The sequence below is a fragment of the Flavobacterium galactosidilyticum genome, from assembly GCF_020911945.1.
Taxonomy (GTDB): Bacteria; Bacteroidota; Bacteroidia; order Flavobacteriales; family Flavobacteriaceae; genus Flavobacterium; species Flavobacterium galactosidilyticum.
Genome location: NZ_CP087135.1, coordinates 230,687 through 346,029 on the forward strand (window position 1 = coordinate 230,687; position 115,343 = coordinate 346,029).

Here is a 115,343-nt window from a genome sequence, read left to right on the forward strand (position 1 = left end):
ATTGTGCCAAACCGTTGTTAGCAGTAGTGTTTTTAATTTAATTGTTCAAGTTTTGCAATAAATTTCACGATTTTTTCCACTTTCTGATTTTCTGTAGCGGTTGAATTTATGCTCAGAATTATTTCATTTTGTTCGTCAATTTTGAGTTTGTTGAATATACTCAATACTTCAGCATCTTTGAAACATTCAAAAATCATTTCATTTTCATTAGTTTTTTCTTCGTTTTGATTTTCAAGAAAAAGTGTAACATTGACAAAATCTCCAGCGCCTTTTCCAATAGAATTTCTAATTTCAGAGTTTAACGCCATTTTTTTGTCGGAGTTTTTCATTGGACCTAAATTCTTATTTTTGATTTCGAAATTGTCAATTTTACCAGAAACTTTTAGATCACCCCATTTTCCTTTTATGTTTTTAGTATTTGGTATAATAAGTTGATAAGTCCAAGCACCATTTCCTGGAATATATTGAATTTCTAATTTTTCATTTTCTACAATAAAATTCATAGTTCTAATTCAAAGTTTTAGTTTCTATTTTCGTTGTCTGGAAACATTACTGCTAACGTTTTGCAGCTTGGCGAAGTGGCGGATTTAGAAGCACTTACTTTCAATTTAGCACAAATGTTTATTAGAAATCCGAATGTTCAATTTAGCACTAAACCCGCCATTTTGCCAAACTGCTGTTAGGCGTTTGTGCCTTCTACTTTTTATAGTCGTATGGAAAATATGCTTCCCATTTCCACGGTGTAAATGTGTCTCCAATTAATGTTTCTAAAAGTTCTTTAAATATTAGTTCACCGTTCGCACTATTTGTCATTATAATTATTGAAATTCCCTTATCAATGAAGTTGATATTATAATTTCTCCAAGCATCATCGTGTCCTTCTTTGAAGAATGCTTTTCCATATTTACATTTTAAAAGACCCCAACCCAAACCATATGATAAGTCAATTGCTTTGTTTTCTGTTGTAAATTCTTTTGTTATAGTCGGAAATTGAACTTTTGAGTAAATTCTAATTTGAGGCGAAAGCATCTCCTTGTATAATTTTTTACTTAACCCTTTTTGTTGCATTACAAATTCAATAAATTTTGAATAGTCGGAAATTGTCGTCACTAAGGAACCGCTTGCAACAGGCGTAGTTCGTTTTTTCTTGGGGTTTAAATTTCCATCTTCTAAATGTCCAATTGCATAATTATCATCAAATTCTTTGTGCCAAGTATAACCTGTTCTTGTCATTCCAATTGGCTTAAATACTTGTTCAATGGCTAAATCTTCAACTGTTTTATTAGTTATTTCTTCTTCTACTAATTGTAAGAGTTTTAATCCTTCACCTGAATATGCATATTTTGTCCCTGGTTTAAAGTAAATTTTAATTACTCCAAGTGTATCTTCAACTCCTGTGGTTGGATGCAACCATCTAACATTAGGAAGTCCTGTGGTATGACTTAAACACATTCTGGCTGTAATTAATTTCCACCTATCATCAGATTTTAGGTCTGAAAAATATTCATACTCGGAAATTGGTTTGCTCAAATATTTATAAATTGGTTTGTCCAAGTCTATTATGTTTTCTTGAACAAGTTTCATTGTCAGATATGCAAAAACTGCTTTACTGAAAGACGCACCGTACATTACTGTACTCGTGTCCAAAAGTTCAGCATTAATTTTATTTTTGTATCCGTAAGATTTAATAAAAACTGTTTTTTTGTTATTGAGAATTGCTAAATCTAATCCTTGAACATTTGCTGTGTCCATAAGGCGTTTAACTACTTTGTCAATTTCGGATGCTGAAATTTCACTTCCATCAAGTTTTTTTATTTTTTGAGTTTGTCCAAATGTCAAGTTGAACGAAAGTAACAGTCCAAGTAAGATTTTTAGTTTCATATTTCTGTCTGTTTATTGTTAATTTTCGGTGTGTCGCTGTGGCATAACGCCTAACGTTTTGGCGCTTGGCGCAGTGGCGGATTTCGGGACTCAAAACTGTCAATACACCACAAAAGTTGATGCGAGGTAGAATGTTCAATTAACCACTTCACCCGCCATTGAGCCAAACGCCTGTTATCGCTTCGGTGTTCTTTTTCGTCCGCTGGTTTGTCGGTCGTTTTGCTCGTGCGGTTGGACAGACACACTCTTTGCCAAGCTTGGGTTGTAGCGTTGGCTTGTGCGGCTTGGCAATGTGTGTGACTGTGAAGGGTTGGCATTATATATTTTCTTCTTTTTTTGTTTTCCACCATTGTCTTAGCTCAATAATTTTAGGTTCACCTATATTTATTAGACCTTTCCCCGATTCTAATTTTTTGATTTCTGTTTCGAGTTTGTATTTACTGCTCGGTGTACCAACAAAATTGCTTATTGCCTTGTAATCCTTGTTTTGAACATTTAAACAAATTGGTAATTTCACTTGAGAAGCAAAATCAAAGTCTTTTGTTTTATAGTCTTCAACTCCTTGAGATAACATTACTATTATTACACCTTTGGATCTTAAAAGTCTTAAAAGTTCTTCAAGTGCTTTTCTTGCATTTTTGTTTTTTAAATAAATATGTGCCTCGTCAATTACAATTACATATCGAAGTGGAAAAATATGATCAACTGGTTCGCAATCATTTGTCGAACTAAAATAAGTATTGAAATATCTTAATAACAAAAACACAACAAGCTGTCTTAATGTGTCTGAAAGAGCAGGGGGCAGATTTAAGTACAAGCTCTTATCTAAAATATTTGGATTGTTTGGGTCACAATTAAAAATGTTAGTTGTCAAGTCTTGAATGCCTGCAAAAAGCGTATCTGGTCTTCGATTATTTTCTTCGTAATATTCTTCTATTGCTTCAAACAATTCATTAATTGTTGGATAAGCCCCGTTTTTACTATCAAATAGGTCTGTAATTACATTTGTTAAAATATTTTTTTGAGCTACACCAACGCTTGGAACAAAGGTGGCAATTGTATCAACAAAAGCTTTGATACTAAAAGGTCGTTGTCTCTCGTCTAAACTAATTGATAAAAAAGGGTTGAATTTCACACCATTGTCATTTACTATATCAATAAATTCACATTTTGTTGCATCAAGAAATGGCTTTAATTGTGAAGGATTACCTTCTCCTTTGTAATCAAAAAATATAAACTTTAACTCATTATTTGTATTCTTAGAAATTTGATAAAGTATATCTTTCATCAATTGAGTTTTGCCTGAACCTGCCATACCTGCGATAGCCATATTTCTGTTATCAAACTCTCTCAAATCATTTATTCTAATTTCAATTGTTTCACCACTTTCCGTTTTACCCAGTTCAAACGAGAGTAATGAAGTGATTTCTTTCATTGAATTCATTTGAACAATTCCACTGTTTATTTTAACAGTATTTGACCTTAATGTAAGTCCATTTTTTATAGATTTTAGAAGAATATCAATATGGTCTCCATTGGAAATATTAGAGCTTTCAATTTTTTCATTCCAAATATTTAAACCGTGATTTAAATGAAGTTTGAAGAGTTTCGCAAATTCATCCTCAAAAGTATTCTTGCTATAATGTTGGTCAACAATAGTTTTGAAAATTACGAGATTTGAACCTTCTCCAATAACTGTCCCAAATAATGCTTTATCATCACGAAATTCTTTACCATCTGAACTTGGTGTTATCTCTTTTTCTATATCAAATAATTTACCAGAAAGCAAACTAAAAGATAAAGCAATTCTTGGAACAACACCATCATTTTTAAAGTTATATAGAGTTTTTATTCTATAAAGTAACTCATCGTTTTCTTTGCTTATTTTAATTCTCATAACTATTGAAATATCCGTTTTTTAAATTTGTATTTACTCCATCATTGAAAAGTAAATATGATTTTGAAATGTTACCTGAAATCTCTTTGAATCTTTTTGGTGTTATCTCACTGTTTGTAGAGAATAAAACAACCTGTTCAGAAAGTGTTGGATAATATTTTTTAGTAATACTATCTCTGTGTTCCTCGTCAAGCCTTCCTAATGGCGTATCAATGAAAATTGGAAGATTTTTAACTGATTCTTTTAAAATAGCCTTTATCAAACAAGAGATATAAATTTGCTTTTCTCCTGATGAAAGACTTTCTTTTCTGATCTCATTATCATCTTGGTCAAAAAGTGTGATTTTCATTCCTTGCCCTGAAGCAAGAATAGTAACCTTTACATCTTCAATAAATTTAGTCTGATTAGGCTCGCTATTCAATTTGTGCATAAGAATTTTAAGTTCAGAAAGAATTGTCTCTTCCAAGCTATCTTTATGATTATTCTTTTGTTCATCAAGAAACTGATTTAAAACATCAATATATTGATTACTCTTTTGAATTTTCAATTTATTCTGTTCATTAATGTCAACTTTCTTTACAAGGGTAACTAATTGTTGATTGAGTCGTACTATATCACTTCTCAGTTTTGTGATTTGTTGATTATTCTCACCAATTTGCCTGTTTTTTTCTGTAATATTATAATCTGCTGTTTCTTTTTTAGAAGAATACTCAAGAATTAATTCGTCTTCAAGATCTGCGTCAACTTTACTTAGGGTTTTATTTAAATCTGATAGTTTTACTTTTATCTCGTTAAATTCTTCAATTGTAGTTTCAAATAAATCTTTGGATTGTGTATTAACCAAGTTGATAGCATCTGCTATTAGCTTCTTTTCAGAATTATTTAGATCGTGTTCAAATTCAAGCTCTGAATATTCACCATTTTCTTTAAATAGTTGCGAACCTAATGTTTGTGCTTTTTCGTAATAAAACATTTTGTCCTTTAAAGACATTGTAGAATTTTCTGGCTCAGGAGGTTTATTGAATAGTAGTTCAATAAAGTTTTCAATTTTATCCGAGTTTTCTTTTGATGAGTTTTGTGAAAGTTCGTTTTTTTCTTGAATGTCCAAATGCTCTTTTACTTCTTCCAGTTTTCCTGTGAGAATAGCAAGAGGGATAATTTCACTTAATTCATTAAATCGTTCATTGAGTTCTACTTCTTTAGCCTTTAATTTATCAATTTCAATTATCACAGCGTTTCGATCAAATATAGAATTACCTTGCTTGCTATGTTGTGAAATTAGATTGTCATATTCTCTAATTTTTTTCCTTAAATCATCAATTTCTTTAAGTCTTTCAGCATTTTCTTCTTCAAGATTATTAATTTGATCTTCTGAAATTTCAATCGCTTTTTCGTTATTGATTATTTGTTCTTGAAGGTTTTTTGATGCTCCTTCTTTTTTCAAACTATTGATATAATATTCAATGTCCTCAATTAAAGTCTCATATGTATCTAAACCTAAAATCTTTCCTAGAGCATCATTAATAAAACTGCCTTCATCTTTTATTGATAAATTTGCTATTTCTGCTATTTTTTCAGCATCAAAAAACACAAATTTTGCTGCGTCAATTGGAATGATGTAATCGTTAATAAAATTGATTTTATCACTTTCATCATCAAATATTTCAAGGTTTGAAGCAACATCAATGATTGAAAGAGCTTCATTCATTGAAGCAACATCAAAAGTTCTTTTTATAAGTATAGAATCTGTATTTGAATTAAGTGTTCTTAATTCTGGTAATTCAATATCTGATATTTTAATGCTTACTGAGAATTTGGTTTTATTTTCTTTTTTGGCTGTCCAATTAATAGATTGTTGCATAAAGGAAGAATAGTTTTTTTCCTTTTGAATCTCTTTTTTGAAATTCTCATCTATCTGTGAAATCTTATCGCCAAATAGACACCACACGATTGAAAGCAGAAAGTTTGTTTTACCATAACCGTTTCGACCTCCAATAATTATGATGTTCTTTTCATCATTTGTTTCAAGGTCAACATTTACAGAGTTGTAATACTGCCTGAAATTATTTATTTCTATGTTTGAAAATTTCATTTTGTTGCTTTTTCAATAACGTCATTAATTTTTTGCTGATGATAATTATTTCTTTTCAGCAACTTCTTTGTTCTAACAGATTCAAGTAGCGACTTTAATGAATCATAATCAACACCTTTTTCCGTTGATATTTCATTCAATCTTTGCTCTTGCAATACTTTAGTTTCTTTTATTTTCATACTTATAATTTTGAATTATTTTAGCGATTTCAATAAATTGGTTTTCTTCGGATTGTTCTAATTCTCCTTGTTCAAACAACTTTCTTTGTTTATAAAGAAACTGATAAAGACCTCTTTCATTAGTTTCTCTGGAATCGGGCATTCTCTTATTGATCTTAATAAATTCCATCAGTTGATCAATTGTATATTTAGGATGTTTAGAAGATCCAAATTTCTCTATTAATTCCACTAATTTTACATCTTGTGCTGATAGAGCATCAATATTTTCGAGAGTCTTTTTGTTTCTATAATAAAATTGATAAAGGCTACTTTCATTTGGATCTCTGGAGTCGGGCATCCGCTTATTAATACTTATAAATTTAGTTAGGTCTTCATATGTATATTTAGAATTACTACTCACCTTTTTTCTTCTTCCTATATTATTTGTGCTTGTCCTTTGAGTAGATTCACCTTTTTCGAAATTTTTAATTATCTCGTTTATCAAATTACTTTTTTCTTCTTCGATTCCCCTATTTTTTGTTTTTCCAACTTGGATTTTATACCATCTGTAAAGTTTGATTTCGTATTCAGGACAACCACTTGAAAAAGGTAATCTATTGTTTAAAGCTAAAAATCCTGTGAGCTCAGTATATCTTTCTTCCCAAGATTTTTTTTCAATTGTTTCTGAATTCGTCATTGAAACAAAGGTTTTGTCATATGTTTTATTTAACAATCCGACAAATGAGTTTTTAAAGAAAATAAATGTTTTAGATTCATCTAATTTTATGTTTTGAATAATACTGTATTCATTTGTCTTTGGTCGAAATTGTAAAACATAAGAAGTAATATCTGAGTAATGCTGTGGTGATGAACAGTTACTCAAATATTCAGCAACTATTTGACGAATAGTTCCTCCTTTAAAATTTTCTAATTCATTTTCCCATTCCTTTAATCCAAATATGCTTCTTCGACCAATAGGAACAAAACCATTATCTCTTTTCATAGAGGCACGCACTTTTGCTTCATTAGTTTCATAATCGGGATGTAATTCTTCAACTTTCTTGGTAATCTCATTGACTTTTGATGGCTTACCTAATAATTTTAAAGCTTCATAAGCATATTCGTGTGCTTGCTTTAGAGAATTTCTAGTAAATTTAATATTGTCATTAGTATCAATATAAATTCCAAATTCATTATTTAGAATTTTTTCGGCAACTTCTGATATGTTATTTATTACATCTAAATTAGTTGATGTTAAAAAACTCAATAAGTAACTTTTAAAGTTGAAAATGTAACTTTCTTCTATACGTTCACTTGATCTTTTATCTAGGTCATTAGCAAAATCAATGAAATTGAATAAACAACTTATTTTCTTGTTCACTAAATAAAAATTATCCCAATTATGACGCTCTCTTGAATTAAAATACTTAGGTAGCAAAACATCTTCAATCTCTCCAATAAGATCAAATTTATCAGAAATGTATGTGTAGATTACGAATGAGTTAAATTCATTTGAAAAATTAGTTTTATTAACGTCATTAATCAAATTATTCAAATCATCTTCAATATTGGTCAAAAGTTGGGTTTGGTCAATATTGTATTTCTGATATAAATCGTCTTCAATATTTTTAGTAAATTGGAGGCTATTGAATAAATTTTCCACAATACCTTTCCTTATTTGCCGGACTCTTTCTCTTGAAATATTTATTTCCTCTGCTATATCATCCAAAGTAAGTTCGGGTTGCTTGTCATAAATTTTAAAGGCTTTCTGAAAAATGATGTTTTGATTTTTATCAAAGATGGCGTCTTTACTTATCAAAAAGTCAACTAAGCTAAATATTGATTGTGACTCTAATATTTCATTTGGAATTGATGATATTGAAAATGTTTTTTCAATGAAAAATCTGTTTCGCAAAGCAACTAAATCATTTTCGCTCTCAACTTCCGCCACCTTTTCGATAAATTCGGTTATCGTATGAATAAAAGTCTTTAACTCCGTTACTGTTTTTGTTCCGACATTTTTTATATCTTGAAAATTGAACCTATCATTAGTTAAAATTCTCTCGCTAATGTTTCTGATTTTTAAATTCCCATTTAGAAAGGACGTAATAGCATTTTTACTCCTATTTGATAGATTATTTGAGTTTATTTCGATAAAGCTATTTACAATTTCCCTTTGTGTTCTATTAAAACTAGATATTGTCGTAATAAGTTGTTTTTCAGGTTTTGATGGCTCAACTATTTGACTACCGTCATAATCAATATATTTCACACATAAATCTGTCAATTCTTCATTAGACTTTCTTCCGCAATTTCTTAAATTGCCAAAAGTTTTATGCTCACGGTAGTGTTTTAATATTGCACTCAAGTCTTTTAAGTCATTGTCATTACAGACGTTGAAAGAACGAACACTAATGTCTTCAGAATAATATATTTCCTCAATTGTCATTTAATCCTCATTCAATTTAAGTTCGGCAGTTTTTTGGCGTTGGTAAAATTCAGGCTCTTTTGCTTGCGAAGCGGTCGCCCGTGCGTTGGGGCAAGCAAATGTGCCTGAATGTGCGGTTGGCATTTTATTTCTGTCGTTCATTTTTATTTCTGTCGTTGTCTTTTACACTGAGCGATAACGTGTGGCCTGTAACCGCTGTCGCGGATCAAAGCGAACTGAGTTTCCTCTGCTAAGATATAATTTCTTCGTGAAAATAAAACTTCATTTTACCGAAAACTCCGCGATTGAGGTTACAGGCGGTTAGCGGCTTTAGCCACGGCTAGTAATTAAATTTTCAACTTCAACGCCAGCTCTTTTTAAAGCTGAAATTATTTTTCTCAAATCCTCACCAAAATAGGTAAGGGCAAATTCGTTTTCAGTATCATTTGTAATTATTTTAAGAACAAAGTGTTTTCCTCTAGCCATTTGAAATTCATAGAAAATAATTTTTCGGGTTTTTGCAGTTTTAAATATTTCGGGTTTTAAAAAAGGCCTATTAACCACAAAGTATTCGGAACCAATTTCGAAAGTCTTTAAAGTTCTTAATATAAGAAAAATTGAGAGTAAAATGAATGTTGCTAAAATTACATATGCAACCGTTTTATTGTTATAGGTTTTCGTAAACAAGAATATTCCAGGCATCAATATTATAAAACTTCTAAAAAAAGCTGTTATAAATTGGCTTGATTTAAGTTCGGTCTTGTGATATACTTTATTGTTCATCTGGATTTTCTTGGCTATTGCCGCTAACGGTCGCGTATTGGCGATGGGCGGGCTTTTTAGCAATACACTTCAATCGAAGAGCAAAATTTGAATATAGCTAAAATCTTCAATCGAAGACTACATCCCGCCTATTGCCAATACGATGTTGTGCGTTCGTTTCTTATTTCAATTTGAGTATAAGTTTTGTCCAGTTTTCGTCAACTAATGGTGCGTAATGGTCTCCGTCTTCGATTTTTATCAGAGTTTTATCTTTTGATTTTGAATTTTCATATATTTTTTCGGACATTGAAAAGGGCAGATTTTCGTCCTTTGTTCCGTGTAATAAAATTAACTTTCCAAAATAATTTTTAATGTTTTCTGAATTGTTTCCTTCCTTAGAAAATTCAGATTTTTTAATTTCCGAAAAATTGAAATATGGTTTTGCCCAAAATGGCGCTAAGCCTATGAAATAATCTGCAACATCATCTATATTTGATGCAGGTGCTAATAGTGCTAATTTTGGAATTTTATTATCTGTTGCTAATTTAGTTGCGAAAACAGTTCCCAATGAATGCCCTACTACAAAATCGACTGAATTGGAAGAATTTACGAATTCAAAGAAATTCTGATTAATTTTAAATTGAGTTGAAAAATTGGAATCTCCCTTTGAGTAACCATTTCCATTATAAACAATCACATAAATTTTTACGCTGTCTTTCTTTGAAAGTTCTGTTAAGTCATCAAGCATATTAAATATATTAAACTGATTGCCTAACATATATATACCTGCCTTTTTATAAGTCCTTGGTGTTATCGTATAAAATTCAGATTTAGAGTTTCTTTCAAATTTTTGAAATTTTCGTTTCAATATTGTTTGATTCAATTTGACTGAATCCTCTTTCGTAGATGAAATAAATTTATTCGCAGCGAAAACTATGGAGTCCTTTGTAATATACGTTAGATATTTTGCATCTAATTGATTAAATATATTTTTATTGTCATATTTTGTTGGCGTATAAAACATAGTTTCTTTAACAACATTTTTACTTCGTAAATAAGGAATTGAAAATAAGTATAAGGCAATTAATACAAATAAAATAATTCCTAAAATTTTTAATGTTTTCTTCATTTAGCTGTTTTTTTTTCTTAAATATCGTTTATTTTATGCGGTTTGTTGAAATGACGCACAACGTTCCCGCGCTACACGCAGTTTGGGACTAAATTAAGCCCTATTTTCGGATTTGCCAAATCTTCCAAATACAAAACCATATTTAAATTAAACCAAATACCCAAATTGCTTGTAGCGTGTGTTGGCGGATCGGCTTTTTATTTATTCTTGTTTTCGTATTCTTTTTCTGCTTCTATTAAAGGTCTGTGCCAGTCCCATAATTCTTCAAGAGTTTTTAATTCAGAATTTACAGGATTACTTGCACTAAATGCTTCATCCGGAGTCATTGGTAAAATATGTTGGAAATAACTTTCGCTTGTTCTTCTTGGATTATCAGCAAGTGAACTTTCAAAAAAATTATTTGAATAATCATAATGATGTGAATGAATAAAATTATCCCAACTTTCTCTAACAGTTTCTTCATCACGAATGTCAATTATCTCAAACTGCTCCATATTTCTTTTTTCTCCAGTTCCCCAAGATTCATTTAGCAGTTGGACAGCTTCAAGGTCTGATTTCGGAGCGCCATAACCAAAAATTGTTACAAGTTTAGTTGAATCAGAATTTAACCAATATTTTAATCTATCCCATTCAGTATTTATGAATTCGTCATCAGTATAATTTTTTTGCTCAATTGGATATAACAGTTTAGTTGGTTCAAAATATCCACCGTCTTTCCGCATATACATTCCAGCAGGTCCACATCTTTTGTCTTCTGCACTATATCCAATTGCAACGTTTCCGTGAAGAAATGAAAGTCTTGGTAAATCGTTTGTAAATTCTCTATTTCTTATCCAAGCTTGGTAAAGAAAAGGATCCCAATGAAAAGTTGCAATTAGATCTTTTCCTCGAAGTGAAAGAACGAGATAATCATAAATTGTAGGCTCATTTGGTAATTGCATATCTCCAAAATATTCAGATATTCTAAACTCAATTTCTTTAATTAAATCAGATTTTGGATTGTCTTTATGAAGATTACTATATAATGTTTCAAAATTTTTAGCAATTAGATTTTCAGGTAAATTACTAATTAAATCTTCAAGTCCTAAAATCTCAATAAAATTGTCCATTGAAGGCAATTTTTTTCCATATAATTCGCCATTTCTAAAAGTTGAAGCAATGCTTGCACCAGCTCCAAGAATTACGACGTGACCTCCGCCACCCATTACAGTTTTAATTCTATCTTCTTTTGTCTTTGGCATAATATTATATTTTATGTTTTCCGATTTTTTTTGAAGCTGTCCGCCAACTTGTATATATGCGCTACAAAGTAGCGCATAGCCACCCAGAAAAGGGTGTATACACGCTATTTGGTTGCGTTTTGTTATTCTTTCAAATGTATTAAATTATTCTTACAAATCATCAAATGGACTTTTTATTTGTTGCAAACTTTTCGTACTTACGTGAGTATAAATTTCGGTGGTTTTACTGCTATTGTGTCCCAGCAATTCTTGGATATAACGTAAATCGGTTCCGCTTTCCAATAAATGGGTAGCATAACTGTGACGGAGCCAATGAAGAGTAACAGGTTTTGAGATTCCTGCTTTTTGCACCGCTTGCTTTATTACTTGTTGTAGGCTTCGTGCGTCGTAGGATGTTCCTGCTTTTTGGCCTTCAAATAAATAGGCAGTGGGTTGGTAAACTTTAAAATATTCCCGTAACATTTCCAATATCTTCGGACTTAACGGGGTGATTCTATCTTTCTTTCCTTTCGCATTTTTTAACATTACAAGATTCCTTTTCGAATCAATATGAACAGGTTGCAGCGCTAATAATTCGCCACAACGCAATCCACAACTATAAATTAAGCTCAACATCATTTTGTGTTTAATGTTGCTATGCGCATTCAATATCAATTTTACTTCCTCCTTACTCAATACATTAGGCAAAACTTTAGCGCGTTTGGGACGATGAATCTTGTCGAACTCTATTTTGGTATCTAACACCGTTTTAAAAAATAGTTTGATCGCATTAACAATTTGGTTTTGATACGATGCCGATAAATTATTATTCAAAATATACTCATTATTGTATCGTATAACATCGTCATTCGTGATTTCGGCAACTGGCTTTTCGTTGTAGAATATCAGAAAGGATTTTAAAGCTTCGGTATAGGTTTTTATGGTATTCTCACTGTACCGTTTGGATAGTAGCCAGTATCTGAATTTTTCTATTTGCACTGTTCCTTCTGCCGAAGGACGTTTGATAGGCGTTTCGATAATCTGAAACTTCATTCGGTTCTCTAGGGTGTCAGGCAAGTGCCATACGCCTAGCGTTTGGCTCCATCGCGAGCCTTCTTGTTGCTTCATACGGGCAATCCAATCTGGATTTTTTTCGAAATAAATGGCGATTCGGCTTTCACCACGATGTTTGATTAGTTTCGCTGTCCAGTTCATGGGCGTATAATTGAACTATAAAGATAAGAGAAATTATTTCAGAAGACAGAAGGGAGATTGTATATTCTACTACAGTTGCTTTTTTTAGCGCTGTATACCTCATCTACTTAAGCAAAAAAAGGCACCTCTCAGAATCTTACCACCTCTTCCCCCTACTCTTCCAGCTTTCATTATAATGCCTATCCCTCTCATAAATCTTCCCTCTCAGATAAAGACCTAAAAACCAAACCACAATAAATCCTATTATTTCATACCATTCCATACCTCAAATATAGAACGTATAGAAAGTCATTCTTTAGCATGAAATCAATTCCTCCGTTTTCGACAAGCTTTAATCCCGAATTGACAAGTAGTATGTATCACTATTAAACAAAAAGACACGCCTAGCCATCTCTTTTTTGTGCTAACTACTAAATTACTCAAATAATATCTTAATGTCTACTTTTAAAGCCTTTGCTATTTTGGTAAGAGTTTTAACTGTTGGATTACTTTCGCCTCTTTCGATTCTTCTAATCTGATTTTCTGACATACCTACTTCAATAGATAATTTGGATTGAGAAAAATCTGTTGTTTCTTCTCTAATCCTCCTTATAGTAGCCCCAAGTGCAATCTGTACCCTATTTAATTCTTTTTCTTCCACATGATAAATTTGCGTTATAAAAAAATATTAATCCCACACATATATGTGTGGTATGGTATTTTTTTATTATATTTGCTTTTGAATACATATATTTGCGATCCTTCAAATAAAATATTGAAGCATTCGCTTAGAATCTAGCTCTTGAAAACTGGTAATTTTTGCAACTAGATGATAAGTAAGATGCTCACGTCCCATGGCGTGGGCTCACTTATTGTTGCACGGTATACCAGTACCTCAAGGGCAGTAAGCTGAGTTCCATGCCATTTTTTTTGTCCAATATTTAGGTAAAACTCAACTTCATTCTTAGCACCGCTTCTTCATTTTCGTAGTCTCGCAGCAGTTTAACCCGCAAAACCCGCATGCCTATGAGTAAAATAAAAACACATCCCTAAAACAGCCTAAGCTAAACCTTAGCAGTGGTTTGAATCACTAAACCACAAAATCCCAGTTAAGAAAACGCCCTTTTCATAACTGGCACAAGATTCCTATGCCAACTTTAAACCAATAACCCATGACCAATAACTAAGAAATACCTGCACCGATAGGTCCATTGAATAATCGCCTAGTTAATTTAATTTGAATTTGTTAATAAAAGGTGCAGGTTATTTATTCCTACCTAACAACCATAAACTAACACCAAAACCCCTCGCCTATGACAAAATAATAAGCACATAAAAAAAGGCCCTCTAAATCAGGTCGGAAAACTAGCATAGAGGACCATCGCAAACAAAACTAACGTTTCACTTAACTAAACCAATATTATGAAAAATTTTTCATTAAACAAGGGATTGGGAGCACTTTGGTATCCGCTTATTTTCAGCTTTTACCTCTGTTGTACACCTGCTCTAGCAAACAACAGACTGAGGCAAAATCAGTCGCTACCACAACAAAACCAAATAAGCGGTACCATTACTGATGGCATCAATCCTTTACCCGGTGTAACAATTTCTATAAAAGGAAAAGCTACAACCGTTACTATCTCTGACGTGGATGGGAAATATACTCTGACAGCATCGCCCAACGACATTCTTGTTTTTACGTTCATCGGATTTAAAACCGTTACAATACCAATTAATGCTCGCTCCGTTGTAGACATCAAGATGCAAGAGGATGCTACCCAACTGCAGGAAGTTAGTGTCAACGCAGGTTACTATAGCGTTAAAGAAAGTGAGCGCACCGGAAGTATTGCTAAAATCACATCAAAGGATATTGAAAAACAACCGGTAACGAATGTTCTTGCTACCATGCAGGGACGCATGGCGGGAGTCAATATTATTCAGGAAACTGGGATTGCCGGAGGAGGATTTTCGATACAAATACGGGGTCAGAACAGTTTGCGTACTATTGCAAACGACCCGCTATACATTATAGATGGCGTACCCTATTCATCAGAATCTATAGGTAACAGTATTACTTCGCTCGTACTTTCAAAAGCATCAAGTCCTCTTAACAGCATCAATCCAGATACTATTGAAAGTATTGAAGTGCTTAAAGATGCCGATGCAACTGCCATATATGGTTCTAGAGGAGCCAATGGTGTAGTATTGATTACAACTAAAAAAGGCAAAGAAGGGAAAACGAAATTTACTGCGAACCTTTCAAGCGGTTTGGGGCAGATTACCAGATATATGGACTTGATGGATACCCAACAATACCTGCAAATGCGCAAACAAGCCTATGTAAATGATGGCATAACGACCTACCCTTCTAATGCCTACGATTTAAACGGCAAATGGGATGCTAATAGGTACACCGATTGGCAAAAAATCTTAATTGGGGGAACAGCCGAATTCACAAATCTGGGAACAACTGTATCCGCAGGCAATGCACAAACCCAGTTTCTAATAAGCGGGAATTACGCCAAGCAAACTACCGTAATGCCGGGTGATTTTAGCTATAAAAAAAACGGCATACTATTGAATCTAAATCACGAATCGGAAAACAAGAAATTTAAAATTAATTTCTCAGCTGGTTACACACTACAGGATAATAACCAGCCCTCAACTGATTTTACAAGAGAAGCCAGAACCATTGCGCCTAATGCCCCTGCCCTTTATGATGATATGGGGCATCTAAATTGGAAATTTTTCAATAACCCTTTGAGAAATCTCGAAGGAAAATTTAAGTCTAAAACTAATGATTTAATCACTAACACACAGTTATCCTATCAGATACTTCCGAAACTGGAAGTAAAATCCAGTTTTGGCTATACAGATTTGGGTCATATAGAGACGAGCACATCACCATCCACCATATACAACCCCGCTTTTGGTTTTGGTAGCGAATCCTCAACACTATTCCTAGATAATGCAAAGCGACAATCCTGGATTGCAGAGCCACAGTTAAATTGGAAAAAAAATTTAAGCAATGGAAGGATAGAGCTGCTCCTAGGCAGTACTTTTCAAGAACAAAAAGGCCACCAATTGCTACAGCAAGGAACAGGATTCTCCAGCAACAATTTGATATACAACCTGGCTGCAGCCAATACCAATTCCATACTGAATAATATGGAAAGCATTTATAGATACCAAGCCTTTTTTGGTCGCATCAACTATAATTGGCTTGATAGGTATTTAATTAATATAACAGGACGTAGGGACGGATCCAGTCGTTTCGGCACTGGAAATCAGTTTGCTAACTTTGGAGCTATTGGAGGAGCTTGGTTATTCTCCAAAGAAACTGCCCTTATTAATACGTTTTTAAGTTTTGGAAAACTTCGGGCAAGCTACGGAACCAGCGGTAATGATCAAATTGGCGATTACCAATATCTTGACACCTACTCTTCTTCCGGATCCAACTACCAAGGCACAATTGGTTTATATCCAACGCGATTGTTCAATCCAAATTTTGCATGGGAATCCAATAAAAAATTGGAAATAGCCTTAGAAGCCGGTTTCCTCAAAGACAGACTGTTTTTTACCGCCAGTGGGTACAGCAATCGCTCTTCAAATCAATTGGTGGGTACTCCATTGCCTGCTACAACTGGATTCACCTCTATTCAGGCGAACTTAAATGCTACTGTAGAAAATAAAGGAATTGAATTGACTTTGCGCACCGTTAATTTTCAAAAAAGCCAATTCAATTGGACTACTAATTTTAATTTGACAATAGCTAAAAACAAATTGGTCTCTTTTCCTGATTTGAAAAGCTCAACTTACAGCCGGCAATTTGTAATTGGACAAGCTTTGAATATCCAAAAGGTCTATCATTTAATTGGGGTAAACCCACAAACGGGCATCTATCAGTTTGAAGATGTGAACGAAGATGGTCAAATTACGGCTGCAGATGATAAACAAACAGTAAAGGATTTAAATCCTAAATACTATGGAGGACTCCAAAACCAACTTAGATACAAGCATGTGCAATTGGATTTTCTGTTTCAATTTGTAAAACAAGAAAATTGGAATGCCTCCACCATGTTTGGAGTTCCCGGCACCCGATCAAATCAAATAAGTGATGTTACCAACCATTGGCAAACATCGGGAGACACAAACCCTTATCAGGCATATACTTCTGGAACAAATTCAAGTGCTGTTCAAGCCTATTACAACTATGTAGAAAGTGATGCCGCTATAACGGACGCCTCTTACATTCGTTTAAAAAACATTTCCCTTTCTTATGTAGTCCCAGAAAAATGGACAAAAAACATGCAATGTCGTCTCTCCATTCAAGGACAAAATATGGTAACTCTTACCAAATACAAAGGAGCCGATCCTGAATTTAAAGCTATTGGGTATTTACCTCCGTTAAAAGTATTCACAAGCTCGATTCAGCTAACTTTTTAATTTACAAAACCATGAAAAAAACACATCAAAAGGGTATTTATAATTGCAATAACAATATAGATACTCAACCCAATATTGGCTGTTATATCTGGTTGGGTAAGTGGTATCCGTACAGCGAATTGACTGGAATAAGACTTATCTTATTCTTAGTAATTATCAGTGCATTACAGCTAAGTTGTGATGATTTTGTAGAAGTACCTCAACCCAATTCGCAACTGACAAGAGTTACTGTTTTTGAAGATAAAGCAACGGCAAATGCAGCCCTAGCTGCCACATATGCTAAACTGCGTGAGAATGGCTTATTAGCCGGTACGACATCCGGACTCTCTCATCAATTGGGCAATTATACAGATGAGCTTACTTATTTTGGCAATCCCCTTAATACCTCACTAACTTTTTACAACAATACGCTGCGTGCTTCTGACAGAGAATTGGCTAATTTATGGAACAACAGCTATAATCAGATTTATGCAGCAAATGCGATCTTAGAAGGCATTCAACAATCCAAATCTTTAACAGAGGCTACAAAAAATGAATTCATGGGCGAAGCGATCTTTATAAGAGCTTTACTTCATTTTTATTTAGGGAATCTCTATGGGAGTATTCCCTATATCACAACAACAGACTACCGTCAGAATGCTAAAGTATCTAAAAAAGAACTTAGTGATGTTTATGTTTTGATACAGAACGATTTGAAACAAGCGATTCGTTTACTCCCCGAAGCTTATAGTACTGAAGATCGTGTTCGCCCTAATAAAGCTGTTGCTCATGCCTTATTGGCTCGTCTAAGTCTCTACGCAAGAGCCTGGAATGATGCTGCCGATGAAGCGTCTTTGGTAATCAATAACACTGAATTATATACTTGGAATAGCAATCTGGATGCCGAATTTTTAAAAGGAAGTACGGCAACGATCTGGCAGCTAATTTCCGGTGTCGATGGTAAAAATACAGAAGAGGGGATCACCTTTATTTTCACTTCTGGCCCTCCTCCCTCATCTGCATTAAGCAACAACCTGATGGCTGCTTTTGCTCCTAATGACTTGCGTAAAACCCATTGGATTGGCACAGTGACCTCTGGATTATCTAGCTGGTTCTATCCAAAGAAATATAAGAAATCTCAATATACAGGAAGTTCTGTAGAATATTCGATTCTATTTCGATTGGCAGAAATGTACCTGATACGGGCAGAGGCAAGAGTTTATCAAAACAACCTTGAAGGCGCTAAGGAAGATTTAAATAAAGTGAGACTCAGAGCTGGACTTTCCGAAACAACCGCAAATACAGCACCAGAAATTATAGATGCTGTACTGCAAGAAAGACGTTTTGAGTTTTTTACCGAACTGGGACATCGGTTCTTTGATTTGAAAAGAACCAACACTATCGATCAGGCATTAGCACCGGTGAAACCGGGTTGGGATACTAAAGATAAATTGTTTCCAATTCCCGATTCTGAACTGCTGCTCAATCCTAATTTAAAACCACAAAACTATGGTTATTAAATCAACACTTATGAAACGATATAAAACTACCCAATTACCAGTTTTGTTTTTGTGTTTCCTCCGCTGCATTAGCTATCTATTTATTTTGTTAGTTTCCTGCCCTATTGTTGGGCAGGAAAAACAAAAAAAAGAACTCACAGTTGCAGATTATAAACTATGGAGCAGCCTTAACCCACAAAAAATTTCTGATAAAGGGAACTGGATCAGTTATGCTCTGCGCTATGAAAGTGTTACGGATACTTTGTTCCTTAAAAATGCTACTAGTAAAGCAACTTTTAAATTTCCGCAAGCATACAATGAAAGTTTTTATGAGGAGCAATGGTTTACCTGCCAAACAAAGGATAATAAATTACAACTTCAAAATTTAAGCACTAACGCTATTGAAGAAATACCGAACGTAAAACGATATGCCTTTACTAAAAATGGCAAATACCTGATCTTATTTATCACTGCAGCGGATACCAATTCAAAACTTGTGGTTCGAAACTTAAAGAATAAAAAAATCCAAACCATTGACAATGTAAGTAAATGGCTGATGAATCCCAATGGCAATGCCTTAGTTTATTTTACTACTTCAAAAAACGCAAAATCAGTCAGTCTTTTATTTTTACAAAATGATTTGGAGACAATTTCATTAATAAAAACACCAGACTACAATTTCAATAATCCGGTATGGCAGGAAGAGGGAAAGGCGATTGCTTTCTTGAAACAGCCATTAAGAAAATCAAAAAACGATGTACAGTTAAAAAATCAATTGGTTTTGTATAAGTTGGCAGACAAGAAAGGTTACACCTTAGATCCTGCTACCCATAAAAACATGCCTTTGACTATGAATATAGTAGTCAGCAGTTGGAATGGTATTACTATTTCTAAAGATTGCAAAAGAGTCATTTTCGGTATACAAAAAGAGGTGTCATACGCTCCATTTGACCGACAAGCTGTTCAAATTTGGAAAGCAGATGATAAAAGCCCCTATCCAGAACGAGAAATTATTGGCCCCCGCGATCTTTTACCTCATACCTATGTTTGGTGGCCTGAAACAGATCGTATTGAACAACTTAGTGACGATACTTTTACAGAAGTAATGCTTAATGGTAACCAAACACATGCTGTAACCTCTGATTTTCTTGCCTATGAGCCGCAGTTCAAAATGAATAGTGATCGGGACTACTATATAACAGCTATGGCAACAGGACACAAAAAATTATTGTTGCAAAAACATTCAGGTTTATCTAATAACATTTTAGTGTCTCCCGGAGGAAAGTATATTTCCTATTTTAAAGATAAAAACTGGTGGGTGTATGATATTTTGAATGATACACATAAAAAGGTAACCGCTTCAATAAAAGCCCCCTTAGACAATGTTTATCACGACAGAGGAGAAGACGCCTTTGCTTATGGTAATCCGGGATGGAGTACAAACGATAAAACTTTATTCATTTATGATAGTCACGACATTTGGGAAATAACTCCAGACGATGCTAAAGCAAAAAGGCTTACTAACGGTAGGGAAAATCATATCGTATTTAGGATTAGTGAACAACAGGAATTGCAAAAAAGAAAACAGAATTACAGTGGTTTTACAAATGGTACCATTGATATGAGTGCGCCTTTATTACTAGAAGCGATAGCCGATGATTTTAGTCAATCCGGCTATTATTTGTGGCAAAACTCCAAAGGTTTGTGCCCCTTGGTATTTGAAAAATCAGAAATCAGCAATTTGTTAAAAGCAGCAAAAGCCCCCGTTTATTTATTCATGCAGCAAAAATTTGACCTTTCACCGGAGCTGATGCTAAAAAATGGGAATGAGGGTAAATCGACTCTGTTTTTTAAAAGTAATCCCCACCAAAAAAAATATTATTGGGGTACTGCACGACTTATTGATTATACAAATGCTAGCGGTACGCGGTTAAAAGGAATACTTCATTATCCAGCAAACTATCAACCGGAAAAAAAATACCCAATGATCGTTCATATTTATGAACGCCTTACAAAATATCTCTATGATTATACCAATCCTTCAGAATATAGTAGAGATGGATTTAATGTGACCAATCTGACCAGCCAAGGTTATTTTGTATTGAGTCCTGATATTAGCTATACCCTCGGTAATCCGGGAATTTCAGCAACGGATTGTGTTACGGCAGCCACCAAAGCTGCTTTAGCAATTGCTAGTATTAATCCAAAAAAAATAGGCTTGATTGGACATTCGTTTGGAGGTTATGAAACTAACTTCATCATTACACAAACCAATATTTTTGCCGCAGCGGTTGCTGGTGCTGCATGGACTGATTTGACAAGTGCCTACCTCTATCCAGGATTAAATATTGGAAAACCTGATCCATGGCGTTTTGAATACCACCAATTGCGAATGAAAAAATCCTTATTTGAAGATCCAGATAGTTATAATCGAAATTCACCCGTTTTACACGCGACTAATATTATAACCCCTTTATTGGGATGGAATGGTGCTAAAGATATTCAAGTCCCCTATTATCAGAGTACAGAATTATATGTTGCTTTGAGAAGACTGCAAAAGAGACATATTTTATTGGTATATCCAGAGGAAGCGCATGACTTGGATAACCCAATGAACCAAAAAGATCTTACACATCGTATCGAGGATTGGTTTGCTTATTATCTCAAAAATGAAAAATTAGCTGCTTGGATGTTGCCTGATGGTCAGCAGGAGCTTGAGTTTAACCAATTATCCAAAAAGTAAAAAATAACAATGCAGTTCCCCGAAAGGAACTGCATTGCATTTTTGCCCGGTTTATAGGCTTCTTAATATCCTAGTTCGATCTGAACAGTGGCGTTGGACAAGTAGCACCCGATTTAGCGTAAAGCTGACCCGCACCCACAACAGTACATGCATTTACTCCAGCTTGATCACACATAATTTCCTTGTGACACGGATCGTCTTCCAAATGACTATACCCTTGGATAGGGTCAACATCTGAATTTTTACTCATTGCCTTAGTGCTCAACGCACCTGCAATTCCTACTGTAATGACTGCCATAGGCAGAATCATTTTGAAAAAACTTGTTTTCATAATAATACAATTTAAGTGTTGTGATCTACTCTTTTACAGGTTTTCAATCTAATCCCTGATACAGCGCAGTATATTTTTAAAGAAAACTATCTGTTTTTCGTAGCTATTTTAACATAATTATTAGTTATACTTTTTCCTAATTTATAGACTATTAGCTGATTGTCAATCAATACATATAAAAAACCATCAATTATCAAAAGACTGTTGAGCTTTTTTCCTTTAACATCATAGATGTAAAAACTAGAAATATAACTGTTGATATTAAGATTATAAACATCGATGATGCTGGCATGCTTCCAAGTTGAAGTAGGCTCATACTTCCCTGGCAATGCAGAATTAACAAAAAGTAAGTTGCTATAAACAGCGTTTGCGTTATTCACAGTCAGCGGAGCTGTCCCGAATTTTTTTTCATCTCGGCTGGACACATATCTTATATCGAGTTTGGGATGACTAATGGTATCAATTGTATTGCCTCTAAAATCAATATTAAGGTTTCGGTCAGCCACGATGAATTGGTTTCTGTACCTATACTGATAAACAATCCGCTGCAATTTGCTATTATAAAGTAAGTACCCATCCGTATCCAAAAAACCGTCTATCTGCCTTTCCAATAGTTTGGGTTCCAGATGTATTTTTAAAGTATCGCGCAAGTTTATCGTTCCCAAAACACTTTCTCCATTTTTCTTGTTCATTGCCCTGATTACCATGGTTATCGAATCTATAGGTTCTATTTTTGTAAAATACTCAGAGCCTTTCATAATGTACTTTGCCTTCCAATCTGTTATGCTACCTCTAAAAATACAAGGGACCGTTCCATCAGTGATAAAAAAGTATGGAGGTACTACTCTTACCGTTACAGAACGGAATGGTAAATTTTTCTTATCAAGTTCAATACGATGTGTGTTTTTAGTTTTTAATGCAGTGTCGATTATTAGGATTTGTAGAGGTGCTGTGAAGTTTCCTAAGAATATTTTGCCTTCGCCGCTGCCGGCAAAATAATAGGAATTGTACTTTAAATCCACTTTATTCTTTTCGACGGTCGAAAAATGCGGAAATCGTCTAACAAAATTATTGTGATACTGGGTGATATTTTCAGACAAGTTGAACAGAAAAACAATAATCCCAATGCTTAAAGCGTTACAAATGAGAAGGGAGTACAAAATTGTTTTATTTTTTTGAGAGAGTAGGAGAATACCTTGTGCACCTATGAGAATAAACACAATATTAAATATCAGATGCTGATCCCAACTCATTTTTTCCAAAACACCTCCACAAGAACAAGGTACAAACGAACTATAATGTAAGATGATATAAATATAGGCAGTAAACATAACCATCAGGCTGAAAGCAGCATAAAGTCCTACAAGACGAAATCTTGGAAAAACCAGCATTAACGCAATTATAATTTCTACAATAGGTACGCCCCATGAAACCCAGCCCGCAAAAGCACTCAACAAGGGCGATTGCCCCAGTTGCACCTGAAAGTTCTCAAAATCCAGCAGCTTACTAACTGCTGCATAAACAAACAGTAAAATATAGAGCAGACAAATTAGCTCTAAAATCACCTTTTGCATTCTAACAGTCAGTTTCATAGCGTTATAGTTTAAATTCTATAAAGCAAATTTCTGAAATTCAAAATGAAAGTGCTTGTCATTACGGGAGCAAAAATTGACTAAAACGGATTATTTAAACAATGAAACGTATTGGATTATTTCTAAACCTGTCAGGTTTAATTCCTTCAAAATCTGTTTTTTTTTTAAGCACTTATTCAAATTTATCTGAAAAGGATACAATGGGATAGCTCTGTTGAAGTACAGCACTATCTTCATTTCGATGCAATTCAGAGGGAGAAAAAGCAAAACGTTTCTTAAAGGATTTTGAAAAATTAGAATAATTATTGAAACCATACATCAAGGAAATATTTTTTAGAGGGATTACCGAATGTTCAACCATGAAGTAAGCTCTTTTCAAACGTTCCTCATTATAAAATTTATAAATACTTGTTTTGAAAAAATGACGAAAGCCTGCTTTTAATTTATACTCATTAGTACCAAATTTTTGTGCAAGCACTTGTAATGAAGGCAGAGGTGCATCAAGATGTGCTAAGATATAATCATATAGTTTCTGAATCAAAAAAGCATCAACTTTTCTAGGTTTAATTTGTTTTTCATCTCCATTTTCAGCAACCTTGGGGTGATAAGTGTCAGAATGAAGTGGAATAACAAGATTTAATATAATTTCAGAACGAGGAGTTAATTTACCCACACTACAAGCAACAGCAAGCGATAACTGAGCTTTGGTAATAAAATCTAAAGTGACAACTGCTGGTAATGGAGTACAGCCATCAACTAGATATTGAATCTGAAACAAGGAACTGGGGCTAATAATAGTTGTTAAAGGTTGACCAATCAATTCACTTTCAGAATAGCCTAAGAAAAGAATAATCTCTGAAGATAAACTGCTAATAAAGTAATTAGAATCCAGTATTAAATTTGTTTGAGTAATAAATTCGGTAGTACTATGAACATTAACAAATTCTAAAAGGGACCCCTTTATTTCCTCCGCGACCATATTAATTAAAACCACAATAGTTTCTAATTCGTCCTTCTCCTTACTTTCTGGAATCTTACTATTAAAGTTACCTCGCGCCATTTCAAACAGCATCTGGTGAACGCTAACGATCCGTCTTTGATTATAAGTTTCATCCATAATAAGTCTTTTTTTATAATCTCTCCATTTATTTGCTACTACATACTTTCTAATTTTCAATAAAAGCCAATCACTATGAACTAAATACTAGGTAGTAATCACTAAGTACTAATGACAAACTACTAACCACCCTTAAAATCCTGCAAATACTGTAACGCATCAATGTCAGTAGAAAATATCTGAGTAGGAACCACAGGTTTATTCACTTCCAAATAAAAATTACTTATAGCTACCAGGTGACTTTCGTGAACAACCAAGCCAACAGCAATTGCTAACACAGAACCAAATTGTGCTAAATAATCCCTACCGGCCTTATCTGTGGTAACTACGCCTCGCAGATCACATAAAATGGGATAAGCCCGTTCACGTTGAAAATGGATTCGATCAGTCACAACAAGTTGAGCAACTTTAAGATTAATAATTGTATTGATCTTATATTGGAAAAAGAGAACCTCATCGCTAATCCAAAATTTCGCAAATGCATTCTCATAAAAATCATGGGCTGCAATCATGTTTTACGAATTTATAAGATAATAATTAACAAAAATATACAGATTATCACTCATTACGTATGTCTATTCGGGATTATTTACTATTTTTTAAGTGTTTTGTTGTCAATTCGGGATATTTAGTTGTCAATTCGGGAGTATTTTATAATAACATGAAAAAACTTTCATTTATTATGTTGAATTTTAGCGCTTTAAACAAAAAGTTAACTAAAAATAAACAAACAAATGGCAAAAATTAAACACAACAACTTCATCGATACAGTAGACGAGGTTTTATCAGGAGCAAAAAAAGAAGGCGTATTGCACTTATATGCTGAAGACAAAGTATTGACTGGAAGAACCATACAAATCAAAGGAAAAGAAATGTTTCATTTCGGTACAACAGGATATCTTGGTTTAGAACAAGACAATAGACTCAAAGAAGCGGCAATTCAAGCCATTCGCGATTATGGTACGCAATTTCCGCTGTCAAAATCATACATTTCACATCCATTATACTATGAATTAGAAAGTAAAATCGAACAAATGTATGGTATACCTCCTATTATCACTAAGAACAGTACCTTGGGACATTTAGCTATTATTCCAACACTCATTAGAGATGAAGATGCCGTAATAATGGATCATCAAGTGCATTGGAGCGTCCAAAATGCATGTCAACTTTTAAAACTACGTGGTATTCCGGTAGAAATGATAAGACACAGTAATTTGGATATGCTGGAAGATAAAATCAAATACCTCACAACCCGATGCAACAAAATCTGGTACATGGCAGACGGGGTATATTCCATGTTTGGTGATTATGCACCCATCCCGGAATTATTGGCTTTAACTCAAAAATACACACAACTAAATCTTTATTTTGATGATGTCCACGGTATGAGTTGGAAAGGCAAAAACGGAACTGGTTTTATTTTTGACGCTATTAAAGAATTGCCTGAAAATTGCATTGTGGTAAGCACACTAAGCAAAACCTTTGGAGCTAGTGGAGCAACAGTATTTTGCAAAAATCAAAAACTGCGAGATAAAATAAAAAACTTTGGTGGACCACTTACTTTTTCCGCACAACTGGAACCTGCCTCTGTAGCAGCTGCAATTGCATCCGCAGACATTCACCTTTCACCAGAAATTGCAGTATTACAATTTGAATTATCAGAAAAAATAGAATATTTCAAATCATTATTGGAAAAAACTGCACTTCCAATGATTGCATTGAATAGCTCACCCGTATTTTTCTTGGCAACAGCAACACCTTTGACCGGCTATAAAATGGTGCAACGCTTATTTGATGAAGGTTTTTATGTAAATCTGGCTATATATCCAGCTGTGCCAATCAAAAACACAGGAATCCGAATCACACTTTCACGTCACAATCAGAAAGAAGAAATAAAAAGTTTAGTCGAAGCGATGGAATACCATTTTCCAAAAGCATTAGAAGAATCCGACAATAGTCAAAACAAAGTAATGAAGGCTTTTGGCATACATGAAAGAAATAGACCCGAAGAAAATTTAAAAAAGGAAACGACCTTACTACTCCAATACGAAACAACCATACAAAAAATAGTCAAGCAAAACTGGAATGAACTATTGGGAAAACAAAGCACTTTTGACTGGGAAGGTTTATCTTTCTTGGAAAATGCTTTTATAAATTCGGATTACCCGGAAAACAGCTGGGACTTTCATTATTATATAATAAAAGACCAAAGCGGAATTCCAGTATTAGCTACTTTTTTTATGTACGGACTTTGGAAAGACGATATGCTGGCATCAGAATCGATTTCATTACAACTAGAAGAAAAAAGGATACTAAACCCATTATATTTGACCTCAAAAGTCTTAGGAATGGGCTCCTTATTTACAGAGGGTAATCATTGTTACATAAATAAAGTGCACCCATTAGCAGAAGAAGCCATAATGCTCTTACTTGAAAAAGTGGAAACCTTGTACCATCAATTAGATGCTGACATGCTTGTTTTAAGAGATTTTGAAGAAGACGAACAATGGAATCGCATTTTTCACAATCATGGCTTCTTAAAAATAAACATGCCCGAAACCTGCATCATACAAAATATGAAATGGAACAGTATCGAAGAATTTTCGGCTTCACTTTCCCCTCGTTCTAGAAAACATTTTTTAAAAGAAGTACTTCCTTTTGAACAGGCTTTTGATATTGTAATAAAAAATAAATTAACTAATGAAGAATTAGAACAAGCGTATAAACTGTATCAAAATGTTAAAGATAACAACCATGCCATAAATACATTCACCTACCCTATCGAAGTATTCCAAAAAATGGAGGATCATTCCCAATGGGAATTCATTCTATTATATTTAAAAAAAGGAGCTTCAAACCCATTGGTCGGAATCATGTTTTGTTATAAAAACACAGAGCAAACTTATGCTCCAGCATTGATAGGAATGGATTATGATTATGCTAAAGAATTCCACCTTTACCGCCAACTACTCTTTCAAACCATCAAACGGGCTCGGGAACTAAATTGGAGCAAAATTGATTTTGGCTTTTCTGCAACTTTTGAAAAGAGAAAACTGGGTGCAACCATAATCCCTAAAGTCGCCTACATCCAGGCAAGAGACAATTTCTCCATGGAACTGATGGGCACCCTCCAAAACTAACCCATCTTGATCCCTATCGGGACTGGAATACGGAACACTCTCGGAACCACTCCTCTCCCCGCCCTTAAATTAAAAACGCCAAAAAAACAACGATATTTGAAATTAAAAGTAGGACTGCCAGTGGCAGTCCGCGAGTTGAGGACGAAGGACGAACGGCTCGGGCTGCGGAACATTTGAAATTAAAAGGAGGACTGCCAGTGGCAGTCAGATATATAACTAGGTTCTTTTTAAGCTTTTAATTTTCAGGCTTAATCTTTTGTTTCTTTTGTTTCTTTTGCATCAAGGCAAAAGAAAAGAAACTTACATAATAAGATAGGCTTAGCACCCTTAATCATTGCGATCCTCTGAGCTGAAACATTCGATAAACAGCGAACGACATTCGATGGACGATAGACGTCTGCACAACTATTAGGACTGAATACTGAAAACTACTATTCCTCCCGATCCCTATCGGGGCTCACAACCGATAACCGATAACCCCCTAATCACTATTTACTAAAAAAAATGAAACACATCACCCATCTCACCGAATTCTTCGACCGCATCATCCAAGATCGCAACCTAAACCCTACCCATATCAGCCTTTACATTGCATTATTCCAATATTGGAATGTGAACAATTTCCAAAATCCAATAAGCATAACCAGGGATGAAGTCATGTTAATCAGTAAAATTTGTTCCACAGCAACCTATCACAAATGCATGCGAGAACTAAACGAAAAAGGATATATTAAATACCAACCCTCATTCAATCCGTTCAAAAGCAGTATGGTAATTCTATATAATTTCTCAGAAAACCAAAACCAACTCAAAAAAAATAAAGACAAAAAAGTCACTTCTTTCAACATCCCCCTCAATACAAGATCAAGGAAAAAAGTAAAAACCCCTTCATAAAACTCTCTTTTCTCTTTTTCACCACTCTTCACCCAACGAACAACTTTAAACTCTTTTCGATTTTAAACAGCTAAACTCTACTCACTTCTCACTATTCAACCTGATTTAAAGTAAAAAACCCTGATGGCATAATCACGCATCAGGGTTTTTCAAATTAGTTTAGCTTCTGGTTAGGAATGCTCGATTATTTAGAACTATCCAAAAATAGGGTTAAAACTCCGAATCAATATCCTTAAAATCCTGCAAAACTAAATCTTTTTCAGATACAATAGCTTCTTTCAAATCCATCCCCCAATCAATATTCAGTTGGACATCATCAAAACGAATTCCGCCTTCACTGGCTTTGTTATAATATTGATCGCATTTATACAGCACTACGGCCGTCTCACTGATTACAGAAAAGCCGTGAGCAAAACCTTGCGGCACTAACAATTGTTTTTTATTCTCAGCAGTCAGTTTAATACTGAACGACTGACCAAATGTAGCCGAATCTTTTCTTAAATCTACTGCAACGTCAATGATTTCTCCTTGCAATACCCGTACTAGTTTCGTTTGCGCATACGGTGGATTTTGATAATGTAACCCTCTTAGCGTCCCTTTTTTTGAAAACGATTGATTGTCTTGGACGAAGTCAATAGAAATTCCTAAAGCAGTAAATTTCTCTTTATTATAGGCCTCAAAAAAGTAACCCCTTTCGTCATTAAAAACGGCTGGGTTGATAATCACAAGATCTTGAATTGTTGTTGTTTCTAAAGTCATTTTATTTAAAGTAAAGAATTTTGTTAAATGTGGTTTATTATTTTATTTAAGATGTAACTTTCTTTTTAGGTGAATTATTTTCATTATTTAATAAAAAACTCCACAAACAATTTATTTTTATGTGCAATATGAAGCGTATATATGAATATTGGAAAAAGTAAAATAGAAAATTTATTTAATAGTACTACAATTTTATTATTGCTAATCTCCTCGAAAGGATATACTAATAAAGCAAAAATCACATAGGGTGAAAATCGATGTGCCACGATAGGATTGATAAAAAAAGTGATTCCATAAAAAAGCATTGTAGTCACCAAGATAGGATGCAACATCTTCTTTTTATAAAGCAAAAAACCTGTTAGAAACAAGCCAGAAATAAACATAAAAAATAGGATATGCATGAAACCAACCACTTGCATTCCTTTTGAATAAATATCGATCTTAGATACTATCGATTTGAAGGCATCAATCGACGCCAGAAAAGGCTTCATTATTAAAAAAAAGGCTCCTATCAATACACTCGCCAATACTAATCCTTTGAAATAGTTTTTCCATTTATGGAAATAGGTGACTAACAGCACACAAGAACTGATGTGCATCCATGGGGTGATCAAAACCCAATTGAATTTTTTACCTCTAAATGCGTAATAGAAATACATGGCAAATAACATATAAGCCGGACCGTTTCTAAGCACCACAAAACCAAAAAGAAAATAATGAAAAACAAACAAAATCATTTTCTTCCAGATTTCAACATCTTTCCTATAGAGTAACCAAATAAAAAAAATGGTAGCAATCAAGAAATTAAACCAATACATCGCCAGGAAAACCTCTTTTTTAGCCTCAAAAAAGAGCGTAAAAAAAGCATAAATCGAATAGAGGTACGGTTCGTTTAGTAGATAAGAAAGAAAACCAGTGGGTTTATGAAAAATGCCAAAACTATAATAAAAATAATAATCGTTATTCAAAGTAACATCTAACAACACTCGTAGCGCAACCGAAAAAAAAACAAAAAAACTGGTGTATACTATCTTTTGATTACTGTTTGCAGTGGCTAAACAGGCGAAGTAGTAAAATAAAAAAGTGAACAGTAGTGTGCCTATAATTTCGATCATCGAATAAAAATCAGAATTAAAACCAACGTAATATGCACCAAAATTCGACTCGTAGTCAAGATTTTAATTTCTTTATACCCTGCACCATCGTCTATTGCTCCCATAATCCTTGGATCAATAAAAAGTATTAAAATGATAGACCCAAACATATTAATGAGTTGTGTCATCGAACTTAAAATCAACGCCTTTTGAGGAAATGAAAAACTAACGTAATACAAAAAGGTGATGCTGATAGAAAATAAAAAACCAGCTATATAATTAGAGGCAAACAAAACCCAATTTTTAGAGAAAAGGTTTACCTCTCTCGAATGTTTTCTTATTTTTTCTAATTGCACTGGCTTTGATTTTCCGAAAAATCGATTCAAAACTTCGATAACTACTATAGAGAAAGAGGAAGTAAATCGATAAGAATAAAGTGGCAATAAAAAAAGAATGACCAAAAAATGGGCTAGTATCGTGATAAACCACACCTCTTCTTTGTCTTTAACCGACTCGGTTACAAAGGCCATTATTGGGGCAAATATCAAAATAAAACCACGAGAACAATACTGAAATATATTTATCAAAGACAAAAGATGCCTTGTGTTTTTATTGTCTTGTATGTAATATTTAAAATGATATACCGATACATCAATAAATATTGAAAAAGCATACGCTATTGCGGCTATAATAAACATAAATACGTATTCAAACCCGCTGGGTATTGTTATTTAAAAAGTTAGTTTGTCCAGACCTTTCGGGATTTTACAAAAAAACAATATAACATTCCTGCTGTCCCACTGAGCGCGGTTGAAGGGCTCGATGTCAATGTCATTACCTTACTCTATTTCAGCCGTCACTTCGAGTGTTTTTTAATAGTAATGCGATAGCTTTACTATTAAAAAATGTATCGAGAAGCCTTTATTGTCAAATGGTTCTCGATACTTCGCAAAAATTTTCTGTCGCAAATTTTCACTCAACTCGAACTGACGAATCCTTAACTTAAATTACTTTGCGCTCGATGTCAATGTCATTAAGTTAATTTCAGGGGGACTCTTAAAAAAAAACAACCACAGATTCACAGATTAAAATTAGATTGTGGATAACTATAAAAGTCGCCTATTTTATAAAACTTATAAATAAGAGCCCTTTATTAAAACAATCAAGATTAAAAAATCAGTGAATTTGTGGCAAAAAAATTAGTCTGTTTTGCAGGACATTCTATTTAAAAAAATCAAATACTACTTTTTTTATCCTTACTCTTTCTTCGTCACTTAGATTAGAACCAGAGGGTAGGCACAATCCTTTTTCAAACAAAATTTCGGCTACATTGCTGCCGTAATACGGATATTGTTCAAAAATAGGTTGCAAGTGCATCGGTTTCCACAATGGTCGTGATTCAATATTGGCAGCTTCAAAAGCCAGACGCAACGTTTCCCGATCGATTCCTTTCGCTGTATTGGGTTCAATTAAGATGGCACTCAACCAATAATTAGCAAAATAATCCGTGCTCGGGACTGTAAAAACATTAACTGTCGCTATATCTTGAAATAAATCCAAGTAAAAAGCTTGCATGTCACGACGCAATTGCACATGCGCATCAAGTACCTCCATTTGACCTCGACCTATTCCGGCACTAATGTTACTCATTCTGTAATTATATCCTATTTCCGAATGCTGATAATGTGGTGCATTATCTCTAGATTGAGTGGCAAAAAATACTGCTCTCTCTTTTAACTCCTTACTTTTAGTAACTATTGCTCCCCCACCTGAAGTTGTAATAATTTTGTTTCCGTTAAATGATAGGACTCCAATATCACCGAATGTTCCGCATTTTTGTCCTTTGTAAGAACTTCCCAAAGCCTCCGCACTATCTTCTAAAACCGGAATGTTATATTTATCCGAAATAGCCTTAATGGCTTCAACCTGATAAGGCACACCATACAAATGCACCGCTATAATCGCTTTGGGTTTATTTCCTATGGCAATTCTATCTTTAATGGCTTCTTCTAATGACACGGGACAAAGATTCCAAGTCTCCATTTCACTATCAATAAAAACAGGCTTAGCACCCAAATATAAAATGGGATTAGCCGAAGCCGAAAAAGTCATACTCTGACAAAGCACTTCGTCACCAGCCTGAACTCCCAATAAAATGAGTCCCAAATGAATCGCTGCTGTCCCGGAACTTAAAGCGCCAACATGAGCTCCATTTCCTAAATATTTTTCTAAATCCTGCTCCAAACCATTGACATTTGGTCCCAATGGTGCTACCCAGTTGGTATCAAAAGCTTCGTTTACAAATTTTTGCTCGTTGCCTCCCATATGTGGGGAGGAAAGCCATATTTTTTGATTCATAACCTAAAATAATTTAAATTGTCCCAGAATCAACGTGAATATTTTGTCCAGTAATGGATTCCGCACCATCAGAAAGTAAAAAACAGATTGTCTTGGCGACCGAATTTAATGTTGTAGGTACTTTCAATGATGTTCTTTTGAAAATTCTATTTCTCTGTTCATCTGAAAGTGTTCCACTCATTTCCGTTTCCATAAATCCGGCTACGAGACAATTACTTCTTATTTGCTTTTCTCCCCATTCTCTTGCTGTATTTTTCGAAAAAGCCTCTAAAGCCCCTTTAGAACCGGCATACATTGACAAACCTTTATAACCCGTATGAACACTTATAGATGAGACATGAACAATACTACCTTTAGTACGATTAAATATCATATTGCGCAACACAGATTTAACCGCAAGTAATGGACTGAACACATTGACTTTAAACATAGATTCCAATAAGTCCACATTCATATTTGTAATAATATCATCGTATGCAACAGCTGCATTATTTACAAAACCATGAATGGCAATTTTATTATTAAGCCATTCTTTAAAAATTTTAACTTCTACCTCATTAGTAGCATACAAGTCAAATTTTTTAAAAAATACTCTTCCACTATATTGCTTAAGAAGTGAATTAAACTCCGGCGTAAGGGTTCTGCTAACCCCATAAACATTTGCACCATTAAGAAGAAGTTCTTTGATTATCTCTAAACCAAGTCCTCTGGAACATCCTGTAACTAAAATATTTTTACTTTGTAACATTTGCTCTGCTTATTTTTCCTGTTCGATTTAAATTTAACTTATCAACAAAAAATATTTTACGCGGAATTTTAAATTGTTGTAATTTCATCCCTAAAATATCTTTAATTTTTTTCTCTTCTATTTCAGCTCCTTTTTCTAAAACAATCTCCGCACAGATAAGATTTCCTAATACAGAATTTGCTTTCCCAAATACAAAAGCATTCTCAATTCCATCGATACTCCTTAGTTCTAATTCTACTTCATGCGGATTTACTTTGTATCCCCCTACATTTATCATTTCGTTTGATTTACCAATCAATTTGAAATAATGATCTGAATCATGTTTCCATTCAATAACATCGCCACTACAGTACCAGCCATTTTCTATCAAAAGATTCGACATTTGCCCTAATAATGACTCATTAATGTAGAGTACATTTTCTTTAATAACAATTTTATCCTTCAACCGCTCCGGGATATAAAAAAATTCACCTTCTGAACACAACAATGATCCTGCTTCAGTTGAAGCGTAAATATTTTTAATTTTTGCAAAAGGAAACATTCTTTTAACTATCCTATACAAATTATCATCCGACTTTTCCCCTCCTAAAGTAACAGACTTAACATCATTAAAAAAAATATCTTTACTATTTAGTAATCTGTAAAATGTTGGTGTTGCTGAAATATGAGAAATTTCATATTTCAAAATCGATCGATTAATGGTTACTGCATCAATATTAAATAAATCAACCAAAGTGTTACTGTTAAATAAAGCCTGAAAGAATACCTGTAAACCCGCCATATGAGTAGCATTGAAAGCCAAACCCCATATTGAAGAGTCAAACTTTGGTCCAGTCTTAATTTCTCTACTAAACGAACTTACAGAGTGCACAACTTTTTTAGGAAGTCCAGTCGTGCCTGAAGTATAAATAGTAATTTGACTTTTTGACTCAGTTATTAACTTCAAATATGATTTAAAAGAATCTAGTCCCAATCTTTCTACATAGACCACTTTCTCAGTATATTTTTCACCAACAAGCGAAATTATTTCGGAATCTGTAAAATCCTGATCCAACAAGGTTACATTTTGGTTATGGATCAATGCCTTAATCAAATTAAGAAACAAGTCCACAGTTTTGATTTTATATGGATTTATAATAACACTATTTGATTCATTTAAGTACCTGACAAGATCTTCATAACTAAAGGATACTGATTCATTTTCGTTAATGTAAAACATAGTTTATTACAATTTATTTAGCCTCCAATATATCCAAAATTTCTCCTACAGTAGAAACAATTCCATTAGAGAATATATCAATATCAGTATCTTCCTCTATACGAACGGTTAATTCTGCTAGATCAAAAGAATCTAATCCAATATCATCACGCAATTTTGCGTCTGAATTAATATCTGTTAAATGTTTCATTTTTTTACCTTCCAGTACTTCGTTAATTTTCAATAATAATAATTCTTTCATCTTTTTAATATACTTTATAATCAATTGTTTTAAAAAATTTTGTTTTTGACAGATTTGTATAGCAGCCTGCCCAAGATAATCCAACACCAAAACCACACATTAAAACTTTATCCTTAGTAATTGGTTTATCTGAAATATGGCTTAACAACAACGGTATCGAACATGGCCCAGTATTTCCATAAGTTTCAACTCCTAAAGGCACTTTTTCAGGAATAATTTTCAATTTACGGCGTAAATATTCAACCATAAAATTATTGGCCTGATGAAATAAAAATAAATCAACTTCAGTTTTAGACCATCTAGCTTTTTCTAATAGATCATCAACTAACTTTGGCACTTTATTTATAGCAAAATTAAAAATTTCAGTACCATTCATATACAAGTCATTTTCAGATCTGACATTTCCATCTTGATCCATTATTTCATTTGCAGTTAGATTTGAAACTGGTTTTCTGAATCCTCCGGCAGGAACTATTAACTCTGAAAATCCTGAACCTTTATTATGAATTTTAAAACCAATATCATCAATACCTCTTGTAACATATGTCGCCGAACCAGCGTCTCCAAAAACCATTCGTAAAGACTTGTCTTTAGGATTTATTAGTTTAGAAGTCGTATCTCCTGCTAAAACCAATACATTTTTACAAGCACCTGAATTTATCAATAAAGAAGCCTGGAACAAGCCAACAACATAACCACTGCACCCTAATCTGATATCTAAACAAAAAACATTTTCATTAAGTCCTAATCGGCTTTGTAAAACATTGCTAGTTTGTGGTAAACAATAATCATTAGTCTGAGAAACAAATACTAGTCCATCTATTTCATCTTTTACTATATCCATCTGCTCTATCAAATGTTCTGCACTTTGATAACATAAATCTGAAGCTGTAGTTGAATCATCCGTTATTCGCACTTCTTTAACCCCTGTAGTAGCAATGATTTTACGAACTTCTTCCTCACCATATACAGAACTTAATGAATCTAATTTTAAAACCTTTTCCGGAACGACTGTAGCAACCCCAACAATGCAGATATTTTTAAATACTGTTTCCAAATTAATTATTTTTAAACATAACAAGTTCTACCTCCATCTAATATAATATCCTGACCCGTCATCCATTTACTCGCATCTGAAAGTAAAAAAGTAATGCAATAAGCAACATCATCAGGTTCACCATATCCCAAAGGATATTTTTGTTCATCCAAAACAAGGTCTTCTTTTGTTAAATGCTGTCCTTCAGCATTATTAACCATTTCAGTTCTGACAATTCCAGGCGAAACTGTATTAACTCTTATTTTTTTATTGGCTAACTCTTTTGCAAAAACTTTTGAAGTAGCTATAAGAGCAGCTTTGTTCCCACAATAAAGAGAGCTACCAGGTATAGCGAAATGAGCCGCAATTGAAGCAAGTGAAACAATAGACCCACAAGAATTAATTTTCTTCTTTTTTACCAACATTTGTGTTAAAAACAAAAAAGCATCATAATTTAATGATCGCTCCATTTCAAGAAATTCACGATTAATAAATTGTAAAGGAATACTATTAACTACTCCTGCAGAGTGAACAAACCCATCAATTTTAGAAACATTCTCTACAATCATTTTTATATCATCAATATTTCGCAAATCAGCTTCAATAGATACAACTTTTCCTTCACCTAGAATTTCCAGTTCTTCAAGTTTTTCTGTATTTCTACCAACTACATAGAGTGAACATCCTAAATTTATTAACAATCGACATGTTGCAAAACCAATTCCTGAAGTAGCTCCTGTTATTAAGATGTTTTTATTATTAATATCAAATCTATTGTTAAAAATCATAAGTATTTATTTGTGAACAATAATGTTCATGAAATTCTTTTATCCTAAACTCTTCCTTATTAAGATACAAACTTTTGTTACTCATCGTTAATCCCTTTTGAACATTCTGAATTATCTCTTTGTCTTCATTTAAAATCTCATTCCCAAAATTAACTATATCAACATTTACAACATCCTGATAATTACGATAGTCCTCCATATTATTAATTTTACATTCAAAATATCGGGTACGAAGATTAGTCTCACAAAAACTATTAGGTAAAGCGTGACCAATATAAAAAGAAATCCCTTCAGTTGAAGAAATGAATAAATTCGGATAAATAAATAAATGATAATAGGTATCATGTTTAAATTCTCTATTATCAAGATACTTAAGTATTTTTTTTCTTTTTAGTGACGTTTCATTCTTTTCTACAGGTAAATGACCAGAGGAATTTCCATTGAAAAAATCAAAGTTTACAAATGGCTTTAGACCAATACCAAGGCGTTCCACCAACGAATTTTTATGAACAGGCAAACAATGATAACACTCCAAAACATTTTCCGATAGCAACTTCCAATTACACTGATGCAAATTACAAGTATATGTTATTTTTTTTCCTAATCCTTCGGATATATCAATTAGTTTGTTGTAAAAAATCCCCAATTGATCTTCAATTGTTTTTGCTGATTTTCCAATATTCACAAAAACAAAGTCACCAACAATCTGAACTTCATATTGGTCTAGTAATAAATCTGATTCTTCCGGCGTTTCAAAGAATTCTTTTGCAAAAGCATTAATTGGTTTTCCTTCACTATTATACGTCCAATTATGGTATAAACACATTATTGGTCTTTTCCCAAAATCATTAATAAATATTTTATTGGCACGATGCGAACAGACATTTTTAAATGCACGGATTCCATCTTTTCCTGTATTCGTAACAAAATAGGAGTTTTGATTATATTCAACTACAAAATAACTGAATCTTTCTGACAACTCAGATTTCATACAGGCAAATTGCCAATTGGCTTCAAAAACATCTTTAATTTCTGTTTCGAAATATTCTTTATTGGTATAATGAAATGGTGTAAGTTTCTGTATCATACTAGATGTGAATTATTGGAGTTACAATTACATTATTAGTCTCAACATACATAGCTCCCCATGACAAACCAACTCCAAAGCCTGAAAGAATCATTTTCAATGGTTTTTCTTGAATCTCATTTTGTATTTTATCTAATATTGTAATAGGAATAGTAGCAGAAGCAGAGTTCCCGTAATCATATAGGGAATAGGGAACTTTTTCGACAGGTAATTTCAATCGCTTACGAATCATTTCATTTAAATACTTATTAGCCTGATGAAAAACAAAATAATCTAAACTGTCAAAATCTATATTGTATTGACCAATTAACTGATTAACTGTTTTCGGCGCCGTTGATATTGCAAATGAAAACACCTCAGTCCCTATCATCGTCGCATCAATTCCTCTTAGGCATATACCATCCCCCTTCTCAACATATTCCAATGATTCTTCAGAAAAACGATTACGATAACCACCATCATTAATCATAATGTTTTGAAATCCAGAGCCATCATTCCCTAAATCAAAAAACATATCTGATGCAGTTGCATCCAATTCAAATGCAGTTGCAGTAGCAGCATCGGAGAATAAAGGCTGTGTACTTCTATCTTTCTTCGAAGCTTGCTTTGTTAACGTATCACCTGCTAATAAAACACCTTTTTTTATCTGATGTGACTGCATTAGTGAAGCTATCAAAAAACTGCCATATATATAACCGCTACATCCCAATGGAACATCTAAACATAGGCATGTTTGTTCTAACCCTAAACGATCTTGTAGAATTATACTTTGCAAAGGCACAACATATTCAGGTGTTTGAGTAATAACAATTAAAATCCCAACCTCACTTTTGTCCCACTTTAACAAATCCATTTGTTTGTTAAAAGCAGGTACAAATAAATCTGCCGTACAAGTATCTTCGTCTGTTACTCTTCTATAACGCACTCCAACAGTCTTTACATATTTCTCTGCATCATCTGAATCATTAAAGATGGAATTGGTCAAATTATCCTCGATATAAGCAGGGGCTACACCAACGATTGAACTTAATTTTACCCCTTTTACTGTAAACATTATGCTGTAGCTATATTATATAATTCCTGAATAATTACCGCGTTTTTTATTTGATCACCCGATAGTTTCTTTCCTAAATTAAAATCAAAATGCGCAATCAAAGACAATGCTGTTAATGAATCCCACTCATCTAAATCTTTAAAATTGGTTTCTAATGTCATTAAAGAAATCTCTGTTTCCATAAATACTTCTTCTTGTAACTCCTTAATAAAATTCTCTGCTGTCATATTTATTTATTTATTTATTTATTAAAATTTTTGTTTCATTGCTGGAACACCAAAATATACTCCATCATCCTTTATACTTTTGAACAAGCAAGAATGCAAATTTACAGTATTTCTGTCACCTACCGTTATATTCTGAATAATTGAGGAGTTTAAATTAAATGTATTTAATTTACCAATTTTTACACATCCTGAAATAGATGTTCTAGGACCAAATAAATTAAAATCACCAATAGTTACATCATGACCAAAACCTGATGTCCCGTTTAAAATATTGAAATTTCCAATTGAAATATTACAAGTAAACATAACATGATGTCCAATAATATTACCAAGCCCTATACGATTAGAATTATCAAAATCAACGGACGGATCAATGATATTTGGAAAAATAAAATTCATGTCTTTAAGTTTTTCAACAATAGAAGTTCTTACAGTATTATTAGCTATTGCGATACAAATATTTTTAACTTCGATTCTATTACTTAATATATCACTTAAATTACCAACAACTTTTATCCCATAAATTATATCGCTTCCGAGAACATTAGGATTGTCGTCTATAAAACCTATAATTTTAAACCTAGGATTTATTTTATTTATCGATTTGATATAATAAGCCACTTCTTTTCCCAACCCGCTTGCGCCTATTATTAATATATCTTCCATTTTTAATTATTTCCTTTAAATGCTTCTGTTGTAACTTGCCCTTCCATATTTATTCCTTCTCTTAAAAATACTTTTTTTAAAGTTAAAAAATATATTTTAATATCTAATATCAAACTAACATGATTAACATACCAAACATCATATTCAAATTTTTTCTCCCAACTAATTGCATTCCTACCATTAACTTGCGCCCAACCAGTAATTCCTGGTTTAACTTCATGCCTTCGACATTGTATATTATTGTATAAAGGCAAATATTCAGGCAATAAAGGTCTTGGCCCTATTAAACTCATATCTCCTTTTAAAACATTTAACAATTGAGGTATTTCATCTAAAGATGTTTTACGAACAAATTTACCAATGTTAGTTAATCGATAATCATCAGATAATAGATTCCCATCATGATCTTTTTTATCATTCATTGTTTTAAATTTAATAATCTTAAAGATTACTCCATTTAGTCCAGGACGAAATTGAAAGAAAAAAGGTTTTCCTTGATTTGCAATATACAATCCAATTGTCACCACTATAAACAAAGGACTTAATAAACATAAACCCAACAACGCTAAAACAAAATCAATTATTCTTTTAAAAAAAAACTTATACATTTTCTATTTTATTTTTGATAAGAGAATAAGAACGACCCACTGTATATTCCTTATGTAATAAATCGATGGAGTTTTTGCACATTATTTTATACATCTCTTCGTTAGAACAAATTTCATCAATTACTTTATGCATGTTTACAATATCACCTGCTATAATCTTGAAACCACATTTATTAGCTTCTAATATATCCCCTAGATCAGTAACTTCGTCAGTTGCTGCAATAACTGGCTTACTCATTTCTAAATAAGATAATAGTCGTGAAGGAAAGTTGGGAATTGTAAAATCCTTATCCAAAAAAATCATTCCAACATCACAGGCATTTAATAGTAAATCATAATCTGACTTCTTTAAACCAGATATTAATTTTGCGTTTTTTACTTGTTTTTCAATAAACCACTTTTCAATTCGGCCATATTCAGTACCAGAACCAACGACCAAAAAGAATACATTCACATTTACATTAGTCTCTATTGTCTCTAAAAGAAAATTTAAGCCTTGTGGCTTCCCAAGATTGCCTCCATACACAAAAATCTTTTTGTCTAATGGCAAGCTATACTTTATCTTAATTTCTTTGTATTCTGGAGAGACTTGAAAAGACGGTATTGGTTCGATTGAATTTGGGTTAACTTCCACATTATTTGGGTTTAAATATGGATTATGAGTTATTACATATTCTTTATTTGCAACGGACATACATCCAATAGTATCTGATAACTCATACAACTTTTGTTCTTTTCTTAAAAACATTTTATGAAGCATCCCACCATCCTTTAGCATTTTCATATCCACCGCATTTTGTGGGAAAATATCTTTTAATAATAAATAGGAATAGGCATTATCTCGTTTTTTAATATAATCAATCACTTTAGAAAAAGTAATTGGTGGTGTTGAATATAAAACCAAATCAAATTTAACAGCCGTGAAATAACTTTTAATTGCATTTAAATACTGATACTCAACAGCTAAAGTTCCTAATCCCTTTTCTACTATATTTGTTTTTTGCAGATTAAATGTGCGTACTTTTAAAATACTTACATCTGATTCTTTGACTAATTGAGTCGGTTTATTTTCCCTACGTTCTAAAGGTGTTACAACTGAAACATTATGCCCTTCATCTCTAAACTTGCGCAGCAAATCAGTATAAATTCCCCGTTCATCTAGGGTGTTTATTTTAACTAAGGTCAAAAAAAGAATATTCATAGAAACTTAAATTAATTAGATTCACTCCATACCACACGCTTTATATAATCCGTATAACTCAAAATGATTCGGATCACTTTCTCCGATACATTAGGCATCGAATAATCTGCTACTGCTCTAAAATTGCGCTCTACTCCTCTCTTCTGTGTTTGCAATTGAACCAGTCCCTGCATTATTCTTTCTGGATTCAATCCCACCATCATTACGGAAGCTTCCTCCATTGCTTCAGGACGTTCATGTGCATCACGAATATTTAAAGCTCGAAAATTCAGAGTCGATGATTCTTCAGAAATAGTACCGCTATCTGACAAAACCGCATAGGATTTCATTTGCAAAGCATTATAATCATTAAATCCCATTGGTTTCAAAAACTGCACTTCTGGTCTCATGACAATCTGTTTAGAATCAATCATCTTTTGTGTTCTCGGATGTGTACTTACAATAATAGGATAACCATACTTTTCTGCAATCAAATTCATGCTTTCCATCAAACCTTTAAAGTTCTTTTCACTATTGATATTTTCCTCCCTATGAGCTGATACAACAAAATATTTATTTTCTTCTAAATTTAACTTTTCTAAAACAGCTGAAGCATTAATATTTGGTAAATAATGATGTAACACTTCATACATTGGAGAACCCGTTTTAATAATCCTATCGGCAGGCAATCCTTCTCTTAATAAATATTCACGAGCAATGGAACTATAGGTCAAATTTATGTCTGAAACGTGATCTACAATTTTCCGGTTAGTTTCTTCTGGTACTCTCTGATCAAAACAGCGATTACCAGCTTCCATGTGAAAAATAGGAATGTGACGTTTCTTTGCTGGAATAGCACACAAACAACTATTCGTATCTCCCAAAACTAAAAAAGCATCAGGGTTTTCGCTCTCTAGCAAAGGATCAATTTTAATTAATATTTGACCAATTGTTTCAGTTGCTGATACACCCGCAGCATTAAGGAAAAAATCAGGTTTGCGTATCCCCAAATCATCAAAGAAAATTTGGTTTAATTCGTAATCATAATTTTGACCTGTATGAACAATAACGTGCTCAATAGCTTCCGAAGAATCTAAAGCAGCTATTACTCTTGACAATCGTATAATTTCGGGTCTTGTACCCACTACAGTCATTACTTTTAGTTGTGCTTTCATTTTAGTTCTTTATTCTTAATCGTTAAAAATTTTATACATTCTCGAAATACGTATCCGGATCATTTGAATCATAAAACTCATTAATCCAAAAATTTGTGTAAAGCACATCTTCACCTATATTTTTTATATTATGAGTATACCAGATTGGCATATCAACATAAGCCGGTTCATTGCCGTCTAAATAAAAATCTAATACTTCGTCCGTACCAATGCGACGTAATTGTATCAATGCCTTTCCCTTGATAACAGCAAAACGCTCTATTTTTCTTGTATGATAGTGATTTCCTCTTGTTATCCCAGGAACAGTAGTCGAAAACGATACTTGCCCTCCAACTCCCAAACGAATGATTTCCACAAAAGAACCTCTTGGATCAGTATGCTCAATAAATTTTACAGGAAAATGATTCGCAATATCCATATAACAACGAAACGTATTGAATAAATTCAACTCGAATGTGTTATTTATTGAAGGAATAATTCCGCCATCCTGATATTGTTTTTTATAAGATTCAAGAAGCAATAATAATTGAGACACCTTAGACTCTGAAGTATGAGCAACCAATATTTCAGGATTCCCTTCATTATTTCTAATTTCGGCAAGAATCACATTGACTAATTCGCCAACATAAATCAACTTCATATCGCCATCAACTTCAATGACGGGAATTTCATTATGAGATAATTTATGACAAAAAGTTGCTACTACTGAATTGTAATTGGGATGGCCAAAAGGACCAAATACATTAGGAATTATCATTCCTGTGAATTTTCCACCATCAGTTTTTGCCCAATCAATCATTAATTCACGTCCAACTTTTTTGGACTTCCCATACAAGTTATCCCTTTCTTCTTGAGTAGAAGAGGAGAATAAAACATGTGCTTTAGAACCAGTGGATTTAAGAGCCTTTACTAATTTCTGAACTAAACCAATATTAGTGTCATAAATAACTTGAGGGTCATTATGACGATTCATCGCTGCTAAATGTACAATTACATCACAATCTCCTACAAAAGCATTTAGTTTATTTACATCCTCAAACATTTCTTTTTGAAAATCCACTCGGATAAATTCTTCTGTAAACAGACCTATTGTGTTGTACAAATGTGTCCCAACAAATCCAGCTTGTCCTGTTATTCCTATTTTTAACATTGTGTAATTTTAAATTTTAAAATAATCAATATGATAACGATATTCATCTTCAATTTCTCCTAATAAATAATCAGCCATTATTAATAGTTTAGAATTAGATTCTAAAGATTGAATGCTACTTACATACCCTTGAGGAACATGAATTACATTTAATTTATCTGAATTAATTACAAAAGAAAATACTTTTAACCCTTTTGTAGGTTGGTCCCAATTGTCAATCTTAATTAAGTCGATTTTAAATTTACCTGAAATTGCGCTGAACCACCTCTGCTCAATTTTATGTCCTTGCCATCCCCTAACAAATTCAAGATCTATATTGTTTATGATATAAATCCTTTTTATTTGTGAAGCGTCAAATTCATTATTAAAAAACAACGAGCCTCTCGCGTCAGAATAGCAATCTCCTTCTATCACACTAGGTTGCACTACCATTGTTAACCAGGCATTTGTTGTACGTCCTCTCCAAATACTTCTTTACGAATCAATGGCAAAGTTGACAAAAGTTTTTTCATTCCTTCTACTCCTTGCTGCTCTGTATTATGCGAATGGTAATCTTCTATCAGAGAAACATCTTCTTCTCCTTCTGAAAAATATTGTGCATAATTCAAATCCCTATTATCAGCAGGTATGCGATAGAAATCCCCCATATCTTCAGCTTTGACCATTTCTTCACGAGTACACAAGGTTTCGTACAATTTCTCACCATGTCGTGTTCCGATAATTTTAATTTCATTATCAGCATTGCAGAGTTCTTTAAGTGCTTGTGCCAAATCTCCAATCGTTCCAGCTGGCGCCTTATTCACAAATAAATCTCCTGAATTCCCATGCTCAAAAGCAAATAAAACCAATTCGACAGCCTCATCCAATGACATTAAGAAACGAGTCATATTTGGATCAGTGATAGTAATTGTTTTGCCTTCTTTAATTTGTTTTAAAAACAGTGGAATTACAGAACCCCTAGAAGCCATTACATTACCATATCGTGTCAAACAAACAGTAGTATCAGATAAGTTTCTGGATGCTGCAACAGCGACTTTTTCCATTAAAGCTTTAGAAATCCCCATGGCATTAATTGGATAAGCCGCTTTATCAGTACTTAAACAAATTACTTTCTTTACCTTATTTGCTCCTGCCGCGTCAATTACATTTTGAGTTCCAAAAACATTTGTCTTTGTTGCTTCTAAAGGAAAGAACTCACAAGATGGAACTTGTTTTAAAGCAGCAGCATGAAATACGTAATCTACCCCACGCATCGCACGTTCCACACTACTGTAATCTCTTACATCACCAATATAAAACTTAAGCTTATCATTTTTCAATTGATTCCGCATGTCGTCTTGCTTCTTCTCATCACGAGAAAAAATACGTATTTCTTTAAAATGATCGGTGTGAAGAAATCGGTTTAAAACTGCATTTCCAAACGAGCCTGTACCACCTGTAATTAAAAGGGTTTTCTTTTTAAACATTCAATTCTATTTTCTAATTAAAATTCTATCACTGTTGCACCATACGAATAACCAACGCCAAAACCTACAATGAGAACCTTCATGCCTTTTTTAATTTTTTTAGAAGCAATAGCTTCACTCATAACAATAGGAATTGTTGAAGAAACAGTATTTCCAATATCCTCAAAGTACATTAAAAATTTATCTTGTGGAATTTTTAATTTCCTACGTATATAATCTAACATAAACTTATTAGCTTGATGAAATATAAATAAATCTACATCTTCTATATTTAATCCATTAGAAGCAAGACATTCTTCAACTAATATTGGAACGGAAGCCGTTGTAAATTTAAATATTTCCTGACCATTCATATAAAGGTTATCATCATTTTTAAAGAATTCACCATCTATATAAACATCATCACTTTTTTGCTTCGAAAATTTAGCTGCACCATTCTTTACTATGAGATTATCAGCTCCTGACCCATCAGTACCGAAAACAAAATTGCAAATATTTCCAGCTTTTGACCCCGATGAAATTAAACAAGCGGCAGCTGCATCTCCGAAAATTGTTCTGTTTGATTTATCTTTTTTATTTATATATTTACTATAAGTTTCAGAAGTAATCAACAAAACATTTTTAGCAATTCCGCTAGCTATCAATCCCTTTGCTAAACCCAGGCCATAAACAAAACCTGAACAACCCAAATTAAAATCTAAAGCTCCGCAATTCTTAGACAAACCTAATTTATCTTGAACTACGCATGCTGTTGTTGGCAAAAAGTAATCTGGACTTTGAGTACACAATAATACAAAGTCTATACATGACTTGTCTATTAAATGTTCTTCAAATAATTTAATCGAAGCTTTAATTGCAAGGTCACTTACAAATTCATCTTCTGAAGCAATAGTTCTTTTAAATATACCTGTTTTACTAGATATTTTTTCTGCAGTCCATTCAGGAAATTCATTGTTTAAATCTTCATTTGTTAATGTGTTTTTTGGAAGATAAACTGAAATTGAATTAATATATGAATTCATTATTTATCTACTTTTTCTATATTCTCTTCAATGTACTTAAATAAAGCAGTTGGAGTCTCAATAGTATTTAATACACTATTCTCAAGATTAATCTTATAATCATCTTCAATGAATGCAATTATAGAGAATCTAGTTAATGAATCCCAAGTATCTAAATCCTTAAATTTAGTTTCCATCGTTAATTTTAAAGCGTCTATTTCTTCAAATTGAATTTTAAGCCCTGATAAAAAATCATCTTTTTTCATGTCTTTCTTAATTTATTATTTTATGAATTTCTGTGTCTAAGTTATTATTTTTCAAACTAATATTATGTGCAAATAAAAACTCCGTTTCATTTATACCCGTAGGAAAAGTAATTGCACCAAATTGAAATAAAATAAATGGAAACATATCCTTCTTATTTCTTGTTAAGCTAGCAAATCCCTTTTCTAAATTACCTCCAACAATGTGAGAAAATCCCTCTTTAATCCCAGGCCCAGGCTGACGATCTAAAAATTTAAAAAACCTTCCTTTTGATTCGCTATCTCCTTCTACAGAAGTAGAAAAAAATAAATTATCTTTAACTTTACAACCATAAATAGCCGGACCATTTATTTCGCAAATGAAATCAGACACCCATTCATCGTTTTCTTTTTCATATAAAATCCGTATAGAATTGGTTTCAAATTGACTATCTGTTGCATAAACAATTCCTTTTTCCTCAGGAAAAGCAACACATGCCCTAAAAATTTGTTCTCCCCTCAAAATTGGTTTAACATCTTTAAAATCATTTTTAGCCATCCATATTCCTGAAGCATTATCAAAATCACCTGTTAATATCCAGAGACAGTTTCTATAACTATCCGGTATTATTGCATGTACATGCTCAATAATACCTTCTGGAAAAGAATAAACAATTATCCATTTTCCATTTAAAAGTCTCTTGTATATATTAACAGATTCTCTTTTAAAATTACCAAAATATTCACCAAAATATAATGTGTCATCAAAACTACTTAAATTTTCAACTTTCGCTATATTTAAAGGTCTATTTCCTCGTGGAATATCAAAAGTTACTTTGTATGAATTTGTTAAAATATTAATTTCAAAAAATTTTTTATCAAAAACAACCAATAATTTGTCATCTGAAATTGCCACAGCATAACGAACACCAAGCCTTAAAACTCTCCATATCAAACCAAACTTTGAAAAAAAACCTAATATTTTAGAGCATGGCAGCGAAAGTAGAAACTTTTTATCTTCAGTTGAAATTTTATATATGTATAAATTGTTACTTTTTGAAATAAGAACTTCGTCATTATTTAGAACAGATAATACATTAAAACCCTTTAATTTTGAATTAAATTCTAATTCCATTTTTTTTCTTTACATTAAAATAAGGATAACCTTTATCATTTTTTGAATTTAGAAAATCTATTAATTCTTTAGATTTTAAAAATTCTAACAGCACACCGTCTATTGTAACTGTTTTTAATATATTCGCCGCTATAAGGTCTTTACACAACGTTCTTTCAGCAAAATGTAATTTACCCCATTTAGGTTTACGTTCTTTTACTTTAACTATTTCATCAAAACTTTTATCTATAACCCTAAATTTCCTTTCACTATACCAGTTACTAATAGGCCAATTATCCCCCATTACTTCTTCAGCAACATGCATTATTGTTAAACTATGTGTTAAGTCGTTACCTAGTCCTACGACAACAGCGTTGTTATCTACACAAAATTTCCAAGATGAATTAACTCCACAAGATGAATTTAGTTCACCGCTAATATTTTTTGCAATCATCTCTTCAGCATATCTTCCAATGGCCACAACTGGGTTAATAGGAAATCTACTAATCTTTGAGTTTTTGTGTTTCAACATAAAGAAAGGCAATACTCCAGTCCACACCCTTGACTTATGAACATCATATTTTACAATTTGATTTGGATGGCTTCCTTCTAAGTTAATCATTTTTTTTTCCTCAGGAAATATTCTAGCAGAATTCATTACCAACGTACCTTGGTCTCCTAATAAATCAAGTAGTTCTTCGATTATAGCATTTGGAGATTTACCTGTTCCTTCAATTGATTCATAAGTACCATGCAAAACCAGAATATCTCCTTTTTTAACACCAAAATCAATTAATTGATTTTTAATTTTATTGAAATCTTTTAATTTAGATATATGTATCGAGTTACCTTTAAATCTCGAAACTAATCTCTTATTATTCCAATAAATTCTTCTAATAAGAAGCTCAATATATGGAGATAATGATAATATCTTATTTTTTATTCCAGAATTTGCCATAATTAATCCCTATTGTATGTGCTTTAAATTTTTTAAATAATACCTGAAAGAATCTTGCGAAAAACTGTAAAGCTTTTTAGAAGGCACTTTACCTATTGAGGTATGGTCATGATGATTAACTAACAGATCAGGACAATATAAAGTGACTCCATTAGCTCCTAAAACTTGATTAGCAAGAATCCCTTCTTCGCCCATCAAAAAAACAGGTGCTGATAATTCTTTAAAGATATTAAAGAAATGTTTTGTTAATATATAGCATGCCCCATACCCCATAAGTACTATTTGCTCTTTATCATTATTAACTCTATCTTCTTTAATAAGAATCGATTTTACATTATTATAAAAAAATTGGATCAGCATTCCAATATAGTAGTTACTGAAATATAACTTTCTATAAATATTTTGTATTTGGGAAAACTTCTTTACAATATGAGGGTTTTGATGAACACCATCTAATCTAATAATATTCGGTGCTATTACAAAGACATCATTATTAATTTCTTTTGATCCCAAATTCATAAAAAATGTATCATCAAATGTAAGATCATTATTGCCCACTATAACGTAATCATATTCAGATGAATTAATATAGTTTATTCCTACATTCAAGCCTTTAAAATATCCTAAATTAGTACTCGATTTTAGTAATACGACATCTATATTATTTAAATCCTGAATAAATTTATACAATCCTTTAATATCACTTTCTTCCGATGCATTGTCTACAACAATAATCTTTACATCATTCTCCTTTTTAAGATCTAGAATGTTCCTGATAAATTCTTGAGTTATTTTTGAATTATTATAATTCACGCAAATAAATGCTGCTTTCATAAACTTATATTTCTTTTAAATTTAAAACTGAATTTGGAAATTTGAATAATAAACGGAGGCAAAATACAACTCAATAGAAAAGAATTAAATTGCGTTAAAGGTGCTATAAAACTAAACATTAAATAAATATATAAAGAAATACACAAAGAAGTGCTAGTCAAAGATCCTCTTAGTGAGTAGCGAAAAACAAAATTTGAAATTACACCCAGCATTAAAGCCCAGAAAATCAACCCTAAATATCCAAAGTCCTCTAACAGTGGCCTAAAAATTGAATAGATGTTAGCCGTTTGAGAAGGAGAAACGTTAAGGTATTGATCATAAACACCTGCTTCAGCTTTGCTAATACCTAAAATATTATATAAAGAACTAAATGTATAACGCCCATAAGTTAAATCATTGGTAGATTTATGTATGTCGTCTAAGTAACTAGTAAAACCTGCCACTCCTCCAAAAGAATACACATTCAAAGAATTAATAGTACTATTAGATTTATCACCACTAATCTCAAAGCTTTGATGTCTGAATGAATCAATAAAACTAAATATTAAGAGTAAAATGGGAATTATAAAAAGTAATGGTTTTAACAGCTTATATTCTACATTATTTTCCTTCTGATTTAAAAGTCTAAAAACTTTGCCAACAAATATTTGAAAAATCATTATAACAATACCTGCTCTAGCAGCTTGACTAAAAGCTGATATCAAAACACTAACAAATGGCATCATTTGAAACCACCTAAATCCATATTTTGTATAATAAACCATTGCCAAGTTAATAGCAGAATAACTTAATAACATCGAAAAAATAGAAATACTAGAAATAGAAATATTTCCATCAAAAAGGTCTTCCCTAATCAAAGACCCTGCAATCAAAAATTCAGCTAAAGACCCAAAATGATCGACAAAGGATTTTAAATAAAATAATGATCCTATTAAGGAAATCATACTTATTAGTATAGTATACTTTCTAAGTCTTGTTTCAAAGTTTTCACTATAACAATAGTGATACTTAATTACATTAATTTTTATTCTATTTAAAGCAAAAAATAAAAACTCTCCAATAAAAAAGAATAAAGAAAAACTCAATATATAAAAAACTGCTTCATATGTAAAATAAAAATCAGGGGCCATTAATTGCATTAATGATAAAATTAAAATCCAAATACCACAAAAAACCCCCGTAGGATTTAAAAATGTTACCGAAAATAATTTACGTAAAATTATAATTAAGAATAAAGGGAAGATTAATGCTAAATGTACCAATAATAATTTTTTTTTAAATTTTAGATATAGTTTTTATGCTCACTGAATCAACATTGTATCAATAACAAACAACTATTATAATATAGTTTGAACCATTTCTTTTAATTCTTTTGAACTTAAAAGCACATAAATTGCACTAATTAATAAAATACAAACCCGTATAACTAAAAAAGTATCTGTAATTAAAATATAGTTGGAAATAAACCACGCACATAGTATGAGAAAAAGATTTTTATATATGAAAATATAAGAAATTTTTATACAAATTATCTCTTTAGAAAAATGATACACCGCTGCGCAATATATTATTTGAGACGCAACTGAAATTAAAACTGCTGCTTTGACACCATACATTGGAATGAAAAAGATATTCAAAATTAAACTCAAAAACGCAACTGTCAACGCAATTTTCGCCATTAACATTGTTCTTCCAGTAACTTCCAAACCTTTATGTAGGTACATCGAAACGGTTCCAAAGAAAATAGAAAACACAACTAAAAACATTAAATTATTATCCAATAAATATTCCAGGCCCACCACTTGGGTTAAAACCCAGTCTCCAACCAAAAAAATACCAATAAATATTGGAGTAAAAAAAGTTAGTAACAATTTGATGTTTTGCGTCAAAACTTTCTCAATTTCTGCAATATCAACATTTGTCTTCCACATTTGAACAATAATTGGGTGAGAGGCCATTAACAAAGGCATCGTAATAAAACCCGATAGGCCAACCGAAAGATCTCGAAAAGCAGCATAATTACCGACTAAATTATGAATATTAAAATATTTAAAAAGCACCCTGTCACCAATCGCATAAAACTGTGATGCAAAAAACCAAACACAAACTGGAAGTCCATAAAAAAGTATTTTTTTTCCAATACTAAAATCAAGAAAAGAAAATGATCGCTTGTCTAAAATCAATCCATAAATTTTATCACAATACATCACATAATTACTTGCAACAAAATAGCTTAAAAAAAGAACTCCCATAACGAAATATAAGTTTTCTTTATAATAATAAAAACAAATTGACAAGCCAATTATTTGAATTACACTCTGTATTGAGGTAGACTGAATTTGTACAAAAACTCGTCTTTCCGCTTGCAAAAAACTATACAATAAATTTAAAAAAGTTTGAGATAATAATAACAGTAGCCCAATTAGTATTATTGAAAAATCCTCTAATCCTATATAACAAGTAATCGCAAAGCCAATTGCCCCTATAACATAAAGCATTAACTGTAAAGCTATTACATTTAATTTTAACGCATCTAGCGAGTTGTTTACGGCATACTCTGGATAGAAAAAAATTACTGAACTATTAATCCACCCACTTATTAATTGACCAAATAATAATATTATCGCCGTTAAAAACGCATAATTTGAATAAAGCGACATAGAAAGTGTTCTAGTTAACAAGTAAATAGTTAGTAATCCGGAAAAAGCTGGTAAAATCTTTACTGGTAGATACTTTAAAACATCTTTGTTTAAATTATTTTCATGGGATTGTTTGTTCATTAAAAATTAACTAAATAATAAATTATTAAAAAAAAGAGGTATTATGGTAGTTTCTCTAACAAAAAATATAAAACCAAAGAACCAAAAAAGAAGATATAAAAGCAACAAAATTTTAGGAAAAATTGTATGATCAACCATAAATGATTTGTTAGTGATAAAGACAATATTAACAATAGAAAAATTCAGGAGAATTCTAACAAACACAGCCATTTCATAATACACGGGAATCAAAAAAAGCATTAATATATTTATATTTAACACCACAATATTAGCCCTGGAATTTTCATCATCTCCAGAATTACTATCGAGCTTCAAGAAATAATTTACCACATATAAATTTAAAATCTGAGTAAATGAGTAAGCTAAAAATAGAGGTAAACTTGTCCTATAAAAAAGAGCCTTCTTTTCATGAACCAACGTTAAAGTAGAAAAAATAAAATCATGGTTTATAAATAATACAATCAATAAGACAATAGCCCACAAACTAATTGTTTTTATTTTGACTTCAGTTTTCCCAAATGCAAATAAGAAAACTAAATAAAACAGGGAAGAAATATGTATCGTTGAAGCCAGCAGCACAAAGAAAACATACTTTTCGTTACTATATTTCTCATTCCGTAATACAGAAATAAGACCCTGCAACATGATGGAAAACGCAATAAAATTTCTAAACAAAACAAATTGCAAAGGAAAAAAAATCCAAAAAAAACAAACCGTTAAAAGTGCTGGTAAATAGGAAAAGGAATGAAAAAATCTAAAAACTAAAAGTAATACAATTGCTGCTATTAAAGCATGAAATTGATGAAAATTTAATCCAATTGACTTACAACAAAAAATTAAAAATTCATAACCGCCTTCATATTCAAAAAAAATAATCTCTGATACTGAATCGCCATACATATCATTATACATACCATAATCAGCATTCCAGTAATTCCATCCAAAAAGCACCCACATTAAAACAAATAATAGCGTGGAAATTATTCCAGATTTTTTAAAGAAAAAAGAAAAAACGGTTAGTAAAACAACCAAAAAGACAGGCACCATTTATTCACAAGAGGTATAACAGCAAAAATTACACATGTAATTTTGAATCCAATTATTGAGCTATAGACTTCAACACCTTTCTGATAATCAAGCCTAACAATGTCAAAAATCCCGTTAAGAATCCTCCAAACACAATCCCTTTGGCCTTTCCAAATTTTTCTTTCTTCAAAGGCAAAATAGGTTGGTCGATCACTTGAATTAATGGGGTTTCTTTACGTACCGTAACTTTAGCTAATTCCGTTTGTTTCACCAATTCCGTTAAAATAGCGGTATTCGCCTGCACATCTACCTGTCTTCGTGCAGAAGGTGCGCGACGAACATTAAGTGCTGGATTCAGCATAAAAGTATTATCATTAGCAACCGCAACTCCCGTAATAGCTCCGTTCAATTCTCTACGGATACTATCGGTTTGTCTTTCGAGTATATTCATATTCATGCGTGCCTTTTTACTTTTGGTCGTCACATAAAAGTCAGACACCTCTTTCACCAGAGCTTCGGTAAAATACTTAGAGAACAATTCATTCGTAGAATTCACCTCTATCGTAATAATAGAAATTTTTTTGTCTTTTTGTCCTACCGACAAGCCGGTTTTAGAAAGATCTTGATAGATCACGCCTAAAATACTGTCATGCACTCGGGTAAAATATTTACGTTTTGTATCGGGTAAAAACTGAATGGATGCCAATTTCGGTTTTTCGTTCCATTTTTTTCGCCATTCTTGATTTTGGATGTACATTTCCGCCAAGGAAATCGTCTTACCGTCAACCACCACAGGACTCAACAAGGTTTGCTCTACCATGGCACGAGACTTAAACAATTCAGTTAAATTAGAGCCTGTAAAAATACTGCCACCTCCGCCACCTAAATCAATTCCGAAGGAACTGGCTAATCCCAGAGCGCCACCTAGTCCTCCAGATTTTTCGTCTTCCAAGGCAAATGACAAAGTTGCGGTATAAATAGGTTTTTTACTAAAAGAATAGGCTAGGCCTAAAGCAGCCCCAATGATCCCTGCTAATAGGATAATTTTCCATTGTGAAAGTAAATAGTGCCACCACTCTTTCCCTTTATCAATTAATTCCTTTAACGATATTTCGTCGTTAGTATGTTGTTCGTTCATCTATTTTTGTTATTCTATGATCAATTTTCGTTGGACATTATCCACTATTACTTTTTTGAGGAACAATACACTGAGTAAGCACACCATTCACCACTCCCTATTCACTCTCTACCTAATGTCATTACGTTTAGCTATTTCAGCCGTCACTTCTAGCGTTTTTTTAATAGTAATGCGATAACTTTACTATTAAAAAATATATTGAGAAGCTTGTATTGTCAAATGGTTCTCGATACTTCGTGAAAATTTTCTGTCGCAAATTTTCATTCAACTCGAACTGACGAATCTTTCCTTAGTGGCATTCATTACCGACCCAATTTCATTACGTTTAGCTATTTCAGCCGTCCCTTCTAGCGTTTTTTAATAGTAATGCGATAACTTTACTATTAAAAAATGTAGCCTTTATTGTCAAATGGTTCTCGATACTTCGTGAAAATTTTCTATCGCAAATTTTCATTCCACTCGAACTGACGAATCTTTACTTAGTGACATTCACTCCCTACCCAATTTCATTACGTTTAGCTATTTCAGCCGTCACTTCGAGTGTTTTTTTTCTAATAGTAATGAGGTAGCTTTAGCATTAATGTATTGAGAAACCTTTATTGTCAAATGGTTCTCGATACTTCGTGAAAATTTTCTATCGCAAATTTTCATTCCACTCGAACTGACGAATCTTTACTTAGTGGCATTCACTCCCTACCCAATTTCATTACATTTAGCTACTTCAGCCGTCACTTCTAGTATTTTTTAATAGTAATGCGGTAGCTTTACTATTAAAAAATGTATTGAGAAGCCTTTATTGTCAAATGGTTCTCGATACTTCGTGAAAATTTTCTATCGCAAATTTTCATTCCACTCGAACTGACGAATCCTTAACTTAAGGACATTCACTCCCTACCTTCTTAACACAGCAATTATTACTCCAGCTACACTGGCTAGTACGCCTGCAAAACCAATAATTTCAGCTGCTCCTGTCTTTTTTACTTGTGGTTTTTCAGGTACTATGATTTGAGAACCCGGTTTTACTTTTGGATAAGATCTAATAAAAAGAAAAGAACTTGCTACTGCAGCCTTTCCATTAGGATAAATAACATAGGCTTTTCTCTTCCATCCTTTAGCATCTATACCACCAACAGCATCTAGGTAATATCCAAATGAACGTCCGTTTTCGTAAGGAATCTCCGATGTCAATACTACATTTCCTGACACTTTTACCCCTTCGTTGAAAGTAGCGACTTCAATCTCATCTCCTGGGAATAACGTTACATTAGTATTGCTTTGTTGATTTTTAACAATCGATTTCCAATCTACTGGTATTGTTGCAAATTTTACTTTTTCTTTTAATTTAGTAATCAATTTATCTTGAATGGTATCTTTTTTACCTAAATTTAAATTCACATTTTCGACCTCCTCAATTTGTTTTGCCTGAATCGGTCTTTTGATCTTCACTCCTTCTATATTAGCAACAGAAGTTAACCCACCTGCTCTTTGTATCACATCGTATATTTTATCTTTTTTGTTGGCTAAAACATACTTCCCTTCATAATTAACAGCTCCTCTTACAATCACCATTTCAGGCTTATCGTACACCGCCATTCTACGAATGTTAATCACATCAAAAGGTTGCAATTCAAAATTTTTAGCTTGCTCATTGTTACCCGGAGTAATCTCAATGTTAAATAATTCGGCTTTATTGGGATTCGCATCATCTATTTGTTCCGCTATGATCATTCTGGCAATTTCTACACGCTTTGAAGCTGATCCTGTCAATCCACCTGCTTCAACCAATAAATCATTCAAGGTTAATCCTTCATTGTAATTATAGACTCCCGGATTCTTGATTTCTCCATCAATGGTGATTTTATATTCTTCCGCAAAATCCAAAATAGAATATACCGTCACTACATCTTCTTTTTGCAAAGCAATATTAGTCTGAAGGTCACCTGCTACTGCTTTTTCTAAATTTACATTGACAATTTCTGTAGTCAGATCTGGTTTTAATCGAATGATGCGTGCTCTTTTGCTATATGCATCTTCTTTTAGTCCATCCGCTTTGTCTATCAAATCAGAAAAACGCATGCCTTCATAAAACGAATAAGAGTTTGGTCTAAAAACAGCTCCTTCAATTGTAATGCGATTCTCGAATCGGTTTAATATTTTTGTTACTCTAAACACATCACCAGACAAAGGTTTATAGGTGTTAAACTCTGCAGATTTTATGTCGCGAACTTTAAACTCTTTACTTGTTTTTTGAGAAACATTTACCGAAGCCGTATAAGCAAGATCCGTAAATCCAGAAGCAAAAGTTAATAAATCTGAAAAAGTCTCCCCTTTTTTCATTTCAAATATACCAGCACGTTTTACTTCCCCTTCAATAGTAACTCTTTGATTGTACGCTGGAATTCGAATAACATCATTGTCTTTTAATCCTACATTGTCTGACTGGTCGCCATTTACTAAGAAATGATAGATATCAATAGTTTTGTACACCTTATTATTGCGTAACAATTCAATATTTCTATAGCTCCCATTCTTTCCTGGACCACCACCTAAAAACAAGGCGTTATACACTGTTGCTAAAGAAGAAATAGAATAGTTTCCGGGTTGTTTACTCCCTATTATCGTAATTTTAATGGTTCTGATACGACTTAAACTCACACTTACTTGAGATTGTCCTGAACTAACAGTACTATACACTCTAGCCATAGCGCTTCTGATTTTTTGGGTTGCTGCTTCAATGCTCATGCCTGAAACTGCAATCTCACCTACATACTGTATGGTCACCTTTCCTTCAACGCTTACCGGTATACTGGCGTTAAATTCTTGCACCCCATAAACACTCACTTGTAGCTCATCAGCAGGTCCCAAAATGTAATTAAGCGGTGTAGCCAATTTTAAATCTGGTTCAAAATTCAACGTAGGATTATCAAACAGCTCTGAACCAAAAATCAGTGCATTTATAGAATCCTTAACTTTAGTATTACTAACCTTGTCCTGTTTTCTACCTGAATCTTTTACTGCGGTAGTCCCCGCTTTATTTTCACTACCAGTACCTACAACTGCAATTCGTGTTTTTAATTTAGCGAACTCAGTTGCAGACATTCCTTTTGCAATAGCCATGGGCTGTGCTTGATCAATGGTCATATTATTAGATTGCAACTGCGCCTTTATTTTTCCGATTTCAGCATCGGATAAATTATCGACTTTTAAAGTGCTTAAATCTGTATTTTTCAGTAAATCTTGCGCCATGATTGTTGATGATTGCATAAGAGCAACAAACAATACAAGAACAGTAATAATTTTTTTCATAAGTATGTAATTGAAGAAAATGGCAATAATATAGTTGAGATCTACTTTAGTACAGTAGCATTTAACATCTTAAATAGTAAAAAAATAGCCTTGTTTCAATGGCTTCGCCTTAGTGAATCCCAATATTGGCTCACCTTTTTAATTTTATTGGCTTATAATTATAAGAAAATCCATCTAGCCCATAATTTTGCAAATATAGTCTTAAATATCAAAAATGGAAATTTTCTTTTACCCATCGGTTTGATCAACAAAAAGATGACCATTAAAATAAAAAATAAATAACTATAAAACAACCCACTACACTTTAAAAAATCAAAAAGCACTATATTGAATATCACTAAATTTAGTGATCTATTTAAAAAACTTCAAGTGGCAGTACCATTAAAAAAAGCTCCTCGTAAAAATTGTCTATTTTGCTGCTTAGCTTTTTTATTGTTACTCAAAGACTAGTCAATATTCAGCACTTTATTCCAGTAAATAATTGTGTATTTTGATGATTTAAGCAAACTATGTGCTAAAAACAGACCCTATATCAATCGTTCACTATTTTTCTTACTACAATCGTCCATCAACGTTTTCTCCTAAAACGCCTTTTACATCATAAACAACGCTCTTATCATTTTGTAATTGTGAAAGATCCAGTTCTAAAAACTCGCTGTGCGCTACTCCTAACACAACAGCATCAAATTTTTTAGCTGGCAGAACAGTAGTTGTTATTAATTTATATTCATGAAACACAGCTTCTGGATTAGCCAGTGGATCGTATATAGTTACTTGCATTCCGTAATCTGCTAAGGCAGCAATGACGTCTACAATTTTTGTATTGCGAACATCAGGACAGTTTTCTTTAAAGGTAATTCCAAGCATCAGAATGGTTGCTCCATTAACAGAAACTCCTTTTTTGATCATTAGCTTTACTATTTGTGAAGCGATGTATTCCCCCATGCTATCATTCAGGCGGCGTCCGGCTAAAATAATTTCAGGATGATAGCCAAATTCCTGTGCTCGCTGCGCTAGATAGTACGGATCTACACCGATGCAATGTCCGCCCACTAATCCCGGTTTGAATGGTAAAAAATTCCATTTGGTTCCCGCAGCTGCAAGTACAGCGTGGGTATCAATTTGCATTAAATTGAATATTTTGGCCAATTCGTTTACGAAAGCAATATTAATATCACGTTGGGAATTTTCGATTACTTTGGCAGCTTCGGCCACTTTTATAGAAGGTGCGAGATGCGTTCCTGCTGTAATTACAGATTGGTACAGCTCATTGACTTTTATTCCTATTTCAGGTGTAGAACCAGAAGTAACTTTTAAAATTTTATCTACTGTATGTTCTTTATCACCTGGATTAATGCGTTCAGGCGAATAGCCAACAAAAAAGTCGCTGTTAAATTTTAATCCAGAAGCTTTTTCTAAAACCGGTACACATTCCTCCTCAGTTACTCCAGGATAAACCGTAGATTCGTAAATCACAATATCTCCTTTTTTCAAAACTTTTGCTACCATCTCGCTAGACTTATAAAGTGGTGTGAGGTCAGGTCGGTTATTTTTATCTACCGGAGTAGGAACAGTAACAATATAAATCGTGCAATCGCGAATATCATCAAGATTATCAGAACACAACAAACCAATAGGGTTCTCGACTGCTCTCGAACTGACAAAATCGTCTACTAATACTTCCTGCAGCGCAGCATCGGAAATCTCCAGTGTATGATCTGTTCCTGATTGAAGTTCGCCAATTCGTTTTTTGTTTATATCAAATCCAACAACCTGATATTTAGTTGCAAATAGGCGTGCCAATGGCAAGCCCACATATCCTAATCCTATTACTGCTATTTTCTTCATTTTGCTACTTCTGATTTTATTGCTTAACGATTGTAAAAGGCTGAACAATTTGTCTCTTACTTTTTACTAATCGGTGCTTACTTATTGCTCACGTTACTCTTTCAAATTTTCCCAATACCAAGTCACCGCTTGTTGCAATCCTTGTTGCATTGAAAATTGGGGAGTATAGCCTAATAATTTTTTTGCTTTATCAATACTAGCCAATGAATGGGGAATGTCTCCCACGCGATTAGGTCCATAAATTGTTTCAATCCCTCCTATTTCCGGATCAAAATCAGCTAAGTATTTTTTAAGAGAAGCCATCAAATCATTTAAAGTAGTACGATCTCCAAAAGCGGTATTGTAAACGGTATTCATAGCCTCTGGATCTTCAGTACCTAGAGCCAATACATTCATTTGAATCACGTTGTCGATATAAGTAAAATCACGAGAGTAGTTTCCATCACCATTAATAATTGGACTTTCATGCTTCATTAATTGCATTACAAACTTTGGAATAACAGCTGCATAAGCACCATTAGGATCTTGCTTGCGACCAAACACATTAAAATAACGCAAGCCAATAGTATTTAGACCATAAGTACGTTGAAAAATATCAGCATATAATTCGTTCACATATTTGGTAATCGCATAAGGTGATAATGGTTTCCCAATTACATCTTCTACTTTAGGTAAACTTTCAGAATCACCATAAGTGGATGAAGAAGCGGCATAAACCATTTTCTTCACTTTGGCATCGCGAGCAGCTACTAACATATTCAAAAAGCCAGATACATTAACATCGTTGGTCGTAATAGGATCATTTATGGAACGAGGAACAGAACCAAGAGCCGCTTGGTGCAGAATATAATCTGCGCCTTCAGCTGCTTTGTGACAATCAGCTAAATTGCGAATATCACCAACTATCAATGTAAAATTAGGATTACTTAATAAGTGCTGTATATTAGATGATTTTCCCGTAGCAAAATTATCTAAACACACTACCTTATTGTTGTGCTGTACTAAATGTTCACATAAATTAGAGCCTATAAATCCAGCTCCACCTGTTACTACTATTTTCTTATTTTCTATTTGTTGCATTTTTTTCTTTGTTGCTCGTTATAAGCTGATTAGCTGCGGTTTCGTTTATTCTTGAAAAAATGTTAGTATTTTTTTTTTAAATTGTCACACTGAATTTTATTGATACTAACATGGCGAAAAATGAGCTATAACCTTCTTCATCTGATCGTTAGCGGAACTCAATTTAAATTAGAATGCACAACAGACAACTAAAACGGACACTAGTTTACATCTTCACTTGTTTATAATTGCTTTCGTTTTCTAAAAACCAATTGTAGGTTTTTGTAATACCCTCTATCAAGTCTACTTTGTGTTTCCATCCCAATTCGTGACTTTTAGAGGCATACTTTAATTTTTATTGTATCCAATCCTTTAGAAATGTTAAATAAATGATTTGGAAATATACTCCTTGATTGTTCAAAAAAGGCACAAAATCCGAAATTAAAGACATAAAGCCGTATACGTTATTATCTAAACTCAAATTTTCTAGCTATTTTTCTATTTTTCTTATGTTTTTAAGTTGCTGAATTTACTAACAATCTGTTATTTGGGTTCTATAATTATTTTCACGTAACGGTTAAGTACCGGTGAATTTTCATTTACTTCAGTGACACAAGCTGTTACTTTTAACATAGATTACATTATTTTTAAATCACTTGCCATCATTTCTTTGACCAAGGCTTTTAAATCATATTGAGGCTGCCAACCTAATTTAGTTTTAGACTTAGTTGGGTCTCCAATTAAAAGGTCGACTTCTGTTGGACGATAATATTCTGGATCTACACGGACTACTATTTTACCAATTTCTAGTTGATACAAAGGATTAGTACACGAAGCGACTTTTGCCACCTCACTTTCATTTTCGCCTTCAAAACTTAATTCAATACCAATTTCTGCAAAAGCCATAATTACAAAATCTCTAATATAGGTAGTTAGTCCTGTAGCGATTACATAATCTTCTGGTACATCTTGTTGTAAAATTCGCCACATCGCTTCTACATAATCTTTAGCGTGACCCCAATCTCTTTGTGAATTCAAGTTCCCTAAATACAAACAATCTTGTTTTCCTAAAGCAATTGCAGCAGTTGCCATTGTAATTTTACGTGTTACAAAAGTTTCTCCGCGTCGTGGCGATTCGTGATTAAAAAGAATTCCATTACACGCAAACATGTTATATGCCTCACGGTAATTTTTAGTAATCCAATAAGCGTATATTTTAGCTACACCATAAGGAGAACGAGGGTAGAACGGAGAATTTTCATCATAAAAACCTTGAGCATTTTTATTTTCAGCCAGTCCACCATACAATTCTGAAGTAGAGGCTTGATAGATTCTAGTTTTCTTTTCCAATCTAAGAATACGCACGGCTTCTAATATTCTCAAAGTACCAATTCCATCAACATTAGCCACATATTCCGGAGAATCAAATGAGACTTTTACATGTGACATAGCACCAAGATTATATATTTCATCTGGCTGTACTTCTTGGATGATTCTAATAATATTTGTCGAATCAGTCAAATCTCCATAATGCAGTTTGAAATTTACATGAGACTCGTGTTGGTCCTGATAAATATGGTCAATTCTTTGCGTATTAAAAGAGGAAGCTCGTCTTTTAACTCCGTGCACTTGATATCCTTTCTCTAATAATAATTCGGCTAAATAGGATCCATCCTGACCCGTAATCCCAGTTATAAGGGCTACTTTTTGTTTTGTGCTCATGGTGGTTGTGTGGTTAATCGGTTATTTGACTAATTGGTTATTTGGTTAATTGATTATATGATAAATTGGTTACGTGGTTAATCAGTTGCCCCCTCCCAACCCCAGTTAAACTATTAAAAAAACAAACAGTTAACCCCCTTAAACAAATAAACCCTAAACAGTTAAACAGTTAAACCATTTTTATTACATCTTCACTTCTTTATAATTGCCTTCGTTTTCTAAAAACCAGTTGTAGGTTTTTGTAATACCTTCTATCAAGTCTACTTTGTGTTTCCATCCCAATTGATGCATCTTTGCAACATTCATTAATTTGCGTGGTGTACCATCTGGCTTGCTACTATCCCACTCGATAGCACCTTGATGTCCTATTACTTTTTGGATATTCTCAGCTAGTTCCTTAATTGTCAAGTCGACGCCAGTACCTACATTATAGAGATAATCAGGCAATTTGTTTTCTAATGCAAAAACCACTGCCGCGGCCATATCGTCCACAAAGAGAAATTCTCTCCTTGGCGTTCCGCTTCCCCACAATTTTACAGTAGCATTGTTATTACTTTTTGCTTCATGAAACTTTCGGATCATCGCTGGGAGAACATGTGAGGAATTTAAATCGAAATTATCATGTGTACCGTATAAATTAGTTGGCATCAAGCTTACATAATCTTTATCAAATTGTTTTCTGATCGCTTGACACGCTTTAACTCCCGTAATTTTTGCAATAGCGTACCATTCATTTGTTGGCTCTAAAGAATCAGTCAGTAAATACTCTTCTTTTAATGGTTGTGGGGCTAATTTAGGATAGATGCAGGAGCTTCCCAGAAAAATAAATTTCTCTACATCAGTTTGCAATGCGGTATCAATTAGATTATTCTGAATTTGCATGTTTTCCATCAGAAATTGATATGGAAAATCATTGTTGGCCAATATGCCTCCTACTTTTGCGGCAGCATCAATTACTACCTTTGGTTTTTCGGCAGCAAAAAAGTCTTTAACTGCTTGTTGGTTTTTCAAATTTAATGTTGCACTTGATGCACCAATTAAATTAGTATACCCTTTAGTAGAAAGCGTGCGCCAAATAGCGCTCCCAACCATACCCTTGTGCCCTGCGATATATATTTTAGTAGCTTTATCCATACTATTGTGTTATTTCAATAAATCTGAATTAATCTTTTCTAAAGCGCCATAGACGTTTTTGACATCTTGAGAACATTCTTTTTTCAAAATTAAATTGGCAGTATCCGTATGAACAAAAATGGTATCTTTCATTCCTAAAAAGGCAGTATAATTATTAGTGCCAATAACCATATTTCCATTGTCATCAACTGGATGACCAATAGTACGCAAATAGTCATAGACCGACTCAAAAGATCCTAAATCAGACCAAGTAAATTTAGAAGATACTACTTTGATTTTTTTAGAACGCTCCATTACTGCATAATCAATACTTATAGAAGGAATATCCATAGAAAGATCTAAATCTAGATTTCCATCTACATTGTTTTCCCAAGCAATTTTTGCTTTCTCATAGACTTCTGGAGCATACAATTGCAACTCTTCTAAAAACACCGACGCTTTAAAACAAAACATTCCGCTGTTCCAAAGAAAGTTGCCTTTCGCTATAAATTCGAGAGCCAACTCTTGACTTGGTTTTTCTCTGAAAGAAAGTACATCATCGCCATCGCGCTCTATATAACCATACCCTATTTCGGGTCTGATAGGAATGATTCCAAAGGTAACAATAAAACCATTCAACGCTTTTTCGACAGCTTCTAGAATAGCATTTTTATAGTATTTCATTTCACCAATAATGTGATCCGAAGGCGTTACTACAAGAATGTCTTCTGGTTTTGATGCAAAAGCGGCAAAAGCAATAGCGGCAGCGGTATTTCTTGGCGTGGATTCAACAATATCGATATACGATTTATTTGCCTTATTTAAAACTGCTTTACTCAAATGACAATTATCAATATTCCCCACTACAATTAATTTAGTAGCGATTGTGCGGTTGCGATTTACGGTCATTTCAAACAATGATTTTCCATCAAAAATATTTAGATATTGCTTGGGTTGACTTTTACGTGACAAAGGCCACAATCGACTCCCAATACCACCTGTAAGTATCACTTGTGTAATTGAATACTTTTCCATAGTTATTATCTATTTTATAACCCAAAGGGCATAATTAGCTTTTCATTATCTATCGTTGCCCGCTTCCTTTGTTCTAAATAGAACTTAAACAACGGGATTATCAACAATACTAACATTTTATTACAGTGCTTATCGTCTGTGAAAGTGCACGGTTTCGTTTTACAGTTATTAGTACGCCTCCGGACAAGAAAAACGCAACAGACGCTCCTAATTTGATTTTTTATTTTTGCTTAATGAAGCTTTTCACTTCGCTTGGGTCAACAGAAAGATAATGATTCTTCAACATGTTTACTTTTTTACGGACTCAGTTAATCTCCGATTTTAAGTCTACGTGCGCTTTTTCTTCAAATTAGTTTCCGAATGCTATAACAAATACCATATTTCCTCAAAGATAAAAGAATTTCTTTTGAATTATACCAAGTTGTAATGCACCAGAAAATTATCTTCACAGAATCCTTAAGCCTAATTATTTAATTTTCATTTTTAAAACGCAGCCTAAGGATTCTAAATACAACACGTAATGTGTTTTATTTATCTCTTGAACAACTGCTTTTTGATCAGAAAACGGTCCCGAATCTATTTTTACCACATCTCCGATTTTATAACATTCTATCGAAAAATCTGTATCATTTGAAGCGTTCAACCATTTCTTTATCACATTGATTTCTTCCTCTCTGACAATTGCGGGTTTACTTAACCAAAATAGATAGCGCACCACTCCTGAACTTTGAAATACAGCATTTCGATTATTTTCAGCTAGTCGAACAAAAACATAGGAATTAAAAAGCGGCACTTCCACTTTTTTCTTTCTATCAGACCATTGGCGCTCTTGGATTATCAGTGGACAGTAACATTCTATTCCACTTTTTGTCAATTGTTCTGCAACTTTTTTCTCCCATTTGGGTTTTGTGTAAACTACATACCAATTCATACTTTTTTACTTTTTATTGAGAAGGGGTTTTTGGGTTGTCTGTTATCGGTTTTAGATTTTCTGTTCTCAGTTAAATGTTTTGGTCTATTCGCGTTTTGATTTATAAATTATTCTCTTTGCCTTTAATACTTTTTTTGTCAAACTTCGAATTTCGTACCTCATACTATTCAACCCTCGCAGCTCGTACTTTTAACTTAGGATCCTACTCCTTGATATACAAATCCAATTGTTTCTAAATCTTTAGCATTTAACAAATTTCTTCCATCGAAAATGAAAGCGGGTTTTTTCATAGAATCATAAATTCTTTGCCAATCGTATGTTTTGAACTCATCCCATTCCGTCAACACGGCGATAGCATGTGCATCCTGGCACGCTTCATAAGGATCCGAATACGATTTTACACTGCTATTGTTATCTTCTACTGATCTTGTTTCTAAATAATTCAAATCATCCATTATCTTTTTATTAGAAACTTTAGGGTCATAAACTGCAATATTTGCATGCTCATTGATCAAATCATCAGCTACGTAAATTGCAGCAGATTCTCTAGTGTCATTAGTATCTTTCTTGAAAGCCCAACCTAAAAACGCAATCTTCTTATCAGAAACGGTATTGTACAGCGTGCGAACAATAGTATTAGAGAAACGTCTTTTTTGATGATCATTCATAATTATCACTTGTTCCCAATAGTCCGCAACCTGATATAATCCATAGGACTTGGCGATATAAACTAAATTTAAGATGTCTTTTTGAAAACAGGAACCTCCAAAACCAACCGATGCTTTTAGGAATTTAGGGCCAATCCTGCTGTCCATACCGATGGCTTTTGCTACTTCATTTACATTTGCACCCGTCTTTTCACAAAGTTCAGACATTGCATTGATAGAAGAAATTCGTTGCGCTAAGAAAGCATTTGCAGTAAGTTTTGATAATTCTGATGACCATACATTTGTGGTTAAAATTTTATCAGTAGCTACCCAATTTGAATAAACATCAACAAGTGCCTGAATCGCTTCTTGACCTTCGGCAGTAGTATCTCCACCAATTAAAATCCTGTCGGGATTTAATAAATCTTCAACAGCAGTACCTTCTGCCAGAAATTCAGGATTAGACAAAATTTGGAACTGAACACCATTGCCGGTATTGTCTAATATACTTTTAATAGCCTCTGCTGTTCGTACTGGAAGTGTTGATTTCTCAACCACAATTTTATTATCCTTAGCTACTCTTGCTATTTGTCTCGAACATAATTCAATATATTTCAAATCAGCTGCCATACCTTTTCCTTTTCCGTAGGTTTTAGTAGGCGTGTTAACTGATATGAAAATGATTTGGGCTTCATGAATGGCTTTATCAACATCCGTTGAAAAAAACAAATTTCTACCTCTAGCCTCTCCAACAATTGCATCTAAACCTGGCTCGTAAATAGGGATATTACTTAAATCGGCATCATTCCAAGCTGCTATTCGCTCTTCATTTAAGTCAACAACCGTAACTTGTATGTGCGGACATTTCTGCGCTATCACTGCCATAGTTGGCCCACCAACGTATCCTGCTCCAATGCAACAAATTTTTGTAATTTTCATTTGTATTGTTTTGTGTTATCCGTTGTCGGTTATCTGTTTCCGCTTTCGGTTATATGAGTTTTGATTTACGATTTCAGTCGTCGGTTTTTCGTTGTCGGTTTTCGGTACTTTGTGCCTCAGTGTTATTGATTCTCAATCTTGTATTTTATAAATTAATAACAATCACAAAAAAAACTGAAAACAATTTTAAAACACAGATAACGGAAAACAACTAACAACTACTACGTTAATTTCTTTGTTATCTTTTTAGCTATCTTTTGATAAACACTTGCGGATTTGTCTTCTTCATAATAGCCATTAGCATAAGCGCCATAACCGTAACCGTATCCATAACCTGTTCCGTATTTCGCTTTATTTTCTAAACCGTTCAGTATAATACTGGTGTTATTTAGCTCACCGCGTTTTACACGATTATTTAACAACGAAATCATTTCCTTTTTAGTAAAATTCTGTCTTACGATATATAATGTTACATCACAAAAATGGGTCAGTTCCAATGCATCAGAAACCAAGCCAACTGGTGGCGTATCCAGTATAATATAATCGTATTTTTTCTTAAGTTCTTCAATTAGTTCACTCATACCTACGCTTATAATCATCTCTGAAGGATTAGGCGGTACAGGACCTGATAAAATAACATCTAAATACGGAATGTGCGTGTGGTTTATAATTTCATCAATCGTTTTTTGTTTGATTAAATAGTTAACTACTCCAACTTCATTTGTTAAATTAAACTCCGCAGCTAATTTAGGTTTTCGCAAATCAAGACCAATTATTACTGTTTTTTTCTCGCTTAAAGCAAAAACGGTAGCGATGTTTATCGAACAAAATGTTTTACCCTCACCACTTATTGACGAAGTAATCATCAAGGTTTTGGCACCATCAACATTTTGCATTTTGTACAAAAACTGAAGTGAAGATCGGATCGCCCTAAAAGACTCCGATAATGCTGATTTTGGCTTATCAAAAACAGCTAAATTGGTGTTTTCTTTATTTACACCAACCACACCAATCAGCGGAATTTTAGTCAATTTACTAATATCCTCAGCATTTTGAACTGAATTATTAATAAAGAAAATGGCAAAAACAAATAGCAATGGAATAAGAATACCCAGAAACAAGGCCAGAACATAATTAACAGAAGTTTTTGGACCAATCAATCCACCACCAACATCCTTTGCAGGGTCAATAAAATGTACATCTGACAAATTAGCCGCTTTTACAATATCTGCCTCGCTTCTCTTTTGAAGAAAAGTGCTGTAAATGTTATCACTTAAATCATACTTCCTTTTAATCTTAATTAGCTCTTGCTGATCCTCAGGCAATTGCCTTATCGTGCTTTCCGTTTCGTTAATTTTACTACTCACCATAGCTAGATCATACTGTAAAGAAGATTTTGCAGTTGCTATATTTTCGAGAAGCACATTTTTTACCGCTTCCATTTGATTATCAAAATCATTGAAGATCTTATCACTTTTTACCGCATAAGCCATTTCAGATCGCTGTGTAGAGAGTGCAATCAGCTTTGAAACATTAACAACAATATTAGGATCTTCAATTCCTGCTACAGAAGGAGCTGGAAGTTTAGCATAATTAACGCTGTTTTTCAAGTACGCTTTAAGGGAATTATAATAAGCTACTTTGCGATTAACCTCGTCCTTTTTGACATCAAACTCTAAAATTTTCTCTGAGAATTTAGCTCCACCTTCCTCGATATCGTAGATGTTTTTACCTTTTCTAAATGATTTTAATTCATTTCCTGTTTCCTTTAATTGCGATTCCATTGCTACTAAGGTGCTATCGATAAAGGAAATAGTGTTTGTTGCAAATTGGTTTTTACTATCAAGTTGCCTTTTAATAAGCATTTTAACAGTAGAATTCAAATACTCTACCATTCTTGCTTTATTAGTTCCTTGCATTCCTAAGGTAACAATAGAGCCACCTTTATCATCTGTTCGAACATTTATCCCTCTATACGCAGATACTGTTCCGTTGAAATCATTAAATCGTACAAAATACTCGTTTCCTTTATAAATACCAGGATTGTCATTCATTTGTAGTTTCCAATTTAAGAAAGGTAACGATACCTGCTGGCCTACTTTATACTTTTTGACAAAATCACCAGTTGCAACAGCTGTATTACTATAGGTGTTATTAGAATACGTAAGTATTGAAACGCTTGGATTTTCAAATGAGATTCTAATCTCATATTCGTTTTCACTCAAAAACTTAATCCCAATTAATGTACCTGCAAGTTGCCCTTTAGATTTGTTAATTCCTACAGAAAACGGAACTGCTCCATAAGCATCAACTAAATTATATTTACCCTGAACCAAATAATCAATGTAGTACTGCAGCTTGTCGACCACTAACTCATTGTGTGAGCGCGATTGCAATGTTGTTGAAATAGTTTGAACCTGATCTGAAGTACCACCCCAATTAAAAACCAAACTCGTATTTGACGTAAAAAGAGGATTACTTTCCTCTTTTATAGAAATAAGTGTTTCCATACCATAGATTTTCTCCTTGCGTATGTTCACTTGGTAAGCAACAGTAAAGGCGATTAGCAAACTAATCAAAAACCATTTCCAATAACTTCCGATTTTTATTAAAAACCCTTTAAAGTCAAAGCTAACTTGATTTTCAAAAATCGAAAAATCTTTTATATCTAACATTTATATTTTCAGTTTTTATCTTTTTAATAGTAAAAAAGTCGTGGTGGCTAAAGATAATAAAGTAATAATTGTTCCCAATGACTCTATCCCTGTTTTTCCAGTTCCCCAAGTTTTCTGTTTCAGCGGTTTGATATACACGTAATCATTTGGCTGTAAGTAAAAATAAGGTGACTTCATTGCATTAATGTCCGTAAGATCTATATCGTGCATTTCAACTCCAGTTGGTGTTTTTCGCATAATTGTAACTGCTTTTCTATTTCCTGTTATAGTAATATCTCCAGCATTAGCGATGGCCTCCATAATATTTACGTGTTCCTGAAACAAACTCTTAGTTCCTGGACTACCTATTTCTCCATTGATGGTATAACGAAAACCAGCAAGTTTAACGGTTACGAATATATTAGCTTCTTTATTGAAATATTCCGCAAGCAATTGTTTTTCAACACGTGCTCTGACTTCATCTAAGGTGTAACCAATTACATTTATTTCGCCTAAAACTGGAAATCTTATATTCCCATGGTCATCCACTGTAAACCCATCAAAATACAATCCCGTTTCTGATTTACCTGCAGAAGCATCATTACTTGAAGGATTAAAAATACTAACTAATTTTGGATCGCTAGCTTTTATTGTAATACTTAAAACATCATTAATCTGTAGTCGATAGGGTTTAGTTTCAACAGCTGAAATCATCGTTTCTGGCTCTGAATTATCTTTTTTTTGAAGGTAAATTAAATCTCTTGTTGGAATACAAGAAGAAAGTAAAAAACTGATAACTAAGGATATATAGAGTACGTATCTGCTCATTTTTACTATTTATTTAAGCGACAAATATAGCTTTTCATTTATAAAATAAAAGCATCGCTAATCTTTATCATGTATTAATTATTCTTAAAACTTTTTTCGAATGGTACTCTGTGCAAAATACTTCGTCCTAAGGTGACTTCATCAGCATATTCCAGCTCGTCTCCAACTGAAATTCCACGGGCGATTGTTGAAATAATTATTTCACAGTCATTTATTTGTTTATAAATATAAAAATTGGTGGTATCACCCTCCATTGTTGAGCTTAAAGCAAAAATGATTTCATTTACAACACCTGATTTTACTTTTTCAACTAAAGAACTTATATTTAATTGGCTTGGACCAACACCATCAATAGGAGAAATTTTACCCCCAAGAACGTGATAAATACCTCTAAACTGTCCTGTATTTTCAATTGCCATAACATCACGAATATCCTCTACAATGCAAACTATTTGATGATTTCGGTTTTTGTTTGCACAAATTTCGCACATTGTACTGTCAGAAATATTATGACAACTTGCACAATACTTGATATCCTCGCGCATAGCAACTAAGGCCTGAGATAAAAATCCTGTTTGCTCTTTAGGTTGTTTTAATAAATGTAAAACCAATCGCAGTGCTGTCCTTTTACCAATACCGGGTAGCTGAGACATTTCATTTACTGCTTTTTCTATTAATTTTGAAGAAAATTCCATAAAAGCAAAAGTAATCAATTTGCAAATTAGATATTTTGAAAATTTAAAGAATATTTATATGCTTGTATACTGACAAAAAATGATACTGTTCACAGTTTTTGTCATTTTAAAAACACACTAAATGAGGAATTTTGAAATGTAGTTTAGCTTTGAAAACATGAGTTTGCAAGAGGTATTTATAGTAAAATCGATTTGAAGAATGTTGAAAATTGAATCTATACCTAATTGATTATTCTAAAGCGAATGGGAGTTGTCATTGATTTATGACCCTTGCGAAAAAAAGTCATGAAGAAGTTGGAGCCATACTTTTAGCCAAGATTACAGCGGCATCCTTTTTCTTGTTCCGTTTGACAAAACGGAACAAGAAAAGATACAGCGGAAAGCTGAGAAAAGCTCCTAAAAAATTTAATATTGATTTGTAGTCAGCATTACCAAAGTGCAAGCTACTTCAACTTTAATGTCGTTTAGTTTCAATAATTGATAGAATTCTGGATTTTCAGTTCCAGGATTAAAAATTACTCGCTTTGGTTTTGCTTCTACTATATAATTATAGTAGTCACGCTGACGGGTAGGATTAAGATACAAGGTAACGGTATCAATATTTTTAAGTGGAATCGCTTTAGTTTGAATTTTCACACCCGCAACTTCACCTGCATTTTGACCTAGCGCAAGCACTGAATGTCCTTTATCTACTAGCATAGTCACTGCTTTGAATGCGTATCTGTCTGGCTTTGTTGTAGCGCCAAGAACCAAGGTTTTTTTACTCTTTATCATTTTCTGTAATTGTATTCAGCAAAAGTAATCAAAAAGGATTGTTCGTTTCCCAATTTTAAGTTTTAGTTGCAAAATCAATAAAAACAATAGCTTAACATTAAAACATAAAAAAAGAGTATTTTTGCGCTGTTAAAAACATATCATGGATTTATTTACTTACCTATTTGTCGCTCTTTTCTCCGTATTAAACCCAATCGGTACGGTTCCTATTTTTGTAGGGTTAACTCAACACGACACAAAAAAGGAGCGTTCTAGAATTTCCTTATGGACGGCTATCAATGTTTTTATCATTTTGATTGTTTCCTTTTTTATTGGACAATATGTTTTGATTTTCTTTGGCATCAGTATTGACGCTTTGCGAATTGCCGGAGGAATTATAATTGTGAATTCGGGATTTTCATTACTTTCTGGAAAGTTTAATAAAAAGAGAGGTATTAGCAAAAAAGCGGAAACAGACGCACAAAAACGAAACGACATTGCCTTAACACCTCTGGCAATTCCTATGCTTGCTGGCCCTGGTTCAATTTCCTTACTTATTGCATTTTACCAAGAACACAATTCTACACAAGAAATAATCCTTTCTACACTAGCGATTCTTGCTATTGCTGTTACTATTTTTGTAATATTAAGAAGTGCTCATTATTTAGCTAAAATCCTTGGTGCTTCGGGGATTGTTGCTATCTCAAGAATAGTTGGCTTTATAGTAATCGCAATAGGAATACAATATATTGTAAGCGCGATTATCAATATTATAAAAACTAATTTGTAACAAACTAGTGCGGACCGAACTTTTCTAAGTTTGCTATTTAAGACTGATAGTCTATAAAGAGTACATTTTAAAAAAAATCAAAAATTAGCCACAGATTAAATTGACTTAGACAGACTTAATCCTTCTAATCATACAAATCTGTGGCTAAAAATTTTAAAAGCTAAGGCAATTTTCGCTAAATGTGCAAAACTCCATTTGGAATAAAAAAATGCGCTGAAAAGAATTAAAAGCCATCATAGCGCTGAAAAGTTAGTTTGTTGGCAAGAAAACTTCCGCCATCATACATCTTGCACTTCCACCACCGCAAGCCTCTATGGTATCAAAACTTGAACTCAGTATTTCAGCATGTTTTTCTAATTGCTGAATTTGTGCAGGAGTCAAACATTGATGCGCAGCGGCACTCATAACTAAATATCTTTTATCATTAGCCCCTCGCACTTCTAGCATGTTTCCAGCAAAAGTGTTTACTTGAGCTTCAGTGATCAAAATGATTTCTTTATTATTTTCTTTCAGATTATCAAGAACCATTTTACGCTCTTTCTTGTCATCAATACATTCCGCACAAATTACCGCAAAAGTTTCACCTAAGCACATCATTACATTAGTGTGGTAAATCAGTTTTCGTTCCCCATCAACAGTTTGAAAAGCTTCAAAAATAACTGGAGCATAATCAAAATCCTCACAGAATTCGATAAACAATTCTTCATCAGCTCTAGGAGACAAAGCACAATAGGCTTTATTGTTTTCTCTATCTAAAAGCAAGCTTCCTGTTCCTTCTAGATAAAAACCATCTTCCTCAGCCGAAGTATAGTCTACGATATTATTGATTACAAAACCTTTGTCTTCCAATATATCTAATATTTCTTCACGGCGCTCTGCACGGCGATTTTCAGCAAACATGGGATACATTGCTACATCTCCATTTTCATGAAAAGAAATCCAGTTATTTGGAAAAATACTATCTGGCGTATCTGGATCTAAAGTATCATCAACCACAGTTACATCAACACCAACTGCACGTAATTTTTCGACAAAAGTGTCAAACTCTTGTTGTGCTTTAGCATTTACAGTCGCTGGCAAAAGTCCATCTAATACTTTTTGATAATAATTATTCACTGCGGTTTGCTCATTCATTCGAAACGCTACAGGGCGAATCATTACTATAGAATTTGTTGTTTGTTTCATATCTTTTTAGTTTAATGTTTAATAATTTAAAGTTTACTATTGAACAACATTAAACTTTAAACCGTAAACAAATATTTATTCTCTAATTAAAGGCAAAGTAGAACAGCGCAATAATCCTTCTTGCTTTGCAATTTCTGCATAAGGAATTTCTTCAACTACAAAACCGTTTGAGCGCAACCAATTATTCAATCGGGTGAAATTTCTCTCTGAAACTACAACATTCGTGTCAATAGAAAAAACATTAGAATTCATATTATACATTTCCTCTCGTGTAATGTGAAACAAATTCTTTTCGCCAAATAGTTTCACTAGAAATAAATAATCAGCCTCTTGGCGGAAACCATTTTTGTAAATAATTCCTTTGTTCGTCCCAACTGGTTGAAAACAACAGTCCAAATGCAAAGCATTATCACGAGCTTCACTTTTAGATTTAATCAAATCAAATTCTTTGATAATTTTATTCGGAAATAAGTCTTTAATATATTGAACTCCTTCCTTATTTGTTCGAGCCGTGATGAAATCTTTGTAATCACTGCCTTTGTACGTACCAATGAAAATATATTCATTCCACAACATTACATCGCCACCTTCAATATGGGCTTCCTCTGGTGGTCTAACTACTTTATCAGGATTAATTTGGTCAATAATATATTGAATCGCTTCTAGCTCTCGCTCTCGCTCCGGTAAAATATTTGATTTTATAAAAACATCGTTAATAACAAATCCGATATCTCTTGAAAAGATTTGATTGTAGTTCTCAATCATTTCTGGACGAAAAACGGTAACATTATATTTTTGTAGTACCGTACTAAAAGCTTCCATTTCATTTACCATATCTTTCTCAAGCGGGTAAGTGCCGGCTAAAATATGCTCTAATGATTTTGGGTCGTATGCCTCTTCAACCTTTGGAGTAGGTCCATTATGTACCGCTGAACCTAAAACTACAGTTTTCAGTCTGGAAGTTTCATTATTTATATTTAACTGTAACATCTTTATACCACTTTTAGCAAATATAAAAAAAGCTCCACAATTTTGTGAAGCTTTTGAAATTGTATTTATCTTTTATCTGAGGGTGTAAAATCGCGTAGCGGATGTCCTGTGTAAATTTGTCTAGGTCTTCCTATCGGTTCTTTATTTTCACGCATTTCTTTCCATTGTGCGATCCAACCTGGTAAACGTCCAATTGCAAACATCACTGTAAACATATCAGTAGGGATTCCTAATGCTCTGTAAATAATTCCAGAATAGAAATCTACGTTTGGATATAATTTTCTAGAAACAAAATACTCATCTACAAGTGCTGATGCCTCTAATTTCTTAGCAATAGCAAGAATTGGATCATCTACTCCTAAAGTTGATAATACTTCGTCAGCTGCTTTTTTGATAATTTTGGCTCTTGGATCGAAGTTTTTATAGACTCTATGACCAAATCCCATCAAACGGAATGGATCATTTTTATCTTTGGCTTTAGCCAAATATTTATCTGCATCACCACCAGTTCTGTGAATTTCTTCTAACATTTCAAGCACTGCTTGGTTAGCGCCTCCATGTAAAGGTCCCCAAAGTGCTGAAACACCAGCTGAAATTGAAGCAAATAAACCTGCATGTGAGGAACCTACCATTCTAACAGTTGATGTAGAACAGTTTTGCTCGTGATCAGCATGTAGAATAAATAATTTATCTAAAGCATCTACAACAATTGGGTTTGGTTTGTAAGGTTCGTTAGGCAATTCAAACATTAATCGCATAAAATTCTCTACATATCCTTTTGTATTATCATAATAATTTAGAGGATAACCCATGCTTTTTCTGTACGTCCATGTTGCAATAACTAAGAATTTAGCCATTGTTTTACAAACAGCTTCGTACATTTCTTTTTCATTATCAACATTAACTGATTTTGGATTAAAAGCAGTCAATGCACTTGTCAACGCAGCTAACACACCCATTGGATGAGCTGTTTTTGGAAAACCATCAATGATGCTCTTCATTTCTTCATTGACTAAAGTATATCTTCTGATATCTTTTTCAAATTGTTCTAATTGAACTGCTGTTGGTAACTCTCCAAAAATAACTAAATAAGCAACTTCAAGAAAATGGCCTTTTCCAGCTAAATCTTCAATTGAATAACCTCTGTAACGTAGAATTCCAAGTTCACCATCTAAGAAAGTGATTTTACTAGTACATGAACCTGAATTTTTGTAACCTGGATCGAGTGTTATCATTCCTGATAAATCTCGTAATTTACTAATGTCGATACCAATCTCGTTTTCACTGCCTTCTACAATAGGTAGTTCAAATTTCTCACTATCAACCTCTAATATTGCTGTTTTCGACATAATATATTTGAAATAACTTTTAAAAATAATAATTTACCAAATCTAGGGAATTTAGCATTAAATAAAAAGAGAATAACACAATGAATATGTTAAATATAACAAAAAAACTGCTCCTTTTTGAGGAACAGTTTTTTTATGATAAAAATTATATCGAAAAATTATTTTATTTTGAATGCGTTTTTTCCTGGAAAATAAGCAGTATCTCCTAATTCTTCTTCAATTCTCAATAATTGATTGTATTTAGCCATACGATCAGAACGAGATGCTGAACCTGTTTTGATTTGGCCACAGTTTAATGCTACGGCTAAATCAGCGATTGTGTTATCTTCAGTTTCTCCTGAACGGTGAGACATTACAGAAGTGTATCCTGCATTTTTAGCCATATTCACCGCTGCAATAGTCTCTGTCAAAGTTCCAATTTGGTTTACTTTAATAAGGATAGAGTTAGCAATTCCTCTTTCGATACCAGTTGACAAACGCTCTACATTAGTAACGAATAAATCATCACCAACTAATTGTACTTTATCACCAATTTTCTCAGTTAATAATTTCCATCCATCCCAGTCATTTTCATCCATCCCATCTTCGATAGAGATAATTGGATATTTAGCTACTAATTCAGCTAAATAATCTACTTGCTCCGCCGATGATCTTACCTTTCCAGTTTCACCTTCAAACTTAGAATAGTCATACTTACCATCAACATAAAACTCTGCAGCTGCACAGTCTAAAGCAATCATAATTTCATCTCCAAAAGTATATCCAGCGTTTTCAACTGCTTTTTTGATTGTATCTAAAGCATCTTCAGTTCCACCAGGAAGATTTGGTGCAAAACCACCTTCATCACCTACAGCTGTAGAAAGACCTCTATCGTGCAATACTTTTTTCAAACTGTGAAAAATTTCAGTTCCCATTTGCATGGCTTGAGAAAAAGTAGTGGCTTTAACTGGAAAAATCATAAATTCTTGAAACGCAATAGGCGCATCAGAGTGTGATCCTCCATTGATGATATTCATCATAGGAACTGGCAACGTGTTCGCTGAAACACCACCTACATATCTGTATAAAGGTAATCCTAACTCATTTGCAGCTGCTTTAGCGACAGCAAGAGATACACCTAAAATTGCATTTGCACCTAAATTAGATTTGTTTGCAGTTCCGTCTAAATCAATCATCATTTGATCAATAAGATTTTGTTCGAAAACGGATACTCCTAAAAGTTCTTCAGCAATAAGTGTATTAACATTCTTCACCGCATTTAAAACCCCTTTTCCAAGATACGCTTTTCCTCCATCACGCAACTCAACAGCTTCATGCTCACCAGTAGAAGCTCCAGATGGAACTGCTGCTCTTCCTAAAACACCGTTGTCTGTTACTACATCTACTTCTATAGTAGGATTTCCTCTAGAATCGAAAATTTGTCTTGCGTGAATTTTGATAATTATACTCATAATACTAAATTTTTAAATTTAAAATACAAATATATCCTATCTTTTTGAATCATAATATGAAAACAATGAATCTTATTAACGAAAACGATGTAATTCTTTTTTAAAAACCCGAGGCAACCGTTTGTCCAGAAAACGACAATAATTATAGCTAACACAAATAGAAATTATAATCCTGATATAATAATTAGGGCTAATATCAAAATTATAGATAGCCATTAAGAACATTAAATCACGTTATGTAAAAATCACACCAAATACTTTAGTCGAGATGCAGAATATAATTACTTAGGCCTCGCACTCTTAATAACATATTTAATCAATGATCATAAAAAAAGGGATTGACTTTTTTACAAAAGCCAATCCCTAAATACTATAAATTCTGCACCTGAAAGCAGACCAAAATTATCGCTTAATATTTTCAATAAATTGATCGAATAAATAAGAAGAATCGTGTGGACCGGGACTCGCCTCAGGATGATATTGAACAGAGAAGCAATTTTTATTTTTCATGCGCATTCCAGCAACAGTTCCGTCATTAAGATGAAGATGTGTAATTTCTAGATCAGCATTAGCTTCTAGTTCTTCTTTGTTGACAGCAAAACCGTGATTTTGAGAAGTAACTTCACCTTTACCATTAATTATGTTTTTTACAGGGTGATTGATTCCTCTATGACCGTTGAACATTTTATAAGTCGAAATACCGTTAGCCAAACCAATCACTTGGTGCCCAAGACAGATTCCGAATAAAGGTTTGTCATTTTCCAATATCTCTTTAGCAACTTGAATAGCACCAGATAGTGGTTCTGGATCTCCAGGACCATTCGATAAAAAGAAACCATCAGGATTAAAAGAGGCTAGATCTTGATACGTAGCATCGTACGGAAATACCTTGATATAACAATCTCTTTTAGCTAAATTACGTAATATGTTAGTCTTTATTCCTAAATCAAGTGCAGCTATTTTGTATGTAGCATTCTCATCTCCGTAAAAGTATGCCTCTTTAGTAGAAACTTTAGAAGCCAGTTCTAAACCTTTCATGTCCGGAACATTAGCTAAAGCGATTTTCAAATTCTCAACAGAAGTACCATCTGTGCAAATTACTGCATTCATAGCTCCGTTATCACGAATATAACTAACCAATGCTCTTGTATCTACATCAGAGATACAAATAAGATTTTGCTTTACAAAATAATCTTCTAAACTTCCAGAAGCATCTTCACGAGAATAATTAAAGCTGAAATTCTTACAAACTAATCCAGCAATTTTGATGCTTTGTGATTCTACTTCCGAATCATTTACACCATAATTTCCGATATGTGCATTAGTAGCTACCATTAACTGCCCAAAATACGAAGGGTCAGTAAAAATTTCTTGGTAACCGGTCATTCCTGTATTAAAACAAACTTCTCCAAAAGTAGTTCCACTGATACCAATAGATTTCCCGTGAAAAATAGTTCCATCACTTAGTAAAAGTATAGCGCTTTGTCTTGTTGTGTATTTCATTAGTTGATTTCTAAATGTTGTAATGTGTTATAGAACTCGCATAGCGCGTTTCACTTGTAGTTAATTATTGTGCAAATTTAATTTATTAAAATAGCCAAAACAAAAAATTTAAAGAAATATATGATTTTAAACTTTCTTTATAAAAGTTGTTAGAAAGTAAACATTCCTAACATAGCCCTGATGGAAGCGGCATCCTTATTGCCCAGAGTTTGGGCAAGAAGATATAGCGAACAGCAGGACAAACCATGTTCTGAAATTTAGGCTTCTTCTAAAAAAAATCAAAAAAAAAGGATAAACTATAAATAGCTTATCCTTAATTTTTATTGAATGATTATCTTCATAATTATTCAGCAGCGTCAGTAGTAGTTTCTGTTTCAGCAGCTGCAGCTTCGGTAGCTTCATCTGCCTTCTTAGTTTTAGCACCACGACGGCTTTTTGCTTTTTTAACTTCTTTTTTACCACCATTGTAAAGTTCGTTAAAATCTACAAGTTCGATCATTGCCATATCAGCATTATCTCCTAAACGATTTCCAACTTTAATGATACGAGTGTATCCACCTGGACGGTCACCCACTTTAGCAGCTACGTCTCTGAACAAGTCAGTTACCGCATATTTGCTACGTAAATAAGCAAAAACGATACGACGATTGTGAGTCGTATCAGATTTAGATTTTGTTATTAAAGGCTCAACAAATTGTTTAAGCGCTTTCGCTTTAGCAACAGTAGTGTTAATACGTTTGTGCTCGATAAGAGAACAAGCCATATTAGCTAACATAGATTTTCTATGCGCTGTCTGTCTGCTTAAGTGGTTGAATTTTTTTCCGTGTCTCATGACGTGTTTTTTTATACTTTCATCTTGATGCTATCCATTTTGGAGATCAAAATATGAAGTAATTTATTCTTTATCTAATTTGTATTTGGCTAAGTCCATACCGAAGTTTAAATTTTTAACTGCAACAAGTTCATCAAGTTCAGTTAAAGATTTTTTACCAAAATTACGGAATTTCATTAGGTCATTTTTATTGAACGATACTAAATCACCAAGTGTATCAACTTCAGCCGCTTTCAAACAATTTAATGCTCTCACAGAAAGATCCATATCTACAAGCTTAGTTTTAAGCAATTGTCTCATATGTAATGATTCTTCATCATACGATTCTGTTTGTGCAATTTCGTCAGCCTCAAGTGTAATTCTTTCATCAGAGAACAACATGAAGTGGTGAATTAGAACTTTTGCAGCTTCAGTAAGAGCATCTTTTGGATTGATAGAACCATCAGTTTTAATTTCAAAAACTAATTTTTCATAATCTGTTTTTTGCTCTACACGGAAGTTTTCAATAGCATATTTTACATTTTTTACCGGAGTAAAAATTGAATCAGTAAAAATAGTTCCAATTGCAGCATTCTGTTTTTTATTCTCCTCAGCAGGAACATATCCTCTACCTTTTTCGATTGTTAAATCGAAATTCAGTTTGATTTTACTATCTAAATTACAGATAACTAGTTCTGGATTCAGAACTTGGAAACCTGAAAGAAATTTTTGAAAATCACCAGCTGTTAATTGATCTTTACCTGAAACAGAAATAGTAACTGCTTCATTATCTATATCTTCAATTTGACGTTTGAAACGTACTTGTTTTAGATTAAGAATGATTTCGGTAACGTCTTCAACAACTCCTGGAATAGTAGAAAACTCATGATCTACACCTTCAATGCGAACAGATGTAATTGCATAACCTTCTAATGCTGAAAGCAAAACTCTTCTAAGTGCATTACCAACAGTCAATCCGTAACCAGGTTCTAAAGGTCTAAACTCAAATTTACCTTCAAAATCGGTTGAATCGATCATGATAACTTTATCGGGCTTCTGAAAATTAAATATTGCCATAAATTTCGACTAAGTCAATTATTATTTGTTGTACAACTCTACGATTAATTGTTCTTTAATATTTTCTGGAATTTGAAGTCTAGCTGGTACAGAAACAAAAGTACCTTCTTTGACGTCATTGTTCCAAGTAATCCACTCATAAACATGACTTGAATTAGATAAAGAACGTTCGATAGCCTCTAAAGATTTAGATTTTTCACGAACTGCAACTTTGTCACCTGGTTTAAGGTGGTAAGATGCGATATTAACAACATCACCATTTACAGTAATATGTCTATGAGAAACTAATTGTCTAGCACCTCTTCTAGAAGGAGCAATACCCATTCTAAAAACTACGTTATCTAATCTTGCTTCACATAATTGCAAAAGAACTTCACCAGTAACACCTTTAGTAGCTGATGCTTTTTTAAATAAACCTCTGAATTGTTTTTCTAAAATTCCGTACGAATATTTAGCTTTTTGCTTTTCCATTAACTGGATTGCATACTCAGATTTTTTACCTCTTTTTTTAGCCATCCCGTGTTGTCCAGGTGGGTAACTTCTTCTTTCAAATGCTTTATCGTCTCCGAATATTGCTTCGCCAAATTTACGAGCAATTCTAGTTTTTGGACCAGTATATCTTGCCATTTCTAAAAATTATTAAGGTAGAGATTATGAATTCAGGTCATATCCTTCGATAATCGTTTATTCTACCTAGTTATACTTAAATATTTTATTAAACTCTACGTCTTTTTGGAGGACGACATCCGTTGTGAGGCATTGGAGTAACATCGATAATCTCTGTAACTTCAATTCCACCGTTATGTAAAGAACGGATAGCAGACTCACGTCCGTTTCCTGGTCCTTTTACATAAACCTTAACTTTTTTCAATCCAGCTTCAAGAGCTACTTTACTACAATCTTCTGCTGCCATTTGGGCTGCGTATGGAGTGTTCTTTTTAGAACCTCTAAAACCCATTTTTCCAGCTGAAGACCAAGAAATAACTTCACCTTTTTTGTTTGTTAAAGAAATGATGATATTGTTAAAAGTAGCAGAAATATGAGCTTCTCCCGTTGATTCAACGATAACTTTACGTTTTTTTGCAGTTGCTTTAGCCATATTACTTATTATTTAGTTGCTTTTTTCTTGTTAGCAACAGTTTTTCTTTTACCTTTTCTAGTTCTAGAGTTGTTTTTAGTTCTTTGTCCTCTTAACGGAAGACCAGATCTATGACGGATACCTCTATAACATCCAATATCCATTAAACGTTTGATGTTTAAAGAAACTTCAGAACGTAATTCTCCTTCAATTTTGAAAACTCCAACAGCTTCACGAATTGCTCCGATTTCGTCGTCATTCCAATCTTGAACTTTTTTATCTTGGCTTACTTGAGCTTTTTCTAAAATCTCAATAGCTCTACTTTTTCCTAATCCAAAGATATAGGTAAGTGCTATAACACCTCTCTTGTTTTTTGGGATATCTACCCCTGCTATTCTTGCCATAATTATCCTTGTCTTTGTTTAAATCTAGGATTCTTTTTGTTTATTACGTACAATCTCCCTTTTCTTCGCACAATTTTGCACTCGGGACTTCTCTTTTTTACTGAAGCTCTAACTTTCATTTTGAATATCCTTTAATATCTATAAGTAATTCTTGCTTTTGACAAATCGTAAGGGCTCATTTCTAGTTTCACTTTATCACCAGGTAATAATTTGATGTAATGCATACGCATTTTTCCAGATATATGGGCGATTACTATATGTCCATTCTCTAACTCTACACGGAACATAGCATTTGATAATGCTTCAATTATTGAACCGTCTTGTTCTATTGCTGATTGTTTTGCCATAAAGTTAAGCTACTGCTTTTCTATTTTTTCCACTTTTCATTAAACCATCATAATGTCTATTCAACAAATATGAATTGATTTGCTGCATTGTATCGATGGCAACACCAACCATAATTATTAATGAAGTACCTCCAAAAAACATTGCCCAAGATTGCTGTACATCCATTATACTTACAATTATTGCTGGGAACACAGCAATTAGAGCTAGAAATAAAGATCCTGGAAAAGTTATTAAAGACATCACTTTGTCAAGATAATCAGAAGTTTCAACTCCTGGACGAATCCCTGGAATAAAACCACCGCTTCTCTTCAAATCGTCCGACATTTTATTAGTAGGAACAGTAATGGCTGTGTAAAAGAAAGTAAATACAATTATTAAAGTTGCAAATACTAAATTATACCAAAAACCAAACATGTTACTAAAAGCACCAACTACAGACTGTGATGCATCAGATTTTGACAAACCGGCTAAAGCAGCTGGTATAAACATAATTGCTTGAGCAAAGATGATTGGCATAACTCCTGAAGCATTAAGCTTCAGAGGAATCCATTGTCTGTTACCATTCAACATGTCTTGTTCGAAATCACCTGAAGTTGTACGACGCGCATACTGTACAGGAATTTTCCTAACAGCCATAACAAGTAATACACAACAAATAATAACTAATAACCAAACGATGATTTCAATAATCAACAACATTGGACCACCATTATTATTAGTAATCCTACTTGTCGCCTCTTGAATAAAAGCCTCTGGCAATCTAGCCAAAATACCAACCATAATCAATAATGATATTCCATTTCCAATTCCCTTATCAGTAATTTTTTCTCCTAACCACATGGCAAATATTGTACCTGTAACTAAAATAACCACTGATGAAAACAAAAATTCGAATGAATTGAACCCTAGTAAAAATGCATTACCAGGTAATGTTCTATACAAATTATAGATATAAGTTGGACCTTGAACTAACGTAATTGCAATTGTCAACCAACGAGTAATTTGATTAATCTTTTTTCTACCGCTTTCTCCATCACTCTGAAGTTTTTGCAAATAAGGAATTGCAATCCCCATTAACTGAACAACAATAGAAGCAGAAATATATGGCATTATGCCCAAGGCAAAAACGGAAGCTTTAGAAAAAGCACCTCCAGTAAACATATCTAAAATAGATCCGATACCATTTTTGGTTTGACCAGCTAAACTTGTTAATTGAGTTGCGTCAATTCCTGGAAGTGTAACGTGAGCTCCAAAACGATAAACTAAAAGAATTCCTAAAGTTATTAAGATTCTGTTTTTTAGTTCCTCAATTTTCCAAACATTACTTATTGATTCTATAATTTTCTTCATACTAATTGAAAAATTACATTGTTACCGCTTCTCCACCAGCAGCTTCAATAGCAGCTTTTGCAGTAGCAGTAAATTTGTGAGCGGTTACTTTTAATTTTGCTGTCAATTCACCTCTACCTAAAATCTTAACGATTTCATTTTTAGTAGCTAAACGATTAGCAACATAAACTGTCATATCAACAGTATCTTTAATAACACCATTATCAACTAATAGTTGAAGTGTATCAAGATTTACACCTTCGTAATCTTTACGATTGATGTTTGTGAAACCAAACTTAGGCACACGTCTTTGAAGTGGCATTTGCCCACCTTCAAATCCAATCTTTTTAGAATAACCAGAACGAGATTTTGCTCCTTTGTGTCCTCTTGCAGAAGTACCACCTTTTCCAGAACCTTCTCCTCTACCTAATCTTTTATTTTGATTGTGTGTAGAACCTTCAGCAGGTTGTAAGTTACTTAAATTCATAACAGTATTTGTTATTTAGTTTCTTCAACAGAAACTAAGTGTTTAACTTTATTTATCATACCAAGGATTGTAGGATTTGAATCATGCTCTACAACTTGTCCCATTTTACGTAGACCTAAAGCTTCTAATCCTCTTTTTTGAGTAAGCGGACAGTTGATTTTGCTTCTAACTTGTTTTACTAATAATTTAGCCATAATTTCCTTGATTTAACCTTTAAAAACTTTTTCTAAAGAAATACCTCTTTGTTTTGCAACAGCATAAGCACTTCTCATTTGTAATAAAGCATCAAAAGTTGCTTTTACTACGTTGTGAGGATTTGAAGATCCTTGTGATTTAGATAATACATCATGAATCCCTACTGACTCAAGAACTGAACGAACAGCTCCACCAGCAATAACTCCTGTACCATGAGAGGCAGGAATTAAAAATACACGTGCACCACCAAATTTACCTTTTTGTTCGTGAGGAACTGAAAGACCATTCAAAGGAATCTTAACTAGATTTTTCTTAGCATCTTCTACTGCCTTCGCAATTGCTTCAGAAACGTCTTTAGATTTCCCTAAACCATGTCCAACTACTCCATTTTCATCACCTACAACTACAATAGCAGAAAAACCAAAAGCTCTACCACCCTTTGTAACCTTAGTAACACGATTTACACTTACCAAACGATCTTTTAATTCAAGACCACTTGGTTTTACTAACTCTACATTCTTGTATTTACTATTAGACATACTATATTAGAATTTAAGTCCAGCCGCTCTTGCGCCTTCCGCTAATGATTTAATACGACCGTGATATAAATAACCTCCTCTATCGAAAGTTACTACCTCTATTCCGGCTTTTAAAGCTTTTTCAGCAACTAGTTTTCCAACTGCTGTAGCCACTTCGATATTCGTACCGTTACCTATTTCTTTTTCTCTTGAAGAAGCTGCTAGTAAAGTAACACCGTTTACGTCATCAATAAGTTGAGCGTAAATTTCTTTGTTACTTCTAAATACAGAAAGTCTTGGATTTGTAGCAGTACCACTAATCGTTTTTCTAATTCTGAATCTAATTCTTTGTCTTCTTTCAGGTTTTGTTAATGACATAATCTTATTTTTTAAGCTGATTTACCTGCTTTTCTTCTTAATACTTCACCTACAAATTTAACACCTTTTCCTTTATAAGGCTCAGGCTTACGGAAACCTCTAATTTTCGCAGCTACCTGACCTAAAAGTTGTTTGTCAAATGATGTTAATTTAACTATAGGGTTCTTACCTTTTTCAGAGATTGTTTCTAAAGTAACTTCAGGAGCAATTTCTAAAACAATATTGTGAGAGAATCCAAGTGCTAAATCTAATTTTTGTCCTTGATTTGAAGCTCTATAACCAACTCCAACCAACTCTAAAGACTTAGTAAAACCTTCTGTAACACCGATAATCATATTATTGATTAAAGATCTGTACAAACCGTGCTTTGCTCTTTGGTCTTTGTGATCCGACGATCTTTCAACTTGAACTTGATCGCCTTCAACCGTAACAGTAACGTCCGAAAACTCCTGAGTTAGTTGACCATTTTTTCCTTTTACTGTAATAATACCGTTTGCAACTTCAATTGTTACTCCCGCTGGTATTGTTACTGGACTTTTACCTATTCTTGACATCTTTATATAGTCTTTAAATTAGTATACGTAACAAATTACTTCACCACCTACGTTCAATTGTTTTGCTTTCTTTCCAGTCATTAAACCTTTTGAAGTTGACACGATAGCAATACCTAACCCGTTAAGGATTCTAGGAATAGATGCAGAACTTGAATATTTACGTAAACCTGGTTTACTAATTCTTTGGATATCTTTAATTACTGGCTCTTTCGTATCTTTATCATACTTTAAAGCGATTTTGATTGAACCCTGAACAGCGTTGTCCTCAAATTTGTAACTCAAGATATAACCTTGATCAAATAAGATCTTAGTTATTTCTTTTTTTAGATTAGATGCAGGAATTTCGACAACTTTGTGGTTTGCAGCCACAGCGTTACGAACTCTTGTCAAATAATCAGCAATAGGATCTGTATACATTATGTATCAATTTGCGGTTTTGGTTTTCGATGAACTATTCAGCGAACCTGAAACCAGTTTATAAATATTAAAGATACAGACGAAACTAGGTTGCGTCTGTATCTGTACGTAATAAATTACGTTTTACCAAGATGCTTTTTTAACACCTGGAATCAATCCGTTATTTGCCATTTCACGAAATGTAACACGTGAAAGACCGAATTGACGCATATATCCTCTTGGTCTACCTGTTAATTTACAACGATTGTGCAAACGAACTGGTGAAGCATTTTTCGGTAACTTTTGCAAACCTACGAAATCTCCAGCTTCTAACAAAGCTTTTCTTTTCTCAGCATACTTAGCAACTGTTTTTTCTCTCTTAACCTCGCGGGCTTTCATTGATTCTTTAGCCATGTCTTAATTCTTTTTAAAAGGTAATCCTAATTCTGTTAATAGAGACTTTGCTTCTTTATCCGTTTTTGCAGACGTTACAAAAGTGATATCCATACCTGATATTTTGTTTACTTTGTCAATATCAATTTCCGGGAAAATGATTTGCTCTAAAACACCAAGATTATAATTTCCTCTTCCGTCAAAACCAGTAGCTTTAATACCACTGAAATCTCTTACACGTGGTAAAGCTGAAGTAACAAGTCTATCCAAAAACTCATACATTCTTTCTCCACGTAGAGTAACTTTTGCTCCAATCGGCATCCCTTTTCTCAATTTAAAAGACGCAACGTCTTTCTTAGAGATAGTAGATACTGCTTTCTGTCCAGTGATCTTTGTTAACTCATCAACTGCATAGTCAATTAGTTTTTTATCAGATACAGCTGCACCAACTCCTTTACTTAAAACGATTTTTTCCAATTTAGGAACTTGCATTACGTTTACGTATCCGAATTCCTCTTTAAGAGCAGCTATTACTCTGCTCTTATATTCTTCTTTTAGTCTAGGTATATACGCCATTACTATAGTACTTGATTAGATTTTTTTGAAAATCTTACTTTCTTATCTCCTTCTACTCTAACACCTACTCTAGTTGTCTCCTTAGTTTTAGGATCAATTAAAGAAATGTTAGATATTTGTATAGAAGCTTCTTTCTTTACAATACCACCTTGAGGGCTTTTTGCACTTGGTTTAGTATGTTTACTAACCATGTTTACACCTTCAACAATCGCTTTGTTCTTGTCTTTGTACACACGTAATACTTTACCTTCAGCACCTTTATGGTCTCCAGCAATTACCCTTACGATGTCACCTGATTTTATTTTTAGCTTTATCATCTTAAAACGAATTAAAGCACTTCTGGTGCTAATGATACAATTTTCATGAATTGTTTTTCACGAAGTTCTCTTGCTACTGGACCAAAAACACGAGTTCCTCTCATTTCCCCTGCAGCGTTCAAAAGAACACATGCATTGTCATCGAAACGGATATAAGAACCATCAGCTCTTCTCACTTCTTTCTTGGTACGTACCACAACTGCAGTTGAAACAGCTCCTTTTTTAACGCTTCCGTTAGGTGCTGTATCTTTGATAGAAACTACAATTTTGTCACCAACAGAGGCATACCTTCTTTTGGTACCTCCTAAAACACGGATAGTTAAAACTTCTTTAGCTCCTGTGTTATCTGCTACTTTTAATCTTGACTCTTGTTGTACCATAATTATTTAGCTCTTTCTAAGATTTCAACTAACCTCCAACATTTAGTTTTACTTAAAGGACGCGTTTCGCTAATCCTTACAGTATCTCCAATGTTACAGTCGTTCATTTCGTCGTGTGCGTGATACTTTTTAGTTTTCAACACGAACTTACCGTATAATGGGTGTTTTACTTTACGAACTTCAGCAACAACAATCGACTTGTCCATTTTGTCTGAAGTTACAACACCAATTCTCTCTTTTCTTAAATTTCTTTTTTCTTCCATCTTTCCGCAGACTACAGTTATTGTAACTCTCTTTTAGTAAGTTCTGTAGCTAATCTAGCAACCACTCTTCTCGCACTTCTAATTTGAAGCGGGTTCTCAATTGGTGAAATAGCATGCGCCATTTTTAGATCAGCATATGTTTTCTTAGACAAGCTAAGATTCTCTTGCAACTGTGCTGCAGAAAGACCTTTTATTTCTGATTGTTTCATAATATAATATAGATTATGCTTCGAAATCTCTAGCAACAACGAACTTAGTTTTTACTGGAAGCTTTTGAGCTGCAAGACGTAACGCCTCTTTTGCAACTGACAAAGGTACTCCTCCAACTTCAAACATAATTCTTCCGGGTTTAACAACAGCAGCCCAATATTCAACGGCTCCTTTACCTTTACCCATACGTACCTCAAGAGGCTTCTTAGTAATTGGTTTGTCTGGAAATATTTTGATCCATAATTGTCCTTCTCTTTTCATAAAACGAGTTGCAGCGATACGCGCAGCTTCGATTTGACGAGAGGTTAAGAACATTCCATCTTCATGTACAGATTTAATACCAAACATTCCATTAGAAAGTTCATGCCCTCTTTGAGAGTTTCCTTTCATTTTACCCTTTTGTACCTTACGGTATTTTGTTCTTTTAGGCTGTAACATTTTACTTTAGTTTAAAAATTTACTTTCGTTTACGAGCGTCTGGTTTTCCACCTTTGTTAAAAGGCTTTCTATCTCCTCTTGGAGAATCACCACCTTTACCTCCACCAGTACCAGATTGTTTTTTGTCCATTCCAGCAAGCGGAGAAAGATCTCTCTTTCCATAAACTTCACCTTTCATGATCCACACTTTGATACCCATTCTACCATAAGTAGTATGCGCTTCAGCTAATGCATAATCAATGTCGGCTCTGAAAGTTGATAGAGGAATTCTTCCTTCTTTGAAACCTTCTGAACGTGCCATCTCTGCACCATTCAAACGACCAGAAATCAAAACTTTGATACCTTCAGCGTTCATACGCATAGAAGCAGCAATAGCCATTTTGATTGCACGTCTGTAAGAAATACGGCTTTCGATTTGACGACAGATGCTTGTAGCAACTAGATACGCGTCAAGTTCAGGTCTTTTTATTTCAAAGATGTTGATTTGAACCTCTTTGTCAGTAATTTTCTTAAGTTCTTCTTTCAACTTGTCTACCTCTTGTCCACCTTTTCCGATAATAATACCAGGTCTAGCAGTAGTGATAGTAACGGTTACAAGTTTCAAAGTTCTCTCGATGATTACTTTTGATACACTAGCTTTTGATAAACGAGCATGGATATACTTTCTGATTTTGTGATCTTCGGCAAGTTTATCACCATAATCATTTCCACCATACCAGTTTGAGTCCCATCCTCTGATGATACCAAGTCTATTTCCAATTGGATTTGTCTTTTGTCCCATCTTGTATTAAATTGCTTGTGTGTTATTAATAGATCCAAGCACGATTGTTACGTGATTAGAACGTTTTCTAATTCTGTGAGCACGACCTTGTGGAGCAGGACGAAGTCTTTTCAACATCATTCCACCATCTACTGTAATCGTTTTAACAAATAAACCTGCTTCTTCCATATTAGCGTCAGGGTTTTTTGCTTGCCAGTTGGCAATAACAGATAAAACCAATTTCTCTAATTTTCTTGAAGCTTCTTTAGAACTAAATCTTAAGATGTTCAATGCTCTCTCTACCTTCTGACCTCTTACCAAGTCCGCTACTAAGCGCATTTTTCTAGGTGAAGTAGGGCAGTTATTCAATTTTGCGAAAGCTATAGACTTATTAGCCTCTTTTCTCGCATCTGCTGTTTCTCTTTTACGAACTCCCATTGCTTCTTATTTTTTACCTTTATTTTTTGCTCCAGCATGACCTCTAAAAGATCTAGTTGGTGAAAATTCTCCTAATTTGTGACCTACCATGTTTTCTGTTACGTAAACTGGTACAAATTGACGACCGTTATGAACTGCGATAGTTTGTCCAACAAAGTCTGGAGTAATCATAGAAGCTCTAGACCAAGTCTTAACCACTCCTTTATTTCCACCTGCAATGTTTTCTTGAACTTTCTTGTCTAACTTATAATGAACGAAAGGTCCTTTTTTTAATGAACGTGCCATATCTTATTATTTCTTTCTACGTTCTACGATATACTTGTTACTCGGGTTTTTCTTAGAACGAGTTCTATAACCTTTAGCTGGTATTCCATTTCTTGAACGTGGATGTCCACCAGAAGAACGTCCTTCACCACCACCCATTGGGTGATCGACAGGGTTCATTGCAACAGGTCTTGTTCTAGGTCTTCTACCTAACCATCTTGTTCTACCTGCTTTACCAGATACAACTAATTGGTGGTCAGAATTTGAAACCGCTCCAATTGTAGCCGAACAAGTTAACAAGATTAATCTTGTTTCACCAGAAGGCATTTTGATTGTAGCATATTTTCCATCTCTTGCCATTAATTGAGCAAATGTTCCAGCAGAACGAGCGATTACAGCTCCTTGTCCTGGTCTCAATTCGATACAAGAAATTACAGTTCCTAATGGAACTCTACTTAAAGGTAATGTATTACCAATTTCAGGTTGAGATTCTGGACCAGAAACTAATTTCTGACCTACTTTCAATCCGTTTTGAGCAATAACATAAGTTTTCTCACCATCAGCATAAACTAATAATGCGATAAACGCAGTACGATTTGGATCATATTCGATTGATTTCACTGTAGCTGGAATTCCTTCTTTTGTACGTTTGAAATCAATAATACGATATCTCTGCTTGTGACCACCACCCGTATAACGCATGGTCATCTTTCCTTGACTATTTCTACCTCCAGAGTTTTTTATCGGCGCTATCAAAGAGCGTTCCGGCTTATCAGTTGTAATGGCGTCATAACCATTCACAACTCTAAATCGCTGACCTGGGGTAATAGGTTTTAATTTTCTTACTGACATTTTATCTTAGATATTGTTGTAAAAATCAATTGTTTCTCCTTCTTGTACTTGTACAATTGCTTTTTTGATAGCATTTGTCTTTCCACTGATTAAACCACTTTTAGTGTATTTTGTAGTTCTATCCGGTCTTACGTTCATCGTGTTAACGCTCAAAATCGTTACTCCATAAGCAGCTTCAACAGCTTTCTTAATTTGTACTTTATTTGCTTTTTTGTCAACAACGAATCCGAAGCGGTTTAAAACTTCACTTTCTTTGGTTACTTTTTCCGTTACTATAGGCTTAATTATGATGCTCATATCCTATTATTTACTTAAATTTTCTTCAATTATCTCTAAAGAACTCTCTAAAAGAACTAAGTTATTAGCATTTAGAATAGCGTAAGTGCTTAATTCTAAGCTACTTACAACACTAGAGCCTTTTAAATTGCGTGAGGACAAATATACATTTTTATTGGTATCACCCAACACAAATAGAGATTTTTTATTTTCTAACTCTAAAGCTTTCAAAACGTTGATGAAATTTTTAGTGTTTGGTGTTTCAAAATTAAAGTCTTCAAGTACGATGATATTCGACTCTTTTGCTTTAATTGAGAAAGCAGACTTTCTTGCCAATCTTTTCAAGCTTTTATTCAATTTGAATGAATAACTTCTTGGTCTTGGTCCGAAAACTGTTCCACCACCTTTAAACAATGGATTCTTTGCACTACCCGCACGAGCAGTACCAGTTCCTTTTTGTTTTTTTATCTTACGAGTACTTCCCGCCACTTCAGCTCTTTCTTTAGCTTTGTGCGTTCCTTGTCTTTGATTAGCAAGATATTGCTTTACATCAAGGTATACTGCGTGATTGTTTGGTTCTATACCAAATACTGAATCAGAAAGTTGCACTTTTCTTCCAGTATCTTTTCCGTTGAAATCTAATACTTTTGCTTCCATTACTTCTGAATGATTACATAAGAGTTGTTATGACCAGGAACACATCCTTTAATAACAAGTAGGTTCTTTTCAGCAACTACTTTTAAAACTCTAAGGTTTTGAACTTTTACATTGTCTCCTCCCATTCTTCCAGCCATACGCATTCCTTTGAATACTCTAGATGGATAAGAAGAAGCTCCCACAGAACCTGGCGCTCTTAAACGGTTGTGTTGACCGTGAGTTGCTTGTCCAACACCACCAAAACCGTGACGTTTAACAACCCCTTGAAAACCTTTACCTTTAGATACACCTTGTACATCTACAAATTCTCCTTCTTCAAAAATAGAAACATCAATAAGATCTCCTAATTTTTGTTCAGTTGCAAAATCTTGAAATTCAACGACTTTTTTCTTAGCTACAGTTCCAGCTTTTTTAAAGTGACCTAAAGCCGCTTTAGTGGAATGTTTCTCGTTTTTGTCATCGAAACCAAGTTGCAACGCTTCGTACCCGTCAACACCTTTGGTTCTGACTTGGGTAACAACGCATGGTCCAGCTTCGATTACTGTACAAGGAATGTTTTTCCCGTTCTCGTCGAAAATGCTAGTCATGCCGATTTTTCTACCAATTAACCCAGACATAATTATTAATTATTAATTATTAAATATAAACATAGAACGCAGCTTTTAACTGAATGCTATTTTTTTTTAGTGGTGCAAAAGTATAACTTATTTACACACAAACCAAAAAAAATATTTTCAATCAAAAGCGGCGTCCTTTTTTACTCTTAAACTACTTAAACTTTGATTTCAACTTCAACTCCACTTGGCAATTCAAGTTTCATTAACGCATCAATAGTTTTAGATGAAGATGAATAAATATCAATCAATCTCTTGTATGACATTACTTCAAATTGCTCTCTCGCTTTTTTGTTAACGTGTGGAGAACGCAATACAGTGAAAAGTTTTTTGTGAGTTGGCAAAGGAATTGGTCCTGTTACTACTGCACCTGTACTCTTAACAGTTTTTACAATCTTCTCAGCAGACTTGTCTACTAACATGTGATCGTAAGATTTTAATTTTATTCTGATTTTTTGACTCATTTTCTTAAAGATTAAGCGTTTCCTTTTGCTTTTTTGATTACTGCTTCTGAAATATTAGCAGGCGTTTCAGCGTAATGTGAAAATTCCATTGTAGAAGTTGCTCTACCAGAAGAAAGCGTTCTTAATGTTGTAACATATCCAAACATTTCTGATAACGGAACATCCGCTTTAATAGTTTTTGCACCAGCTCTATCACCCATGTCATTTACCTGACCTCTACGACGGTTAATATCACCTACGATATCTCCCATGTTTTCTTCTGGCGTAATAACTTCCATCTTCATTATTGGCTCAAGAATAACAGCTCCAGCAGCTTTAGCTACTTCTCTGTACCCCATTCTAGCAGCTAACTCAAAAGATAGTGCATCTGAATCGACAGGGTGGAAAGATCCGTCTGTCAAAGTTACTTTCAAACTATCTACTTGGTACCCAGCTAATGGACCAGTTTTCATAGCTTCACGGAAACCTTTTTCAACAGATGGGATATATTCTTTAGGAACGTTACCACCTTTTACAGCATTTACAAACTGTAATCCTACAGCAGCTTTACCGTCAACTTCATCAGCAGGCTCTAATGTAAATACGATATCACCGAATTTACCACGACCTCCAGATTGTTTCTTGTACGTTTCTCTGTGTGTTGCAGATCTTGTAAAAGCTTCTTTATATTCAACTTGAGGTTCACCTTGATTCACTTCAACTTTAAACTCACGTCTCATACGATCGATAAGTACATCTAAGTGAAGCTCACCCATACCTGATATAATAGTTTGACCTGAAGCTTCATCAGTTCTAACTGTAAACGTAGGATCTTCTTCAGCTAATTTAGCTAAAGCCATACCCATTTTATCAACATCAACTTTAGTTTTAGGCTCAATTGCAACCCCGATTACCGGTGCTGGGAATTTCATTGACTCAAGAATGATTGGGTGTTTTTCATCACACATTGTATCTCCAGTCTTGATATCTTTAAATCCAACTGCCGCTCCAATATCTCCAGCTTCGATGTAATCGATTGGATTTTGTTTGTTAGCGTGCATTTGGTAGATACGAGAAATTCTTTCTTTGTTTCCTGAACGAGTGTTCAAGATATATGAACCTGCATCTAAACGTCCTGAATAAGCACGGAAAAACGCTAAACGACCTACGAATGGGTCAGTAGCAATTTTAAATGCTAAAGCCGCAAACGGCTCAGCTACAGATGGCTTACGCAAAATTTTAGTTTGATCCTCTTCTAACAATTCAGCGTCATCAGGATGAATTCCCCAAATACCTTCTTTCTCCATAGGAGATGGTAAGTATTTACAAACTGCATCTAATAAAAATTGAACTCCTTTATTTTTAAATGAAGATCCACATAACATAGGAATAATCGCCATGTCAATAGTAGCAGCTCTTAATGCGTTGTTAATCTCTTCTTCAGTAATAGAAGTTTCATCTTCCATATACTTATCCAAAAGATTCTCATCATAATCAGCAACCGCTTCAATAAGAATAGATCTGTATTCCTTTACTTCTGCAAGCATATCCTCAGGAATAGGCACAATGTCATAAGTAGCACCGTGATTTTCATCATGCCATATCATAGCTTGATTTTTCACTAAGTCAACTACTCCTTTGAAATCGTTCTCTTCACCAATAGGCAAAGTGATTGCAACAGCGTTAGATTTTAACATGTCTCTAACTTGCTGACAAACTCCCAAGAAGTTAGAACCTTGACGGTCCATTTTGTTTACGAATCCCATACGTGGAACTCTATATTGATCCGCTAATCTCCAGTTAGTTTCTGATTGTGGCTCAACACCATCAACTGCACTAAATAAGAAAACTAAACCATCAAGAACACGTAACGAACGATTTACTTCAACAGTAAAATCAACGTGTCCTGGAGTATCAATAATATTGAAGTGATACGGTAAAGATTCAGGTAAAACTTTACCTTGTTGTGTTGGGAAATTCCACTCACAAGTTGTAGCAGCAGAAGTAATTGTAATACCTCTTTCTTGCTCTTGCGCCATCCAGTCCATTGTTGCAGAACCTTCGTGCGTTTCACCTATTTTGTGATTTTTTCCTGTATAGAAAAGGATACGCTCTGTTGTTGTTGTTTTACCAGCATCAATGTGCGCAGCGATTCCAATATTTCTTGTATATCTTAAGTCTCTAGCCATTTCTCTATGAATTAAAATCTAAAGTGAGAGAAAGCTTTGTTAGCTTCTGCCATTTTGTGAGTATCCATTCTTTTCTTAACAGCAGCACCTTCTTCTTTAGCCGCAGCTAAACATTCTGAAGCTAACCTTTGAGCCATAGATTTTTCATTTCTTCTTCTTGAATAAAGTATTAACCACTTCATCGCCATAGAAATTTTTCTATCTGGTCTAATTTGCATCGGAATCTGAAATGTAGCTCCACCTACTCTACGACTACGTACTTCTACGTGAGGCATAACGTTAGTTAAAGCATCTTTCCATATTTCTAACGATGGCTTTTCAGCATCTTGTTTTTTAGACTCAATGATGTCAATAGCATCATAAAATACTTTAAACGCTGTCGATTTTTTTCCATCCCACATTAAGTTGTTCACAAAACGCGTTACCAGTTGATCATTAAACCTTGGATCTGGTAAAAGTGGTCTCTTCTTTGCCGCTCTTTTTCTCATGTCTTTTTTTTAATAAAATTTCATACTTATCTAGGCGCGATAAATCGCGTCACTACAAGAATTACGTTTTAAATTACTTTTTTGCTTCTTTTGGGCGTTTTGCTCCGTACTTAGATCTCCTTTGTGTTCTTCCTGCTACTCCTGACGTATCAAGTGCACCACGAACGATGTGATATCTAACTCCTGGTAAATCTTTTACCCTTCCACCCCTAACTAATACTATCGAGTGCTCTTGTAGATTGTGTCCTTCACCAGGGATGTAGGCATTTACTTCATTACCATTTGTCAAACGTACACGCGCTACTTTACGCATTGCAGAGTTTGGTTTTTTTGGTGTTGTAGTGTAAACACGCGTACAAACCCCTCTTCTTTGAGGACAAGAATCTAAAGCAACCGATTTACTCTTCTTAGTCATCTGAGTTCTTCCTGTTCTTACTAATTGTTGAATTGTTGGCATAATTAATACTAAAAATTTCTTATTATATTAAATTCCCGCTTTTTACGGGGTTGCAAATGTAGAAAATATTTTTTATTCTACAAACGTTAAATCACTAAATTTTTCCTAACTAATAATTTGTTATTGAAACAAATAACAATTATACCTATTGTAATTTTGTTTAAAATGATCTATTTACAATCTTAACTCTAACAGAATTCTTTTCAACTTTGATTTTTATTTCAAACTGGAGATATTTGCATTACTTTTATTAAAACAAATAATTGATTGAAAACCTCCCTCCTACTTTTACTTTTCTCAACCTTAAGCTGGCACGCAACGAGCCAAGAATTTCACTTGCGCATAACTGGACAAACAAGCGAAGAAACAAAAATGATAGACTCATTAAAATACAACACAAAACACAAAAACATAAAGTTAATTACCGACGAAATAAACACCCTTTCCGCTAATTTATATAAAATAGGCTATTTATATAACATCGCATCACAAGCTAGCAAAATAAACGATTCGATTTATGATGCAAAAATCACCTTAGGACAAAGAGTAAAAACGATCCACCTATATATAGGCGTTGACAAACTTTTACATAGCTTGACTTCAATCGCTCCAAAAAATAATAAAATAGAGATACCTTACACAGAGTTAGATTTTTTCCTTAATGAGAGTATCAAAAAATTAGAACAAGACGGATATGCTTTAGCAAAATTAAAGTTGATTAACATCGAAATAAAAAATGACAATCTATACGCCGATCTACAACTAGAAACAGAGGAAAAAAGAAAACTCAATTCCATTATAGTTCAATATCCAGAAAACGGACAATCAAACAAATTCCCTCAAGGGCATTTAAAACAAATCAACAAAAAATATAAAAACTCAGTCTTCAATCAAAAAACAGTAGAGCGCATTTATAGCGATTTCCAAAAATTTAGTTTTGTTAATCAAATAAAATATCCAGAAATTTTATTTACCAAAGACAATACTAACGTCTATATCTATTTAGAAAAGCGAAATTCTAATACATTTGATGGCTTTCTGGGCTTTTCTAACAATGATAATAAAAAAATCACATTGACAGGATATTTAGATATCACACTCGAAAATATTTTAGGATCTGGCGAACAACTATCTTTATATTGGAAAACTGATGGCAACGACCAAAAAACATTTAATGGCCAAATTGAAGTACCCTATCTTTTTAAAACTCCAATAGGAATAAAAGCACAACTACATATTTTTAGGCAAGACTCTACTTTTCAAAACACAAAAACTGCAATCGATTTTAGTTATTATGCGAATTACAATTCACGATTGTATTTAGGATATCATGTGACTCAATCTAGTGACATACAAAACTCAAGCAACAACTCAGTTAGCGATTATAACAATTCATTTATAACTTCAAGTTTTGAATATACTAGTACTGACCCAACAAATCTGTTATTTCCAATACAATCTAAATTTCAAACCTCATTGGGAATAGGTTCAAGAGGAATCACTAATTCAACGGACGATTCAAAGAACAAACAATTAATTGTTAACATTCACGCAACGCACAATTTTTATATTAACAAAAAAAATTCATTTCATTTTAACAGTCAAAATAATTATTTAAAAAGCAACCGTTATATTACGAATGAATTATTCCGTTTTGGCGGATTAAATAGCATTAGAGGATTTAATGAAAACAGCCTACAAGCCTATTTTTCATCCACCCTACTTACAGAATACCGTTATCTACTTTCACCGAAATTATATTTACATAGCATACTGGATTACAGTATATTTAGAAATAAATCCGAGATAGAAAAAGCAGATATTTCAGAAAATTTAATTGGGATCGGAGCTGGATTTGGCTTACAAACAAATAACGGGTTATTAAAATTAGCGATCGCCAATGGTCATGCAAAAAAACAGCAATTTGAAATATCTAACACAATTATCCATATTAGTTATAATGTTAAATTTTAGATGCATGCATAAAATAACTTTTTGTTTACTTGGAATGTTAACAATTTATTAAGAAGTTTGTTGAACTAATTCAAAATAATTAAAAATGAAACTAAAGTTCAATGGATTCTTAGTACTATTACTAGTACTAGTAGCGCAAATCACTTTTGCGCAAGAAAGAGTTGTTTCAGGGACTGTATCCGACAACACAGGTTTGCCAATACCAGGGGTAAACGTGTTAGTTAAAGGATCACAAACTTCGACACAAACAGATTTTGACGGAAAATTCTCAATTAAAGCTACGCCAAGTCAAGTATTAGTATTTAGCTATATTGGTATGAAATCTCAAGAAGCTTCTGCAAGCAATGCAAAACTTAACGTAAAACTTAAGGACGATTCAGTAGTTCTAGAAGGAGTTGTTGTAACTGCTTTAGGTATTAAAAGAAGGCCAAAAGAACTTGCGTATTCTACAGACAACATTAAAAGCGAGGATTTAACGAAAACAAAAGCGGTAAACGTTGCAACTGCACTGGCAGGTAAAGTGTCTGGTTTACAAGTAAATGTTACTAATAATGGAGTAAATCCAAGTACAAGAGTAGTATTAAGAGGTAACAGATCATTACTTGGAAACAATGAAGCGCTTATTGTAATCGATGGCTTTCCATCTTCAAGAGGTGTTCTAGATCGCATTAACCCAAATGACATTGACAACGTAACTATCTTAAAAGGAGCAAATGCATCAGCTCTTTATGGTACAGAAGCAGCGAATGGTGTTTTAGTAATAACTACTAAAAAAGGTAGCGGAAAATTATCTATTACGTATAACAATTCAGTTCAACTAGAAACAGTATCATATTTGCCGCAAATTCAAGATGAATTTGGTGTTGGTGGATTTCCTGACGGAACTCTTTATCCTTTAGAAAATGTTAACTGGGGACCTCGCTACGATGGTCGTATGGTTGAAGCAAGTGAAACTCTTGATGACGGATCTGTGTGGTTAGTACCGTTTACACCGGTAAAAAACAATGTTAGAAACTTTTTTAACACTGGTGTATCTACAAGACATGGAGTCACTTTTAAAGGAGGAGATGAAACTAGTGATTTTCTATTTTCTGTAGATCAAACAAACACTACAGGAATCGTACCTAAGGACACTTATAACAGAACTAATGTTAGATTAAAAGGATCTAGAAAATACAACAATTTGACAGTAGGCGGAAACGTAAGTTTCTATAGATCTCACGCAAACCAAGTGAGTGAAGTAGCTGGACGACAAGGAAGACCATTGTACTGGAACGTCCTAAACACTCCTTTACACATTCCTTTAGATCAGATGCAAAACTGGCAAACTGGACAGTTTACGAGAAATGAAGTTTCTTTCTACAGATTTTATGAAAATCCTTATTTCATCATTGACACTCAAAGAGAAAAGAATAATTATACTGAGTTCAATATGTTGTCTAATATTGATTACAAATTTACTGATTGGTTAACCTTATCTGTAAACACAGGTTACACAAGTAACTCAGCAGATTTCAAAAGACAATTTGGAGCATTCACTTATGCATTTCATCTAAAAGATGTATATTCTGAAATGGATGCCTATGGTGCATCTACAGCAAATAGAATAACAAATGGCCAGCGTTTCAACAACGACATTTTACTTAAATTTGACAAAGACATTAATAAAGATTTTAATACGAAATTAACAGTAGGTGCAAATACTAGATTAACCACCTCTAATCAAGTTTCAGTTAATGGAGACAATCTAATCATACCAGACTTTTACAATGTATCAACAAGAACGGGTGAATTAGGCGGTGGAGAATATGCTGACCAATTTAGAAGACAAGGTGTTTATGGAGACTTTACTTTAGGATTTAGAGACTACCTTTTCTTAAATGTAACAGCTAGAAATGACTGGTCATCAACTTTACCGAAAGACAACAACTCTTTCTTTTATCCAGGAGCTGGAATTTCATTTGTCGTTTCAGATGCATTCCCAGGAATTAAAAGTGATAACGGAATTGACGTACTAAAAGCTACCGTAAACGTAACTAAAACGGGTAATGATCCAGAAGTTTTTGCTACACAAGGTATATTCTCAGCACCTGCTGGATTCCCTTACGGTTCTCTAACAGGATTATCACAAGGATCAAGAGATCCAGATATTAATTTAAATCCTGAATTTACGCTATCAAAAGAAGTAGGTGTTGAATTAAGCTTATTTAGAAGTAGATTAACATTTAATGGTACTTACTACCAAACAAACTCAACAGACCAAATTGTACCAATTGAAGTTTCTCTGGCTTCAGGTGCAGGAAGTATTTTAACGAATATTGGTGAGATTGAAAATAAAGGTCTTGAATTAGATTTGAAAGGAACAATTCTTAAAACACAAGATTTTTCTTGGAAATTAGGAACAAATTATTCTGGAATTAAATCAAAAGTTTTATCATTATTTGATGGTGTTGAAGAAGTAAACATAGGTGGATTTGCTGACGCACAAGTTATTGCAAAAGTTGGAGAATCTTACCCATTACTAAAAACATCAGCTTATACAAAAGACCCACAAGGAAGAGTAATCGTTGGACCAAACGGTAATCCATTAAAAGATTCTAAAAATGCTGTACAAGGCAAAACAACTCCAGATTACATATTAGGTATGAATACAACATTTTCTTATAAAGGTTGGACTTTGTATGCTGTAGCTGATTATAGAACTGGTCACGTTTTTTATAATAATATAGACAACTTATTATCATTTACAGGTTTATCAGAACGTAGTGTTACTGCAGGTAGACAACCTTTCGTATTCCCTAATTCATCATATTCTGATGGCGCTGGTGGATTCATTGCAAATGAGAATCGTTTGACTAACGGTGGTGGTAATGCATTTTGGGATGAATACAACACTGTACTTGCAAATTACATATCTGATGCAACAACTCTTAAGTTAAGAGAAGTTTCACTCTCTTATGATTTCTCATCAACTTTTACAGACAAAGTTGGTATCCAATCTATGAATGTAGGTGTTTTTGGAAGAAACTTATTGACTCTTAGACCTAAATCTAATGTTACTACAGATCCTGAATTTAACTTTACTACAGGAAACGCTGTTGGTGTAGGAACACAAGCTCAAACACCACCAACAAGACAATTTGGTCTTAACTTCAATATAACATTTTAATACATAAATTATGAACACAATAAAAATCATAAAATCATGTGTAGTACTTTTAGTTACTACCATGACTATAGTAAGCTGTAGTGATTATTTAGATGTAAATACAAATCCTAATAATCCCGCAATATCTACCCCTCGATTAACTCTTCCTGTAGCACAAAGAGACCTTGCGTCTTTAAATGCAAGACAGATGACTTATTTAGGACAGTTTATTGCATACAACTGGGCAACGCCATCTAACTGGTCTACAAATCAGGAGTTTTCTAGATACACAGTTAATTCAGGCTTTTACGCTACAATTTTCGAAACCTCTTACGCAACAATTTTCAAGAATTTGACTTACGTTCAAAATTATGAAGATGCAAGTGGAGCTGTAGATTACAGCGCATACAAAGCGATGGCAACAACCCTCAGAAGTTTTCAATATCAGTATTTGGTAGATCTTTACGGTAATGTTCCTTATACTGAAGCAAATAAAAGGAGTGCTATAATTACTCCAAAGTATGATGATGCGAAAGTTATTTACAAATCGGTAATAGATGAATTGACTGCTGCCGCTACCTTAGCATTAAACCTACCTACTAACGCTGAAAATCCTGGTGTTCAAGATATAATTAACGGAGGAGACATGGTTAAATGGGCGAAATTTGCTAACACCATCAAATTGAGAATGCTAGTTCGTTTAAGTAATACTAACCAAGATGCATATATCAAGGGAGAAATCGCTAAAATAGATGCAAATGGAGCAGGATATATATCAGCTGACATTGTTGCAAATCCAGGTTATAACAATAATACAGACAAACAAAATCCATTCTTTGATTATTTCAGAAAACCTACAACGGGAGCGGAACAAGATAGAGGAGACTTTACTGTAGCAACTGATTACGTTTTGAATTTCCTTACTACAACAAATGATTTACGTAGAAACAGGCTATACGCTCCAGCACAAACTGGCGGAGCTTATAAAGGTGTACCGCAAACCACTACTCTTCCAGGTACAGGATTTACTTCTAAAGACGTTTCTAAAGTTGGACCTGGCCTAATCGTTAGTGCAACAGGATCACAAGCTATTATGACTATGCCAGAAGCGCTATTACTGCAAGCTGAGGCTATATCTAGAGGTTATATTGCTGGTGGAGATGCAGCTGCAAAATCAAAATATGAAGCAGCAATCACAGCATCATTTACAAGATTGCAAGTGCCAAGTGCAGCAACTGCAGCAGCAACATATTACAATCAAGACATAGCCAATGTTTCTTGGGCATCTTCACCAAATAAAATTCAAGCGATCATCACTCAAAAATGGGTTGCTTTAAACGGTACCTCTTCTATCGAGTTGTGGATCGAAAAGACAAGAACTGGTTTCCCTGCTGGATTACCACAACCTGCTGAGGGTGGCGGAACACGTCCAGTTAGACTACTTTACCCAGCGTCTGAAATTGCACGAAACGCTTTAAATGTGCCAGCACAGACTGCACAAAATGCATTTACTGATAATCCTTTTTGGAAATAAAAATTAAAATTTATGAAAAATATAATTAATAAATCAAAGATAGCAGCGTTACTGCTAATCATGGTAGGTTTTACCTCATGTGATGCTATATTAGACCAAGAAGAAATTGATTTCGGTAAAGGTCCAGTATTAACATCGTTTGCAAAACCTGTAAATGAACTTAATGTCATAAAAACCGTTGCTAATACACCTATACAATACGAATTTGACATTACGTATAAAGGTGGTAAAGGTATTGCTTTAGACAAAGATGTTACTGTAGTAATTGCTACAAGTCCAAAATCAAAAGCAAAGGAAGGCGTTGAATTTTCATTACCTGTAAAATCATTTACAATTCCTGCTGGTTCAAAGACTGCAAAAGCTTCGATGACAATATTAACAGGTGGCTTAGTTCCATTTGATTTTAAAGATATCGTTCTTGAAATAAAAGAGTCATCACAATCAATCGCTGAATTAAACACTTTCACTTTAACTGTGAAAGCATTAGGAGCTGAGAGTTTAGCAGGTGAATACGAGGTAATTGGAGGAGACTATTGGAGACTTGGTGTAAATAACGGCTGGGGTGCACTTGGAGGAACTAGAATTATAGAAGCAATATCGGCAACAACTTACAAGCACGCAGGTTTCTTTGGTCTATTTGAAGGATTCTTTTATTTTACCGTAGACGCTGCCAATAATGTTACTGTTTTAAAGACGAACCCTGTGACTGGCGAGACTTTATTACAAGGTACCGCTCCATTCCTAACATGTAATAATGACTCTAGTAGTTTAACAAACGTGAAATGTGGTACTTCAAATAAGGTAACACGTACTAATGATAGACGCGACATTATTTATTTAAGCTATGGCTATAACACTCCTGGTTCTGGTCCTAGAGAATTTTACGAAGTTTTAAAAAGAAAAAAATAGTTCACTATTTTTATGCTTTCTACAAATCCACCAGTCAAAAGCTGGTGGATTTTTTTATATCTTTGCACCATGGAAAAAGAACATCAAATATTTGGGATTAGAGCAATAATTGAAGCTATTCAAGCAGGCGCAACTGTAGACAAAGTTTATATTCAAAAGGAAGCGAGTAGCGAACTGATGAAAGACTTGATGAAAGTAATGAAAAGAGGAAACATCAACTTTTCGTATGTACCAGTTGAAAAACTGAATAGATTGACTCCTAACAATCATCAAGGTGCCGTAGCTACTATCTCCCCTATTTCGTTTTTTGATTTAGAAACGCTTATCGAATCTGTGCAAGAAAATGGTAAAAAACCATTGTTTTTGATTTTGGATCAAATATCAGATGCTCGTAATTTTGGCGCCATAATCAGAACTGCTGAGTGTACTGGGGTGAATGGAATCATTGTTCAAAAAGCAGGTTCAGCTCCCGTTAATGGTGATACTGTAAAAACATCTGCTGGAGCGGTTTTTAATATTCCTATATGTAAAGTAGAACACATAAAAGATGCGATTTTTCTTTTGCAAGCTAGTGGAATTAAGACTGTAGCCGCTACTGAAAAAACTGACCAAAACATATACGACATTGCTTTAAATGAACCAGTGGCTATTATCATGGGATCAGAAGATAGAGGTGTAAATCCTTCTGTTTTAAAAATCGTAGATGAGAAAGCAAAACTGCCAATGTTCGGAACAATTGGATCTTTAAATGTTTCTGTTGCTTGTGGTGCTTTTTTATATGAAGCAGTAAGACAAAGAAGTTAAAATTTAAGATTGTTGATTAACGATTTTTGATTTCAGATTAAAAAACGAATTATAACTCCGGTTTTGATTCGTTTTTTTCGTTAGAAGTGATTTCGTACGTTACAGGAATGTCAGAAGAATAATAGGTAAAAGTGCATACCTCCTCTACTTTAGGAAGATTTACAAAATTACCATTTTCGTCAAATCGCTGCATAAATGTATCATTTTCCGGATTATAATCTGGTTTTTCCCACTCGTATTTAGGTGCTTTTTTATATTCGGGCGTTTTACAGATGGTAGATAAAATAATACCTGCTAGTAATCCAGATAAATGTCCTTCCCAGGAAATGGACTTTTCACCGGGAACATCTGCAGTTGGGAAAATATACCAAACTAATCCACCATAAACAACAATTACGGCAAGCGACAGGGCCACAAGCCGAATATGCTTTGTTTGAATTCCCTTAAAGAAAATAAAACTAAACAATACATAAATTAATCCGCTGGCACCAATATGATAATTTTCCCGACCAATACTCCACGTTATAATTCCTGAAAGTACAATACCATAAGTTATAATCTGGAACGATTGTTTAGCATAAAAAAATTGTAATGCCGCTAAAAGCACCAATAATGGTAGTGAATTATTATATAAATGTTCTAAATCAGCATGAATAAAAGGGCTGAAAATAATACCCTGTAATCCAGAAAAGGTTCTTGGATAAATTCCATTTTGAACAAAATCAAAATCAAAGCGGACTTCTAACCAAAAAACAAACCAGAGCAATACCACAAAAAAAAGTGGTAGTACAACAACAGCATTAGTAAATCTAAATTCCTTATCCATTTAGTAAATATCGTAAATCAATACTTATTTTGTTTCAAAAACATAGCCAAAACCCAATTAATGCTAATTTGTCATGGCACAGACCAAAAGACAATTACAAACAAAAAGCCTAGCCCAGATTGCAGCGGAAATCCTTTTCTTTTTTTTATTTGCAAGGAACGAGTGAATAAAAAAAAGAAAAGATTGAAACGGAAAGCTGGAAATAGCTCCAAAAAATAAAAAGAAAGGTTATTTTTACCAATGGCAATTTTTAATTTGAAAATTAAAATTTAATAATAAATGGAAGCACCACTTGCAGAACGAATACGACCACAAAAGTTAGAAGACTACATCAGTCAATCCCATCTGGTTGGACCAAACGGCTCTTTGACGCAACAAATAGCAAAAGGAATTATCCCATCTTTAATTTTTTGGGGACCTCCTGGAACTGGAAAAACAACTTTAGCACAAATAATTGCACAAGAATCAAAACGTCCCTTTTATATTTTGAGTGCTATCAATTCGGGAGTTAAAGATATTAGAGATGTGATTGAAAAAGCGAAGCAAAGTGGTGGTTTATTTACTGCCAAAAATCCAATTCTTTTTATTGATGAGATTCACCGTTTTAGTAAATCGCAACAAGATTCCTTATTAGCAGCAGTCGAAAAAGGATGGATTACACTGATAGGTGCTACAACAGAAAACCCAAGTTTTGAGGTTATTCCCGCACTACTTTCCCGCTGTCAGGTTTATGTTTTGAATGCCTTTTCTAAAAAAGATTTAGAGTCTTTGTTGGAACGCGCGATGAAAATAGACTCCTATTTATCGACTAAAATCATAAAATTAAACGAAACAGAGGCATTACTGCGACTTTCAGGTGGCGATGGACGCAAACTATTAAATATTTTTGAACTTGTTGTAAACGCTTCGAGTGAAAATGAAATTACAATCACGAATGATCTTGTTTTTTCATTAGTACAACAAAACACGGTTTTGTATGACAAGACTGGAGAACAACATTATGACATCGTTTCAGCATTTATAAAATCTATTCGCGGGAGCGATCCTAACGGAGCCGTTTACTGGCTGGCGAGAATGATTGAAGGAGGCGAGGATGTAAAATTTATTGCCAGAAGAATGTTGATTCTTAGCAGTGAAGATATTGGAAATGCGAATCCAACTGCTTTTATTATGGCCAACAATACATTTCAAGCAGTTAGTACCATTGGCTATCCAGAAAGCAGAATTATTTTGAGTCAATGTGCGGTTTACCTTGCTACTTCTCCTAAAAGCAATGCTTCTTACTTAGCAATTGGGACAGCACAACAATTAGTAAAGCAAACTGGTGATTTGCCTGTGCCAATTCATTTGCGAAATGCTCCAACCAAATTGATGAAAGAATTAGGGTATGGTGAAGAGTATAAATATTCGCATGATTATGCTAATAATTTTGCAGAACAAGAATTTTTACCTGAAGCGATCAGTAAAAACCCAATATATATCCCCGGAAACAATTCAAGAGAGAATAGCATCCGGGAATTTCTTAAAAACCGTTGGAAAGATAAATACGGTTATTAGCTTCTGATTTTAGATTTTAAAATTGTAATGAAGACAAAAGATATATTCTTATTCACATTGGACTTTGAATTACCTATTAAAACTTAACATTAACTTTCTCAGAAACTAATTTATCGTTTTGATAATACTCAAAAAACCATTGATTCTCTTTCAAAATCAACGAACCTTGAATAGCATCCTTTATAGCGATAAAAGAATTAGGTTGAGATGTTTTCATCAATTTCATTACAACTTTTGGAGTGCTATCAATCAATTGATATCCCGTAGGAGTAGCTTGCGCATAAAGTAAGTTAGCGTCATTAATAACTGCATTTGACTGCATTTTATCAGCAACGACTTGCGTATTTACTGCTGGTGTAAGTGGCGTTAATGGTACACTTAGCACTTGCGCTTTAGGCGCTACGCCGCTGTATTTATACTGTAAGTCGTACACCGATTGAAACGCCTCGTTTAACGCATCCATATACGCCTTTTGATAGTCTTTTTCTTTACTTTTCCCTACATTTGATTTAAAAACGACTTTACCATTACAATCCTTTAATAGCACATAAAGCTTTGTGATTAAAAATCCATTCTCTTTTTCGACATCAGCGTATAGTAAACCACAACGGTCACTATACTCTGCTGGAACAATCTCAGTCGCATAGAAAGCAATAAAACCTGCATTATTAAAATTGAACTTAGTTAACGTATTTAAACGATATTGATTATCCGATTTTAGAAATTCATATTTTTGAGGAACAATTACAGCCTTATAATCATTTACAGATTGACCGTACGAAACTCCAGCTAACAGGATTAATAATAGTAAAAATGACTTTTTCATAATTTATAAATATTTTTTAAGTTCTAATAAATGATTAATTTGTTTGATGTGATCTTCGACAATTTCCTTATTTTCATTGAAATAAATAGCATCTAAACCCGCATCTAGCGCGCCTTGTACATCGGCATCTAAGCTATCACCAATCATGATGCTATTTTCTTTTTTGGCTTTAGCCAAATCTAAAGCGTAATCGAATATGATGGGATTTGGCTTCTTCACACCCGCCATTTCAGAGTTAGTAATTGTCAAAAAGTACGAAGTAATCTTTGAGTTATTCATTTTTTTAAACTGAACTTCAGCAAAACCATTTGTAATAATATGCAAATTATATTTTGGTTCTAAATAGTCCAAAAGTTCAATCGCACCATCAAAAAGATGATTATTTTCTGGTAAAAAAGCAATATACTCGTCAGATATTTTATTTATTTCATTATCTGAAATGGAATAATTTATGGCATCAAACGAATATTTTAATCTATTATAACGCAATTCTTCATGCGTAATTTTGTCATATTGATATAATTTCCAACACGACTGATTAATAGGCACATATTTCTCAATAAAATCTTTAATTTGTACTTCAGGATGGTTTCTAGAAAATATTCCACCAAAAGTTAATTCAGAATTTTTGTCAAAGTCCCACAGTGTGTGATCTAAATCAAAGAATACGTCCTTTATATGTGTTTGTTTCATTTTTAAATTTTAAAATATACCTTCATCTGCAAAGCTATAATAACTAGCTTCAGTTACGATAAGATGATCTAGTACTTTTATTTCTAAACTTTCTCCTGCTAATTTCAACTTTCTAGTAATCTGTTTGTCTGCTTCGCTTGGAACCAAAGTTCCCGAAGGATGATTGTGACATAATATTAACGCAGTTGCTCCCATTTCGAGTGCCGTTTTGAATACAATTCGCACATCGACCAAAGTTCCCGTGATTCCACCTTTACTGAGCTGCGATTTAGAAATTACCTTATTCGAATTATTCAAATAAATAATCCAAAACTCTTCATGAGGTAATTCACCAATAATAGGCTGCATGATTTCAAAAATAACCTTACTAGAGGTAACTTTTTTCAATTCCAGCGCATCTTCAGAACGCCTGCGTCTTCCTAATTCCATGGCAGCAATTATTGAAATTGCTTTTGCTTCGCCAATTCCTTTAAAAGTCATTAATTGCGTAATCGATAGTTTACCTAAAGCGTTCAAGTTATTATCAACACTCGCTAAAATTCGTTTGCTTAAATCAACTGCTGATTCATTCCTGCTCCCCGATCCTATTAAAATAGCAATCAATTCTGCGTCACTCAAAGCACTTTTGCCTTTTAGCATTAGTTTTTCTCGTGGCTTATCATCTTCAGACCAATTGGTAATAGGGAAAAAGGAATTTTCAGCCATAATATTAATTTTAAACTAATTCATACTAAAACTTTAACCGATAATTAAATCTTTTACCTCATCAAAATTCAAACCACCATAATTACCTGAACTCATCAATAATAGAGCCGAATTATCGAAATCTTGTTTGAATAAAAAATCTTTGAACTCTGCTGGATTAGTATATATAATTAAATCTTTTCGATTAAAAGCAGTAGCAATTTGATCATAACTCACTTCATCTAGTTGTTTAATTTTCACTGCATCTGGTGAGTAAAAAACAACTGCTTTATCCGCAAATTCTAATGCACCTTCGTATTCCTTTAAAAACTCGGCATTCAAACTGCTATACGTATGCAACTCTAAACAAGCTATTAAAGTTCGGTTTGGATATTGTTCTTTGACCGCTTTAGTAGTCGCCGCAACTTTACTTGGAGAATGTGCAAAATCTTTATAGGCTACTTTAGTTTTACTTTCTACAATCTTCTCTAAACGTTTAGATGCTCCTTTAAAAGTAGCAATCGCTTCGTAGAATTCCGCTTCATCAACTCCCATATTTTGGCAAATCCATTTGGCGCCAGCCAAATTATTAAGATTGTGCGCACCAAAAACTTCTATCGGCATATCGCCTTCAGGAGTCTCCAGTAATGTCACACCATTTTCAACTGTATATTTTGGCGTATGATACGCCATTTTTCTAATGGGATTCGTTGCTGCTTCCGCAACACGTTTCACCTCAGCATCTTCTTCATTATAAACTAAAATTCCACCATTAGTGATTTTACCAATAAAAACCTCAAACTGCTCGACATAATTCTCATACGTTGGAAAAACATTAATATGATCCCAGGCAATACCAGAAATTAGAGCAATATTCGGTTGATATAAATGAAACTTAGGTCTTCTATCAATAGGTGATGATAAATACTCATCTCCTTCTAAAACGATAAAATCATTTTCTTCTGTAAGATGAACCATCGTGTCAAAACCCTCCAGTTGTGCACCTACCATATAATCGACAGCGATGTCATGGTAATGCATTACATGCAAAATCATTGATGTTATTGTGGTCTTTCCGTGAGAACCACCTATAACAACGCGTGTTTTATTTTTTGATTGTTCGTATAAAAATTCAGGATAAGAATAAATTTTAAGTCCTAATTCCTGTGCTTTAAGCAATTCAGGATTATCAGCTTTAGCATGCATTCCAAGAATAACAGCCTCAATATCAGCAGTAATTTTTTCAGGATACCAACCTAAATCTGCTGGTAAAATTCCTTTTTTGTCTAATCTGGATTTCGATGGCTCAAAAATAGCATCATCACTTCCGGTAACTTGATACCCTTTGTTGTGCAAAGCGAGTGCTAAATTGTGCATGGCACTGCCACCAACTGCTATAAAATGTGTACGCATTCTAATTATTTAGTTTAAGTTTTTTATACTCAAGGTTAATTAAGCCTCCCTTGATTTTTTTTATCATTATACGATTCTAAAATAGATTTTGCCTTTTCAGGATCTCTCATCTTATTTTTATAAAGACTAGCTAATTTATAATAACTAGTTTTTGAACCTGTTAACGCAACTGCTTTTTTATATTGTTTTTCAGCTGCTTCATATCGCTTGAAATACTCATCAATATGTCCTCGTGACAAATAGCCATCAACAGTGGAAATTTGTAACAATTCATTAGAATACTTTATAGCTTTAGATTCACTACCTCCAACAAAACCTGGCAACTGAATATACAATTCAATTAAAGCCCAACGCGCATCAATATGTTTTGGATTTAGGCTTATGGCTTTTTCAAAAGAAGCTTTAACTGCATCAATCATTCCAAGCGCCTTGAATTTATTAGATTCCTTAGCTTTCATTCCCATGGCGCCACCATATTTATAATGGTAATCGGCTTCTGCGGGTTTCAACTCTTTGAGTTTTTTATAATAGACAATTGCCTTATCCCAGTTCTTGCTTTGTCCCGCTATATCGCCTAAATACTCGATCGTTTTTAGATTAGATGGATTAGAACTATACAGCGATTCAAATAAGGTTTGTGCCTGTTCATACTTCTCTTCTTGGAACAAATCCTCTGCCTTTTCAAAATTAGATTGAGCCCCCATAATGATGGGTAGAAATACAATTAAAAAAATACTATGTTTCATTGTTCAAAAATAACGAAATTTATACTTGAAATCTATTTTCAATTCAAAAGGTTTTTGCAATAAAAAGCCTCTTAACTTGTTTTCGATCACAAGTTAAGAGGCTTTTATAATTTATAACACTAATTTATTTTACAATTGTCATTTCATCAATGATATGTTTAGCGCCTGCGTACTTATCAATAATCCATAACACGTAACGAATATCAACGTTAATTGTTCTTTGTAATTTTGCATCAAAGATAACATCTCCAGCCATCGCTTCAATATTTCCATCAAAAGCAATACCCGTAAGCTCTCCTTTTCCGTTTAAAACCGGAGACCCTGAATTCCCACCTGTTATGTCATTATCAGTCAAGAAATTTACTGGCATATACCCATTTTTATCAGCATATTGTCCAAAATCTTTCGCTGCATTTAACTCTAATAAACGAGCTGGTAAATCAAATTCTTGATCTCCTGCTTTGTACTTTTTAACCATTCCGGTCATTGTAGTATAATTGTTTACTTCTGCATCATTTCGTTGATCAGCTGGCAAAGCGCGTACTTTTCCGTAAGTCAATCTTAAAGTTGAATTTGCATCTGGATATTTAATAGAGTTCATTTTAGATTCACGTAAACCCGCTACAAGATTGCGAAAAGCTATTTCGAAATCATCAGCTGCTTTTACTTGCTCAGCAGATCTTGCTCTCATTTTCACCAATAATTCATTCGAAACGACATATAAAGGGTCATTTGTAATGTTCTCTGGTTTAGGATCTTTCATGAAAGCTAATACACTTTCTTTAGTAGCAAAAATACTTTTTGCTACGGCATTATTTACATAAGAAGTAAAATCACCTTTATTATCTTCTTTTAATCTTGCAACAACTTCAGGAAGTCCATAAGCAGCCCCTTTAGAAGTGTATAAATTTAATTGCGCTGCAAAAACATCTTTCTCTAATGGAGCATGAAATTTGCCATATACATTTTCAATAAGCACATTCAATCTAGGAAGCATTTCTTTTCTTTTCGCTTCATTTTCTTTGTAATAAGCGATTAATGAATTTCCTACATTAGCTGGAGCACCTCCATAAGAAGAAGTTCGCATTAATTGCGATAAGTAATTATCATGGCTTGTCTTTAAATTTGTTTGAGCATAATAGTCATTAATCGTTGCGATTACGTTACCATATTTTGATTTGTTCGCTTTTTTGTTAGCCCAAACATTAAATTTAGCTTCTTCTTTTTCTTTAGTTTTTGCCGTTCCTGCTTTAGTCAAAGCATCAATCATTCCCTGACGGTTTTTCCAGTAATTAGCAGTCGAAGCGTATTTAGAAGCATATTCTAACTTCACCGTTTCATCTTTATCCATGTAACGTTTCATTACATCCATTCCGGTTTTAGCACCCTCAACCCATGCTGGATAAGCAAATTTTACATTTTGCTCAATTCCACCTGCTGGCATCCAACGGTTTGTACGTCCTGGATAACCCAATATCATAGCAAAATCATTTTCCTCAACACCTTTAATGCTTACTGGCAAATGGTGTTTAGGTTGCAATGGCACATTATTTTTAGAATATTCTGCTGGATTTCCATTAGCATCTGTATATACTCTAAACATAGAGAAATCAGCTGTATGTCTTGGCCATTCCCAGTTGTCAGTATCACCACCAAATTTTCCTAGACTTTCTGGAGGAGTTCCTACTAAACGTACATCTTTATAATCTTGATAAACGAAATAGTAATACTCATTTCCTTGAAAGAAAGGACGAACAGAAACGGTGTATTTTCCACCTTCGCTATTTTCTTTTTCGATCAATGACATTTCTTGCTGAATCGCTTTATTTCTTTCTGCTTCTGTCATTTTATCATTTACTTTAGATAAAATTCTTTTAGAAACATCATCCATACGAACGAAAAAACGAACGAATAATGATTTTGGTTTCATCTCAGCGCTTTTATCCTTCGCCCAAAAACCATTTTTTAAATAATTTTGCTCTTCAGAAGAAAGCTCCGCAATAGCGTCATAACCACAGTGGTGATTTGTTAGAACTAATCCTTCTTTAGAAACCATTTCAGCAGTACATCCACCGTTAAATTGAACTACGGCATCTTTCAAACTATGATTATTGATGCTGTAAATTTCTTCAGCTGTAAGCTGCAACCCCATTTTCTCCATATCTCTATGGTTCAATCTTTCGATAAACATCAAAAACCACATTCCTTCATCTGCTTTCGCTGGAAAAGCCACGAGGCACATTGTAAAGAAAAAAATTATTTTTCTCATAATATAACTATTTTTTTGTTGTGCGAATATAAATCATTTTCGCAATCTCCCCATCTATTTCCTAAACAAACATCAATATCACTTCTCTTTTTAATATAATTTTATGAATTTAACAATTTCGCATAAAAAAAGGCGCTCTATTTCTAGAACACCTTTATTATGAAAATTTTATGGTCTATTCATTCAACATTTTCCATAATTTATCTTTCAATTCCGTCAATCCTTGTTGAGCAATAGAGGAGATAAACATATACGGAATACCTTTGAAAGAAACATCTAATTCTGCTTTCAATTCTGCTTTCAATTCATCATCCAGCATATCACATTTAGAGATCACAATCATACGTTCCTTATCTAACATCTCTGGATTGTATTTCGTTAACTCATTAACTAAAATATCATATTCACCCTTAATATCTGGCGTATCCACAGGAACTAGAAAAAGTAAGGTTGAATTACGCTCAATATGACGCAAGAAATAATGACCTAATCCTTTTCCTTCCGCAGCTCCTTCAATAATCCCAGGAATATCAGCAATTACAAAAGATTGAAAATCTCTGTAGGCTACAATTCCAAGATTCGGTTTTAATGTTGTAAAAGGATAATCCGCAATTTTTGGTTTAGCAGAAGTTAAAACAGATAATAAAGTTGATTTACCAGCATTAGGAAAACCTACTAATCCAACGTCAGCAAGAACTTTTAATTCTAAAATTACATCCATTTCTACGCCAGGCAAACCCGGCTGAGAATATCTAGGAGTTTGATTTGTTGAACTTCTAAAATGCCAGTTTCCTAAACCACCTTTACCTCCGCGAGAAAGCACTTGCTTCTCACCGTCTTCGGTAATTTCAAATAATGTTTCTCCAGTTTCTTTGTCTTTTACGACAGTACCTAACGGAACTTCTATGTATTTATCATCACCATCAGCACCAGTACTTCTGTCTCCGCTTCCATCTCCACCGTTACCAGCTTTGATATGACGCGCAAACTTTAGATGAAACAATGTCCAAAGACCTTTGTTTCCCACTAAATAAACGTGACCACCACGACCACCATCACCACCATCAGGCCCACCTTTTTCAATAAACTTTTCTCTATGCAAATGCGTAGATCCTTTA

General features: G+C 33.6%; 112 protein-coding genes (1 of these 112 cut by a window edge). 11 read left to right on the top strand and 101 right to left on the bottom strand.

The window, feature by feature from the left end; genetic code table 11:
- Positions 1–32: 32 nt before the first annotated feature.
- The 12 genes from LNP27_RS01015 to LNP27_RS01070 form a co-directional block, all read right to left on the bottom strand.
- Positions 33–503 (bottom strand): DUF1905 domain-containing protein, encoded by a 471-nt coding sequence (locus LNP27_RS01015; protein ID WP_229942682.1) that lies wholly within the window; start codon positions 501–503, stop codon positions 33–35.
- 193 nt (positions 504–696) lie between these two features.
- Positions 697–1,881 (bottom strand): serine hydrolase domain-containing protein, encoded by a 1,185-nt coding sequence (locus LNP27_RS01020; RefSeq protein WP_229942683.1) that lies wholly within the window; start codon positions 1,879–1,881, stop codon positions 697–699.
- 316 nt (positions 1,882–2,197) lie between these two features.
- Positions 2,198–3,778, bottom strand: a complete 1,581-nt coding sequence (locus tag LNP27_RS01025) for a DndE family protein (protein ID WP_229942685.1) — start codon at positions 3,776–3,778, stop codon at positions 2,198–2,200.
- Positions 3,768–5,870: a DNA sulfur modification protein DndD gene (gene dndD / locus LNP27_RS01030; RefSeq protein WP_229942686.1), complete on the bottom strand. Its 2,103-nt coding sequence runs from the start codon at positions 5,868–5,870 to the stop codon at positions 3,768–3,770. The genes LNP27_RS01025 and dndD overlap by 11 nt, the downstream gene beginning before the upstream one ends.
- Positions 5,867–6,049: a DNA modification system-associated small protein gene (locus LNP27_RS01035; RefSeq protein ID WP_229942687.1), complete on the bottom strand. Its 183-nt coding sequence runs from the start codon at positions 6,047–6,049 to the stop codon at positions 5,867–5,869. The genes dndD and LNP27_RS01035 overlap by 4 nt, the downstream gene beginning before the upstream one ends.
- Positions 6,030–8,477: a sigma factor-like helix-turn-helix DNA-binding protein gene (locus LNP27_RS01040; protein WP_229942688.1), complete on the bottom strand. Its 2,448-nt coding sequence runs from the start codon at positions 8,475–8,477 to the stop codon at positions 6,030–6,032. Before LNP27_RS01040 ends, LNP27_RS01035 begins: the two co-directional genes overlap by 20 nt.
- A complete protein-coding gene (locus LNP27_RS01045) occupies positions 8,478–8,618 on the bottom strand; it encodes a hypothetical protein (protein WP_229942689.1) in 141 nt (46 codons plus the stop codon).
- Positions 8,619–8,786: 168 nt separating this feature from the next.
- Positions 8,787–9,239 carry a hypothetical protein gene (locus tag LNP27_RS01050; protein WP_229942690.1) on the bottom strand — a complete coding sequence of 151 codons (453 nt, stop codon included), beginning with the start codon at positions 9,237–9,239 and terminating at the stop codon, positions 8,787–8,789.
- Between the two features lie 160 nt (positions 9,240–9,399).
- Positions 9,400–10,347 carry an alpha/beta hydrolase gene (locus LNP27_RS01055; RefSeq protein WP_229942691.1) on the bottom strand — a complete coding sequence of 316 codons (948 nt, stop codon included), beginning with the start codon at positions 10,345–10,347 and terminating at the stop codon, positions 9,400–9,402.
- A 197-nt stretch (positions 10,348–10,544) separates the two neighbouring features.
- Positions 10,545–11,588 carry a hypothetical protein gene (locus LNP27_RS01060; RefSeq protein ID WP_229942665.1) on the bottom strand — a complete coding sequence of 348 codons (1,044 nt, stop codon included), beginning with the start codon at positions 11,586–11,588 and terminating at the stop codon, positions 10,545–10,547.
- Between the two features lie 150 nt (positions 11,589–11,738).
- Positions 11,739–12,782 carry a site-specific tyrosine recombinase/integron integrase gene (xerA, locus tag LNP27_RS01065; RefSeq protein WP_229942692.1) on the bottom strand — a complete coding sequence of 348 codons (1,044 nt, stop codon included), beginning with the start codon at positions 12,780–12,782 and terminating at the stop codon, positions 11,739–11,741.
- Positions 12,783–13,197: 415 nt separating this feature from the next.
- Positions 13,198–13,422, bottom strand: coding sequence for a helix-turn-helix domain-containing protein (locus LNP27_RS01070; RefSeq protein ID WP_229942693.1), 225 nt, complete (start codon positions 13,420–13,422; stop codon positions 13,198–13,200).
- Positions 13,423–14,183: 761 nt separating this feature from the next.
- Between LNP27_RS01070 and LNP27_RS01075 the strand changes: the two genes are divergently transcribed.
- Genes LNP27_RS01075 through LNP27_RS01085 form a run of 3 tightly spaced genes read left to right on the top strand, consistent with a single transcriptional unit; the run spans position 14,184 to position 21,428 of the window.
- Complete coding sequence (locus LNP27_RS01075; protein WP_229942694.1) at positions 14,184–17,207, top strand: SusC/RagA family TonB-linked outer membrane protein; 3,024 nt, start codon at positions 14,184–14,186, stop codon at positions 17,205–17,207.
- An 11-nt stretch (positions 17,208–17,218) separates the two neighbouring features.
- Positions 17,219–18,706, top strand: a complete 1,488-nt coding sequence (locus tag LNP27_RS01080) for a RagB/SusD family nutrient uptake outer membrane protein (RefSeq protein ID WP_229942695.1) — start codon at positions 17,219–17,221, stop codon at positions 18,704–18,706.
- A 10-nt stretch (positions 18,707–18,716) separates the two neighbouring features.
- On the top strand, positions 18,717–21,428 hold the full coding sequence (locus LNP27_RS01085) for an alpha/beta hydrolase family protein (protein ID WP_229942697.1): 2,712 nt from the start codon (positions 18,717–18,719) through the stop codon (positions 21,426–21,428).
- 70 nt (positions 21,429–21,498) lie between these two features.
- Here the strand turns inward: LNP27_RS01085 and LNP27_RS01090 are convergent, their stop codons facing one another.
- From LNP27_RS01090 to LNP27_RS01105, 4 genes are all read right to left on the bottom strand, one after another.
- Positions 21,499–21,759, bottom strand: coding sequence for a DUF6520 family protein (locus tag LNP27_RS01090; RefSeq protein WP_229942698.1), 261 nt, complete (start codon positions 21,757–21,759; stop codon positions 21,499–21,501).
- 86 nt (positions 21,760–21,845) lie between these two features.
- The gene (locus tag LNP27_RS01095; protein ID WP_229942699.1) at positions 21,846–23,351 is read right to left on the bottom strand and encodes a MauE/DoxX family redox-associated membrane protein; all 1,506 of its coding nucleotides are present in this window, start codon (positions 23,349–23,351) and stop codon (positions 21,846–21,848) included.
- 172 nt (positions 23,352–23,523) lie between these two features.
- Entirely contained in the window at positions 23,524–24,468 is a 945-nt protein-coding gene (locus tag LNP27_RS01100; protein ID WP_229942700.1) for a helix-turn-helix transcriptional regulator, read from the bottom strand.
- A gap of 122 nt (positions 24,469–24,590) precedes the next feature.
- Positions 24,591–24,980: a DUF7793 family protein gene (locus LNP27_RS01105; protein ID WP_229942701.1), complete on the bottom strand. Its 390-nt coding sequence runs from the start codon at positions 24,978–24,980 to the stop codon at positions 24,591–24,593.
- Positions 24,981–25,202: 222 nt separating this feature from the next.
- Between LNP27_RS01105 and LNP27_RS01110 the strand changes: the two genes are divergently transcribed.
- A complete protein-coding gene (locus LNP27_RS01110) occupies positions 25,203–27,611 on the top strand; it encodes an aminotransferase class I/II-fold pyridoxal phosphate-dependent enzyme (RefSeq protein WP_229942702.1) in 2,409 nt (802 codons plus the stop codon).
- Between the two features lie 1,104 nt (positions 27,612–28,715).
- Here the strand turns inward: LNP27_RS01110 and rfbC are convergent.
- The 40 genes from rfbC to LNP27_RS01315 all read right to left on the bottom strand — a co-directional run bounded on the left by rfbC (position 28,716) and on the right by LNP27_RS01315 (position 72,002).
- Positions 28,716–29,264 carry a dTDP-4-dehydrorhamnose 3,5-epimerase gene (gene rfbC, locus LNP27_RS01115; protein ID WP_229942703.1) on the bottom strand — a complete coding sequence of 183 codons (549 nt, stop codon included), beginning with the start codon at positions 29,262–29,264 and terminating at the stop codon, positions 28,716–28,718.
- 83 nt (positions 29,265–29,347) lie between these two features.
- Positions 29,348–30,001, bottom strand: a complete 654-nt coding sequence (locus tag LNP27_RS01120; protein WP_229942705.1) for a hypothetical protein — start codon at positions 29,999–30,001, stop codon at positions 29,348–29,350.
- A 374-nt stretch (positions 30,002–30,375) separates the two neighbouring features.
- A complete protein-coding gene (locus LNP27_RS01125) occupies positions 30,376–31,056 on the bottom strand; it encodes a DUF2837 family protein (RefSeq protein WP_229942706.1) in 681 nt (226 codons plus the stop codon).
- A 523-nt stretch (positions 31,057–31,579) separates the two neighbouring features.
- Positions 31,580–32,716, bottom strand: coding sequence for a DegT/DnrJ/EryC1/StrS family aminotransferase (locus tag LNP27_RS01130; RefSeq protein WP_229942707.1), 1,137 nt, complete (start codon positions 32,714–32,716; stop codon positions 31,580–31,582).
- Between the two features lie 13 nt (positions 32,717–32,729).
- Positions 32,730–33,464, bottom strand: coding sequence for an SDR family NAD(P)-dependent oxidoreductase (locus tag LNP27_RS01135; RefSeq protein WP_229942708.1), 735 nt, complete (start codon positions 33,462–33,464; stop codon positions 32,730–32,732).
- On the bottom strand, positions 33,451–34,683 hold the full coding sequence (locus LNP27_RS01140) for an ANL family adenylate-forming protein (RefSeq protein ID WP_229942709.1): 1,233 nt from the start codon (positions 34,681–34,683) through the stop codon (positions 33,451–33,453). The genes LNP27_RS01135 and LNP27_RS01140 overlap by 14 nt, the downstream gene beginning before the upstream one ends.
- A gap of 13 nt (positions 34,684–34,696) precedes the next feature.
- Positions 34,697–34,873, bottom strand: a complete 177-nt coding sequence (locus tag LNP27_RS01145) for a phosphopantetheine-binding protein (protein WP_229942710.1) — start codon at positions 34,871–34,873, stop codon at positions 34,697–34,699.
- Positions 34,874–34,928: 55 nt separating this feature from the next.
- Entirely contained in the window at positions 34,929–35,981 is a 1,053-nt protein-coding gene (locus LNP27_RS01150; protein WP_229942715.1) for a 3-oxoacyl-ACP synthase III family protein, read from the bottom strand.
- A gap of 11 nt (positions 35,982–35,992) precedes the next feature.
- The gene (locus tag LNP27_RS01155) at positions 35,993–36,748 is read right to left on the bottom strand and encodes an SDR family NAD(P)-dependent oxidoreductase (RefSeq protein WP_229942716.1); all 756 of its coding nucleotides are present in this window, start codon (positions 36,746–36,748) and stop codon (positions 35,993–35,995) included.
- On the bottom strand, positions 36,738–37,835 hold the full coding sequence (locus LNP27_RS01160) for an aromatic ring-hydroxylating oxygenase subunit alpha (RefSeq protein ID WP_229942717.1): 1,098 nt from the start codon (positions 37,833–37,835) through the stop codon (positions 36,738–36,740). Before LNP27_RS01160 ends, LNP27_RS01155 begins: the two co-directional genes overlap by 11 nt.
- Before the next feature lies 1 nt (position 37,836).
- Positions 37,837–38,889, bottom strand: coding sequence for a ketoacyl-ACP synthase III (locus LNP27_RS01165; RefSeq protein WP_229942718.1), 1,053 nt, complete (start codon positions 38,887–38,889; stop codon positions 37,837–37,839).
- Positions 38,889–39,116 carry an acyl carrier protein gene (locus LNP27_RS01170; protein WP_229942719.1) on the bottom strand — a complete coding sequence of 76 codons (228 nt, stop codon included), beginning with the start codon at positions 39,114–39,116 and terminating at the stop codon, positions 38,889–38,891. The genes LNP27_RS01165 and LNP27_RS01170 overlap by 1 nt, the downstream gene beginning before the upstream one ends.
- 21 nt (positions 39,117–39,137) lie before the next feature.
- Positions 39,138–39,782 (bottom strand): PglD-related sugar-binding protein, encoded by a 645-nt coding sequence (locus LNP27_RS01175; protein WP_229942720.1) that lies wholly within the window; start codon positions 39,780–39,782, stop codon positions 39,138–39,140.
- A gap of 2 nt (positions 39,783–39,784) precedes the next feature.
- On the bottom strand, positions 39,785–40,390 hold the full coding sequence (locus tag LNP27_RS01180) for a sugar transferase (protein WP_229942721.1): 606 nt from the start codon (positions 40,388–40,390) through the stop codon (positions 39,785–39,787).
- Positions 40,383–41,591 carry a glycosyltransferase family 4 protein gene (locus tag LNP27_RS01185; RefSeq protein WP_229942722.1) on the bottom strand — a complete coding sequence of 403 codons (1,209 nt, stop codon included), beginning with the start codon at positions 41,589–41,591 and terminating at the stop codon, positions 40,383–40,385. Before LNP27_RS01185 ends, LNP27_RS01180 begins: the two co-directional genes overlap by 8 nt.
- A gap of 11 nt (positions 41,592–41,602) precedes the next feature.
- The gene (gene wecB / locus LNP27_RS01190) at positions 41,603–42,745 is read right to left on the bottom strand and encodes a non-hydrolyzing UDP-N-acetylglucosamine 2-epimerase (RefSeq protein WP_229942723.1); all 1,143 of its coding nucleotides are present in this window, start codon (positions 42,743–42,745) and stop codon (positions 41,603–41,605) included.
- A gap of 31 nt (positions 42,746–42,776) precedes the next feature.
- Positions 42,777–43,895, bottom strand: a complete 1,119-nt coding sequence (locus LNP27_RS01195; RefSeq protein ID WP_229942724.1) for a polysaccharide biosynthesis C-terminal domain-containing protein — start codon at positions 43,893–43,895, stop codon at positions 42,777–42,779.
- A gap of 9 nt (positions 43,896–43,904) precedes the next feature.
- The gene (locus tag LNP27_RS01200) at positions 43,905–44,327 is read right to left on the bottom strand and encodes a WxcM-like domain-containing protein (RefSeq protein WP_229942725.1); all 423 of its coding nucleotides are present in this window, start codon (positions 44,325–44,327) and stop codon (positions 43,905–43,907) included.
- 2 nt (positions 44,328–44,329) lie between these two features.
- Positions 44,330–45,361, bottom strand: coding sequence for a polysaccharide biosynthesis protein (locus tag LNP27_RS01205; RefSeq protein ID WP_229942726.1), 1,032 nt, complete (start codon positions 45,359–45,361; stop codon positions 44,330–44,332).
- Between the two features lie 17 nt (positions 45,362–45,378).
- Positions 45,379–46,383 (bottom strand): 3-oxoacyl-ACP synthase III family protein, encoded by a 1,005-nt coding sequence (locus LNP27_RS01210; protein WP_229942727.1) that lies wholly within the window; start codon positions 46,381–46,383, stop codon positions 45,379–45,381.
- A complete protein-coding gene (locus LNP27_RS01215) occupies positions 46,383–46,628 on the bottom strand; it encodes an acyl carrier protein (protein WP_229942728.1) in 246 nt (81 codons plus the stop codon). The genes LNP27_RS01210 and LNP27_RS01215 overlap by 1 nt, the downstream gene beginning before the upstream one ends.
- Before the next feature lie 7 nt (positions 46,629–46,635).
- A complete protein-coding gene (locus tag LNP27_RS01220) occupies positions 46,636–47,739 on the bottom strand; it encodes a hypothetical protein (RefSeq protein ID WP_229942729.1) in 1,104 nt (367 codons plus the stop codon).
- Positions 47,723–48,676, bottom strand: coding sequence for an AAC(3) family N-acetyltransferase (locus LNP27_RS01225; RefSeq protein ID WP_229942730.1), 954 nt, complete (start codon positions 48,674–48,676; stop codon positions 47,723–47,725). Before LNP27_RS01225 ends, LNP27_RS01220 begins: the two co-directional genes overlap by 17 nt.
- A 9-nt stretch (positions 48,677–48,685) precedes the next feature.
- Positions 48,686–49,510: a glycosyltransferase family 2 protein gene (locus LNP27_RS01230; protein WP_229942731.1), complete on the bottom strand. Its 825-nt coding sequence runs from the start codon at positions 49,508–49,510 to the stop codon at positions 48,686–48,688.
- Positions 49,507–50,772: an O-antigen polymerase gene (locus LNP27_RS01235; protein WP_229942732.1), complete on the bottom strand. Its 1,266-nt coding sequence runs from the start codon at positions 50,770–50,772 to the stop codon at positions 49,507–49,509. Before LNP27_RS01235 ends, LNP27_RS01230 begins: the two co-directional genes overlap by 4 nt.
- Before the next feature lie 75 nt (positions 50,773–50,847).
- Positions 50,848–52,290 carry an oligosaccharide flippase family protein gene (locus LNP27_RS01240; RefSeq protein ID WP_229942733.1) on the bottom strand — a complete coding sequence of 481 codons (1,443 nt, stop codon included), beginning with the start codon at positions 52,288–52,290 and terminating at the stop codon, positions 50,848–50,850.
- Positions 52,291–52,296: 6 nt separating this feature from the next.
- Positions 52,297–53,322, bottom strand: coding sequence for an EpsG family protein (locus LNP27_RS01245; protein ID WP_229942734.1), 1,026 nt, complete (start codon positions 53,320–53,322; stop codon positions 52,297–52,299).
- A 67-nt stretch (positions 53,323–53,389) separates the two neighbouring features.
- Entirely contained in the window at positions 53,390–54,454 is a 1,065-nt protein-coding gene (locus tag LNP27_RS01250; RefSeq protein ID WP_229942735.1) for a Wzz/FepE/Etk N-terminal domain-containing protein, read from the bottom strand.
- Positions 54,455–55,345: 891 nt separating this feature from the next.
- Positions 55,346–57,760: an SLBB domain-containing protein gene (locus tag LNP27_RS01255; RefSeq protein ID WP_229942736.1), complete on the bottom strand. Its 2,415-nt coding sequence runs from the start codon at positions 57,758–57,760 to the stop codon at positions 55,346–55,348.
- Between the two features lie 555 nt (positions 57,761–58,315).
- Positions 58,316–59,608 (bottom strand): nucleotide sugar dehydrogenase, encoded by a 1,293-nt coding sequence (locus LNP27_RS01260; protein WP_229942737.1) that lies wholly within the window; start codon positions 59,606–59,608, stop codon positions 58,316–58,318.
- Between the two features lie 93 nt (positions 59,609–59,701).
- On the bottom strand, positions 59,702–60,688 hold the full coding sequence (locus LNP27_RS01265; protein ID WP_229942738.1) for an SDR family oxidoreductase: 987 nt from the start codon (positions 60,686–60,688) through the stop codon (positions 59,702–59,704).
- Between the two features lie 615 nt (positions 60,689–61,303).
- A complete protein-coding gene (gene gmd, locus LNP27_RS01275) occupies positions 61,304–62,389 on the bottom strand; it encodes a GDP-mannose 4,6-dehydratase (RefSeq protein ID WP_229942739.1) in 1,086 nt (361 codons plus the stop codon).
- Positions 62,390–62,572: 183 nt separating this feature from the next.
- Entirely contained in the window at positions 62,573–63,523 is a 951-nt protein-coding gene (locus LNP27_RS01280; protein ID WP_229942740.1) for a GDP-L-fucose synthase family protein, read from the bottom strand.
- 9 nt (positions 63,524–63,532) lie between these two features.
- The gene (locus LNP27_RS01285) at positions 63,533–64,537 is read right to left on the bottom strand and encodes a mannose-1-phosphate guanylyltransferase (protein ID WP_229942741.1); all 1,005 of its coding nucleotides are present in this window, start codon (positions 64,535–64,537) and stop codon (positions 63,533–63,535) included.
- Positions 64,538–65,003: 466 nt separating this feature from the next.
- A complete protein-coding gene (locus tag LNP27_RS01290) occupies positions 65,004–65,468 on the bottom strand; it encodes a UpxY family transcription antiterminator (RefSeq protein WP_229942742.1) in 465 nt (154 codons plus the stop codon).
- Positions 65,469–65,662: 194 nt separating this feature from the next.
- Entirely contained in the window at positions 65,663–67,054 is a 1,392-nt protein-coding gene (locus tag LNP27_RS01295) for a UDP-glucose 6-dehydrogenase (RefSeq protein WP_229942743.1), read from the bottom strand.
- 221 nt (positions 67,055–67,275) lie between these two features.
- Positions 67,276–69,729, bottom strand: coding sequence for a polysaccharide biosynthesis tyrosine autokinase (locus LNP27_RS01300; RefSeq protein ID WP_229942744.1), 2,454 nt, complete (start codon positions 69,727–69,729; stop codon positions 67,276–67,278).
- 15 nt (positions 69,730–69,744) lie between these two features.
- The gene (locus LNP27_RS01305) at positions 69,745–70,536 is read right to left on the bottom strand and encodes a polysaccharide biosynthesis/export family protein (protein WP_229942745.1); all 792 of its coding nucleotides are present in this window, start codon (positions 70,534–70,536) and stop codon (positions 69,745–69,747) included.
- Between the two features lie 74 nt (positions 70,537–70,610).
- Positions 70,611–71,231 carry a recombination mediator RecR gene (gene recR / locus LNP27_RS01310; RefSeq protein ID WP_229942746.1) on the bottom strand — a complete coding sequence of 207 codons (621 nt, stop codon included), beginning with the start codon at positions 71,229–71,231 and terminating at the stop codon, positions 70,611–70,613.
- 405 nt (positions 71,232–71,636) lie between these two features.
- On the bottom strand, positions 71,637–72,002 hold the full coding sequence (locus LNP27_RS01315) for a CoA-binding protein (protein ID WP_229944086.1): 366 nt from the start codon (positions 72,000–72,002) through the stop codon (positions 71,637–71,639).
- A gap of 145 nt (positions 72,003–72,147) precedes the next feature.
- Between LNP27_RS01315 and LNP27_RS01320 the strand changes: the two genes are divergently transcribed.
- Entirely contained in the window at positions 72,148–72,774 is a 627-nt protein-coding gene (locus LNP27_RS01320) for a MarC family NAAT transporter (protein ID WP_229942747.1), read from the top strand.
- Positions 72,775–73,023: 249 nt separating this feature from the next.
- Here the strand turns inward: LNP27_RS01320 and ctlX are convergent, their stop codons facing one another.
- From ctlX to rpsL, 37 genes are all read right to left on the bottom strand, one after another.
- Complete coding sequence (ctlX, locus tag LNP27_RS01325) at positions 73,024–73,959, bottom strand: citrulline utilization hydrolase CtlX (protein WP_229942748.1); 936 nt, start codon at positions 73,957–73,959, stop codon at positions 73,024–73,026.
- Positions 73,960–74,034: 75 nt separating this feature from the next.
- The gene (locus tag LNP27_RS01330) at positions 74,035–74,949 is read right to left on the bottom strand and encodes a dimethylarginine dimethylaminohydrolase family protein (protein ID WP_229942749.1); all 915 of its coding nucleotides are present in this window, start codon (positions 74,947–74,949) and stop codon (positions 74,035–74,037) included.
- A 65-nt stretch (positions 74,950–75,014) separates the two neighbouring features.
- Entirely contained in the window at positions 75,015–76,298 is a 1,284-nt protein-coding gene (locus LNP27_RS01335) for a citrate synthase (RefSeq protein WP_229942750.1), read from the bottom strand.
- A gap of 158 nt (positions 76,299–76,456) precedes the next feature.
- The gene (gene eno, locus LNP27_RS01340) at positions 76,457–77,749 is read right to left on the bottom strand and encodes a phosphopyruvate hydratase (protein ID WP_229942751.1); all 1,293 of its coding nucleotides are present in this window, start codon (positions 77,747–77,749) and stop codon (positions 76,457–76,459) included.
- A gap of 402 nt (positions 77,750–78,151) precedes the next feature.
- Positions 78,152–79,252, bottom strand: coding sequence for a glutamine-hydrolyzing carbamoyl-phosphate synthase small subunit (gene carA / locus LNP27_RS01345; RefSeq protein ID WP_229942752.1), 1,101 nt, complete (start codon positions 79,250–79,252; stop codon positions 78,152–78,154).
- Between the two features lie 343 nt (positions 79,253–79,595).
- Positions 79,596–80,084, bottom strand: a complete 489-nt coding sequence (rplQ, locus tag LNP27_RS01350) for a 50S ribosomal protein L17 (RefSeq protein ID WP_229942753.1) — start codon at positions 80,082–80,084, stop codon at positions 79,596–79,598.
- A gap of 63 nt (positions 80,085–80,147) precedes the next feature.
- Positions 80,148–81,140 carry a DNA-directed RNA polymerase subunit alpha gene (locus LNP27_RS01355; protein ID WP_229942754.1) on the bottom strand — a complete coding sequence of 331 codons (993 nt, stop codon included), beginning with the start codon at positions 81,138–81,140 and terminating at the stop codon, positions 80,148–80,150.
- A 21-nt stretch (positions 81,141–81,161) separates the two neighbouring features.
- Positions 81,162–81,767 (bottom strand): 30S ribosomal protein S4, encoded by a 606-nt coding sequence (gene rpsD / locus LNP27_RS01360; RefSeq protein ID WP_066334062.1) that lies wholly within the window; start codon positions 81,765–81,767, stop codon positions 81,162–81,164.
- An 88-nt stretch (positions 81,768–81,855) separates the two neighbouring features.
- Positions 81,856–82,239 (bottom strand): 30S ribosomal protein S11, encoded by a 384-nt coding sequence (gene rpsK, locus LNP27_RS01365; RefSeq protein ID WP_024981527.1) that lies wholly within the window; start codon positions 82,237–82,239, stop codon positions 81,856–81,858.
- A gap of 8 nt (positions 82,240–82,247) precedes the next feature.
- The gene (rpsM, locus tag LNP27_RS01370) at positions 82,248–82,622 is read right to left on the bottom strand and encodes a 30S ribosomal protein S13 (RefSeq protein WP_072992272.1); all 375 of its coding nucleotides are present in this window, start codon (positions 82,620–82,622) and stop codon (positions 82,248–82,250) included.
- A 2-nt stretch (positions 82,623–82,624) separates the two neighbouring features.
- Positions 82,625–82,741, bottom strand: a complete 117-nt coding sequence (gene ykgO, locus LNP27_RS01375) for a type B 50S ribosomal protein L36 (protein WP_008992256.1) — start codon at positions 82,739–82,741, stop codon at positions 82,625–82,627.
- A gap of 12 nt (positions 82,742–82,753) precedes the next feature.
- The gene (infA, locus tag LNP27_RS01380; RefSeq protein ID WP_007136545.1) at positions 82,754–82,969 is read right to left on the bottom strand and encodes a translation initiation factor IF-1; all 216 of its coding nucleotides are present in this window, start codon (positions 82,967–82,969) and stop codon (positions 82,754–82,756) included.
- A 4-nt stretch (positions 82,970–82,973) separates the two neighbouring features.
- Positions 82,974–84,320: a preprotein translocase subunit SecY gene (secY, locus tag LNP27_RS01385; protein WP_229942755.1), complete on the bottom strand. Its 1,347-nt coding sequence runs from the start codon at positions 84,318–84,320 to the stop codon at positions 82,974–82,976.
- Positions 84,321–84,333: 13 nt separating this feature from the next.
- Entirely contained in the window at positions 84,334–84,786 is a 453-nt protein-coding gene (gene rplO, locus LNP27_RS01390; RefSeq protein ID WP_066081007.1) for a 50S ribosomal protein L15, read from the bottom strand.
- 11 nt (positions 84,787–84,797) lie between these two features.
- Positions 84,798–84,980 carry a 50S ribosomal protein L30 gene (rpmD, locus tag LNP27_RS01395; protein ID WP_035668100.1) on the bottom strand — a complete coding sequence of 61 codons (183 nt, stop codon included), beginning with the start codon at positions 84,978–84,980 and terminating at the stop codon, positions 84,798–84,800.
- 12 nt (positions 84,981–84,992) lie between these two features.
- Complete coding sequence (rpsE, locus tag LNP27_RS01400; RefSeq protein ID WP_072992282.1) at positions 84,993–85,520, bottom strand: 30S ribosomal protein S5; 528 nt, start codon at positions 85,518–85,520, stop codon at positions 84,993–84,995.
- 6 nt (positions 85,521–85,526) lie between these two features.
- Positions 85,527–85,877 carry a 50S ribosomal protein L18 gene (rplR, locus tag LNP27_RS01405; RefSeq protein ID WP_121925772.1) on the bottom strand — a complete coding sequence of 117 codons (351 nt, stop codon included), beginning with the start codon at positions 85,875–85,877 and terminating at the stop codon, positions 85,527–85,529.
- 11 nt (positions 85,878–85,888) lie between these two features.
- Positions 85,889–86,431, bottom strand: coding sequence for a 50S ribosomal protein L6 (rplF, locus tag LNP27_RS01410; protein ID WP_229942756.1), 543 nt, complete (start codon positions 86,429–86,431; stop codon positions 85,889–85,891).
- A gap of 18 nt (positions 86,432–86,449) precedes the next feature.
- Positions 86,450–86,848 (bottom strand): 30S ribosomal protein S8, encoded by a 399-nt coding sequence (gene rpsH, locus LNP27_RS01415; protein WP_229942757.1) that lies wholly within the window; start codon positions 86,846–86,848, stop codon positions 86,450–86,452.
- A gap of 123 nt (positions 86,849–86,971) precedes the next feature.
- Positions 86,972–87,241 carry a 30S ribosomal protein S14 gene (gene rpsN / locus LNP27_RS01420; protein WP_007136553.1) on the bottom strand — a complete coding sequence of 90 codons (270 nt, stop codon included), beginning with the start codon at positions 87,239–87,241 and terminating at the stop codon, positions 86,972–86,974.
- A 3-nt stretch (positions 87,242–87,244) separates the two neighbouring features.
- On the bottom strand, positions 87,245–87,796 hold the full coding sequence (gene rplE / locus LNP27_RS01425; protein WP_121925769.1) for a 50S ribosomal protein L5: 552 nt from the start codon (positions 87,794–87,796) through the stop codon (positions 87,245–87,247).
- A gap of 2 nt (positions 87,797–87,798) precedes the next feature.
- Positions 87,799–88,113, bottom strand: a complete 315-nt coding sequence (rplX, locus tag LNP27_RS01430) for a 50S ribosomal protein L24 (RefSeq protein WP_229942758.1) — start codon at positions 88,111–88,113, stop codon at positions 87,799–87,801.
- Between the two features lie 11 nt (positions 88,114–88,124).
- Complete coding sequence (rplN, locus tag LNP27_RS01435) at positions 88,125–88,493, bottom strand: 50S ribosomal protein L14 (RefSeq protein WP_026717863.1); 369 nt, start codon at positions 88,491–88,493, stop codon at positions 88,125–88,127.
- A 2-nt stretch (positions 88,494–88,495) separates the two neighbouring features.
- Positions 88,496–88,756, bottom strand: a complete 261-nt coding sequence (gene rpsQ, locus LNP27_RS01440; protein ID WP_072992295.1) for a 30S ribosomal protein S17 — start codon at positions 88,754–88,756, stop codon at positions 88,496–88,498.
- 17 nt (positions 88,757–88,773) lie between these two features.
- Entirely contained in the window at positions 88,774–88,965 is a 192-nt protein-coding gene (gene rpmC, locus LNP27_RS01445) for a 50S ribosomal protein L29 (RefSeq protein ID WP_229942759.1), read from the bottom strand.
- 13 nt (positions 88,966–88,978) lie between these two features.
- Positions 88,979–89,404, bottom strand: coding sequence for a 50S ribosomal protein L16 (gene rplP, locus LNP27_RS01450; RefSeq protein ID WP_007803637.1), 426 nt, complete (start codon positions 89,402–89,404; stop codon positions 88,979–88,981).
- A 19-nt stretch (positions 89,405–89,423) separates the two neighbouring features.
- Complete coding sequence (gene rpsC / locus LNP27_RS01455) at positions 89,424–90,185, bottom strand: 30S ribosomal protein S3 (RefSeq protein ID WP_039110223.1); 762 nt, start codon at positions 90,183–90,185, stop codon at positions 89,424–89,426.
- Between the two features lie 6 nt (positions 90,186–90,191).
- Positions 90,192–90,602 (bottom strand): 50S ribosomal protein L22, encoded by a 411-nt coding sequence (gene rplV / locus LNP27_RS01460; RefSeq protein ID WP_007136561.1) that lies wholly within the window; start codon positions 90,600–90,602, stop codon positions 90,192–90,194.
- A gap of 6 nt (positions 90,603–90,608) precedes the next feature.
- Positions 90,609–90,887 carry a 30S ribosomal protein S19 gene (gene rpsS / locus LNP27_RS01465; protein WP_007136562.1) on the bottom strand — a complete coding sequence of 93 codons (279 nt, stop codon included), beginning with the start codon at positions 90,885–90,887 and terminating at the stop codon, positions 90,609–90,611.
- A gap of 6 nt (positions 90,888–90,893) precedes the next feature.
- Positions 90,894–91,718 (bottom strand): 50S ribosomal protein L2, encoded by an 825-nt coding sequence (gene rplB / locus LNP27_RS01470; RefSeq protein ID WP_229942760.1) that lies wholly within the window; start codon positions 91,716–91,718, stop codon positions 90,894–90,896.
- A 6-nt stretch (positions 91,719–91,724) separates the two neighbouring features.
- The gene (gene rplW, locus LNP27_RS01475; RefSeq protein WP_035668124.1) at positions 91,725–92,015 is read right to left on the bottom strand and encodes a 50S ribosomal protein L23; all 291 of its coding nucleotides are present in this window, start codon (positions 92,013–92,015) and stop codon (positions 91,725–91,727) included.
- A gap of 6 nt (positions 92,016–92,021) precedes the next feature.
- Positions 92,022–92,651: a 50S ribosomal protein L4 gene (gene rplD, locus LNP27_RS01480; protein WP_035668126.1), complete on the bottom strand. Its 630-nt coding sequence runs from the start codon at positions 92,649–92,651 to the stop codon at positions 92,022–92,024.
- Positions 92,651–93,268 carry a 50S ribosomal protein L3 gene (gene rplC / locus LNP27_RS01485; RefSeq protein ID WP_229942761.1) on the bottom strand — a complete coding sequence of 206 codons (618 nt, stop codon included), beginning with the start codon at positions 93,266–93,268 and terminating at the stop codon, positions 92,651–92,653. The genes rplD and rplC overlap by 1 nt, the downstream gene beginning before the upstream one ends.
- A 155-nt stretch (positions 93,269–93,423) precedes the next feature.
- Entirely contained in the window at positions 93,424–93,729 is a 306-nt protein-coding gene (gene rpsJ, locus LNP27_RS01490) for a 30S ribosomal protein S10 (RefSeq protein WP_011963470.1), read from the bottom strand.
- Between the two features lie 11 nt (positions 93,730–93,740).
- Positions 93,741–95,897, bottom strand: a complete 2,157-nt coding sequence (gene fusA / locus LNP27_RS01495; protein ID WP_229942762.1) for an elongation factor G — start codon at positions 95,895–95,897, stop codon at positions 93,741–93,743.
- An 11-nt stretch (positions 95,898–95,908) separates the two neighbouring features.
- A complete protein-coding gene (gene rpsG / locus LNP27_RS01500) occupies positions 95,909–96,385 on the bottom strand; it encodes a 30S ribosomal protein S7 (protein WP_035668130.1) in 477 nt (158 codons plus the stop codon).
- 73 nt (positions 96,386–96,458) lie between these two features.
- Entirely contained in the window at positions 96,459–96,842 is a 384-nt protein-coding gene (gene rpsL / locus LNP27_RS01505; protein WP_022828353.1) for a 30S ribosomal protein S12, read from the bottom strand.
- A gap of 372 nt (positions 96,843–97,214) precedes the next feature.
- Between rpsL and LNP27_RS01510 the strand changes: the two genes are divergently transcribed.
- From LNP27_RS01510 to rlmB, 5 genes are all read left to right on the top strand, one after another.
- On the top strand, positions 97,215–98,816 hold the full coding sequence (locus LNP27_RS01510; RefSeq protein ID WP_229942763.1) for a BamA/TamA family outer membrane protein: 1,602 nt from the start codon (positions 97,215–97,217) through the stop codon (positions 98,814–98,816).
- 85 nt (positions 98,817–98,901) lie between these two features.
- Entirely contained in the window at positions 98,902–101,985 is a 3,084-nt protein-coding gene (locus LNP27_RS01515; protein ID WP_229942764.1) for a SusC/RagA family TonB-linked outer membrane protein, read from the top strand.
- 10 nt (positions 101,986–101,995) lie between these two features.
- Positions 101,996–103,498, top strand: coding sequence for a SusD/RagB family nutrient-binding outer membrane lipoprotein (locus LNP27_RS01520; protein ID WP_229942765.1), 1,503 nt, complete (start codon positions 101,996–101,998; stop codon positions 103,496–103,498).
- A gap of 12 nt (positions 103,499–103,510) precedes the next feature.
- The gene (locus tag LNP27_RS01525; protein ID WP_229942766.1) at positions 103,511–104,407 is read left to right on the top strand and encodes a hypothetical protein; all 897 of its coding nucleotides are present in this window, start codon (positions 103,511–103,513) and stop codon (positions 104,405–104,407) included.
- Positions 104,408–104,476: 69 nt separating this feature from the next.
- Positions 104,477–105,211 (top strand): 23S rRNA (guanosine(2251)-2'-O)-methyltransferase RlmB, encoded by a 735-nt coding sequence (gene rlmB, locus LNP27_RS01530; RefSeq protein ID WP_229942767.1) that lies wholly within the window; start codon positions 104,477–104,479, stop codon positions 105,209–105,211.
- A 49-nt stretch (positions 105,212–105,260) separates the two neighbouring features.
- On the opposite strand, the gene LNP27_RS01535 is transcribed toward rlmB, so the two are convergent.
- Positions 105,261–106,037 (bottom strand): rhomboid family intramembrane serine protease, encoded by a 777-nt coding sequence (locus tag LNP27_RS01535; RefSeq protein WP_229942768.1) that lies wholly within the window; start codon positions 106,035–106,037, stop codon positions 105,261–105,263.
- Positions 106,038–106,316: 279 nt separating this feature from the next.
- Here LNP27_RS01535 and LNP27_RS01540 point away from each other — a divergent pair, with 279 nt between their 5' ends.
- Positions 106,317–107,594, top strand: coding sequence for a replication-associated recombination protein A (locus LNP27_RS01540; RefSeq protein ID WP_229942769.1), 1,278 nt, complete (start codon positions 106,317–106,319; stop codon positions 107,592–107,594).
- A gap of 76 nt (positions 107,595–107,670) precedes the next feature.
- Here the strand turns inward: LNP27_RS01540 and LNP27_RS01545 are convergent, their stop codons facing one another.
- The 7 genes from LNP27_RS01545 to obgE all read right to left on the bottom strand — a co-directional run.
- The gene (locus LNP27_RS01545) at positions 107,671–108,420 is read right to left on the bottom strand and encodes a hypothetical protein (RefSeq protein WP_229942770.1); all 750 of its coding nucleotides are present in this window, start codon (positions 108,418–108,420) and stop codon (positions 107,671–107,673) included.
- Between the two features lie 3 nt (positions 108,421–108,423).
- Positions 108,424–109,113, bottom strand: a complete 690-nt coding sequence (locus LNP27_RS01550) for a YjjG family noncanonical pyrimidine nucleotidase (RefSeq protein WP_229942771.1) — start codon at positions 109,111–109,113, stop codon at positions 108,424–108,426.
- 9 nt (positions 109,114–109,122) lie between these two features.
- Positions 109,123–109,818: a RadC family protein gene (radC, locus tag LNP27_RS01555; protein ID WP_229942772.1), complete on the bottom strand. Its 696-nt coding sequence runs from the start codon at positions 109,816–109,818 to the stop codon at positions 109,123–109,125.
- A 33-nt stretch (positions 109,819–109,851) separates the two neighbouring features.
- Complete coding sequence (locus LNP27_RS01560) at positions 109,852–111,210, bottom strand: UDP-N-acetylmuramate--L-alanine ligase (protein WP_229942773.1); 1,359 nt, start codon at positions 111,208–111,210, stop codon at positions 109,852–109,854.
- Between the two features lie 35 nt (positions 111,211–111,245).
- On the bottom strand, positions 111,246–111,956 hold the full coding sequence (locus LNP27_RS01565; protein ID WP_229942774.1) for a tetratricopeptide repeat protein: 711 nt from the start codon (positions 111,954–111,956) through the stop codon (positions 111,246–111,248).
- Positions 111,957–112,080: 124 nt separating this feature from the next.
- On the bottom strand, positions 112,081–114,225 hold the full coding sequence (locus LNP27_RS01570) for a S46 family peptidase (RefSeq protein WP_229942775.1): 2,145 nt from the start codon (positions 114,223–114,225) through the stop codon (positions 112,081–112,083).
- 175 nt (positions 114,226–114,400) lie between these two features.
- Positions 114,401–115,343, bottom strand: partial view of a GTPase ObgE gene (gene obgE / locus LNP27_RS01575; protein WP_229942776.1) — the 3' portion only. 59 nt of this gene lie beyond the right edge of the window; only the last 943 of its 1,002 coding nucleotides appear in the window; its start codon lies beyond the right edge, outside the window; its stop codon occupies positions 114,401–114,403.

What these genes read in the sequence shown, in the direction of transcription:
- eno (WP_229942751.1), bottom strand. Translation starts at nt 77,749, where the DNA reads ATGAGTATAATTATCAAAATTCACGCAAGACAAATTTTCGATTCTAGA.
- dndD (WP_229942686.1), bottom strand. Translation starts at nt 5,870, where the DNA reads ATGAAATTTTCAAACATAGAAATAAATAATTTCAGGCAGTATTACAAC.
- LNP27_RS01305 (WP_229942745.1), bottom strand. Translation starts at nt 70,536, where the DNA reads ATGAGCAGATACGTACTCTATATATCCTTAGTTATCAGTTTTTTACTT.
- LNP27_RS01175 (WP_229942720.1), bottom strand. Translation starts at nt 39,782, where the DNA reads ATGGAAGATATATTAATAATAGGCGCAAGCGGGTTGGGAAAAGAAGTG.
- rplB (WP_229942760.1), bottom strand. Translation starts at nt 91,718, where the DNA reads ATGTCAGTAAGAAAATTAAAACCTATTACCCCAGGTCAGCGATTTAGA.
- LNP27_RS01570 (WP_229942775.1), bottom strand. Translation starts at nt 114,225, where the DNA reads ATGAGAAAAATAATTTTTTTCTTTACAATGTGCCTCGTGGCTTTTCCA.
- LNP27_RS01510 (WP_229942763.1), top strand. Translation starts at nt 97,215, where the DNA reads ATGATAGACTCATTAAAATACAACACAAAACACAAAAACATAAAGTTA.
- LNP27_RS01015 (WP_229942682.1), bottom strand. Translation starts at nt 503, where the DNA reads ATGAATTTTATTGTAGAAAATGAAAAATTAGAAATTCAATATATTCCA.
- LNP27_RS01045 (WP_229942689.1), bottom strand. Translation starts at nt 8,618, where the DNA reads ATGAACGACAGAAATAAAATGCCAACCGCACATTCAGGCACATTTGCT.
- LNP27_RS01100 (WP_229942700.1), bottom strand. Translation starts at nt 24,468, where the DNA reads ATGGATGAAACTTATAATCAAAGACGGATCGTTAGCGTTCACCAGATG.
- LNP27_RS01225 (WP_229942730.1), bottom strand. Translation starts at nt 48,676, where the DNA reads ATGGCAAATTCTGGAATAAAAAATAAGATATTATCATTATCTCCATAT.
- rpmD (WP_035668100.1), bottom strand. Translation starts at nt 84,980, where the DNA reads ATGGCTAAATTATTAGTAAAACAAGTTAGAAGCAAAATCAACTGTCCG.
- LNP27_RS01240 (WP_229942733.1), bottom strand. Translation starts at nt 52,290, where the DNA reads ATGAACAAACAATCCCATGAAAATAATTTAAACAAAGATGTTTTAAAG.
- LNP27_RS01140 (WP_229942709.1), bottom strand. Translation starts at nt 34,683, where the DNA reads ATGTTTTACATTAACGAAAATGAATCAGTATCCTTTAGTTATGAAGAT.
- LNP27_RS01230 (WP_229942731.1), bottom strand. Translation starts at nt 49,510, where the DNA reads ATGAAAGCAGCATTTATTTGCGTGAATTATAATAATTCAAAAATAACT.
- LNP27_RS01520 (WP_229942765.1), top strand. Translation starts at nt 101,996, where the DNA reads ATGAACACAATAAAAATCATAAAATCATGTGTAGTACTTTTAGTTACT.
- LNP27_RS01145 (WP_229942710.1), bottom strand. Translation starts at nt 34,873, where the DNA reads ATGAAACATTTAACAGATATTAATTCAGACGCAAAATTGCGTGATGAT.
- LNP27_RS01155 (WP_229942716.1), bottom strand. Translation starts at nt 36,748, where the DNA reads ATGATTTTTAACAATAGATTTGATATTAATAATAAAAACATCTTAATA.
- rpsC (WP_039110223.1), bottom strand. Translation starts at nt 90,185, where the DNA reads ATGGGACAAAAGACAAATCCAATTGGAAATAGACTTGGTATCATCAGA.
- rplP (WP_007803637.1), bottom strand. Translation starts at nt 89,404, where the DNA reads ATGTTACAGCCTAAAAGAACAAAATACCGTAAGGTACAAAAGGGTAAA.
- LNP27_RS01215 (WP_229942728.1), bottom strand. Translation starts at nt 46,628, where the DNA reads ATGAAAAAAGATGATTTTTTATCAGGGCTTAAAATTCAATTTGAAGAA.
- LNP27_RS01300 (WP_229942744.1), bottom strand. Translation starts at nt 69,729, where the DNA reads ATGTTAGATATAAAAGATTTTTCGATTTTTGAAAATCAAGTTAGCTTT.
- rplD (WP_035668126.1), bottom strand. Translation starts at nt 92,651, where the DNA reads ATGGAAGCAAAAGTATTAGATTTCAACGGAAAAGATACTGGAAGAAAA.
- LNP27_RS01320 (WP_229942747.1), top strand. Translation starts at nt 72,148, where the DNA reads ATGGATTTATTTACTTACCTATTTGTCGCTCTTTTCTCCGTATTAAAC.
- rpsQ (WP_072992295.1), bottom strand. Translation starts at nt 88,756, where the DNA reads ATGGAAGAAAAAAGAAATTTAAGAAAAGAGAGAATTGGTGTTGTAACT.
- rpsK (WP_024981527.1), bottom strand. Translation starts at nt 82,239, where the DNA reads ATGGCTAAAGCAACTGCAAAAAAACGTAAAGTTATCGTTGAATCAACG.
- LNP27_RS01200 (WP_229942725.1), bottom strand. Translation starts at nt 44,327, where the DNA reads ATGGTAGTGCAACCTAGTGTGATAGAAGGAGATTGCTATTCTGACGCG.
- LNP27_RS01515 (WP_229942764.1), top strand. Translation starts at nt 98,902, where the DNA reads ATGAAACTAAAGTTCAATGGATTCTTAGTACTATTACTAGTACTAGTA.
- LNP27_RS01090 (WP_229942698.1), bottom strand. Translation starts at nt 21,759, where the DNA reads ATGAAAACAAGTTTTTTCAAAATGATTCTGCCTATGGCAGTCATTACA.
- ctlX (WP_229942748.1), bottom strand. Translation starts at nt 73,959, where the DNA reads ATGAAACAAACAACAAATTCTATAGTAATGATTCGCCCTGTAGCGTTT.
- LNP27_RS01160 (WP_229942717.1), bottom strand. Translation starts at nt 37,835, where the DNA reads ATGATACAGAAACTTACACCATTTCATTATACCAATAAAGAATATTTC.
- LNP27_RS01285 (WP_229942741.1), bottom strand. Translation starts at nt 64,537, where the DNA reads ATGGAAAAGTATTCAATTACACAAGTGATACTTACAGGTGGTATTGGG.
- LNP27_RS01250 (WP_229942735.1), bottom strand. Translation starts at nt 54,454, where the DNA reads ATGAACGAACAACATACTAACGACGAAATATCGTTAAAGGAATTAATT.
- rpmC (WP_229942759.1), bottom strand. Translation starts at nt 88,965, where the DNA reads ATGAAACAATCAGAAATAAAAGGTCTTTCTGCAGCACAGTTGCAAGAG.
- LNP27_RS01110 (WP_229942702.1), top strand. Translation starts at nt 25,203, where the DNA reads ATGGCAAAAATTAAACACAACAACTTCATCGATACAGTAGACGAGGTT.
- LNP27_RS01095 (WP_229942699.1), bottom strand. Translation starts at nt 23,351, where the DNA reads ATGAAACTGACTGTTAGAATGCAAAAGGTGATTTTAGAGCTAATTTGT.
- infA (WP_007136545.1), bottom strand. Translation starts at nt 82,969, where the DNA reads ATGGCAAAACAATCAGCAATAGAACAAGACGGTTCAATAATTGAAGCA.
- LNP27_RS01185 (WP_229942722.1), bottom strand. Translation starts at nt 41,591, where the DNA reads ATGAATATTCTTTTTTTGACCTTAGTTAAAATAAACACCCTAGATGAA.
- secY (WP_229942755.1), bottom strand. Translation starts at nt 84,320, where the DNA reads ATGAAGAAAATTATAGAATCAATAAGTAATGTTTGGAAAATTGAGGAA.
- LNP27_RS01075 (WP_229942694.1), top strand. Translation starts at nt 14,184, where the DNA reads ATGAAAAATTTTTCATTAAACAAGGGATTGGGAGCACTTTGGTATCCG.
- fusA (WP_229942762.1), bottom strand. Translation starts at nt 95,897, where the DNA reads ATGGCTAGAGACTTAAGATATACAAGAAATATTGGAATCGCTGCGCAC.
- LNP27_RS01205 (WP_229942726.1), bottom strand. Translation starts at nt 45,361, where the DNA reads ATGTTTAAAAAGAAAACCCTTTTAATTACAGGTGGTACAGGCTCGTTT.
- rplX (WP_229942758.1), bottom strand. Translation starts at nt 88,113, where the DNA reads ATGATAAAGCTAAAAATAAAATCAGGTGACATCGTAAGGGTAATTGCT.
- LNP27_RS01210 (WP_229942727.1), bottom strand. Translation starts at nt 46,383, where the DNA reads ATGAATTCATATATTAATTCAATTTCAGTTTATCTTCCAAAAAACACA.
- LNP27_RS01125 (WP_229942706.1), bottom strand. Translation starts at nt 31,056, where the DNA reads ATGTTTATTATAGCCGCAATAGCGTATGCTTTTTCAATATTTATTGAT.
- LNP27_RS01540 (WP_229942769.1), top strand. Translation starts at nt 106,317, where the DNA reads ATGGAAGCACCACTTGCAGAACGAATACGACCACAAAAGTTAGAAGAC.
- LNP27_RS01565 (WP_229942774.1), bottom strand. Translation starts at nt 111,956, where the DNA reads ATGAAACATAGTATTTTTTTAATTGTATTTCTACCCATCATTATGGGG.
- LNP27_RS01130 (WP_229942707.1), bottom strand. Translation starts at nt 32,716, where the DNA reads ATGAATCAAAAAATATGGCTTTCCTCCCCACATATGGGAGGCAACGAG.
- LNP27_RS01550 (WP_229942771.1), bottom strand. Translation starts at nt 109,113, where the DNA reads ATGAAACAAACACATATAAAGGACGTATTCTTTGATTTAGATCACACA.
- LNP27_RS01545 (WP_229942770.1), bottom strand. Translation starts at nt 108,420, where the DNA reads ATGAAAAAGTCATTTTTACTATTATTAATCCTGTTAGCTGGAGTTTCG.
- rplO (WP_066081007.1), bottom strand. Translation starts at nt 84,786, where the DNA reads ATGAATTTAAGTAACTTACAACCTGCTGAAGGTTCTACACACAATCAA.
- LNP27_RS01260 (WP_229942737.1), bottom strand. Translation starts at nt 59,608, where the DNA reads ATGAAGAAAATAGCAGTAATAGGATTAGGATATGTGGGCTTGCCATTG.
- recR (WP_229942746.1), bottom strand. Translation starts at nt 71,231, where the DNA reads ATGGAATTTTCTTCAAAATTAATAGAAAAAGCAGTAAATGAAATGTCT.
- rplF (WP_229942756.1), bottom strand. Translation starts at nt 86,431, where the DNA reads ATGTCAAGAATAGGTAAAAGTCCAGTAACAATACCAGCGGGAGTAACA.
- LNP27_RS01135 (WP_229942708.1), bottom strand. Translation starts at nt 33,464, where the DNA reads ATGTTACAAAGTAAAAATATTTTAGTTACAGGATGTTCCAGAGGACTT.
- LNP27_RS01165 (WP_229942718.1), bottom strand. Translation starts at nt 38,889, where the DNA reads ATGTTTACAGTAAAAGGGGTAAAATTAAGTTCAATCGTTGGTGTAGCC.
- rpsG (WP_035668130.1), bottom strand. Translation starts at nt 96,385, where the DNA reads ATGAGAAAAAGAGCGGCAAAGAAGAGACCACTTTTACCAGATCCAAGG.
- LNP27_RS01280 (WP_229942740.1), bottom strand. Translation starts at nt 63,523, where the DNA reads ATGGATAAAGCTACTAAAATATATATCGCAGGGCACAAGGGTATGGTT.
- rpsM (WP_072992272.1), bottom strand. Translation starts at nt 82,622, where the DNA reads ATGGCAAGAATAGCAGGGGTAGATATCCCAAAAAACAAGAGAGGTGTT.
- LNP27_RS01525 (WP_229942766.1), top strand. Translation starts at nt 103,511, where the DNA reads ATGAAAAATATAATTAATAAATCAAAGATAGCAGCGTTACTGCTAATC.
- LNP27_RS01220 (WP_229942729.1), bottom strand. Translation starts at nt 47,739, where the DNA reads ATGGAATTAGAATTTAATTCAAAATTAAAGGGTTTTAATGTATTATCT.
- LNP27_RS01025 (WP_229942685.1), bottom strand. Translation starts at nt 3,778, where the DNA reads ATGAGAATTAAAATAAGCAAAGAAAACGATGAGTTACTTTATAGAATA.
- LNP27_RS01330 (WP_229942749.1), bottom strand. Translation starts at nt 74,949, where the DNA reads ATGTTACAGTTAAATATAAATAATGAAACTTCCAGACTGAAAACTGTA.
- rpsL (WP_022828353.1), bottom strand. Translation starts at nt 96,842, where the DNA reads ATGCCAACAATTCAACAATTAGTAAGAACAGGAAGAACTCAGATGACT.
- rpsN (WP_007136553.1), bottom strand. Translation starts at nt 87,241, where the DNA reads ATGGCTAAAGAATCAATGAAAGCCCGCGAGGTTAAGAGAGAAAAAACA.
- rpsS (WP_007136562.1), bottom strand. Translation starts at nt 90,887, where the DNA reads ATGGCACGTTCATTAAAAAAAGGACCTTTCGTTCATTATAAGTTAGAC.
- LNP27_RS01295 (WP_229942743.1), bottom strand. Translation starts at nt 67,054, where the DNA reads ATGAAAATTACAAAAATTTGTTGCATTGGAGCAGGATACGTTGGTGGG.
- rplN (WP_026717863.1), bottom strand. Translation starts at nt 88,493, where the DNA reads ATGGTACAACAAGAGTCAAGATTAAAAGTAGCAGATAACACAGGAGCT.
- LNP27_RS01255 (WP_229942736.1), bottom strand. Translation starts at nt 57,760, where the DNA reads ATGAAAAAAATTATTACTGTTCTTGTATTGTTTGTTGCTCTTATGCAA.
- rplC (WP_229942761.1), bottom strand. Translation starts at nt 93,268, where the DNA reads ATGTCTGGGTTAATTGGTAGAAAAATCGGCATGACTAGCATTTTCGAC.
- rpsH (WP_229942757.1), bottom strand. Translation starts at nt 86,848, where the DNA reads ATGTATACAGATCCTATTGCTGATTATTTGACAAGAGTTCGTAACGCT.
- LNP27_RS01170 (WP_229942719.1), bottom strand. Translation starts at nt 39,116, where the DNA reads ATGACAGCAGAGAATTTTATTAAGGAGTTACAAGAAGAAGTATTTATG.
- LNP27_RS01020 (WP_229942683.1), bottom strand. Translation starts at nt 1,881, where the DNA reads ATGAAACTAAAAATCTTACTTGGACTGTTACTTTCGTTCAACTTGACA.
- rplW (WP_035668124.1), bottom strand. Translation starts at nt 92,015, where the DNA reads ATGAGCATCATAATTAAGCCTATAGTAACGGAAAAAGTAACCAAAGAA.
- LNP27_RS01085 (WP_229942697.1), top strand. Translation starts at nt 18,717, where the DNA reads ATGAAACGATATAAAACTACCCAATTACCAGTTTTGTTTTTGTGTTTC.
- rpsJ (WP_011963470.1), bottom strand. Translation starts at nt 93,729, where the DNA reads ATGAGTCAAAAAATCAGAATAAAATTAAAATCTTACGATCACATGTTA.
- LNP27_RS01050 (WP_229942690.1), bottom strand. Translation starts at nt 9,239, where the DNA reads ATGAACAATAAAGTATATCACAAGACCGAACTTAAATCAAGCCAATTT.
- LNP27_RS01265 (WP_229942738.1), bottom strand. Translation starts at nt 60,688, where the DNA reads ATGCAACAAATAGAAAATAAGAAAATAGTAGTAACAGGTGGAGCTGGA.
- LNP27_RS01355 (WP_229942754.1), bottom strand. Translation starts at nt 81,140, where the DNA reads ATGGCAATATTTAATTTTCAGAAGCCCGATAAAGTTATCATGATCGAT.
- LNP27_RS01040 (WP_229942688.1), bottom strand. Translation starts at nt 8,477, where the DNA reads ATGACAATTGAGGAAATATATTATTCTGAAGACATTAGTGTTCGTTCT.
- LNP27_RS01035 (WP_229942687.1), bottom strand. Translation starts at nt 6,049, where the DNA reads ATGAAAATAAAAGAAACTAAAGTATTGCAAGAGCAAAGATTGAATGAA.
- rfbC (WP_229942703.1), bottom strand. Translation starts at nt 29,264, where the DNA reads ATGACTTTAGAAACAACAACAATTCAAGATCTTGTGATTATCAACCCA.
- LNP27_RS01180 (WP_229942721.1), bottom strand. Translation starts at nt 40,390, where the DNA reads ATGTATAAGTTTTTTTTTAAAAGAATAATTGATTTTGTTTTAGCGTTG.
- LNP27_RS01290 (WP_229942742.1), bottom strand. Translation starts at nt 65,468, where the DNA reads ATGAATTGGTATGTAGTTTACACAAAACCCAAATGGGAGAAAAAAGTT.
- LNP27_RS01105 (WP_229942701.1), bottom strand. Translation starts at nt 24,980, where the DNA reads ATGATTGCAGCCCATGATTTTTATGAGAATGCATTTGCGAAATTTTGG.
- carA (WP_229942752.1), bottom strand. Translation starts at nt 79,252, where the DNA reads ATGAAATACACAACAAGACAAAGCGCTATACTTTTACTAAGTGATGGA.
- LNP27_RS01535 (WP_229942768.1), bottom strand. Translation starts at nt 106,037, where the DNA reads ATGGATAAGGAATTTAGATTTACTAATGCTGTTGTTGTACTACCACTT.
- xerA (WP_229942692.1), bottom strand. Translation starts at nt 12,782, where the DNA reads ATGAACTGGACAGCGAAACTAATCAAACATCGTGGTGAAAGCCGAATC.
- LNP27_RS01060 (WP_229942665.1), bottom strand. Translation starts at nt 11,588, where the DNA reads ATGCCAAAGACAAAAGAAGATAGAATTAAAACTGTAATGGGTGGCGGA.
- rpsE (WP_072992282.1), bottom strand. Translation starts at nt 85,520, where the DNA reads ATGTCTAATAGTAAATACAAGAATGTAGAGTTAGTAAAACCAAGTGGT.
- LNP27_RS01560 (WP_229942773.1), bottom strand. Translation starts at nt 111,210, where the DNA reads ATGCGTACACATTTTATAGCAGTTGGTGGCAGTGCCATGCACAATTTA.
- rplQ (WP_229942753.1), bottom strand. Translation starts at nt 80,084, where the DNA reads ATGAGACACGGAAAAAAATTCAACCACTTAAGCAGACAGACAGCGCAT.
- LNP27_RS01335 (WP_229942750.1), bottom strand. Translation starts at nt 76,298, where the DNA reads ATGTCGAAAACAGCAATATTAGAGGTTGATAGTGAGAAATTTGAACTA.
- LNP27_RS01120 (WP_229942705.1), bottom strand. Translation starts at nt 30,001, where the DNA reads ATGATTTTGTTTGTTTTTCATTATTTTCTTTTTGGTTTTGTGGTGCTT.
- rlmB (WP_229942767.1), top strand. Translation starts at nt 104,477, where the DNA reads ATGGAAAAAGAACATCAAATATTTGGGATTAGAGCAATAATTGAAGCT.
- gmd (WP_229942739.1), bottom strand. Translation starts at nt 62,389, where the DNA reads ATGAGCACAAAACAAAAAGTAGCCCTTATAACTGGGATTACGGGTCAG.
- rplV (WP_007136561.1), bottom strand. Translation starts at nt 90,602, where the DNA reads ATGGGAGTTCGTAAAAGAGAAACAGCAGATGCGAGAAAAGAGGCTAAT.
- rpsD (WP_066334062.1), bottom strand. Translation starts at nt 81,767, where the DNA reads ATGGCAAGATATACTGGTCCAAAAACTAGAATTGCTCGTAAATTTGGC.
- LNP27_RS01080 (WP_229942695.1), top strand. Translation starts at nt 17,219, where the DNA reads ATGAAAAAAACACATCAAAAGGGTATTTATAATTGCAATAACAATATA.
- LNP27_RS01055 (WP_229942691.1), bottom strand. Translation starts at nt 10,347, where the DNA reads ATGAAGAAAACATTAAAAATTTTAGGAATTATTTTATTTGTATTAATT.
- wecB (WP_229942723.1), bottom strand. Translation starts at nt 42,745, where the DNA reads ATGAAAGCACAACTAAAAGTAATGACTGTAGTGGGTACAAGACCCGAA.
- rplE (WP_121925769.1), bottom strand. Translation starts at nt 87,796, where the DNA reads ATGGCGTATATACCTAGACTAAAAGAAGAATATAAGAGCAGAGTAATA.
- LNP27_RS01195 (WP_229942724.1), bottom strand. Translation starts at nt 43,895, where the DNA reads ATGTTAAAAATAGGAATAACAGGACAAGCTGGATTTGTTGGGACACAT.
- ykgO (WP_008992256.1), bottom strand. Translation starts at nt 82,741, where the DNA reads ATGAAAGTTAGAGCTTCAGTAAAAAAGAGAAGTCCCGAGTGCAAAATT.
- rplR (WP_121925772.1), bottom strand. Translation starts at nt 85,877, where the DNA reads ATGTCATTAACAAAACCTGAAAGAAGACAAAGAATTAGATTCAGAATT.
- radC (WP_229942772.1), bottom strand. Translation starts at nt 109,818, where the DNA reads ATGGCTGAAAATTCCTTTTTCCCTATTACCAATTGGTCTGAAGATGAT.